Source organism: Bacillus sp. OTU2372 (genome assembly GCF_038440275.1).
GTDB classification, from domain to species: Bacteria; Bacillota; Bacilli; order Bacillales; family Cytobacillaceae; genus Neobacillus; species Neobacillus bataviensis_B.
In genome coordinates this window covers 115,343-230,685 of the sequence record NZ_JASATK010000007.1, presented here as the reverse complement: position 1 = coordinate 230,685, position 115,343 = coordinate 115,343, and the positions used below count along the sequence as shown (strand labels likewise).

Genomic DNA, 115,343 nt, shown 5'->3' with positions numbered 1-115,343 from the left:
TTTCTGGCCACGAGGAACGTTCCATCGGTCTGGGTGAGCTGCGCAAAATTAATGACCGGATCATTGGACCCTTGTGCGTAAACATAAATCGATGTTTCTGAACCAACAAGTGCGATATCTGCTCCGCCTGAAATTAGGGTTGTCATCGTCTTATCGCCGCCGGGAGTGGTGGTTAAGGTAACGTCTAACCCCTCATCCTTGAAAAATCCTTTTGCAAGGGCTACATATTGCGGGGCATAGAATATCGACCGAGTCACTTCCGCAATTCGTACCTTTTCTAATTTTTTTGTTTTTGTTTGCGAATCGCTATTACAAGCAGCCAATGAAATCATAAGAACACTTATGAGAAGTAAAGAGAAACTCATTTTTACCCACTGTTTCATAAAAGTTACCCCCTTTAATACACGTTAATAAATCTGGGCTAATTGCCTAAGATATCGTATGTAGGGAAGAAAGATGTGTGAATGCCCAGTTACATTTAATTTTTAGGTGTTAAGGATCATTGTTGAATTTGTAACGATGTTGATTGGAGCGAAAGGTGCGAGACTCCTGCGGGAGTACGGAGCAGGGGAGACCCCGCAGGCGCTAAAGCGCCGAGGAAGCTCCCCGGACCGCCCGCGGAAAGCGAGCACCTGAAGCGGAAATCAACATCCAAGTTTAACACATTCAACTTTTAAAAATGCTATAAAGGATGGATGACAGATGGACATAAATAATGGCAAAATCCTTGAAATTAATCGATTTCCGTCTCCCAATCCGAATGTGGAATTAAAAGTCATTACCTATCTCTCAAACGGGCTAAAAGTAAAGGGGATGCTTGCAGAACCCATTCATGAAGGCAATCTGGACGGGTTCCTTTATTTGAGAGGCGGAATTAAGAACGTCGGGAAAGTAAGGCCGGCAAGAATTGCCCAGTTTGCCTCAGAAGGTTTTATTGTTTTTGCTCCTTATTATCGGGGAAACCAAGGGGGAGAAGGGAATGAAGATTTTGCTGGGGCAGACAAAGAAGATGCATACGCCGCCTATCAACTTTTGAAATCACTTCAAAGGGTACGGGATATTCATATCTTTGGCTTTTCACGCGGGGGTGTTATGGCATTATGGACGGGAATCCAATTTCCGGAAGCCGCCTCTATCGTTACCTGGGGGGGTGTGAGTGATATGACCCTTACCTATAAGGAACGAAAAGATTTAAGGAGAATGATGAAAAGGGTGATCGGAGGGACACCTGATAAGTATCCGGAACGTTATAAAGAAAGAACCGCCCTTTATGAGCTTGATAAAATGGAAGCCTCTACACTCATTATTCATGGAGTAGAGGATCAAAATGTGTCAGTGGAGCACGCTCATCGGCTGGAGAAAAGGCTGAGATCACTAGATAAATCAGTAGAATGCTGGTACTTTGAAGAGTTTACCCACTATTTTCCTCCTGCCGTAAACAGAAAAGTCGTACATGATTTATCAAAGTGGATGAAAAGTCAGTCTAAAAGATGATAAAATAAAGGTAATATAAGCGGAGGAGCGGATATGTATGGGTATGCCTCTTGAAATGAATACGATGATTGTGACTAAAGGAAGGGAGCAAAGGATAGAGGAGAATCTTTTTGAGTTAGTTAAAGAAGGCTATAGACTTTACCCTATTGAAATTCCGATTGATGTCAAAAAAACTATCGATTGTGATTCAAGTGGAACGGCGCTGATAAAAAAAGTGGAATGGCAAAAAAACACCACATCCATAACCTATCAATTAGTATCCTTAAATACTACAAATTAAACTTGGAGATATACTTCTTTTTTTAGATAGTGCAGGAAAAAAAGCCCATATCGCATATGATATGGGCTTTCTTATCGTTTAAGAAATTATAAAATTTTTCGCTTGTGGATAACTGCTAATAAAAGGACTGTCAACGTCCAGCTCCAGCGCCTAGCCCCTCGATGGTCTACAGCCACTCAGGGAATGAAGGCAAAGAACGCCTTCTTTCCCTGAGCGTCTTATGCTTGTCGAGGCTGTTCAAGGCGCTTGTGCTTTTGTTCCTTGAACTATTTAAGTGGTCCGCCTTGTTCTTCGATTTCTGCCGGGACATTGGCGAACTTTTTAAAGTTTTCATGGAATTTCGCCGCTAATTCCTTTGCTTTTTTCTCATAGGCCTGTTGGTCTGCCCATGTTTTGTTAGGTTGAAGTACCTCATCTGGAACTCCTGCAACATGAACCGGTATATTTAGTCCGAATATTTGATCTCTCACCGTTTCTACATGGTTGAGTTCTCCCTCTAGGGCTGCTTGCACCATTGCTCGTGTATAGGATAACTTCATTCTGTTTCCAATTCCATATTCTCCGCCCGTCCAGCCGGTATTAACTAAAAAGACATTCGCGTTATGCTCTAGAATTTTTTCGCCAAGCATTTCCGCATAGCGTGTCGCTGGAAGTGGAAGGAACGGTGCACCAAAGCATGTTGAGAAAGTGGCTTCTGGAGAGGTAACTCCGCGTTCCGTTCCGGCAAGCTTAGAAGTATAGCCGCTCAAAAAGTGATACATAGCCTGTTCCTTTGTTAACTTAGCAATCGGAGGCAACACTCCGAAGGCATCTGCTGTTAAAAAGACAATCGTATTAGGGTGACCAGCAATACTTGGCTGGATAATATTATCAATGGCCTCCATCGGATAGGCAGCCCTCGTATTTTCCGTTAGGGTGCCGTCATCATAATCAGGAATCCTTGACTCCAAATTGAGGACTACGTTTTCTAGAACGGTACCAAACCGAATTGCATCAAAAATTTGCGGCTCTTTTTCATGGGAAAGATTAATGCACTTGGCATAACAGCCGCCTTCAATATTAAAGACCCCATTAGATGACCAGCCGTGTTCATCATCCCCAATTAAGCGGCGATTTGGATCTGCTGAAAGAGTGGTCTTTCCTGTTCCAGACAATCCAAAGAATAAAGCCACATCGCCCTCAATTCCAACGTTAGCTGAACAATGCATGGAGAAAATATTATTTTCCGGAAGCAAATAATTCATGACAGAAAAGATGGACTTTTTCATTTCCCCGGCGTATTCTGTGCCGCCAATTAATACAGTTCTTTGTTCAAAAGAGATGATAATAAAGGTTTCAGAATTTGTTCCATCAATCACTGGGTCCGCTTTAAAATTGGGTGCGGAAATGACCGTAAACCCGGCATCATGTGTCAGCAATTCTTCTTCTGTTGGGCGGATAAATAACTGATGTGCAAATAGATTTTGCCATGCAAGTTCATTGATTACTTGAATGGGCAGTTGGGACTTTTTATCTGCTCCGGCAAAGCCCTTGAAAACAAAAATCTCATTTTGTTGTCTTAAGTAATCAAGCATTTTATGATAAAGTTTCGTAAAAGCTTTCTCTGAGATTGGCTGGTTTGTTGAGCCCCACGCAACTTTTGACTTAGTAGACTCTTCCATAACAATAAATTTATCCTGTGGCGAGCGTCCGGTATATTTACCTGTGGAAACACTGATAGCGCCGGTGGAAGTTAGAGTTCCTTCATTTCTTCTTAAAACCTTTTCGACTAATTGGGGAACGGATAGTTGAACCTGGACATGACTTTCTTGTAACAAGTGCTTTAATTCGGTTGGAATATGAACAGAATTCATTGACTGAAACCTTCCTTTACATTGATTATTTGTTCAATAGTATAACACATTTATTATAATAGTCTATACTAATATATAAAATTATGTGAATATTTAAGAGTTTATTCTTGTGATAAGAAAATAGTCCTGGATTAATGATTAATAATAAGAGGAAGTAATAAAATGATCTAAAGTAACAGTTTACTCTTTTAAGGAAAAATTTGATAAAAATTCATTGACATTGTTTGAAATAGTAGGTTATGATTTACCCTTGAACGGATACTCTCTTATCCCGAGCTGGTGGAGGGACAGGCCCTATGAAACCCAGCAACCTGCAAACGAAAAAACGGATTTTAGTTGAATCCCCTATTTCGGGCAAAGGTGCTAAACCTGAAGCAAGGCTTGACCTTGAACGATAAGAGTGAAAGGCACGCAGAACTTTTGCTATCAACCTTTCCTCATTAGATGGAAAGGTTTTTTGTTGTTTTTACGTGCTTGCTACATAAATGTACTTTTTATTCCATCGTATAAACTGCCAGGGCATTATCCGAAATGAGAAAATAGTCTGGTTCAAGCACCAAGGCACTTTTACATTTCTATAATAATAATCCCATGTTTATTTCATACTACTAAGGGAATGAGTTCCGTATCAATTCGAGGTTAAAAGGCAGGTATACATAAAACCCATACAGCTAACCTCACTTTATTCCATAATAAGGAGGAATTCAGATGTCAACAAAACGTCGTTTGTTTACTTCTGAATCAGTAACCGAAGGTCATCCTGACAAGATTTGTGACCAAATTTCTGATTCCATTTTAGATGCAATTTTAGCTAAAGATGCTAATGCTCGAGTTGCCGCTGAAACTTCAGTAACAACAGGATTAGTTCTAGTAGCAGGAGAAATCACGACATCCACTTATGTAGATATTCCTAAAATCGTTCGTGAAACAATCAAAGGGATCGGTTATAATCGTGCAAAATATGGTTTTGACTCCGAAACTTGTGCGGTTTTAACTTCTATTGATGAACAATCTCCTGATATTGCGATGGGCGTTAACCAAGCCCTTGAAGCTCGTGAAGGTCAAATGTCAGAGGAGCAAATTGAAGCAATCGGTGCAGGGGACCAAGGTTTAATGTTTGGTTTTGCGTGTAATGAAACAAAAGAGCTTATGCCTCTTCCGATTTCACTTGCGCATAAACTTGCACGCCGATTGACGGAAGTACGGAAAGAGGACTTACTGCCTTATTTGCGTCCGGATGGAAAAACACAAGTAACCGTTGAATACGATGAGAACGATAAACCTGTTCGAATTGATACGATTGTCATTTCAACGCAGCACCACCCAGAAATTTCATTGGAGCAAATTCAGCGTAACGTGAAGGAATATGTTATCAATCCTGTTGTTCCAAAAGAACTGATTGATGAAAACACTAAATATTTTATTAACCCAACTGGCCGTTTTGTTATCGGCGGGCCGCAAGGTGATGCAGGTTTAACAGGCCGTAAAATCATTGTGGATACTTACGGCGGTTATGCTCGCCATGGCGGCGGTGCATTCTCTGGTAAAGATCCAACAAAGGTTGACCGTTCAGCGGCATATGCTGCTCGTTATGTTGCCAAAAATATTGTGGCTGCAGGATTGGCAGATAAGGTAGAAGTTCAGCTAGCATATGCAATTGGTGTAGCAAGACCTGTTTCCATTTCAGTTGATACGTTTGGAACAGGCAAAGTTAATGAAGAGCAATTAGTTACGTTAGTAGAACAAAACTTTGATCTTCGTCCAGCTGGTATCATTAAGATGCTTGACCTTCGCCGCCCAATCTACAAGAAAACAGCTGCTTACGGCCACTTTGGTCGGACAGATATTGATCTTCCTTGGGAGCGCACTGACAAAGCAGATGCGTTAAGAGAGCAAGCAAATCTATAAGTAAGCAGGGAGTTGCATCTAGAATGTAACTCCCTTTTTCGTTTCATCGTCATTTAAATTGATTTTGTAACTATGTTTAGGTAGGTACAAAGAAGTGAAAAATGAAGGATATCTTGGCGATAAAGGATAAACATGATAAACTTTGGTGATTGCGGATTTGTCCGCAGTCACTGGACGCTATTGACGACCGAGAGAGAAAAAAAGAGTCCTGCGGGTGTTTAAAATTTTCCTAATGTTCACAGTGCCATTTTTTTTATAATAGTGGTAGTATTAGAGAGATGTTTTTTAGAAGACGTTTAATATGAATTGGAGTAGGTGAGGTACATAATGTGTGGTTTTATCGGTTGTGTACACGACAAAACACAAAACTATAGTGATGAACAAAAACAACAATTTAAAAATATGAACGATTTAATTACCCATCGCGGGCCGGATGATGATGGTTTTTATTACGATGACCATATCCAATTTGGCTTCCGTCGTTTGAGTATTATCGATATTGAAAGTGGTCATCAGCCGCTAACGTATGAGAACGAGCGTTATTGGATTATTTTTAATGGAGAAATTTACAATTATGTTGAACTTCGTGAAGAGTTATTAAAAGAAGGACTGTCATTCGCTACAAGTTCGGATACAGAAGTAATCATTGCACTCTATAGCCACTTAAAAGAAAAAGCGGTTGAAAAGCTGCGCGGAATGTTCGCCTTCGTGATCTGGGATAAGCAGGAACAAACCCTTTACGGTGCACGTGATCCGTTTGGAATAAAACCGTTCTTTTATTTACAAGATGGCGAAAGAACCTTTTTTGCATCTGAGAAAAAGAGTATTTTATTGGCATTAGAAAATGATGTCCTCAATTATGATGCTTTACAGCATTACTTGACCTATCAGTTCGTTCCAGAACCAGATACGCTTTCAGAGGGAATCAAAAAGTTAGAGCCTGGCCATTATTTTACCAAAAAAATCGGTGCTCCAATGGAAATGAAAAAGTATTGGAAGGCCCACTTTAAGCCTGTTCAGAAAACGGAAGCTGATTTTATTAAGGAAATTCGTGATGTATTATTTGATTCAGTCGAAAAGCATATGCGCAGTGATGTTCCGGTAGGGTCATTCCTATCAGGGGGAATAGATTCTTCAATTATTGCATCGATTGCAAAAGAATTTCATCCTGCTATTAAAACTTTCTCTGTTGGTTTTGACCATAACGGGTTCAGTGAAATTGATGTAGCTAAGGAAACAGCTGAAAAGCTTGGTGTTGAAAATATCAGTTACATCATTACACCTGAAGAATATATGAATGAAATTCCTAAAATCATGTGGCATATGGATGATCCTTTGGCTGACCCAGCCTGTGTTCCTCTTTATTTTGTAGCAAGGGAAGCACGTAAACATGTTACCGTAGTCCTATCAGGTGAAGGGGCTGATGAATTATTCGGCGGTTATAATATCTACCGGGAGCCGCAGTCATTAGAGGTATTTAATAAAATACCGAGGGTTGGTAAAGTTTTATTAAGAGGAATTGCCGGGATGATGCCTGAAGGAATGAAGGGTAAAAGCTTTATTGAGCGCGGCGTAACTCCAATGGAAGAGCGTTATATCGGTAATGCCAAGATGTTCACTGAAACAGAAAAGCGAGATTTATTAAGTGTTTACCGTGAAGGTTTAAACTATATGGATGTAACAAAGCCGCTTTATCATGAGTCAAGAGGTTATGACCCAGTAGACCGGATGCAATATATTGATATCCATACTTGGATGCGAGGAGATATTTTACTGAAGGCTGATAGGGTGACAATGGCTCATTCACTAGAACTAAGGGTGCCATTTCTAGATAAAGAAGTGTTTGAAGTGGCCTCGAAAATTCCAACCAGCTTAAAAACAGCTAATGGTACAACCAAATACATTTTACGTAAAGCAGCTGAAGGCGTAGTCCCTGAGCATGTTCTAAACCGTAAGAAGTTAGGATTCCCTGTCCCAATTCGTCATTGGCTAAAAAATGAAATGAATGAATGGGCGAAAAAGATTATCCGTGAAAGCAACACAGACCATCTGATCAATAAATCATATGTCTTGGGCTTACTCGAAGATCACTGTCAGGGCAAAGCTGATAACAGCCGGAAGATCTGGACAGTGCTTATGTTTATGGTTTGGCATCAGGTATATGTGGAAAATGTCTATACGTTTCAACGTGATTATGCCCTGCAAAAGGAATTACAATCAGTAAAGCATTAAGAGTAAAGCACCCGCAAAAATGTGGGTGCTTTTGTTAATCTTTAAGATTGCAAAGACTTATAATATTGGCCTTTCTCAGCATATTCTGTATAGATACGTTCCATATCTTTTTTGTCCTCCGGGGTTAATTCCCTAATAACTTTTGCTGGTCTGCCAAATGCTAAGGTATTAGGAGGGATTTTCTTTCCTTGAGGCACAAGGCTTCCGGCTCCAATAAAGGCACCTTCTCCAATCTCTGCTTGATCGAGAATGATCGATCCCATACCAACTAAGGCTCTTTTTCTTACAATGCAGCTATGAAGTATGACTTGATGCCCAATCGTAACCTCATCTTCTAAAATTAGCGGGTTATTAGGACTTTGGTGTAAGATAGAATTATCTTGAATATTAACCTTATTACCTATTCTAGTTGGGGCGACATCGCCTCGAATGACGGAATTAAACCAGACACTGGACTGTTCGCCAATTTCCACATCACCAGTTATTGTGACATAATCGGCAATAAATGCGGTTTCGGCAATTAACGGGTATTTGTCTTTAAAGGGGTATATCAATTGGAATCGCTCCTTTTTAAATGATAAGTATATTTTAGCGAATAGTATAAGTGGTTTTCAAAAAATAAATCTGTTATAACCAATAAGTCTAAACTTACTGGGATTTAACAATAAAGATATCTTTTTCTAGGGGGACGAATTATGTGGAAATGGGAAGCTGAAGGGGAGGCAAAAGCGGTAATTGTAATGGTGCATGGTGCCATGGAACATCATGGCCGTTACGGATGGCTGATTGAAATGTGGCGTTTAGCCGGTTTTCATGTCATCATGGGCGACCTTCCGGGGCAAGGGATGACGACAAGGTCCCGCCGCGGCCATATCGATTCCTTTGATGAGTACATTATGGAGGTAAAGGACTGGGTGCAGGCCGCCTATCAGTATAACCTCCCCGTGTTTCTATTAGGCCACAGCATGGGCGGATTGATTTCCATTCGTTTATTGCAGGAAGAACAGTTGAATGTTGCCGGGGTAATTCTTTCTTCGCCATGTCTGGGATTGCTTCAAGCTCCATCTAAGTTTTTGAACGCCTTATCACATCTATTAAATGTAGTGTATCCATCCCTTCGAATGAATTCTGGCTTGTCGGTACAAATGGCCACAAGAAACGATGATGTCCGCGAAGCGGATGCTAATGATACACTTTACGTGACAAAGATCTCGATTCGCTGGTATCGTGAACTTGTAGGTGCTATAAAAGAGGCATTCGAAAATCTGGAAGATACACAGGATCTCCCAATGCTCGTCATGCAGGGCGGAGACGATAAAATTGTCAATAAAGCCACGGTAAAGGAATGGTTTAATCATGTTCCGTTATCAGAGAAAAGGTTTAAGGAGTGGCCCAAGTGCTACCATGAAATTTTTAATGAACCGGAGCGGGAAGAAGTATTTGAATACGCGAAGGATTTTGTTAATAGTCAATTAAAAGCAATTGGGTATATTGTATAGAAAGGTAGATGTTTTCCATGATGCCAATCACCCTTATGTCTAGGGTCTATCGCAAAATCATTCCTGCAGTCCATCAAGAATTGGCTTATTGGAAAAGCCGGGCTGAGAAAATTCCCAATCAAGAATTAAGAAATCAGGCGCTTGCTAGTATCGAACATAAAACCTTCCATTGTGAAGGAGGGGGAATTCTTGCTCTAACAGCCAAAGAAGATTATCAAAAAGCTGTAAAATTTATCGTCGCTTATCAAACAATCAGTGATTATTTGGATAATCTTTGTGATCGGAGCACCTCACTAGATCCTTCCGATTTTACAGCTCTCCATGAGTCTATGTCTGATGCGCTTTTGCTGCAGGCAGAAGAGAAAAATTATTATCGCCTTCGGGATGACCAGGATGACGATGGATATTTACATGATTTATCCGAGACTTGCCGCTCCGTCTTAAGAGAGTTAGATCACTATGATTTTATCAAGGATTATCTTCAAGAGCTTTGCCGATATTATTGTGATTTACAAGTAAATAAGCATGTGGTAAAAGAGGAACGGGTACCGCGTTTAAAAAATTGGTTTAACTATTATCAAGACAAGCTGCCTGAGATGGAATGGTATGAATTCTCCGCTTGTTCCGGTTCAACATTGGGGATCTTTTGTTTAGTATCGTATGCGATGAGGGAAGATTTTCAATTAGAGGATGCAAGAAATATTCGCAAGGGTTACTTTCCCTATATACAGGGGTTACATATACTTTTGGATTATTTTATTGATCAAGAGGAAGACATTATTGGCGGTGACTTGAATTTCTGCACTTATTATAATAGTGAAGAGACTCTTTTTAAACGATTAAAACATTTCGTTAATGAAGCCGACCGCCATACAGAATTCCTGCCCCATAAGAAGTTCCACCAAATGATTAATCGCGGTTTGTTAGGGATTTATTTATCAGATGCAAAGGTTCGTAAACAGAAAAATGTCCGTAAACTGGCAAGAGGAATTATAAAATCCGGTGGGTGGATTAGTTATTTCTTTTATTTTAATGGACTTGCTTATCGCTCCCTGCAAAAATCAATACCAGCAATTATAACAAGATCCTTTACCAAATAAAACCAGGCGAGACAGCCTGGTTTATCTTTTTTCGATTGCGATAATAAATGGCGGGTTATTTTGTTGATTAATATATTGATACTGGAGAACATGGGCTTTTTTTTGATCGAGCTTTTGACAATAGCGCAATAAATCATCACGTTCAACTGTGCCTTGTTCATGCCCATGATAAATCACGAGGACGATGATTCCTTCTGGTGCCATGATCTCCAATAACTGCTCTATCGCAGATATGGTTGTCTCAGAATGGGTGACAATATTCTTGTCACCGCCAGGCAAATAGCCTAGATTAAATATTGCTCCTGTTATTTTTCCGTGCTCTTCAACGGGGATTTTTACAGAAACCTGTTCGTGGCCTGCATGAAAAATGGAGACCCTCTCGCTCAGATTATGTTCGGTTAGGCGCTTTTTGGTAGCGTTAATCGCTTCTTGCTGGACATCAAACCCATAAACTTTACCAAGTTCTCCAACCAACTCTGCTAAAAATACGGTGTCATGTCCATTCCCTAAGGTGGCATCCACTACTATGTCACCCGGTTTGATGGCTTTTATAAGTAAATTTTTGGCAAAAGGAAGAATGCGATCCATTTTCATGATAGATTCCCCGCATTCTTTTGATAAAACTTACCCTGGAAACTGTTCCTTCGTTTTAATTCAGCATCAATGGAATTTAGTACTTCCCATTTATTAACACTCCACATAGGACCTACCATTAAATCAATCGGACCGTCCCCTGTTATCCGATGAACAATCATTTCCGGCGGTAAAATCTCCAACTGGTCGCATACTAAATTTACATAATCCTTTTGGGATAGAAACTCAAGTACTCCCTTTTCATACTGTTTTACCATGGGAGTGCCTTTTAATAAATGCAGCAAATGAATTTTAATTCCTTGTACATCTAATTTTGCCACTTCACGAGCTGTTTCCATCATCATGTCATAGGATTCCAGCGGCAGCCCATTAATAATATGAGAACAAATCCGGATACCATGTTTTCGTAACTTGTTAACTCCCTCGATGTAACATTGAAAATCATGGGCACGGTTTATGAGTAATGCCGTTCGCTCATGAACCGTCTGCAGCCCAAGCTCGACCCATAAGTACGTCCGTTGGTTCAATTCAGCTAAATATTCGACTACATCATTAGGAAGACAATCCGGACGAGTAGCGATGGATAAACCAACGACACCATCTTGTTTCAGGACAGTCTCGTATTTTTCCCTAAGTACCTCAACTGGTGCATGGGTATTGGTAAACGCCTGAAAATAGGCCATATATTTGCCGTCTTTCCACTTAGTATGCATTTTTTGCTTAATTTCATTAAATTGTGTTTCCAAGGTTTCGACCCTGTTACCAGCAAAATCCCCGGAACCTGCAGCACTGCAGAACGTACAGCCGCCATGTGCGACCGTACCATCACGATTCGGGCAGTCAAATCCGCCGTCTAAGGCTACTTTAAACACCTTATGACCAAAATGGTTCCTTAGGTGGTAATTCCAAGTGTGGTATCGTTTATCGTCTGTTGCATAGTGAAAAGGTTTTGTCTGGATCACTTAGAAAACCTCCTTTTTTAAGATTGCATAACCTCAATTTTAACATGAAGTAACCCTTTATCCAATTGCAATTGTCACAAGCATTCTTGGTAATAATTATCCACCACTCCTGAGTCATAGGAATAGAAATGGAGAACAAAATAAGAAATGAAGCGTGCGCTTCATAACATGAGGGGGGTTCTTAGATGGCTACTCGCGACTCAATGGATAATTTAATGCAGCAAGTTGAGGACACAATCCGCTATGCTGAAGAGCAATATAAGCAAAGCAGCCTTCAAGAGCAGTATAATGACGATGGTTATACGAATGCGCTGCAACAGCTTGAGCAAACCTATCAGGATATTTGTAAGTTGGCCCATAGTGCGAACCCGCAGCAGCGGGAACAACTCCATCGAATGAGACTTCAGATACAGCAGCTTCAAAATTCCATGATTATTGAAGTACATTAAGAGGAGGAGAATTTCTTGAAGAAACGTTCGAAAAAGAATAATCCCGAACAAAAAACCCGTAATGGTATCAATAATCAAGACCTTGAACTCGGCCAGGACCGTGACTTAATAAAAGAAGCAAAAAAGAAATACGAGAAAACTGGCGGACAGCCCGTTAAATCCAAAATGCATCAAGAACCAGAACAATCTTCATAAGATATGAAAAGGATCTCTCACTTTGTGGAGAGGTCTTTTTGGTGTTTATCTGTTATGAACCGCTCTTATCTTTCGGAAAAACAGAATTTTTAATAAAAAAGAGAGTAAAACGAAAAAGATTGCACCCATCCTGTTAATGGAATACAATGTATCTTTGGAAAATGAAATGTTAATCGTAAAGGAGCGTTTTTCATGCCACGTGCCTTATGGCTATTAATTATTGGGATGGCAGTGAATGTAATTGGCTCTTCTTTTTTATGGCCTTTAAATACAATCTATATTCACGATCATTTGGGAAAGTCTTTATCTGTTGCCGGTATTGTTCTGATGCTTAATTCTGGAGCAAATGTGATTGGTAACCTGTATGGCGGTCATTTGTTTGATAAAATGGGTGGCTATAAATCTATCATTCTGGGAATTGGAATCTCCTTATTAGCCCTTATAGGGTTATCCATCTGGCATAACTGGCCTCAATACGTCGTTTTCTTAACCATCGTGGGTTTTGGAACAGGAATTATTTTTCCTGCAATGTATGCGATGGCTGGTTCCATATGGAAAGAGGGAGGCCGTAAATCTTTCAATGCTCTTTATGTGGCCCAAAATGTGGGGGTTGCAATTGGGGCTTCACTGGGCGGAATTGTCGCTGACTATTCCTTTCAACTCATTTTTCTAGCAAACACCATCATGTATGTCATCTTTTTATTGATTGCTGTCTTTGGATATAAAGGGATTTCTGTAGAACCAGCACATGAAGAACACAAGGAAGTAAATGTAAAGGCAGTTAGCAGAATGAATCTCCAGGCATTAATGATTCTGTGTTTAGGTTATTTGCTTTGCTGGGTTTCCTACATTCAATGGACCACAACGATTGCATCTTATACACAGGAAATCAATATCACACTCACCCAGTATAGTTTATTATGGACCATTAACGGTGCGATTATCGTGCTGGGTCAACCGCTTTTAAACGGGATCCTCAAAGCACTTAACTCATCATTAAAACTACAAGTTCTGATCGGTATTGGAATCTTTATTATTTCGTTTATCGTTGCAGGGAAGGCCAGTGCTTTTTCAGGCTTTTTAGTAGCTATGGTTATTTTAACAATCGGTGAAATGTTCATTTGGCCGGCAGTTCCAACGGTTGCTTTTGCGTTAGCGCCAAAAGGCCGGGAAGGTTATTATCAAGGAATCGTGAACAGTACTGCCACTGGTGGAAGGATGATTGGTCCAGTGCTTGGCGGATTACTGGCCGACCACTATAATATGTCCACTTTATTTACTGTATTAATTTTGTTATTTATAATCGCATTCGGCACAACTTTAGTTTATGACCGAGGTTTGCAGCCTAAAGAGAAAATTACCGCAAAAACAATATAAGCTTAGTAAACCACAGTCAAAGATAACTGTGGTTTTTCTTTTAAACATAACTTCTAGTATCTTTAAATGATCTCCTGTCTCATTTTTTGTTATAGTAATTCTATAGAATTGTAGTTCCGGAGAGAAGGATGAAAGTGGGGGATGATATGCTTACCTTAATTCCTCTCATGCTAGAGCGGGTTGGTATTTTAATTATTGTTGCTTTTATATTATCAAGAATGAAATCGTTTCGGCAGGTAATCCATAATGAGCGGGGGATAGCAGCAAAAGTAACCATAATTGCTATATTTGGTGCCTTCGGGATTATCAGCAATTATACCGGTGTAGAAATAGGTCATGGGATGGTCACATCACAAGATTGGCTGACAGACGTTGATACTGCCGGTGCTATTGCGAACACAAGGATCATGGGTGTCGTGATTGGCGGTTTGCTTGGCGGGCCGATGATTGGAATCGGAGTAGGCTTTATTGCTGGATTGCACCGATTATCGCTTGGAGGATTCACCGCGGTTGCCTGTGCTGTCTCGACCATTTTTGCAGGAGTCGTCACGGGATTTTTAAGTAAGCGTTTTAAAATAGAGGAAAGCGGCTCTACCTGGAAAGCCGTTATCATGGGGATTTTGATGGAATGTCTCCAGATGGGAATTATTCTTTTATTAGCAAAGCCCTTTGATGAAGCCCTTAATCTTGTAAAACTAATTGCCTTTCCGATGATTGCAATTAATGGTTTTGGGACACTTTTATTTTTACTTATTATCCAGGATATTTTTTATGAACAGGAACGAACACGGGCATTACAGACACATAAAGCTTTATATATTGCCAATCAAACGCTGCCATTTTTTCGCCAGGGCTTGAATAAGGATTCTTGTACAAAAGCGGCGGAGATTATTTTGAAATGGACGGGGGCAGATGCCATCGCCATTACAAATCAACAGCAAGTATTAGCCCATGTTGGAGCTGCTTCCGATCACCATCTTCCGTCCGGAACGATGGCCACCGAATTAACCAAAAAGGTATTGGATCAAGGCAGAATCATTATTGCAAAATCAGCCAAAGAAATTCAATGCTTTAATCCCAATTGCCCATTAGAAGCGGCCATTGTGTTACCTCTTAAGGTAGATGATAAAACGGCCGGAACCTTGAAGCTTTATTTTACTAATTCTAGCAAGCTAGATCGTGTTGAACAGGAGCTGGCAGAAGGTTTAGGGAAATTATTCTCTGGCCAGCTTGAAATGGCTGAATTAGAACGGCAGAGGCGCTTATTAAAAGATGCTGAAATAAAAGCACTACAAGCCCAAGTGCACCCTCATTTCTTGTTTAATGCGATTAATACCATTTCAAGCCTTGTCCGAAAAGACGCAGACCAAGCAAGAAAGCTATTAATTCAGTTAAGTGTTTTCTTTCGCAGTAATCTCCAAGGTGCACGTCAAATGTTGATTCCGCTTGAAAAAGAGCTTGAGCATGTCGAGGCCTATTTGTCGATTGAACAAGCAAGATTTCCTGACCGCTATAGTGTGCAAGTAGAGATTGATCCATCATTAGAAGAGGTCTTAATACCACCATTTACTTTGCAGCCGCTGGTGGAAAATGCGATTCGCTATGCCTTTTCAAAAACCAAAACGGGAACTGTTCGAGTACGGGCTTTTCAAGCTGAGGGGAGAATGGTTCTGGTTACAGAGGATGATGGAAAAGGGATTACAGAGGAGAAACTTGCAGTACTAGGAAATGAAACAGTCGATTCAGCCGATGGAACAGGTACCGCCTTATGGAATATTAAGAAAAGGATTGAAGAACTTTATGGGCCGGATGCATCGTTACAGATTGATAGTATACTAGATAAGGGAACGAAGGTTGTGATTAAATTGCCATTAACAGGGCAAAAGTGGGGGGAAGAAAGTGTTAAAAGCCTTTATCGTGGATGATGAACCGCTTGCGAGAGACGAGCTTTCCTATTTGCTCAAACGCAGTAAGCAGGTTGAAGTAGCAGGAGAAGCTGATTGTGTCGAAGCAGCACTCGAGAAATTGAAAAACTTAGATATTGATGTCATCTTTTTAGATATCCAGCTTGCAGATGAAAGTGGTATTGAAATAGCCAGTAAATTAAATCAGTTAGACTATCCGCCTTTGATCGTGTTTGCTACGGCATTTGATGAATATGCGCTTAAAGCTTTTGAACTCAATGCTGTTGATTATCTATTAAAACCAATGGATGAAAAAAGAATCCAGAAAACGATTGATAAGCTTTATAAGCTTGCGGACAGTAGTGAGCAGAATATACCTCTTTTATCTAATCCGCATTCGTTTCAAAATGAGCGATTGGAAAAACTAGCAGTTTCAATTGATGAAAAAATCGTTTTATTTCATATAAATGACATTATCTATATTGGCACTCAGGACGGAAAAACCGTTGTTGCTACAGAAAAGCAAAAATTGTGGGTTAATGAACCATTGGTAACATTTGAACGAAAATTACATAATACGTCTATTATTCGCGTTCATCGTGCTTTTTTAGTAAATATTGATGCCATTAGAGAGATTGAACCATGGTTTAATTCTACCTACAATTTAATTATGAAATCCGGCGATAAGGTTCCCGTCAGCAGAACCTATACAAAGGAACTGAAACAGCTGCTTGGAATTTGACAGCTGTTTTTTTGTATTTCAATTCGGAATTTATGTCTTTCAGCCCCAGATTACCGCAACTTATCTTGAAAAACACATGTTATTGTTTTCATTTAATATGATTAAGATAAGCTATTAATTTTGCGGGAGGATGAAAGAAAATGAATGCGGTTTCAGTTGTGATTGGCTCCATCTGTATACTAATGATTGCGTACCGTCTATACGGGACTTTCATGGCTGCAAAAGTCTTAAAGTTAGATGATTCCAAGCCGACACCGGCTCACGAGTTAAATGATGGAAAGGACTACGTTCCAACAAATAAATGGGTGACATTCGGCCACCATTTTGCCGCAATCGCGGCTGCAGGTCCACTTGTTGGGCCAATCCTGGCGGCACAATTTGGTTATTTGCCAAGTTTACTTTGGCTATTAATTGGAGCTGTAATTGGCGGTGCGGTCCACGATGCTGTGGTACTTTATGCTTCCATGCGTAAAAAGGGGAAATCTTTATCCGAAGTAGCAAAGGATGAATTAGGACCTGTTGCAGGTTTTTGTACTGGACTTGCTATGTTATTCATCATTACGATTACAATGGCCGGTCTTTCAATGGTCGTGCTTCATGCCCTTGAGAATAATCCTTGGGGAACCTTTTCAGTAGGAATTACTATTCCAATTGCGATGGGAGTAGGAATTTTTTATAAGAAAACGGGTAATTTAAAGATAACTACGACAGTAGGATTTATCCTAGTCATGGTCGGTGTCTTTGTTGGACCAATGATTCAAGATACGATTATTGGGGATTGGCTCACCTTAGATACCAAAACATTAGCCATTATCCTGCCAATCTATGCTTTCTTTGCAGCGGCACTTCCGGTATGGCTGTTGCTTGCTCCACGGGATTATTTAAGCAGTTTTATGAAGATTGGTGTATTTATTGCCCTTATCATCGGAGTTTTCATTATTAATCCGACGATTCACATGCCAGCATTTACGAAGTTTACACAAGGCGGCGGTCCTGTCATAGCTGGTCCAGTTTGGCCATTTATTTCGATAACGATCGCTTGTGGTGCGATTTCTGGTTTCCATGCCTTTGTTGGATCAGGTACCACACCAAAAATGCTAGATCGCTGGTCAGATATTAAGGTGGTTGGCTTTGGAGCGATGTTAGTAGAGTGTGTTGTCGGGATCATGGCATTAATTGCGGCAACAGCGCTTCAGCCGGCAGATTATTTTGCAATTAATTCAACTCCTGAAGTGTTCAAAACATTAGGAATGCATGTAGACCAATTACCAAAGCTTGCCCAGGAGATTGGAATTGAATTGGAAGGAAGAACAGGCGGTGCGGTAACATTAGCTGTAGGTATGACCTATATCTTTACTGCCATCCCTTGGTTTGCGAAATTATCCTCCTACTTCTTCCAATTTGTCATTATGTTTGAGGCTGTCTTTATTTTAACGGCAATTGACTCTGGTACACGTGTAGCCCGTTATTTGATTCAAGATTTCTTTGGAGAATTCTATAAACCTTTGAAAAAAACAGACTGGCTGCCAGGCTCCATTTTTGCAAGTGCCTTAGCATGCTTTATATGGGGATATCTGCTCTACTCAGGAGACATTGGTTCGGTTTGGGCCTTGTTTGGAGTATCGAATCAGTTAATGGCCTCTATTGGTCTAATCATTGGTGCAACCGTAATTCTAAAGGTTGCCGACAAACGGTGGTACATGTTTACTTGTTTAGTACCTCTGGCATATTTATTTGTTACCGTTAATTATGCAGGCTATTGGATGGTCAAAAACGTCTACTTAAATCCAGCAGCGGCAGGGTACAGTGTCTTGAATGGTGTTCTATCGATTACGATGCTAGTCCTTGGCATTATTATTATGGTGACAGCAATTAAGAAATGGACAACGATGTGGAATTCCCCGCGTTTTCAATTTGGTTCAAGGGTTGCATAGAATAATGGGGCAGTTGACTTCAATAGTCAGCTGCTTTTCATGTTTAAAAAAGACCTTACTCGTCCATCCTGAAATTAGGCAAATGTTTGCTTGCATAGTAGCAGAAAATTTAATACAATAACCGTAATACTTTATATTAAAAAAACAGTGATCAGGAGTAGTAATGATTCATACTCGACAGATTAGAGAGTTGACGGCTGGTGAAAGTCAACCGAGTACATCATGAACTCGCCTTTGAGTTGCAGGCATGAACAAACAGTAATGGCTGCCGTTTACCGCGTTAAGGTTGAATGAAGCGAGTGTTTAGGCACTAATGTGGGTGGTACCGCGGGAAGATACATATAATCCTCTCGTCCCTTTTTGGGATGAGGGGTTTTTTTATTTATCAGTAGGAGGAAAAAAAATGAGCTTTAATCACGAACAAATCGAGAAAAAGTGGCAAAAAAAGTGGGAAGAAGAAAAAACGTTCAAAACGAGCGAAGAATATAATAAACGGAAATTCTATGCCTTAGATATGTTTCCATATCCATCCGGTGCAGGGCTTCATGTAGGTCACCCAGAAGGATATACGGCAACAGATATTCTTTCCCGTTTAAAAAGGATGCAGGGATATAATGTCCTTCATCCCATGGGCTGGGATGCTTTTGGATTGCCGGCTGAACAGTATGCATTAGATACAGGTAACGACCCTGCTGAATTCACAGAAAAGAACATAAATACGTTCCGCAGACAAATTAAATCATTAGGTTTTTCATACGATTGGGATCGTGAAGTGAACACAACTGATCCTGACTACTACAAATGGACACAATGGATTTTCTTAAAGCTTTGGGAAAAAGGGCTAGCCTATATTGATGAAGTAGCCGTCAACTGGTGCCCTGCACTTGGAACTGTTTTGGCAAATGAAGAAGTAATTGACGGAAAGAGTGAACGCGGCGGCCATCCGGTTGAGCGCCGTCCGATGAAGCAATGGATGTTAAAAATTACTGCTTATGGTGACCGTTTACTTGAGGATTTAGAAGAGTTAGATTGGCCGGAAAGCTTGAAAGAAATGCAGCGAAACTGGATTGGCCGCTCTGAGGGAGCCGAAGTCACTTTCAAAATCGATGGGCATGATGAAACTTTTACCGTGTTCACAACACGTCCAGATACTTTATTCGGTGCAACTTATGCAGTGCTAGCACCTGAGCATGCCTTTGTTGAAAAAATTACAACAGTGGAGCAGCGTGCCGCTGTTGATACCTACTTAGATAAAGTTAAAATGAAGAGCGACTTAGAGCGTACAGACTTAGCAAAAGAAAAAACAGGTGTATTTACCGGTGCGTATGCCATTAATCCTGCAAATGGCGAAAAAATGCCAATCTGGATCGCTGACTATGTATTAGTAAGCTATGGAACAGGTGCGATTATGGCTGTCCCTGCCCATGATGAACGCGACTATGAATTTGCTAAAGTTTTCAACTTACCAATTAAGCCAGTCGTGGCAGGCGGAGATGTAGAGAAAGAAGCCTACACTGGTGACGGTGAGCATATCAACTCTGAGTTCTTAAATGGGTTAGATAAAGAAGAGGCCATTTCAAAAATGATCGCTTGGCTAGAGGAAAAAGGAATTGGAACGAAGAAGGTTACTTACCGTTTACGTGACTGGTTATTTAGCCGTCAGCGTTATTGGGGCGAGCCAATCCCAATTATCCATTGGGAAGATGGCACGATGACAGCCGTTCCGGAAGAAGAGCTGCCATTAACCTTACCAAAAACAACTGACATCAAACCGTCTGGAACCGGAGAATCACCACTTGCTAACATTGAGGACTGGGTAAATGTTGTGGATCCAAAAACGGGTAAAAAAGGCCGCCGTGAAACGAATACCATGCCGCAATGGGCAGGAAGCTGCTGGTACTATTTACGATATATTGATCCAGAAAATGATCAAGAATTAGCATCACAAGAAAAATTAAATCATTGGCTGCCAGTTGATATTTACATTGGCGGTGCCGAACATGCCGTGCTTCACTTGCTATATGCACGTTTCTGGCATAAGTTCTTGTATGACATCGGTGTGGTGCCAACCAAAGAACCATTCCAAAAGCTATTCAACCAAGGAATGATCTTAGGTGAAGGCAATGAAAAGATGAGTAAATCAAAAGGAAATGTTGTCAACCCTGATGACATCATTGAAAGCCACGGTGCCGATACCCTTCGTATATACGAAATGTTTATGGGGCCGCTTGATGCGTCGATTGCGTGGTCAACCAATGGCTTAGATGGATCCCGCCGCTTCTTAGATCGAATTTGGCGCCTGCTAGTGGAAGAAAACGGCGAGTTAAGTCCGAAAATCCAGCCAAATGAAGAAGCATCAAACCTTGAAAAAGTGTACCATCAGACCGTGAAAAAAGTTACCGAGGATTATGAAGGATTAAGATTTAATACAGCCATTTCACAAATGATGGTATTCATCAATGAAGCGTATAAAGCAACCGTTCTTCCAAAGGATTACATCGAAGGCTTTGTTAAGTTACTAGCTCCAGTTTGTCCGCATATCGCCGAGGAGCTATGGGAAAAGCTAGGACATAGCGGCACCATCTCTTATGAAGCATGGCCTGCATATGATGAAGCGAAATTAGCCGATGATGAAATTGAGATTGTCATTCAAGTAAATGGCAAAGTCAAAACGAAATTAAAGGTTCCAACAGATGCAACGAAAGAGGCATTGGAAGGAATTGCAATGGATGATGATCGTGTCAAGGAACAAATCGAGGGTAAGACGATTCGCAAAGTGATTACTGTACCTGGTAAATTAGTAAATATTGTAGCAAATTGATCAGGATGCAAAATTGAACATCCTCCTGTGAAATGGAGGATGTTTTTCTGAAAGGGATGAATGGGATGGAAGAAATTAAAGTGATTACACCAGAAGAATTACAAAAAAAGCTCGAGGCAGGGGAAAAACTGGAGCTTGTCGATGTACGGGAAGATGAGGAAGTAGTTTTTGGAATGATCCCGGGAGCAAAGCATATTCGGATGGGAGATATTCCTGCTAACCTAGACTATTTTGATAAAGATAAGGAATATATTTTTATCTGCCGTTCCAGCCACCGAAGTGGTAACGTATGTCATTATCTTCAAGAACAGGGTTACAAAGTCCGCAATATGATTGGCGGAATGCTGGCTTGGCCATTTGAAACTGAATACACAGAATAACCGATTCCGTTTTGGAATCGGTTTTTTTTTCGTTTCATTAGCAGCAAGAAGGTGTTCACTAACTGCCAATCAGGTTCCACCTGTAGTGGTATCAAATCCATGATGATGACCAGAAAATGTTTCTCCGCCGTTATCGAATTGATCCTGTTGTTGATTGCTATTATAAAAGCCTTGTCCACTGTTGTCAGAGTTTGTATCCGGTGTTTGCTGATTTTGGTCAAATTGCGAAGTACTGTCCCCGCCCCAGGAATTATTGGAATCCTGCCCGGATTGCTGATCTTGTCCTGATGGCTGATCTTGTTGTGAATTAAATCCCCCTTGTGAGGGCTGCTGATTTGTATTGTTATTTGAGAGTTGTCCTTGATTAGTAGCTACTTGATTGTTGTTATTACCGCCGTTTGATAACCCAAGATAGGAGACCATTCCAGCTACAAGTGCTAAGCTGCCGAAGCTGACTCCCCAAGAAATCCTTTGTTTTTTATCCACCTGAGATACTCCTTTCTATACTGACCTCAAAAGGAGTTTACATGTTCAAACTTAAAATAACCTTAACTTTTATAGTTATTTATTTTTAAAATTCTGAAAAAATGAGAATACTAGTAGAAAAAATGAGAGGGAGAGAGTTTTGTGATCCAAGTAAAGTTATTTGACCGGGAGCATGAAAAAGATTTAGAAAAAGAGATGAATCGATTTTTAAAAGGAATAGATGATCAAAGTCTTGTTGATATCAAGTACAATGTGGCAGCAATGACAGAAGAAGAAGAGGAAGAGCAGATTTACTGCTTTTCCGCAATGATTATCTATCGGGCGTGATAGTGAACTTCACGCCCGATTAGCTTTTGCAGACAGAGCTGCATTGGTTCCAGCAAGCCTTCCCGTTACTAATGCAGATGTAATGTTATACCCTCCTGTGTAACCGTGAATATCTAGGATTTCCCCACAAAAATAAAGGCCCTCCATCAATTTTGAGGCCATCGTTTGCGGCTCGATCTCTTTTACCGTAACTCCGCCGCCCGTCACAAATGCCTTTTCGAGCGGAAGGGTGCCATTTACTTTGAATTCGAATTGTTTGCAGCCCTTTGCAAATGCACGGATTTGTTCATTAGAAATGGTGGCTCCTTGCTCAGAAGGATCAATATCATTCAATTCTAGCAGAAATAGAAGATAACGCTCAGGTACCAGTCCCTTTAGGGTATTTTTGATACTTTTTTTAGGTTCACCTTTTACGAGTTTAACAATCTCTTGAAAAATTTCTTCCTCTTTTCTGTCTGGAAGGGCATCAAGGCTCATCGTTACTTCTTTTAAATTCCACTTTTTGATTGCCTTAACAACAAATTGGCTGCAGCGCAAAACAGCCGGGCCGCTCACGCCAAAATGGGTAAACAGCATATCCATCCGATGCGAAATCAAGGGTTTGCCCTTCGGATTTAACACACTAAGATTAATATCCCTTAACGATAATCCCTGCAGCGTTTTCTTTTTAATAAAGGGCTCACTTGAGGTCACAGGTACCTCGGTAGGGAACAAATCAGTGATTGTATGTCCCGCTTTTTTAGCCCAGGCATAACCATCACCGGTAGACCCTGTATGAGGGACCGATTTCCCTCCTACGGCAATCACTACTGACTTAGTAGATAGTTGTTGTCCATCTTTTAGCAGAACGGAAGAAACATGTCCATTTTCATAAAGAACATCCGCTACAGGACTATTTTTAAAGACTCTTACACGAAGCTTTTCGAGCTGTTCTAAAAGAGCATCCACTACAGATTGAGCCTTATTGCTAACTGGAAACATCCGCCCGTGATCTTCTTCTTTTAATTCAATTCCCAGCTTTTCAAAAAAGCGAATAATATCTTCATTACTGAAGATAGAAAAGGCACTATATAAGAATTTTCCGTTGCCTGGCAAGTGCTTAATAATCTCTTCAACCGGCAGCCGGTTCGTCACATTACAGCGTCCCCCTCCGGAAATGGCAAGTTTTCGGCCGAGCTTATCTCCTTTATCAATTAACAGGACTCGGGCTCCCTTTTCACCAGCTGCAATGGCCGCCATTAATCCGGAAGGACCGCCGCCGATGACTATACAATCGTAATCCATTTTATCCACCAACTTTAATTTATTCATTTCATTATAAACATAACTTGTGAAATTAAAACGAAAAAAACTATTTTTTTAAGTGAAATAACTCGGTTGTGAGTGGCATCGGAGGGAAAGAAGTTGTAAACTACTAATAGTGTGCAAAAAACGTCGATTATTCTTTGTGAACTAACGAACGTATCTTTCGGGTAGGAAGGGATTTTATGCAGTCTAAGCTTTTAAGAGGAACGTTTATATTAACGCTCGGAACCATACTTTCTAAAGTAATCGGACTTATTTATGTTATACCGTTTTATCAAATTGTTGGAAAAAATGGGACACAGCTTTATTCCTACGGATATGTCCCTTACACCATATTCATAAGTATTGCAACGGCGGGTGTACCACTAGCTGTTTCAAAATTCATTGCAAAGTATAATGCGCTTGAAGAATATGCTGTAGGCAGAAAATTGTTCAAATCCGGATTAATGGTGATGTCTTTAACTGGTTTTGCTGCGTTTTTAATTATGTATCTAGCAGCCCCTTTATTAGCGGAAATGAGTAATCCAGGAAAGGGTCAATTGGATGATGTGATAACAGTCATGAGGGCAGTCAGTTTTGCCTTAATCCTTGTTCCCTTTATGAGCTTGATCAGAGGGTATTTTCAGGGGCATCAATCGATGGGACCAAGTGCTGCATCACAAGTGGTTGAACAAATCGTGAGGATTTTATTCACACTTGTTGGGGCCTATGTGGTCTTGAAATTTTTAAGCGGGTCGATGGTAACTGCAGTAAGTGTTGCAACGTTTGCGGCCTTTGTGGGAGCGATTGGAGGCCTTGCCGTCTTATTTTGGTATTGGTATAAACGGAAGCCATATTTAGATGAGCTTTTGGAGAAAGATAAGGGAACGGTCAATATTTCGTTGAAAGAGATTTATAAAGAAATCTTTATCTATGCGGCCCCCTTTGTATTTGTTGGGATTGCTAATCCGTTATTCCAACTTATCGATCAATTTACCCTTACTAAGGCCTTGGTAGAAATGGGAACTTCAAAGAAATTGGCCGATACTGCTTTTGGAATTTTGAACTTTGAGTCGCATAAAATTGTGATTATTCCTGTTTCTTTAGCTACTGCCTTTTCGTTAACCCTTGTCCCGAGCATTACGAAGGCATATGTTGAAAATGACCGTAAAAACTTGACTAATCAATTAAATCAAACTTTTCAGGTGTTGTTATTTTTAACATTGCCCGCGGCGATTGGGCTATCATTATTAGCAGAGCCTGTTTATACTGCTTTTTATGAGCATGATGCCCTTGGGACACAGGTTTTAGGTGCTTATGCGCCAGTTGCCATCCTTTTTTCTCTTTATTCGGTGACGGCTGCAATCATGCAAGGGATTAATGAACAGCGGTATACGATTTTAAGCTTACTAGTTGGACTATTGGTTAAACTATCTCTTAATATTCCATTAGTAAAGATGTTTGAAACAAGAGGGGCTGTATTGGCAACAGCGATTGGCTACACGGCCTCGATTATTATTAATTTAATTGTCATCAAATATTTCTCCCGCTATCAATATCGATTTGTTTGGCGGAGAAGCTTATTGATTATTATTTTTGCAGGCTGTATGTGGGCTGGAACGGAGATTATGTATAAATTTTTATCGTTGTTTTTATCTCCGGGATCTAAAATGCAATCTGTCTTAATTATTTTAATAAGTGCCTTTGCAGGGGCAGCCATCTATTTTTATCTAGGATTAAAATCCGGACTTGTAACCCGATTATTCGGGAACAGAATTGAGCGTGTCCTCACTAAATTTAAGCTGCCAAGAAGGAGGCAAAGCGTTGAGAATTGATAAAATGTTAGCAAACCTTGGCTACGGCAGCCGAAAAGAAGTAAAGCAGCTTTTAAAAAGCGGTGCCGTTAGAATAGATGATGTAATCGTTAAGGACCCAAAACAGCATGTTGATGAAAAAATTCAAACTGTGACCTTTAATGGTGAAGTGATTGAATACAAAGAGTTTATTTATTTAATGATGAACAAGCCTCCTGGGGTGTTATCGGCAACGGAGGATAGTGCTACGGAAACGGTAATTGATTTGTTGGAGATTGGGGATCAAGTTTATGAGCCTTTTCCAGTTGGGAGATTGGACAAGGATACAGAAGGTCTATTACTGATAACCAATGATGGTCAATTAGCGCATCGCTTACTTTCACCGAAGAAGCATGTGCCGAAAACCTACTTTGCTGTTATTGATAGAGAAGTGACGGAAGAGGATATAAAAGCCTTTGCCAAAGGGGTAACTCTTGATGACGGGTATGAAACAAAGCCAGGTGAATTGAAAATTTTAAAATCTGGACTCCGCTCTGATATTGAGCTGACCATTACCGAAGGAAAGTTTCATCAGGTAAAAAGAATGTTTGAGGCTGTTGGGAAAAGGGTAGTCTATTTGAAGCGTATTTCCATGGGGCCTCTTCCATTAGATGAAACTTTAGAGCTCGGAGAATATCGGGAATTAACGGATGAGGAAGTTGAGTTATTGCGGGAGTATCAGGTCAAATAATCAGAAAGCAGCTAATTTTAGCTGCTTTTTGTGTTTTACCTGGGTGGTTGATAAATTTGGAATTCGGTCGAAATAATAGTAACGAAGCTTAAAAATGGGTACCATACAGGTAAATACGCATTAAAGAAGTGTTGCTAAGGGGGAACTGTTATGAAACTGACACATGATCAGGCCATTGAGTTACACGGTTTCAATAACCTAACCAAGTCTTTAAGTTTTAATATGTATGATATTTGTTTTACAAGAACGAGAGAAGAACGGGAAGCCTACTTAAAATATATTGATGAACAATACAGTGCGGAAAGATTGCAAAAGATTTTAAAGCATGTTGCTGAAATTATAGGTGCCCATGTATTAAATGTGGCCTATCAGGATTTTGAACCGGCCGGGGCAAGCGTGACTCTATTAGTATCTGAGGGACCTGTGACACATGATGTTCCTTCAGAATCCTTTGAAGAATCACCAGGGCCGCTTCCAGAATCATTGGTCATGCAGCTTGATAAAAGTCATATCACGGTTCATACATACCCAGAATTTCATCCGGATGAAGGGATCAGTACCTTTAGAGCTGATATTGACGTTTCAACGTGCGGAGAGATTTCTCCGCTAAAAGCCCTTCACTATTTAATCAGGTCATTTGAAACCGATGTAATGACGATAGATTACCGAGTTCGTGGTTTTACAAGGGACAAGAGCGGACATAAGCTTTTTATCGATCATGAAATCAACTCAATCCAGAACTATATCCCTGAAGACGTTGGCGAATTATTTGATATGATTGACGTCAATGTTTATCAGGAAAACATCTTTCATACCAAATGTAAACTCCGTAATTTTGATTTGAATAACTATTTATTTGGTTATACAAAGGATAAGCTGACACCCGATGAACATATTGAAATAACTGAGCGATTAACAATGGAAATGGATGAAATCTTCTATGGGAAAAATATAGTTTAAGTGCTCAAAAACTTGAGCTCTTAAAAATACTTGACGTGAAACCATATGGTGTTATATAGTTTTAATGTGAAACCAAATGGTTTCATAATTTGAGCTCAATTGAGGAGGACTTTTAGTGGAAAATCAATCACAAGCTACATTAGAGGATATTAAATATACAGTTATTTATAATGCACCAATTGCAAAAGTATGGGATGCGGTCGCAACAGCAGAGGGGCTAAGTGCTTGGTTTATGCCAAATGATCTTAAGCCAGTAGAAGGTCATGAGTTTCATATAAATGCAGGGCAATTTGGCATGTCACCATGTAAGGTTACACATGTAGACCCGCCAAACCGTCTTTCTTTTAATTGGGGAAAAGACTGGACTTTAACATTTGAATTAAGGGACTTAGAAGAGAAAACAGAGTTAACGTTGATCCATGGCGGCTGGGATGTAAATAAAGTTACGGAATTCGGCGCACCACATACACCAATTCGTGATAACATGAACAAAGGCTGGGCAGGCCTTGTGAAAAAGCTTCAAGCATATGTTGAGGCGTAAATGGCAGCTTCCTCAGCAAAACATGATGTATTTCAAGCGATTGCTGACCCAACCCGCCGAAGGCTATTAAAACTTCTTAGTACCCAAGAGATGCCTGTTACAGCGATTACTGAACATTTTCCAATTAGCCGGACTGCCGTTTCTAAACATTTACGAGTTTTATCTGAAGCTGGGTTAGTGAAGGAGCGGAAGGTTGGACGAGAAACACGGTACAGGCTGCAGCCAGATCCTTTAGTTGAACTAAAAGACTGGCTCCAATATTTTGAGCTATTTTGGGAAAATAAACTGGGGGCACTGGGGCGTTTGTTAGAAGCGAATGATTCAGATTCGGAAAACAATGAATCAAAAAAGTAAATCTAAATATACAAAAGTGATACCCACAAAGGATATCACTTTTTGTTTTTTATAAGATAAGAAAATAAAAGTTTTTGACTTTGAGAATTGTCTAGCTCCAGCGCCTAGCCCCTCGATGGTCTACAGCTTATCCAGTTGCGGCTCCTAGGGACGCAAGTCTAAGCCATCCCCTGAAGAAGGCAAAAAGCTCCTTCTTACAGGGTACGTCTTAGCCTAGAGTCTCAGGACAGTCGCCTCCACATTTAGGACAATCCGTCCAAAAGGTTAAAAAGCAACCTTTCAGCCGGCTCGTCTTATGCTTGGCTACAGAAAGCTGTCGCTTTCTGTACGCATTAAGGGCGACTAGTCTTTGACCCTGCTTTAGCCGGCCAGTCGACAAGTCGCTCTATATCGGGGCTGACCAAGGCGCTTGTGCTTTTCTTAATTAACAGCTTGTGTTTTTGAGTGCTGCAAATGACTTGTAATCCAGCCAATCAGGGCCGCGGCTACTAAATAAATCAATAAAATTACTATTTGCTGCTGCAGCTGTGCCCAATCCCCAAGTGTAATAACATCCTGGAATCCTCGTAACGAGTGCGCCATAGGAAGAACTTTACCAATCTGACTCAGAACAGGGTTACTCAATTCACCAGGGAAAGTCCCGCCGCAGGTAGCTAATTGCAGGACTAACAGAGTAACAGCCATAAACTTCCCAGCTACTCCAAACACCGTTACTAACATGAGAATAAACGTCATAAAAGTTAAGGAGACAATAATACTAGATAGAATAAATAAAGGAACACTGGCTACATGGACTTTAAAGCCAAAAAGAACGACTAAATCAACAAATAGTACTTGAATTAAGGCAATTGCATATTTAAGAGCAAGTTTGTTAATAAAATGCTCCGTTCCGTTGACGTTCATATCCTGTCTCCGCCCTAACGGAAGGATATTTGCTGCCATAATCCCGCCAACATAAAATGCTAGAGATAAGAAGTAGGGCATAATTCCAGTTCCATAGTTCGGTACATGAGATAAATCCATTTCAACTAACTGCACCGGTTCTGAAAACATCGAGGTTAATTGGTCGGTATTATGGACTTCCGATGTTTTCGTTGCTGCCTCATTCAATTTAATAGCAAGCTCATTGGACCCCGCTGATAATTGTCCCAAACCATCTACCAACTGATTAGTACCTTGATCAAGTTGGTTTCCTCCGCTGGCTAGATCAACGATACCGTTATTAAGTGAATTAAACCCTTGTTTCCATTGTGTGAATCCGTTCGATAATTCTATAGTTCCATCTGCAAGTTTTGTAGCACCACTTGCTGCGTCCTGCATTTTTGTTCCAAACTGCTTCATCCCGTCTTGAACCTTTGTCTCACCTTGTACTAAAAGAGAGGTGCCTTGGGCGAGTTGGTTCTGGCCATTATTCAAGGAGTCTGCAGCAGTTGAAAGGCCAGCAGCCTTTGCTTCAATTTGTTGGATTGCTTCATCATTTTGCAGCTCAGGATGACTTTGTAAAAATTGTTCAATCGAATCCTTTAGATCCTCCGCAGTACTTTTCAAATTTGCTTGACCCTGTGCCAATTTTTGTTGGCCCGACGCTAAATCCTTTGTACTTTGAGTCAATTTGTCCATGCCTGTTACAAGGTTGGTATGGCCAGATGCGAGTTTTGACATACCGTCCGAGAGTGAAGCCGATCCGTTTTTAATCGTGTCAAGTCCTTTGGCTAACTGATCCTGACCGATAGAGAGCTGTTGGCCTCCATCCTTAAGCTTTGCTGCTCCATCATTTAAGCTGTGAACACCATCTGAGAGCTGTACCATCCCATTTTTTGCAGCGGTTGTTCCTTGATTGATTTTGGCTGCTCCATCACCGGCATCACGTAATCCATTTGCTAGTTCTTGGAACTTTGAAAATACGCCATCTGCATATGATTTGGTAATACTATTAGCGATTTTCGTTTTCATTTTTTCGGTTGCAGTCGTGCTTATTTGTGATGCAACGAAGTTTTTACCGGGATTTATTTTATATACGAGCTTGGCCGGCTGTGGATGCTCATCCATTAAGGTACTTACCTTTTGTGAAAAATCTGCTGGAATGGTTAGTACCATGTAATAAGTTCCAGCATTTATTCCTTCGTTTGCCTTCTTTTCTGAAACGAAATGGAAATTTAAATCCTTATTTTCTTTCAAGTTCTTAACAAAATCTCGGCCTGCGTTAATGGATTTATGTTCCATCATGGAGCCTTTATCTAAATTAACTACAGCTACTGGAAGGTGATCTAATCTTCCATAGGGGTTCCAATATCCAGCGAGGAAGAAGCCTGAATAGATTAATGGAACCATTAAAAGAAAGATTAAGGCAATTCTTCCATGTTTATGATGCCACATCATTTTTAAATCTCGAAATACTAACTTTAGTCCCTTCATAAATACCCCTTTAAATTTTTGATTTAGTAACATAACCATTATGTTAAATGGAATTTTATATATTGTATAATATATAATTTGTTATGGAACTATAGCTTTAAATCTATTTAAATGTGAAGGTGTATAAAAGATGGAGCTTTTACAACTACAATATTTTCAAACAGTTGCGAGACTTGAACATATGACGAGAGCGGCAGAAGAACTGCAAATTGCCCAGCCATCACTAAGTAAAACGATAGCTAGATTAGAGGAAGATCTTGGTGTCTCCTTATTTGATCGTAAGAATCGACAGCTCAAGCTAAATCATTATGGAAGATTGTTTTTAGAGCGTGTAAACCGGGTATTTTTAGAATTAAATGAAGGGAAGAGAGAAATAGAGGATGAACTTGAACGTGGTCAAACACAAATTACCTTAGCGGTCAGCATTCCAAAAGTACTTCCTGAATTATTGAGTTCGTTTTTAAAGGAATTCCCTGATATTAAATTTCAACAGGTGCTAGAGTCTACTTCATCAATGAAGAGTCTCCTCGAGAAGGCCGAGATTGACTTCTGTATTTCATCAGTTGAAATTGTCGGCAGTGACATTGTGTGGGAACCACTTATGACGGAACAAATTTACCTAGTTGTTCCCCCGGAGCATCCTTTAGCAAAGAGAGACAAAATATACCTTAATGAAGTAAAAGACGAGCCGTTTATTAGTATGAATACGGGATTCGGATTTCGAAATCTAACTGATGAATTTTGTCATGAAGCAGGTTTTGTTCCTAATATAGCTTTTGAAGGAGATGAACCTGGGGTGATTGGGGATTTGGTCCGGCAAGGATTGGGAGTGGCCTTTATTCCGGAAATATCTTGGCTGGGAAATTCGAAGCCTTTTCCTAATAAACTAGAAATCATTGAACCCCATTGCCAAAGAACCATAGGGTTAGGCTGGTCAAAAAGGAGATACCTGTCTAATCCGGGTCAGCACTTTCGTCAATATGTGCTGGATTATTTTTCAAAAATTAATCGTAGATGAAAAATAAAAGGCCAGCACGCTTGCTGGCCTAAATTTACATGTTATGCGATTATTTTTCTACCATCAGGTTTTTTATAAATAAAGGAAAGAAGGATAAGTATGCCAATCGTTACAAGACAAACGGATGTTCCAATCAAATTGTTGGAGTTAAATAAAAATCCAATGAAAATGATGCTTAACGAAACGAGTGCAAAAATCGTTGTGTATGGGAACAATTTCACTTTAAAAGCTGGTTTATTTTTGTAAAGCGGTCTTAGTTTTAACTGGGCTGCACAAATGCTCATCCAAATAATCATGACTGTAAAACCAGGGATCGTCATGAGGTAGCCAATGACTTGGCTTGGTGTCAAATACGCTAAATATACACCCGCCAAAATACAAATACTCGTAATTATAATCCCAATAAACGGTATTCCCTTAGATGAAACCTTTGCGAGGACTTTAGGTGCCACATCACTTTGGGCCATCGAATACAAAGTTCTCGATGTGGCATAAATACCGGAATTTGCAGCTGAAAGGACAGCCGTTAAAAGGACAAAGTTCATAATGTGGGCAGCCCCAGGTAAGCCTGTACTACTGAAAACCTGAACAAATGGACTGTCTTGACCAGTCACTTTGTTCCAAGGCATCATCCCGCAAATGATAAGAATGGGTAAAACATAAAAAATAATCACGCGCCAGACAGCGCCTTTAATAATTTTTGGCAAGACACGATCAGCATCTTTTGTTTCAGTAACTGCAACCCCAATTAATTCAGCCCCTCCATAAGAAAACATGACAACTAAGAAGGCACTAAATGTTCCACCTAGCCCATGCGGAAAAAAGCCGCCGTGTTCGGTATAGTTTGAGAGTGGGTCGTGCAGGTTGCTTGGAATTAAGCCTAAAAGAAGTAAAAATCCTAAGATAATAAAGGCAATTAGGGCAATAATTTTAATGCCAGCAAACCAAAATTCCAGCTCGCCATAGTATTTTACTTGGAATAAATTGATGCCAACAATGACAATCGCACATAGAAAGCTGAGCAGCCACAATGGGACACTCGGAAACCAAAATTGAAGAAAACTTCCCGCCGCTAATAATTCAACAACGGTAACTAAAATCCAATTAATCCAGTATAGCCATCCAACAAGAAAGGAAACTTGAAATCCAAACGCCTTATTAACTAAATGCTGTACATTTAAATTAGGATAAGCTAGCGCCATTTCGCCTAAGGCTGCCATAATAATGAATAACAATAAACCGCCGATTAAATAGGCTACAATTACACTAGGTCCAGCTATATTTAAGGTATCGGAGCTGCCTTTAAAGATCCCTGTTCCAATCATCCCGGCCAGGGCAATAAACTGGACATGCCTCGGCAGAAGCCCCTTTTTTAGATCCTGCTGCTGATTTTTCTTCATATACGTACCTACTTTTCTTTTTTACTTAAACGCTTTTAAGCACTAAAGCATTTTCCTATATTAATATATCATATTTATTATTCCTGTCAAATAGAATTGAAGAATTAGAGGATGAAAAAAATTAAATAAAATATTTTGCCTTAAGGAAACTTAATTGGTATTGGTGAATATTATAAAGTAAATAGGAGATGATTATATGGTGCTTACCCCTCGCTTACAGCGGAGAATTCTAATGTATTCATATGTATTTAAAAAGCTTGGCATTTTATCAGAGCAAGAATTTAGCCAAATTACAAATTTCACCCCTCGTATTGAAAAACAATAGATTATATTATAAACAGTAAAAAGCACGCGATTGACATCGCATGCTTTTTTATGCGGATTGTTTAATTTTATTTTTGAATTTAAGATGACATTTTCACTTTCTTTTGTGTTGTTGTCCATTTTCCGCGGCTTGGGCTGATCACCAAGTCATTATAGGCTAAGACATTTAAATCTCGTTGTATGGTGCGAGGAGTGATACCAAATTCCTCTACAAGTTCCTGGGTCGTAACAGTGCCGTTATTTCTTATAAACATGTAGATACATTTGATGCGGTTTAACATCCGGTTAGTTGAAGGTTTCAAAGAACCACTCCCTATCCTAAATTTCAAACCTATGGCTTAATCCAGCTACCGACGCCTATTTGAAGATTACTCTTCAAGAAATATGTAGTTTCTTTTCCGCGCAGACATCTCCTTTAATGGAATGTGACTGTGGATACTTAGATGTCATACATCTAACCTTATTGTACCCATAATTTCAGAAAATTTCTACCAATATAGTAAAGAAAACAAGATATTCTTCGGTAATTAATGGTAATGGTCTGTTTTTACCTCCTCCTAAATTATTTTATACTATAGAGTATGGGGGAAAGTACTTGGATTATGTTAAAATTATTTAAATTTTTAACTTCGCCTTTACATATGATGTAGCTGTCCTAAACGTTTATTTAAAAGGAACCTTAATGACGACATAAAGTCAGGCTGGAACTTTATATAATTCCACCATGCCTTTCACTTTTGGCGTAGAACCTAATACAGCCAATGGTTATATTGACAGTTTAAGGGTGAAATTAGTGAAGTTAGACCTTGGAACCGCGCTTTACCTCAAACCGAGCTTCAAGACTGCTTTTATAAAACGCTTTATCATTTTATTGTAGGAAAAAAGTTTGCTGTTGAAGTAATGTGAGGAGTATTTATTTGGTACCAGATGATATAAGGCAGTACAATAAATGCCTAAATGTATTTTATATGTATATCTCTTAACAGATAAACTTCACTAATTTGCGGTTCAGTGAAGTTTATATCTGTCTTATTAGAGCTTAAATTAATTATTGAGACTCTGAAATGACTCGCTGCGCTTCAAAATAAAGAACTTGAATAAATTTTTTCGTATTGATCCTTGTAAGGGAGGTCGACGGTGTTGAACTATACTTTAATTCTGTCATCTTCTTCCTTACGGATGTAAAATCAAAAAACTTCGAAGCGTAATTTTCGAACTTCCAATTGGAAAAATCAGCAAGACCTAGGGAAGCAAGATGAGTCATTGATTGTGAAATAGCCCGTCGAACTCGTTGTTCAGAAGCCTTTATTTCTTTTTTTAACTCAGACTCTGATGCGGATGATCCCAGTCTTTTTTTAGCCAGATCAACGAAAATTTCTTTAAGGATGGGAACCCCTTTATTTAACGAATACTCATGTTCATTCTGATATAAGTACTCCAATATATCTAGTAAATCTTTACTTCCGTTTTCGCCAGCGATTCCTAATTCAGATAATAGAACATGACCTGATGTTCTTATATTTTTTTCGTCGAACGATTTTTGTTGTTTATCTAGCGGGTGATCCGATTTAAGAACGACATTGAGGGATTTTTGAATATCGTGTATCGATTTTTCCAATCGAATTCGTTCTATGACTTTCTGAATAATCGTCAGTATTTCTATCCTATTGATTGGTTTGGTTATATAGTATTCACTGCCAAGGGAATAGGCTTCAGCAATCATCTCTTTCGATTCTACTTGAGAGATCATGATGATTTTCCCTTTGAATAATGGTTTAATTTGCCGAATGGTTTCTAGTCCGTCTTGAACCGGCATTAAAAAATCGATCAATAGAATATCTATGTTTAACATGTTTAATCTGTTTCCATCCAACAAAGAGCCATCTTCTGCTTCCCCGGCCACTACTCCCAAACCCTCATCTTCAATGATTTGGGCCAGCATCGAACGAACCGCTTCATCATCATCTGTTATATAAAAAAGCATCGAATCACCCTTTCTCCATTAAATGAACTGCCGGTAATTGAATAATGAAACTAGAACCTGTTCCGCTTAATCGATTGTCGACGAAAATTTCACCTTTAAGCTGTTCAACCATCTCGTTTACAAAGGATAATCCCATCCCAGTTGAAGGGTTTCCGGAATGATCGTACTTAGTCGTAAACCCGGGCTTAAAAATTAAATTTTTATGTTTTTCGGCAACACCGGGCCCGTTATCTTCAATTTGGAATTTAACCCAATACTGATCCCTTTCTATATTAATAGTAATGGATCCAATATTAACGATGGCTTCTACAGAATTTGTGACTATATTATTGATAATCGACAGAAGGGTAAAAACATGGTATGGAGGATGAACTCCCTCAATGGAATATTCAATTTGAATACTTTTTCCTAGTAAACTTGCATAATTTTCGTTTGTTTTTTTGATAATGGAAACTAGTTCGTCAAGTTTCATATAATCTGTAAAACTTTCACTAGAAATCAGTTTAGAAAGCCCCGCAAAAATACGGTAGTTATCTTTTTTTATCTCATGAACTTCACCGGCAATTATTAATGCCTGCCTGCGGAGTTCCTCGAGGGTATCCTCAGCAGCCCTTTCATTTTTCATAACGTTTAAGCCTTTGTATAGATCATATGATTTTTTTGTAATGCTTTCAGCATCCTGCAATGTTTTTTTTAAATGAATGGATTCCTCATATAAATTGGAAATGAGCATGAGCATGTGTTCATTTTGCTTTCTAATTTGTTTTTCTCTTGCCTGTGCTTCATATAGCTGCATCATCGTGAAAAAGCTGATAACAAGAAAGCTGTGTGATATCGCCATAATCAGGATTTCACTTATAGCTGTTAACTTAATCGTTGTCCCCAATGCCAAATATTGCATGGTCAATTCTGCCATATCAGATAATAGTTCGATGATGATGCCAATCAATCCCATTAATATGGGCCGGTTATAGAAACGATTGGCTTTAGCAACATAAAAGAAGCTAGCATAGGCGAAATAAAAGAAAAAACTGGAAAAATTGGATTCAAAGGAGGAAATCCAATTCCAATTACCTTGTTTGATAAATTCTAGTAAAATGCGAAAACTCACAACTTGAATGGCAGTCAAGAAACCTGGAAAAACTGCTGGGATTTTTCGAAACAACAGTAAAAAGAATAAAAATGTCGGCACGCCAAAACTGATCCGAAACGTTTCATTAATTGGATAAAAATTTAATTCACCTGCTAATGGGACTGTTATCATCATCAAAGCAAGGATGAATAGGTCTTTTTTCAATAATGGGCTAATATTCAAAAAGGTCACTTCCTCATTTTTCTGAAAATTAGTATACAGATAGATTCGTTTTAATACAATGCAAACTTTTCTTTTTAACCAATCCAAACCATTTTAAATAAAAAATAAAAAATGTTCTGTAGTTTTTCGTTTTCTTCTGTAGTTCAGATTATAGAATCAATTATATCTTTCTATCAGAAAATAGAAAGCGTTTTCCTTTTGCTGAATTTTTTCCTTAAAAACGTTTAAGAAAGAGAGGATTCGAAGAATTTGATTCAAGAAATTAATAAAGATGCTAAAGATCAGACCCGGAATCAAAAGATGGATAGCTTGGATGAATGGGTGATGCATTATCGTTCCTATGGAGCTGAAGGGCAATGTGCAAGCTATATTCCTGCTTTGGGAAAAGTTAACCCATCTCAGTTAGGTATTTGTATTGTAGGATCAAATGGAATGGTAATGAAGGCAGGGGATTGGCAAGTCCCTTTCACTCTGCAAAGTATCTCAAAAGTAATCAGCTTTATAGCTGCTTGTGTAAGCCGCGGTATACTCTATGTGCTAGATCGGGTCGACGTGGAACCAACTGGGGATGCCTTTAACTCCATTATTCGTCTGGAAATGCATAAACCGGGTAAGCCGTTTAACCCCATGATTAATGCAGGAGCGATTACCATCGCGTCACTTCTTCCAGGAGAATCATCAAAACATAAATTGGAGTTCCTTTACGAATTTATTGAAAAAATGATAGGGAAACGTCCGAACATCAATGAGGAAGTTTTCCAATCAGAGTGGCTGACAGCGAATCGAAATAGAGCTTTAGCCTACTATTTGAAAGAGACAGGTTTTTTGGAATCTGAGGTGGAAGAAGCCTTAGAGGTTTACTTAAAGCAGTGTGCCATTGAAGTAAATACCGAAGATATAGCCATGATTGGACTGATCCTGGCAAACGATGGATATCATCCGATGCAAAAAGAACAGGTACTGCCCAAAGAAGTGGCCCGACTTACCAAAGCCTTAATGCTTACATGTGGAATGTACAATGCCTCAGGTAAGTTTGCCGCCTTTGTCGGTATGCCAGCCAAAAGTGGGGTATCCGGGGGGATTTTAGCAACCGTTCCTGAAAGCATGAAAAGAGAACTGCCTTTTCATGATGGATGTGGCATTGGCATATATGGTCCAGCTATTGATGAGTATGGAAATAGTCTGACGGGTGTTAAGTTATTGAAACATCTATCGCAGGAATGGGATTTGTGTATTTTCTAACAACATCTTAATAAATACGAGTTTCCAGGGGAAATTTCATTGGACATTTGAAAAATTCATACGAAATTAAGAAAACGATGCAATACCAACTTTTATTCTTCAAAATAAGGAGTGATTTTAATGGCGTTAACAAATACTGTAAAAAGCCTGGCCGAAGAACAGAAAAAAGAAAAGGAATCTCTAGATTTATTTCTTTCTACACAAACGGTCATAAAAGAAGCGTTGGATAAATTAGGTTATTCAAATAATGAATTTGAATTATTCAAAGAACCTATCCGAATGCTAACTGTCCGCATACCTGTAAAAATGGACGATGGTTCGATCAAAGTGTTTACCGGTTTTCGTTCCCAACATAATGATGCAGTAGGACCGACAAAAGGAGGCGTACGATTTCACCCAGAAGTGAACGAAGAAGAGGTAAAAGCCTTGTCTATTTGGATGAGTTTAAAGTGCGGCATTGCGAACCTTCCTTTCGGTGGTGGAAAAGGAGGCATTAGGTGTGAACCTAGAAATATGTCGTTTGCAGAACTGGAAAGATTGAGTCGTGGTTATGTTCGTGCCATCAGCCAAATTGTCGGGCCTACAAAAGATATACCAGCTCCCGATGTATATACAAACTCTCAAATCATGGCTTGGATGATGGATGAGTATAGTCGCCTTCGTGAATTCGATTCTCCTGGATTCATTACGGGCAAGCCCCTTGTTTTAGGAGGGTCACAAGGACGTGAAACGGCAACAGCCCGCGGTGTAACCATATGTATTGAAGAGGCGGTAAAGAAAAAAAACATTGACTTGCAAGGTGCTCGAATAGTGATTCAAGGTTTTGGAAATGCAGGAAGTTTTTTGGCTAAATTCATGCATGATGCTGGAGCAAAAGTGATTGGTATTTCGGATGCATATGGTGCTCTTTATGATCCAGAAGGCCTTAATATTGATTACCTGCTCGATCGACGCGATAGTTTTGGTACAGTAACACCTTTATTTAACAATGCAATCACGAATCAAGAATTACTTGAAAAAGAATGTGATATTCTTGTGCCGGCTGCCATTTCCAATCAAATTACAGCACAAAACGCCAATCGTATTAAGGCTTCAATCATAGTGGAGGCAGCTAATGGGCCAACAACCCTTGAAGCAACTAAAATTTTGGATGAAAGAGGAATTCTCCTTGTTCCGGATATATTGGCAAGTGCTGGTGGTGTCACCGTATCTTACTTTGAATGGGTTCAAAACAATCAAGGATTTTATTGGTCAGAGGAAGAGGTGGCTGAAAAATTACGAAAAGTAATGGTGGATTCTTTTGAAAATATTTATCAAACAGCACATGTCCATCAAGTAACTATGCGCTTAGCAGCGTATATGGTTGGAATAAGAAAACTTGTTGAAGCCTCAAGCTTCCGGGGCTGGATCTAAAATGCGAGATTTTTCTCTATTCAATGGAAGGGAGGAGATTTATTTGTGGATCATCACTGTCCATTCAAAAAACAATCTAAAAATGTTTGAGTATGACACTGAAAAAGAAGCAAAAGAGGCATTCGAAAAAATTAAGGGCTGTAAAATCCTTACTGAGATACTTTACCTGTCGATGTATTCATAGAATCTGTTCAATCAAAATGGGACTTGACTACATAATCCATTTTTATCCTCTGTGTGCAGTGCCGATCTTTACTGCTTGTATGGTTAGCGGGTCCTGGTCAAACGATGCTTATGCAATTAAACCGTATTAATAAATGATTTTATATTAAGATTCCAGCACCAGGCGGCCACATCGCCGGCACTAACTCTACTTCGATTCAAACCATCGTTTATCAAACTGAGTGCCTAATTGCTTCAATATATACTACATTAATAAGGGGTGGTAAGATGCAACAATTACTACAAAGTATGGTTGGTGTAACAAATGATTTTCTATGGTCAAAATTACTAATTATTATGCTTGTTTCTTGTGGGGTTTATTTCACACTTAAAACGAAATTTGTACAGTTTCGAATGTTAAAGGAAATGGTCCGTGTTTTAATGGAAGGGAAAAAGGGTTCCAAAGACGAAATTTCGCCATTTCAAGCGTTCTGTGTTGGTATGGCCGCCCGCGTTGGGACAGGTAATATCACAGGAATCGCGATTGCGATTGCGTTAGGCGGTCCTGGAGCGGTATTCTGGATGTGGATTATTGCGATTATTAGCTCAGCATCCAGCTTTATTGAAAGTACGTTAGCGCAAGTATATAAAGTAAAAGATAAAAATGGTTTCCGCGGCGGCCCATCCTATTATATGGAAAAAGGATTAAACAAACGTTGGATGGGCGTAATATTCTCCATTTTAATTACGATTTCTTTCGGTCTTGTATTCAATTCTGTACAATCAAATACCGTTTCTATTGCGTTTGAGAACTCATTTGGTACACATCGTTTAACGTTAGGGATTATCATGGCACTTGTTTTCTCTGTGATTATCTTTGGAGGTGTAACACGTATTGCCAAAATGGCGGAATATAAGGTTATGATTCTTTCTGTGTTATACATTGGTATTGCCTTATTTATCATAGCTACGAACATTACTAAAATGCCGGAAATTCTTTCTCTTATTGTTAAAAACGCGTTTGGACTTCAACAAATGGCAGGCGGTACAATCGGTGCTGCGCTCATGAATGGAGTGAAACGTGGCTTATTCTCGAATGAAGCGGGTATGGGAAGTGCGCCAAACGTGGCCGCAACAGCAACAACCAGTCATCCGGTTAAACAAGGACTTATTCAAGCATTTGGTGTATTAACGGATACACTGATTGTTTGTACAAGCACTGCATTTATTATTTTACTTTCTGATGCTTGGAAACAACCAGGGCTAGAGGGAATTGCCCTTACACAAGCTGCATTAAGTGAACACGTCGGTTCCTGGGCATCAGGTAGTCTTGCGATCTTTATTTTCCTATTTGGATTCGGTGCGTTAATTGGGAACTATTATTATGGAGAAACAAATATTCGATTCTTACACACAAGTAAAGTATGGTTGATGGTATATCGCATAAGCGTGGTAGCCATGATTCTATTCGGTTCCGTTGCAAAGGTCCAACTTGTATGGGATTTAGCGGATTTATTTATGGGCTTTATGGTTATCATAAACTTGATTGCTATTACATTACTAGGAAAAATAGCCTTTACTGCTTTAACGGATTACATGAAACAGAAAAAAGCTGGTAAAGATCCTGTCTTTTATAAAGATTGTATTAAAAATCATGAAGGCATTGAATGTTGGGAGCTCTCCCCAGCTACTTCAACTTCAAAAAAGGAAAAGGCTATGTAAATAATACAAAAAGATGTTCAGATAGTACGCGATCTGAACATCTTTTTGTTGGTTTTGCCATAAAAAACATCTATTTTTAATCCTCAATAGATTAGGTGGGCCTCGCGATTTAGGTTTCATTAATTATGCGGATTTTTGATGTACCTATAGAATCTCATCTAACTTCAAAACTGCTTGAGACCTGCGTGCCAAGTCTGGTGGGTTCGATTCCCCGCAGTCCCGCCAATCTTGATATTTAAGGGTTTTAGGTATAGGTAGGTGCAATTAATAATCGAATAAATCACTTGAAAGATATCTTTCCCCTGTATCACAGGCAATACAAACCACAATATCAGCCGGTGATAATCGTTTTGCAACTTCTATCGCCGCAAAACAAGCACCCCCTGATGATGGACCAACTAGAATACCTTCCTCTTTGGCCAATCTTCTAGTAATCTCGTAAGCATCCTCATCTGTAATTTGATGAATCTCATCATATACATCTTCATTAAGAATTTCCGGAATAAAACCTGGGCTTGTACCAACAAGCTTATGTTTACCTGGTTTCCCGCCTGATAATACTGGAGAACCCTTTGGTTCGACAACATGCACGGATAATCCTTGAAAATAGGCTTTTAGAGTTTCTCCTGTTCCCGTGATGGTTCCACCTGTCCCAGCTGTCGCAACGAAAGCTGAAAGTGGTTTACCGATTTCTTTTAGGCCTTCAATAATCTCCACAGCAGTAGTCTGTCTGTGAGCATCCGGGTTTGCTTTATTTTCAAATTGCATCGGGATAAAGCTATTAGGGATATCATTTGCTAATTCCAAAGCCTTCCTAATTGCTCCTGGCATTTTTTCATCCCCAGGGGTTAGGATTACCTTTGCTCCATATGCCGTGAGTAAGCTGATCCGTTCCTTTGTCATCGTATCAGGCATCACAATAATTGCTTTGTAACCCCTTGCAGCAGCATTCATCGCAATGCCAATCCCTGTATTGCCGCTCGTCGGCTCAATAATGGTGGAGCCTTTTTTCAAATGACCACTTTTTTCTGCTTCGATAATCATATTATAGGCGGCCCGGTCCTTTACACTTTTGCTGGGATTAAAAAATTCCAGCTTTAAATAAACAGAGGCTCCATCTTTAGGTGATAAGCGATTTAGTTTAACAAGCGGTGTATCTCCAATCAGTTCAGCGATATTATTAACTATTTTCATTGGGTTTCCCTTTCTAAACTAAATTTATTTTCTCTTTTTATCATAAAGAAAATTATACTGATTGTAAAAAATATCGCCTAATAAACGGTTTGACAGTAGATACAATTGGGAGAAAATAGACTAAAATTATAAAAAGGACTGATATGAATATGAATCAACGACCACACTTTTTTTTCGCTGTAAGAATCCCTGAGGCAACAAAACTAATCATGATGGATCATATCGAAAGATTAAAGGAAGATATCCCTTTTAGCCGTTGGGTTCATTATATGGACTTACATATTACTTTAGCTTTCTTAGGATCAGCAGAACCTGAAAAACTTAAAGCAGCCGAAAATTATGTGAAAGAGGCCCTACCTAACGAGGGGGCATTTACATTAAAAATAAACAAACTAGGCTTTTTCGGGAAGGAAGAATCACCGCGTGTCTTTTGGGCCGATACAGAAAGCAGCGAGGAGCTTTTCGATATTAGAAGAAAGGTATTTTCGGCATGTGAACAAGCGGGTTTTCAACTGGAAAAACGCGCTTTTAAGCCTCATATTACCTTAGCGAGAAAGTGGAAGGGACCAGTCGGGTTCCAAAAGGAGCTGTTAAACATTTGGTATCAATTGCAGCCGGAACCATTGGAATTTCAAGCTGAAGATGTTGTTGTTTATCAAACACATCTGGACCAAACACCAAAATATGAAGCCGTAACCATATTCCCATTGCAATCATAGAAATCTGAAGAAGGTGGGTTTTATGAAGCAAATTTATTTTATTATTAATCCCAAAGCTGGAAATGGATACTGCCTCAAGGTATGGAAAAAAGTTGAATCTAAGTTAGTGGCTGAACAGATTCACTTTTTAGCCTTTTTTAGCGAATTTCCTGGTCATGCTAAATGCCTTGCCGAACAAATTGCGGAGAAAAATCAACAGGAAAAGGTGATTATTGCAGTAGGGGGAGACGGAACGATCCATGAAGTGCTAAACGGGCTTGCTAAGTACGATTATATAACACTAGGTTTTATTCCTGGTGGTTCAGGAAATGACTTTTCAAGAGGCTTTCATATTCCAACCAATCCCGAAAAGGCTTTACAGGCTATTCTCCATCTTCGGAAGCGGACAGGAAGGCAAATCGATATCGGGAAGGTTTGCCTGACTGGAAGGGAGGAGCATTATTTTATCAATAATATGGGTGCCGGAATTGATGCAATTATCTCTTATCAAGTTAATCAATCTCGAATAAAGGCATTGTTGAATAAATTATCATTAGGCAGGCTGGTTTATGTCTATTTTCTATTAAAAAATGTATTTACCTATAAAACTGCAAGAATTGATTTATCAATTGATGGGAAAAAGCATATATTTGAACAAACATGGTTTGTTACTGTTTCTAACCAGCCTTATTATGGCGGCGGGATGGAAATTGCTCCTGCTGCTGAACCTGATGATGGTCTTCTCGATATTACAGTTGTCCATCAATTATCAAGACTAAAGCTATTACTCGTTTTTATTAGTGTTTTTTGGGGCAGGCACATCCATTTTAAAGAAGTGAAAACATATAAGGGGAAAAATATTACAATCCATTCTACAAAAACACAGTATGTTCATGCTGATGGGGAGCATATCGGATACACCCCACTTTCGATTCACCTTCAAGCGAAAGCCGTAGAGGTGTTATCTAGAAGTCGCGGGAAGGAAGAAGTTGATTTGAAGGAGAGGGATTCGAATGAATTCTGTTGACAGGAATTTTTTTGCTTACTTAGATGAAATGAACATCGTTACTATTCTTCTTCCCCATTCATATCATCACGGATTGTCATCTGCATTTTACATGGCAGCCGATGCAGTTAAGACGCCACTGGCCATTTTGGAGAAGACGGAGATTGAGGATCATTTTAAATATATTTGCCAGTTTGAAAGGGAAATTTCCTTTGGCAGGCCCTATTGGATTTTTGATGAGCATGGCGGGAAAACAGATTTACAAATAGGCGCTGTGATTCGAACAGATCGATTTGATGAAAAATTTTATTATGAAGGGAACGACCTCGGTGTCACCTTTCATGCCGAACAAACCTGTTTTAAACTATGGGCACCAACCGCCACAGGTGTCAAATTGAAATTACGTCCATCCGCTAATGATTATTCAGAAATCATAAAGATGAGGCGGGAAGATTTTGGCGTTTGGTCTGTTTGTCTTCACCGTGATTTGGAATTTTACCAATATAGCTTTTTGGTCCTCGTTAATCAAGAATGGCGTGAGGCAGTAGACCCGTATGTCAAGGCAGTAACAGCAAACGGGGAGCAGGGTGTCATTGTAAAGCTCGAGAAGACAGCTAGACCTGGACTCAAGTTTCCTCCATTAGAAAACCCAGTGGATGCGATTATTTATGAAACACATATTAGGGATTTTACGATTGATGACAATAGTGGCGTCAAAAATAAGGGACTGTATTTAGGTGCTGGCGAATTGGACACAAATGGTACGGATGGTGAAGTGACTGGTCTATCCTATGTCAAAGATTTAGGGATCACTCATATCGAATTTCTCCCGTTTAATGATTTTGCCGGTGTGGACGAATTAAACCCAGCTAAACAATATAACTGGGGATATAATCCTCTTCACTTCAATACCCCTGAGGGAAGCTATTCAACCGATCCATCTAATCCTTATTCCAGAATCGCTGAGTTGAAAAAATTAATTGATCAAATTCACAGTATTGGACTCGGTGTCATCATGGATGTAGTTTTTAATCATGTCTATATTCGTGAGCAATCCTCCTTTGAAAAAATAGTCCCAGGCTATTATTTTCGTCATAACGAAATTGGTTTGCCTTCAAACGGCACTGGTGTTGGAAATGATGTTGCTTCAGAGCGGAAAATGGTACGGAAATTTATCGTTGACTCGGTCCGTTATTGGCTGGAAGAATACCACATCGATGGATTTCGATTTGATTTAATGGGGATTTTGGACGTAACCACGATGAATGAGGTACGAAAGACTTGTGACAGCCTTTCAAAGGGGATTTTAATTATTGGTGAAGGCTGGAACCTTAATACTCCTCTGCCGCCCGCTCAAAAGGCAACGATAGCCAATCAAGCAAAAATACCGGAAATTGGACAGTTTAATGATAAATTTAGAGACACCATCAAAGGAAGTACGTTTAATTTATTTGATAAAGGCTTTGCCTTAGGGAATGAGCATTTGGTGGATGCCGCGATGGAGGTCATCACCGGCAGTATCGGTTTTACCAAAAAGAGTACTCGTCTCTTTAATAACCCTTCTCAATCCGTCAATTATGTAGAATGTCATGATAATCATACACTCTGGGATAAACTTCAAGGCTGCTATTATGAAGCGGATCCTGCGGTTCGACAAAAATACCATCGACTTGCAACAGGAATTGTTTTATTATCACAGGGTATTCCGTTTCTTCATAGTGGACAGGAGTTTTTTCGCACAAAGCAAGGAGATGGAAATAGCTATCGTTCTCCAGATAGGATCAATCTGCTCGATTGGGAACGAAAAAGTAAATATAAAGACAATGTCGAATACATTAAGGGTCTAATTAGCATTCGCCAGAAGTTTTCATGTTTTCGAATGAGAACTACTGAAGAAATTCGTGCTCACATACAAGCGCTGTCATTTTCTGCTCCTGTGTTAGGATGTTTATATCAATCACCTATGGAGGAGGTCATTCTTGTTATTAATCCATCCTCCAAAGTTCAAAGGATTATCCTTCCTGAGGGGGAATGGGGAATATTAGCTAATCACAAGAATGCAGGAATTTCTGCCAAAGATTATATAAATTCGGAAGAATATTTTCTAGATCCCATTTCTCTAAATGTTTTGCTGAAAAAATAGTTTTTCAAGATTACTTGACGAAAAAAGGGCATAGGAATAAAATTTACTAAGATGGCTATTGTGTGCAATGGTTTCAATAGCTTTTTTTTATTTATTTTTAAAAAAGAGCTATTGTTATAATTGTGGTTACTAAACCTTCCTACAGCACAGGTTTTACCTCACATATTAAAGAGGAATAAGCCCATTAGAACGGCATAAATTGAAGGTGAGCAATTTTGGAACATTTACTAGGACAAGAGTGGGAAATTACCCCAGCTGGAGGCAAAACAGGAGAAGCCTTTTATGCAAAATATAAGGATCAAAGCCTTTTCTTAAAGCGGAATTCCTCTCCATTCCTTGCAGTACTATCAGCAGAAGGCATTGTCCCAAAGCTTGTATGGACAAAACGATTGGAAAACGGAGATGTAATAACAGCACAGCAATGGCTTCCTGGCCGGGAGTTAAAGCCCTCTGAAATGAACCAAGAGAGTGTTGCCAGATTGCTTAAGAAAATACATTGTTCTGAACCGATGCTTGGAATGTTGAGCCGGTTAGAAAGTTCACCGGTAAATCCTGAGCCTATTTTACAGTCAGTTGTGAATGAATTGGATGAACAAGTTCTTTCTTTACCTGAATCACAAAAGGCGATCAATTTTCTTAAAGTGGAAGCCTTAAACGTTTATTGTGATGAGAAAGTAGTTTGTCATGGTGATGTCAACCATAACAACTGGCTGCTTGCAGAAGACAACCAGTTGTATTTGATTGATTGGGATGGAGCGATGATTGCTGACCCTGCTATTGATTTAGGATTACTGCTTTACTGGTACATACCAGAAGAAAACTGGGAGGACTGGTTAAAGCTTTACGATAAAGAGCTTACTGACCATCTGAAACTCAGAATGAAATGGTATGTAACCATTCAAACTCTGTCTTCAATTCAATGGTATAAAGATAAGGATCGATTTGAAGAAATGACTAAATGGGTTGATTTTTTGCAAGATATCCTCTAATCACGAAAATTGGTCGATATCATTGACCCATTGTGATAAATTTTCTTGATTAGATGAGATATGCTGATTTAAATCAGCGGATTGAGCACCATGCTGACTGTATTGATATACTTCCTGCAAAATATTTTTGACATTCGAATCAATCTGGTTGTTAACCATTAGAGATTTTACTAACCGTTCTAGTTGCTCGCATTCGGAGACGGATCCGCAGCAATCTGTTTGGTGATTGTTTAAAATATCTTTTAGCAATGTAACTTGGTCACCATGACTTAATGGCATAAAAGCACATCCTTTCAAGTGGAAATAGAAAAAGGAATTCACAGTTAGGTTGTGGATTCTTTTTCTGTTTATGCGCAAACCTTTTTTCCATTTAGTTTGACTTGCATCAAAAAGAACTGCATGGTATGTTTTGAAGGATAACGTTTTTTTAGGAGTGTAAAATGAGACTTAGACATAAACCTTGGGCAAAGGAAAAAATAGAGCATCATCCGCAATATGTAGTAGCAAACCCAGAAAATTTCAAAGGTAAGTGGCATGAGGCTTTCGAAAAAGACCAGCCGCTCCATATCGAAGTCGGTACAGGTAAAGGTCAATTCATCACTGGAATGGCAAAGGCCAATCCGGATATTAACTATATCGGTATTGAGCTGTACGATAGTGTAATCGTTGCTGCTTTGGACCGCCTGATTGAAGCGGATTTACCCAATCTCAAGCTGTTAAACGTAAACGCAGCGGAGCTAGAAAAATATTTTACAAAAAATGACGTTGATCGGGTTTATTTGAATTTTTCCGATCCATGGCCAAAGTTCCGTCATGAAAAAAGAAGATTGACCTATAAGGATTTCTTGAAGCTTTATGAAAATATATTGGTCAATGGCGGGGAAATTCATTTTAAAACGGATAATCAAGGATTATTCGAGTATTCTTTAATGAGCTTTTCGGCTTATGGTTTATTATTGAAATATGTAAGCCTTGATTTTCATAAAAGTGGTTATGAAGGCAATATTATGACGGAATATGAGCAAAAATTTTCTGAACAAGGAAACCGGATTTACCGTTGTGAAGTTAAATATCAAAATGAACGATAAAGACAGTTCTTTTATAGGGCTGTCTTTTTTTTAGGTAAGAAAGTATAAAAGTTTTTACCTAGTGAATTGTCCAGCTCCAGCGCCTAGCCCCTCGAGGTCACAAGCCAATCCGTCCAAAAGGTTAAAGAGCAACCTTTCGGCCGGCTCGTCTTGTGCTTGTCGTGGCTGACCAAGGCGCTTGCGCTTTTCTTATTTTTTATTATTATGAATCCAGAAAATGTTAATATATATAGAAAGGGGGAGTTGAAAAATGGACACATTAAAGATTGGCAATGTTTCGCTTACTTGGTTATCAGGCGGTGTCACATACCTCGATGGCGGAGCTATGTTTGGGGTTGTTCCAAAAGGGTTATGGTCAAAAAAATATCCGGCTAATGATAAAAATCAAATTGAACTTCCGACAGATCCGATTTTAATTCAAATGAATGGGAAATATATTTTAGTTGAATCAGGATTGGGAAAGGGAAAATTAACGGGGAAACAATTAAGAAATTATGGGGTCACAAAAGAATCAGAGGTTGAGGAATCTCTGCAACTTTTAGGGGTAGCTCCTGAAAGTATTGATTTTGTTTTAATGACTCATATGCATTTTGATCATGCTTGTGGACTGACAAAGCTAGTGAATGGGCAGTATATCTCGACCTTTCCTAATGCCCAAATTATTACTTCCCAGGTAGAATGGGATGAATTGAGAAATCCAAATATTCGCTCGAAAAATACATATTGGCGGGAAAACTGGGAGGCGGTTGAATCACAGGTTGTCCCTTTTGAAGAAAAATGGGAATTTGGAGCCATAACCATGATCCATACGGGCGGGCATAGTGATGGGCATTCGATTCTTCTTATTAAAGATGGAGGTGAAACCTGCATTCACATGGCTGACCTAATGGCCACCCACGCTCATCAAAATGTTTTATGGGTCATGGCTTACGACGACTACCCTATGACTTCCATTGCCGGAAAGCAAAAGTGGCTTACCCTTGGGCTTGAGAAAAATGCTTGGTTTACCTTCTATCATGATGCTTTCTACCGGGCTGTAAAATGGGATAAAGATGGTAAACAGCTTGTTGCAAGCATTATAAGGAAACAATAAATAAAAATAGCCGTATCACCTATTGATGCGGCTATCTTATGATTTATGGTGAAAAGGGAATTAGGTCTAGAAGTGTACCGGTTTGTGCATCGGCAATAAATTCATATTGCTTGATGTTCCCGTCCGTATTTTGGGAGATACCGCCTTTATAAACACGATACGTCATTTGGTTTTTATCGTAAGGCTCTGCTTCCATATGAATCCATGAGCCTTGAATTGAACCTTTTGGTTGAAGATGTTTTTTAACCGCCCCTAACACCCTTTCTGGTGAAACATTTGTTTTTTGAGTGAGGATTTCCTTGGTTACATATCCACCAACTATTCCGACTGCCGCACCTAAGAAAAAAGACTTCCAGTTCATTTATCCACCTCCAAAATAGGAAAAGATTGCAAAAAGATTCTCTTTTCAGTATACCTTATTTAAAGTTAAGAGGATAATATTACTACACTAAAATGAATTATTGGTAACGGTGAAGAGGATTCAGTAAAATATAAAAGAAAAGCCGTAATCCGTATCTAACTGAAATGGAAGGCTAAGTTAACAGGATGAAAGTAAATACATAAAGGAGTCTTATCATGAACGAACAAACACTAAAGCTTTTTCAAACATTAACGGAGCTGCCTGGCGCACCTGGGAATGAGCACTTAGTCAGAAATTTCATGAGAGAGCAGCTGGGGTTATACTCAGATGAAATTGTTCAAGATAATTTGGGCAGTATTTTTGGTGTAAAAAAAGGAAGTCAACAAGGGCCAACCGTAATGGTAGCAGGGCATATGGATGAAGTTGGGTTCATGGTTACAGCAATTACGGAAAATGGAATGATCCGCTTTCAGCCACTAGGAGGCTGGTGGAGTCAAGTGCTTCTTGCCCAGCGTGTCCAAGTCATCACCAAAAATGGGCCGGTAATTGGTGTGGTAGGTTCCATTCCGCCGCATTTATTAGATGAATCAAAGAAAAATAAACCGATGGAAATAAAGAATATGTTAATTGATATTGGGGCTGATAATCGAGCGGATGCTGAGCGGATTGGCATTAAACCAGGTCAGGCCATCCTGCCGATTTGCCCATTTACACCAATGGCTAATGAAAAGAAAATTTTAGCTAAGGCTTGGGATAATCGCTATGGCTGTGGATTGGCAATTGAATTACTTCAAGAACTTAAGGATGTGTCATTGCCAAATATTCTTTATTCTGGAGCAACCGTTCAAGAGGAAGTAGGTTTACGTGGAGCACAAACGGCGGCGAATATGATTAAGCCCGATATCTTTTTTGCCCTTGATGCGAGCCCTGCTAATGATATGACAGGGGATAAACGAGAATTTGGCCAGCTTGGGAAGGGAACATTGCTTCGCATCCTTGACCGCTCCATGGTTACCCATCGTGGTTTGCGGGAATTTGTGCTTGATACGGCGGAAACTCATCAAATTCCTTATCAATATTTTGTTTCGCAAGGCGGGACAGACGCTGGTCGTGTCCATTTATCGAATGAGGGTGTTCCAAGTGCAGTAGTTGGCATTTGTTCTCGTTACATCCATACACATGCTTCCATCATCCATATTGATGATTATGCGGCTGCCAAAGAATTATTGGTGAAACTCGTTAAAGCATGCGACCAAACTACAGTAGATACCATCAAATCAAACAGCTAAAAAATAGGAGGCATCCATCGTGCCTCCTCTTCAATGTGGAAAGAGGAGATTCAACATGAGAATTGTTATCGGATCAAAGAATCCTGCCAAGATTACAGCTGTCCAAAATAGCTTTTCTAAAGAAGAAAGTGAATTTATTTCTTTAGATATCCCATCTGGCGTGAACGACCAGCCGTTTTCTGATGAAGAAACGATTCGAGGCGCCATCAATCGGGCACTGGGGGCACTAAAAAAAGGAAAGGGTGATATTGGGATTGGCCTCGAGGGCGGCGTACAGGAGACAAGCCACGGATTATTGCTGTGTAATTGGGGAGCCCTCGCTGCAAACGGGATGGAACCGCTAATAGCCGGAGGAGCTAGATTCCTTTTACCGGAAGAAGTGGCTTCAAGGCTCAGAGCAGGTGAGGAATTAGGGCCTGTAATGGATGACTATGCTAAAAAGAAGAATGTTAGAAAACATGAAGGGGCAGTTGGCATTTTTACGAATGGCTTAGTGAATCGAGTCGATATGTTTACACATCTAACCACCTTACTAGTAGGACAATTTACATATTACTCCAATGAAAAAGTCGTGCGGAAGTAATTTTAGGACAACTATGCATAAGATTGGACTCTACAAAGCGTATACTGATATGATTTAGAAGGAAAGTTAATGTATAGGTAAATAAATAAACGGAGGCGTTCAATTTGAAAAATTTAGAATCACTTGAGCAATTTGAGCAGCTGCGTAATCAAGGGAAAACTATTTTTATGTTTTCTGCAAAATGGTGTGGGGATTGCCGTTTTATTGAGCCGGTGCTGCCAGAGATTGAAGAGAAGTTTAACGAATTTACATTTATTCATGTAGACCGCGATCAATTTATTGATCTATGCCAGCAAGTAGATGTATATGGGATTCCTAGCTTTATTGCCTACGAGAATGGAAAAGAACTTGGCCGATTTGTCAGTAAAGACCGAAAAACACAAGAAGAAATTGAGGCATTTATTTCTGGTCTGAAGTAATAGAAAATTAAAACCCTGTCTCTCTTTTGGAGTAGGGGTTTTTTATTGTAAAGGCTCTGTTAAACGATATTGTTGTTTTTATAATCTGTTGATTGGAGCGGAAGGCGCTCGACTCCTGCGGGAGTACGGGGCAGGGGAGACCCCACAGGCGCTAAAGCGCCGAGGAGGCTCCCCGTCACGCCCACGGGTTTGCTGAGCGCCTGGAGCGGAAATCAACAGCCAAATTTAACAGAGCCATTGTAAAATAAATGAAAGCTTCTTACCATGGAGGTAAACAATGAAAATGGACAGTAGACTGATGCGCCAGAAATTAGAGGCGCGTTTGGCATCGGATGATCGACAGATTACTTATGACAGAGAAAAAGATCAGCTTCGTATCGAAAGTAAATCGACAGGAAAAGGAATCAGCATCGCCTTACCAGGGGTAATCGCCAAATGGCATGTTGAGAAAGAAAAGGCCATTGATGAAATTGTTTATTATGTTCAAGAAGGCCTGCATGCCATGGAGAACACTGCCGATCTAAAAGATCAGCTCAAACAGATCTTTCCTGTCATACGGTCCGCTTCCTTTCCAGCAGAAGCAGAAGAAGGCGTGCCATTTCTGACGGAAGAACATACCGCTGAAACAAGAATTTATTATGCAATTGACATGGGGAATACTTATCGTTTGATTGATACACGCATGATGAAAAAAGAGGGATGGACTGCCAACAATATTAAGGAGATGGCTTTATTTAATGTTAGGTCCCTATCCACCTCTATAAAGGAAGACCAAGTGGCCGGGAATGTCTTTTATTTTCTTAACACCAATGATGGCTACGATGCCAGCAGGATCTTAAATAAGGGTTTCCTTAATGAGATGGAGAAACAAATCACAGGAACCATGGTATTGGCCGTACCGCATCAAGATGTTTTAATCATTGCGGATATCCGCAATGACAGGGGCTATGATGTAATCGCTCAAATGGCGATGAGCTTTTTTGCGAATGGAAGGGTGCCGATTACGGCCTTATCATTTTTATATGAGAACGGTGAATTAGAGCCAATCTTTATTTTAGGGAAAAATAAATGAGGCCTTGAAAGGGATCACATCAAGTGGTCTTTTTTCATGGTAACTTTCCTATTGTATCCAATTCCAACATATTTCGACTCATTCTCAAGATTTGTGTCGATAAAATAGGAAAAACTGATAAAATAGAATGATAGATGAACAAGAAAGAGTGATAGTTTTGAGTTGGATCCAAAACTTTTTCCAAAAGTTAAGGAAAGAAGAGGAAGATGAGGGAAGAATTACTGATTATTTCCTGAATAGGGAGTCAGATAATCACCTTACCATCAGTCAATATGATAGCCTAAAGGATTTAGATGCCAGAATTGCTTATCAATATCCAAAGGGAGATAGTCCCCCTCCAAGAATGAACAGATCGAATCAGAGGCAAATAACAACCCGTTCGAAGCGATTAGAGGATTTACCGAAAAAAAGTAAATTAGTAGAAAATACTACAATTACACCTGAAATTCCAAAGATAAAGTCTGTCATAAAAGAGCAAAATTCACGCCCGCGCAGCCCGTTTCATCCAACCGAGATCCCTTCACCTGTTTTCGGATTTAACAGGCCGCAAAAGACAACTAGCATCGTTGAGCATGAATTAAGCGATTTTTTAAATGATGAACTTGATGAACAATTGAACAAAACCATTGGAATAAACCCTAGTCTAAACAAAGTTCTACTTGAAAGCGATACGTATGACATTGGCAAACAAAGCCATAACAATCAAATTAATCAAACCCAGGTGATAAGGAAAGGGTCCGTTTCTTCTGAAAAGAAGGAATATGAGCAAGCCGTACCTAATGAAGTTAAATTTGAGGAAAATATTCAAGCAGAAACTAAGGGGCTTATATTTGAGGAGATGGTTCAAGCCGAAGTTGTTGAGCCTGTATTTAAAGAAGATGTTCAAACCGAAGCTGTTGAGCCTGCATTTGTAGAAGATGTTCAAGCCGAAGCGCTTGAGCTTATATTAGGGGCAAGAGTTCAAGTTGAAGCTGGTGAACCTGAATCTGAATTAAAAGAAAATGTCCAGACAGAAACGGTTGAATCCGCTTTTGAGAAAGAGGATCATCAACTGGACCAAAAAGAAGAAGTTGAGGCAGGTTTTGAAACGCAAGCTCCCCCGGCTGCACGGTCTCGCTTGCCTTTTAATGTGATGATGCTTAAGCAAGATAAGCAAAAATGGGAAGAAAGAAAGCGGAAAAGGGAGCTTTCACAAGAGCAGCATCTTCAGCAAGAGAAAACTTTAGTGGCAGAAGTCCCCGTTAGCGAAATGCCATCAGTCCATGAGGAAGTACAGAATGAAGGACTATATATTCTTCCAAAATCCAATTTATTAAGTCCTCCTGTAACAGAAGTTCTGGATACAGAATGGATTGAAGGGCAAAAGGAGCTGTTGAATCTAACACTTAAGAACTTTAACGTAGGGGCAAGTGTGGTCAATGTGACTCAGGGGCCGTCTGTTACCCGCTTTGAAGTACAGCCAGAACCAGGGGTAAAAGTAAATAAAATCACTAATTTAAGTGATGATATTAAATTAAGTCTTGCCGCCCGGGATATCCGAATTGAGGCACCAATCCCCGGGAAACATACGATTGGAATCGAAGTGCCAAACCAAAAATCAAGACCGGTACTGATAAACGAAATTATTGGGAGCAGTGTGTTTAAAGAGTCTGCCTCTCCTTTAACAGCCGTGCTTGGACTTGATATTGCTGGGAAGCCAATTGTTACGGATTTAAAAAAAATGCCGCATGGACTCATTGCAGGGGCAACAGGGTCGGGAAAGAGTGTATGTATTAACTCGATTTTGATTAGTCTGTTATATAAAGCCCGTCCGGAAGAATTAAAACTCTTACTTATTGACCCAAAAATGGTAGAGCTTGCACCTTATAATCGGGTTCCACACCTAGTGAGCCCAGTTATTACTGATGTGAAGGCAGCAACGGCGGCTTTAAAATGGGCAGTTGATGAAATGGAACGGCGCTATGAACTTTTTGCTCATACTGGCGTCCGTGATATCAACCGTTTTAACGAATTAGCCGTTCAACATAAGCGATATTCTGACAAATTGCCGTTTATCGTGATCGTTATTGATGAGCTGGCCGATTTAATGATGATGTCGCCAGCTGATGTTGAGGAGGCTATTTGCCGAATTGCTCAAAAAGCAAGGGCTTGCGGTATACATCTGATTGTGGCTACGCAGAGACCATCGGTTGATGTAATTACAGGGTTAATTAAGGCAAATATCCCAACAAGAATCGCTTTCTCTGTTTCTTCTCAGGTTGATTCTCGGACGATTATTGATATTGGTGGAGCAGAAAGACTACTTGGCCGTGGAGATATGCTATTCTTAGAGAATGGTTCATCCAAACCTGTTCGTCTGCAAGGAACGTTTGTCTCGGATGAAGAAATCGATCTTGTTGTTGCACACGTAAGAGAGCAGCAAGAGCCAGATTACTTATTTGAGCAGGAAGAACTGTTAAAAAAGGCACAGGTTGTCGAGGACGAGGATGAATTGTTTTATGATGCCTGTGAATTTATTGTCCATAATGGCAATGCATCTACATCCAGCCTGCAGCGTCGCTTCAAAATTGGCTATAACCGAGCTGCGAGATTAATGGATATGCTCGAACAAAATGGATATATTACGAGTGCAAATGGAAGTAAACCGCGAGAAGTTTTAATCACGGAAGCTGATTTAGAATCGATGCAAGACTAGTATTATTTGTTAATCTTCTGTATTCTATATTAATGTGGATAGTTTAGTTAATAAAGAATACATTGATTATGCCAAAAAGTAACAAATAGTTTTTATGACTAAACAGTGCTATAATATTGAATTGATTTCTTAATAATAATAAAACAACGTGTGCTTACATACTGATTAGCAATTACAGACAGATTTCATATACTGTTTAACAGTATTACGTTGGTTGGAGGTTCTTCTATGACTATTTACCATTTTGTAGGTATTAAGGGGTCTGGAATGAGTGCGCTCGCACAAGTTCTACATGATATGAAATTTCAGGTGCAAGGCTCCGATGTCGAAAAGCGCTTTTTTACACAACTGGCTCTTGAACAATCCGGAATCACGATTCTCCCTTTTCAAAAGGAGAATATAAAGCCAGGCATGACCATCATTGCGGGAAATGCTTTTCCCGATTCCCATGAGGAAATACAAGAGGCGATGAGACTTGGACTTCCTATCATAAGGTACCATCGTTTTTTAGGCGATTTTATGCAAAACTTTACAAGCATAGCCATAACAGGTGCTCACGGAAAAACATCTACAACTGGTTTGCTTTCTCATGTTATCGCTGGGGCAAAACCAACATCATTTTTAATTGGTGATGGAACAGGCAAGGGCGAGGAAGGGGCAGAGTATTTTGTCTTTGAAGCATGTGAATACAGAAGACATTTCTTATCGTACTTCCCTGACTATGCGATCATGACAAACATTGATTTTGACCATCCGGATTATTTTGCCAATATCGATGACGTTTTTTCTGCCTTTCAAGAAATGGCCGTACAGGTAAAAAAGGGTATCTTTGCTTATGGTGATGATGAGCAGCTACAAAAAATCCAGGCAAAGGTGCCGGTTCTTTTCTATGGCTTTGGTGAAGAAAACGATTATCAAGCCAAGAACATCGTAAAGACAACTAATGGAACAAGCTTTGACGTATTTATTCGAAATACTTTCTATGACAATTTTTCGATTCCTACCTTCGGTGACCATAGTGTACTCAATGCACTGGCAGTGATTGGGTTATGTCATTACGAGGAAATTGATTTGGAAATAGTAAAGGAACACCTGCAATCATTCCAAGGTGTTAAAAGAAGATTCTCCGAAAAAAGAGTAGGCTCGCAAATTTTAATTGATGATTATGCCCATCACCCAACTGAGATTAAGGCAACGATTGATGCAGCGAAGCAAAAATATCCAGATAAACAGATTATTGCTGTTTTCCAGCCGCATACCTTTACACGCACCCAAGCCTTTTTGGAGGATTTTGCAGAAAGCTTACGACAAGCAGACAAAGCTTATCTCTGTGAAATTTTTGGGTCTGCCAGGGAAAATCACGGCAAGCTCTCGATTAAAGACTTACAGGATAAAATTGCCGGAGCTGAAATTTTTTCAGAAGAGAATACTTCTGTATTAAACAAGTATGAGAACAGTGTCATTATTTTCATGGGTGCTGGAGATATTCAGAAATTTCAAGAATCCTATGAAAAACAACTTTCATAAGCGGCGTATGGCCTGGAGCTAGACAATTCTCAAAGTCGCATAATTATACTTTTCTATCCTATATAAAAAGCGGAAAGGATGCCGGCGTTTGCTGGCATCCTTTCCTATTTTTTATTTTAAATTGTTAGGGTTTAAGACATCTAATTCTGGAAGAACAAACAAGCCGTCTTTGCGGATTAAGACATCATCAAAATAGATTTCCCCGCCGCCATATTCCCCGCGCTGGATATTAACCATATCCCAATGGATATTGGAATGGTTGCCATTGAATGCATCATCATAGCATTGACCCGGAGTAAAATGGAAGCTGCCGGCAATTTTTTCATCAAATAAGATATCCTGCATCGGCGTCAGGATAAATGGATTCACACCAATGGCAAATTCTCCAACGTAACGTGCTCCTTCATCAGTATCAAAGATTTTATTAATACGGTCTGAATCATTGGATACCGCTTCAACAATTTTCCCATTTTTAAACGTTAATTCAACATTTTCAAACGTAAAACCCTGATAGGGTGATGGAGTATTATAAGTAATAACACCGTTAACTGAATCCTTTACAGGAGCCGTGTAAACTTCACCATCAGGAATATTTAGTCTTCCGGCACATTTGATAGCAGGGATATCTTTAATGGAAAAACGAAGGTCGGTTCCCGGACCTGTGATGTGAACTTTATCCGTACGGTTCATCAATTCTACCAAGCTATCCATTGCTTGATCCATCTTCGCATAGTCCAGATTACATACATTGAAATAAAAGTCCTCAAAAGCTTCTGTGCTCATTTTAGCTAATTGGGCCATGGAAGAAGTAGGGTATCTAAGGACAACCCATTTGGTTTTAGGAACACGAATGTCGCGGTGCACCTTTTTGCCGATCGTATTACCATGTATTTTCATTTTTTCATCCGGGACATCCGATTGTTCACTAATGTTATCACCTGAGCGCAGTCCTATGTATGCATCCATCTTGCGCATGACGTTTGCTTCATATTCAGCCATCATGTTAAATTGTTCTTCTTGTGCTCCCATTAATAGGGAACGGTCCACTTGATGGTCTTTTAGAAGGACAAACGGATAACCGCCTGCGGCATAAGCTTCTTTTACAAGTGCAGTAACGAGTTCACGCTGGAGCCCAAAATTTTCAATCAGAACCTTTTCTCCTTTTTGAAGCTGAACAGAATAATTAATTAAATTTCTAGCAAGTTTCTCAATACGAGGATCCTTCACACTAACGCCTCCAACACGAAATGATATTTCAGTTCTATTGTACCCGAACATCGTCAGAAAGTTGAAATCACAGTATACATAGGGATAATTTTTTGGCTGTGTTAAAGGTTAGTGTTGATATTTAGCATGTTGATTGGAGCGGAAATCAACACTCAAGTTTAACACAGCTAATTTTTTAAATAATAGCAGGAAAACAAGACAAATTTATGGAAGTAGTATAAGATTATTTGCGAGGTTTATATCTAAAAAAATAGGATATACATATGGATAAGATTTAAGTCGGAGGTGCACGATGCAAATTATTTTATACTTAAGCGTAGCCTTGATAGCGATCGCATTTTTTATATTGGTTATCTATTTATCAAAGACGCTTAAATCACTACAGGTTACACTTACCAGCGTTTCACACACATTGAGTGGACTAGAAAAACAATTGGACGGTGTGACAACGGAAACAACCTTACTTCTACAAAAAACAAACGCACTAGCAGAAGATATTCAGCAAAAATCTGAAAATCTAAATAGTGTGGTAGCCGCTGTAAAGGATGTAGGAACAACAGTGTCCAAATTTAATGGGACACTGCAAAATATTACCCATACAGTTGATCAGCAGGTTGAGGACAGTAAAGAAAAGATATCGCAAATTGTTCAATGGGGGAATATTCTCCTTGAATTAAAAGAAAAGTGGCAGACTAGGAAGCAGTCTAAACAAGAAGTAACTGTAAGTGAGAGACAAAGGGTAAGGTCACACTAATAAAGTAAAGGAGGAAGAACCATGACAAGTCGAGATTATGAATCAAGAGAAACGAATCAAAGCCGTAATGAGGGATCTTCAAGCACCTTCCTATGGGGTGCACTGATTGGAGGAGTAGTAGGAGCCGCAGCAGCCTTGCTTTTTGCTCCTAAAGCAGGGAGAGAGCTTCGTTCCACACTTGGAAGTCAAGCAGATTCTCTTATGGATAAAACCGCAAGTTTAAAGGAAAACGTAGTGGCTAAAAGTAATGAACTGGTTTCTAAAACATCATCTATTTCTCAGGGAATTGTACTGCAATCCTCAGAACTAGTTAATAAAGTTAAAGGTAAAACCTCTCAACAGGATGTAGGAATTCACGACTCCGAAGTATCCTATATACCTATTCATGGACCAAATCAATCCTCAGAAGCAAAAAAATCAGAATTAAAATCACCTGATAGTACGGATATTAGGAAAAAGTTAGAAGAAACGCAAAAGGCATTTGACGAAGAAGAAAGTAAAGTGAAACTTTAAAAGAGTTACTAATATTTGTGATAAAAATGGTGAAGTGTTAAAATTACTTCACCATTTATTTATTTTTGATCCTTTGGAGGTATACAGAAAATGCTTGAAAAAATTGATACGATTCAACAATTTGATGAATTAATGAAAACTGAAGGTACGTTCTATCTTTTGAAACATAGTTTAACCTGTCCGATCAGCCACGCTGCTTATAAGGAATATGAAAAGTTTGCCGGCTCCAAACAAGAGATCCCGACTTATTACTTAGCCGTTCAAGATTCACGTCCGCTATCAAACGAGATTGCCGAACGATTTGAAATAAAGCATGAATCACCACAGGCTATTCTTTTTTCTGAGGGGAAGGCTCTATGGAATGCCTCTCATTGGAAAATTACAAACCGTTCCCTTGCAGATGCGGCTACTGAAAAATAAACTTTATGTAATTTTTAAAATTTTAAGAAACATTAATGACAAATGGTCATATATTATTCTATTATAAGCTAATTTACTTTAGCGCTTAAAAGCGTTTAATTGTTAAAGAAAAAATAAGTGACAAAAGATTATTTTTCAGCTATAATAAGCCTAATTATTCAAAAATTATAAAATTTTAAAACTTTAAGCTTGTAAGTCATTATCTTTAAAAGAGAATAGCATCTATACATTTCGAAAAGAAAATGATTTGCAAAAAGGAAGGACGGGGCGAATAATGAGCAATATTGAATTGGATCAACTGAGGAATCGTGTTGATGAAGTTAACTTGGAGTTATTGAAACTAATTAATGAAAGAGCTCAGCTTGTTCAAGAGATTGGACGAGTTAAAGGGAATCAGGGAGTTTATCGCTACGATCCAGTCCGCGAAAGAAAAATGCTTGAAGTAATTAAAGAACATAATGATGGACCATTTGAGGATTCGACCATTGATCATCTTTTTAAGGAAATTTTTAAAGCGGGGCTTGACTTACAGAAGGATGATCATGAAAAGGCCTTACTTGTATCCAGAAAGAAAAAACCTGAAGATACGATTGTCACATTGAAGGGTGAAAATATCGGGGATGGAAAACAGCATTTTGTTTTTGGTCCTTGTTCTGTTGAGTCCTACGAGCAGGTAGCCACTGTTGCTAAGGCTATGAAAGAAAAAGGCTTAAAGCTTCTTCGAGGCGGTGCCTATAAACCAAGAACTTCTCCATATGATTTCCAGGGTCTTGGAGTAGAGGGTTTAAAAATTTTAAAACGTGTGGCTGACGAATATGATATGGCAGTCATTAGTGAAATCGTCAATCCGGCAGATATTGAAATGGCTTGTGATTACATCGATGTCATTCAAATTGGTGCCAGAAATATGCAGAACTTTGAGTTATTAAAAGCTGCTGGTGCGGTTAACAAGCCTATTCTTTTAAAAAGAGGTCTTGCTGCTACAATTGAAGAGTTCATCAATGCTGCAGAATACATTATGGCTCAAGGAAATGGCCAAATCATCCTTTGTGAACGTGGAATCAGAACATATGAACGTGCAACAAGAAATACATTAGATATTTCTGCTGTTCCAATTCTGAAAAAAGAAACACATTTACCAGTTATGGTGGACGTAACCCATTCAACTGGAAGAAGAGATTTATTACTTCCATGTGCGAAAGCTGCTATTGCGATCGGTGCAGACGGAGTTATGGCTGAAGTTCACCCAGATCCAGCCGTAGCCCTTTCAGATTCTCAGCAGCAGATGGATCTTAAGCAATTTGATGAATTCTATAATCAATTATTAGCATCAAATTTTGTTAATATTTAAAGTTCACAAACGAGCAAAACAGTAATCCAAGGCCTTCTGCAATGAATTGCAGAAGGTTTTTTCATATTTACGAACGTTTTTAATAAAATATTGACTTTTTCAATTGCGGCTTTAATCTAGTTGTCGTATCATTAAGTACATATGAAGATTGTTTATTATCTCACAAAGAAGTAATCCCGGAAGGTACTTAGGAAAGTGAAAATAGACAGGCAAATAATTATGACTAGTTTTTTGCAAACAGATGTAAAATAAAGAAAAACAATGTTCGTTCTAGGAGAGTGTATAAAAAGTGAATATCACAATTTATGATGTGGCAAGGGAAGCTAACGTATCAATGGCAACAGTTTCCCGTGTAGTCAATGGAAACCCAAATGTAAAACCAGTAACTCGTAAAAAAGTATTAGAAGTAATCGAAAGATTAGGCTACCGTCCAAATGCCGTGGCAAGAGGATTGGCTAGTAAGAAAACCACTACGGTTGGAGTTATTATTCCTGACATATCAAGCATCTTTTTTGCAGAGTTGGCCCGTGGTATTGAAGATATTGCGACGATGTATAAGTACAATATCATTTTAAGTAATTCCGACCAGAATAAAGACAAAGAACTTCATTTACTTAATACCATGCTTGGAAAACAGGTAGATGGAATTGTTTTCATGGGAGGAAATATTACTGCTGACCATGTGGAAGAGTTCGGGAAATCTCCAGTGCCGATTGTCCTGGCAGGTTCTATTGAAGAATCTAATCAAATCCCTTCTGTTAACATTGATTATGAAGCAGCAGTCTATGATTGTGTGAAAGAATTTGTGGAAAAGGGTCATAAACATATTGCTTTTGTGGTTGGGCCTCTTCATGAGCCAAAAAATGCTCAGAAAAAATTAAAGGGCTATCAAAGAGCTCTTCAAGATGCAGGTCTTCCATACAATGAAGAACTGATCGTTGAAGGGGACTACACGTATGATTCTGGAATCGAAGCCTTCGAAAAGTTATTGGAAGCAGCAGACAGGCCTACAGCCATTTTAGTTGGCTCTGATGAAATGGCACTTGGCGTTGTTCATGGGGCAGAGGACAAAGGTTTCCATATCCCTGAAGACTTTGAGGTTATTACCTCAGACAATACCCGGTTGTCACTAATGGTGCGCCCGCAGCTGACAACGATTGTTCAGCCGTTATATGATATTGGTGCAGTTTCCATGCGTCTTCTAACTAAATTGATGAATAAAGATAAGACTAGTGATCCAATCGTTGTTTTACCACACCGAATTGAACATCGTAAATCGACAAAATAAAAAAGTGGGTTGGCATCTAACTGCCAACCCTTTTCTTATTTATGTCCAGTTTTTTGCTGATCCCGAATAGGGAAAAGAGCTTTTTCAAGTGTTAGTAAATTCTTTTCGGTAATTTCTGCTTTTCTTGGGATCGGAGTATAGATCCCTTCAGGGTCATCCCATTCCATTGGTAGTGGAAAAGGGGATACCTGTTGCCAGTGATTGATCCACCCTTCTGGTAATCGGCCATAACCCATCGTATTCTCTGTCATTTCAAGCCAAATCAGTGCCCATGCCCTTGGCACCACACGCCAGATGTCATACCCGCCTCCACCGACAGCAATCCACTTACCATTACAGTATTGATGGGCAATTTCATGTGCAAGCCGAGGTATTTCCCGATAGATTTTCATCGTTGCAGATAGATGTGTTAAGGGGTCGTAATAATGGGAGTCAGCGCCATTTTGAGTAAGGATGACATCTGGTTTAAAAAATTCAGCCACTTCTTTGATAGCTTCTGTGTAAACATGCAGCCACGATTCATCTTCTGTAAAGGCATCGACAGGAATATTAAACGAATAACCGTATCCGAGACCTTGTCCGCGTTCATTAATGCTGCCTGTTCCTGGAAACAAATATCTCCCTGTCTCATGGATGGATAGAGTACAAACATTAGGGTCATCATAAAACGACCATTGAACACCATCACCGTGATGGGCATCTGTGTCAACATATAATACACGGGCATGATACTTTTCCTGCAAATATTTAATGGCAACAGAGCTATCATTATAGACACAGAATCCTGAGGCTTTACCGCGGAAACCGTGATGTAACCCTCCACCAAGGTGAAGGGCATGCAGAGCTTTTCCTGTCATGACTTGGTCCACTGCCATTAATGTTCCGCCAACCAATAAGGAACTAGCTTCATGCATATGAGGGAATACGGGTGTATCCTCTGTACCTAACCCATAGTTTTCAGCAATTTCTTTTGGAAGAGTTCCCTCGCCTGCCTTTTTCACAGCCTCTATATAGCTGCGGTCATGGACTAACACTAATTCCTCTTCAGATGCCATCTTGGGTGGTACAATCTGTTCAGGTGCTAAAGCATTTATATGCTGTAAGAGGTCAACGGTCAATTGCAGCCGGAATTGATTAAAAGGATGATTATCATTAAATTTATACTTTAGCAGTTCTTCTGAAAAAATAAAGGAGCATTGATCACTCATGATGATATCCCTGGGAGGTTAGGCCATAAGACCTGATGGCCTGCTTGTTTGAGATCTTGAATGAGTGCTGTCGGGTTCATGGTTTGCACCCTTAAGACAAGTATTTTATAATGATCATCCTTTTTATCGGGGTAAACGAGGACACTTAGGATATTCGCGTTTTTCTTTTTGATCACAGTCGTAATATCACTAAGTACTCCGGCGAGATTAGGAACCTTGATTTCAATTTGCGAACCTGGCTGGTGTGCACCTGTTAACTCAACCATTGTCCGCAGTAAATCGGTTTCCGTTACGATTCCGACTAGTTTTCCGTCATGAATTATCGGGATACAGCTGATTTTGTGTTCATAAAACAGACCAGCTGCTTCTTCGACAAAATCTAGGGGATGCCCTGTGATGACATTTTTCTCCATAATGGTTTCTAGTGGTTTTTTTAAATCTTCTGGATGTTCATTTGCGTGAAAGATGGAGGGGGTTGCTTCGCTTATTTTTGCTACGGTTATCAGGCCTTGTAAATGCCAATCTTGATCTACAATTGGAATGTGACGAATCTTTCGTTTATCCATTAATCGGATAGCATCTGCAATCGTATCGGCGGGAAAAAGGACGGCGACATCTGTTTTCATGATTTCTTCTACTATCATTCAAATCACCCTCAAACAAAAAGATTAAGCTGTCTGGAGTAAGCAACCAACAGCTAGTGCACTGCGCTAATAAACGCTTCGCTTTTAGTACATAAATCGATTCATAAACCTAAGACGGTCAAATTGTTGAATAGAATCAGCACCTATTCTTTTTCCTATCCTTGCCATTAGACAGTTGGCTGGGTGAGAGCAAATCTCAGGATCATCTGTTGCATACCACTCAAGGCCGCCGGCATTCATCATTTTCTCCATGACCTTTCGGTAATCCCAGACATTTAATTTTGTACCTTTCAAATCCCAATGCCAATAATACTCAGTTGTAATCGTAATATAATCTTCCATGGCATCATCCATCATGGAGACGACTAGGAGATTTTTTCCGACGGAACAGCCTCTGAATTTGGGAATGACTTCAATGGCCCCTAATTCAATTAAATTATCCATTTTCCCCTCAGACCATCGCTCCAGAGGATCAGGATAAAGATAGGTGGCGTATCCAACAATGGTATGCAAATCCCTAGCGATAATGATTCTTCCTTCTGGAAGGTCAGCAATTCCAATTAACGCCTCGTGCTGTTGCTCAGGCTGCCGAAATGCCACGAGGTCTTGATGAAATTCATATCCAGCCAGTTGATCAGATGAAATTGGGCCTTCAATAATTATGTTTCCATGAGGAGTTTTTAGCTGTTTGGCATTGTATGTTTTTTTGTGTTCCATACTGTCACCTACTCGAGAGATGGTTGGTGTATCAATTCTATTATACATAAAAACTATTAGAAAAAAGAAATTTCAAATTTTTTTTTGTAAGGAACTAGGTAAATAGCCATAAAATTCAAGAAAATAATATTTTTAAAATTGTGAATAGTTCTCTTTTGTACTATAATTATCTCATACTAGCAAATGAGGAGGAGATTCAGATGAAAGTGGAAGCGCTATCAGTTGTGCAAGGCGAGTATAATCTTGGCAGTTATGAGGAAATGTACGAACAGTTTGACTGGAAGGAAGCAGAAAAGGAATTTTCTTGGAGCGAAACAGGGCTTGTGAATTTGGCATATGAGGCAATTGACCGCCATGCGGAAACCTTCCGGAAGAATAAGATAGCTCTATACTATCGTGACGGTGCTAGAGATGAAAAGTACACTTTTAAGGAAATGAAGGATTTATCCAATAAGGCAGCAAATGTTTTGAAAACCTATGGAGATGTGGAAAAAGGAGACCGTGTCTTCATTTTTATGCCACGTTCACCAGAACTTTACTTTACTGTTTTAGGTGCGATTAAGCTTGGAGCCATTGTCGGACCATTATTTGAAGCATTTATGGAGGGAGCAGTACGAGACAGGCTGCAAGACAGTGAAGCAAAAGTTCTAGTCACAACCCCCGATTTGTTAGAACGTGTCCCTGTTCAAGATTTACCGGCCCTAAAGCATATCTTTGTGATCGGGAATCATGTAGAAGAGCAAGGATCAACGATTGGCTTTCTAGAGAAATTTAAGTCAGCGAGCAAAGAGCTTAAGATTGAGTGGGTGGATCGTAGAGATGGTTTAATCCTGCATTATACATCTGGGTCTACTGGAAAGCCTAAAGGAGTACTGCATGTACATAATGCCATGATTCAACATTACCAAACCGCAAAATGGGTTTTGGATTTAAAAGAAGATGATGTATACTGGTGCACTGCCGATCCTGGCTGGGTGACAGGTACATCCTATGGTATCTTTGGACCTTGGTTAACAGGAACTTCAAACGTCATCGTCGGCGGCCGTTTTAGCCCTGAGTCCTGGTATCAAATGATTGAAGACTTTGGAGTTACCGTATGGTATAGTGCACCAACTGCATTCCGGATGCTAATGGGAGCAGGAGATGAACTAGTTAAGAAATTTGATTTAAGCAGTCTGCGTCATATCCTAAGTGTAGGTGAACCGTTGAATCCAGAAGTGGTGAAGTGGGGAGCAAAGGTCTTTAATAAGCGGATCCACGATAACTGGTGGATGACGGAAACGGGAGCACAGCTAATTAGTAATTATCCTTGTATGGCCATTAAGCCTGGTTCAATGGGGAAACCAATTCCTGGAGTGCAAGCAGCAATTGTTGATAATCAAGGAAATGAACTGCCTCCATATCGAATGGGCAATCTAGCCATTAAAAAGGGCTGGCCATCGATGATGCAAACCATTTGGAATAATCAAGAAAAGTATGAATCCTACTTTATGCCTGGTGATTGGTATGTTTCAGGGGACTCTGCCTATATGGATGAAGATGGATATTTCTGGTTCCAAGGCAGGGTTGATGATGTTATTATGACATCCGGAGAGCGTGTAGGTCCGTTTGAAGTAGAAAGTAAACTCGTTGAGCATCCGGCTGTTGCAGAAGCAGGGGTTATTGGTAAACCAGATCCTGTCCGCGGTGAAATTATTAAGGCGTTCGTGGCTTTACGGGATGGTTTTGAAGCGTCTGAAGAACTGAAAGAAGAGATTAGACAATTTGTTAAGAAGGGTCTCGCCGCCCACGCAGCTCCTAGAGAAATTGATTTCCGTGACAAGTTACCGAAAACCAGAAGCGGTAAGATTATGAGACGGGTATTAAAGGCATGGGAATTGAATTTGCCGACAGGCGATCTTTCAACAATGGAAGATTAAAAAAACAACCGCACCAATTAGGGTGCGGTTGTTTTACTTTTCTGATTCTGTGGTACGTTTGTTTTATCTTTCTTTGCCGGTGGTGTAGTCGGAGGTATAGCCGGTGCTGGTGCGGCAGCTCCAACTTCAACCGAATTGGAAGCTGCAGATACCTTGCCGGCAATATCCACAGCAATTACGTGATAGGTTCCACTTCCAGCCTTATAGGAAAGCTTTGAGCCGCTTTTTATGTTAGCAACATTTGAACCTCCTTGATATACTCGGTAACCGACTACGTCATTGTCACCTGACTTTGACCAAGACAATGTATTCCCGGATAATGAAAGAGTAACTCCATCCGGATTTTTGCCGTTATCCATCATTTTGGCAGTAGGAACAAGTACCTTTCCCCAACGGCCCCTATTTGGAATCAACTGACTGTAATTATTGAAATTTCTTCCAACCATTCTAGTGATGAAGTCCGGGTTCAAAACCAAACCAAACTGAGCAAACTCTTTCGGTGTGGAATCCAAGGCTAAATATTTTTTACCGCCTACAGTGACAAACTTTCCTTCCACTAAACTATCGTCTACTTTTGTAGGTACATTATTAACATTAAAATAATCACTTTCAATTAAACCGGCTTTTGAACAGGCTGCAGATGGCAGCATACCGGAAACAGCACAATAAGAGCGTTTTACGATTCCATTTGGCATCTGGAAAGATTCCTTTGGATCCACCAGATCCGGCCTGATGTCATAAGCCGCATTGATTAGTTCTGCCCATAAATTATTTGTACGCTGACTATAGGACATTCCGGATGTCTTTAACGATTTAGGTGTATCGTAACCTGTCCAAATTCCAAAGGTTACATTAGGGTTGGTGGCAACAAACCAAGAATCGATATACTCATTACCTGTTCCTGTTTTACCAGCCCAGTCTGCATTAAACTTTAATTTACTTTTCACACCAGCAGCTGTCCCCATTTTAATAACATCCCGCATCATATCAAGCGTTAAGTAAGCAGTTTGCGGTTTAAAGACATCAACGGGTTTCACTTCATGCTGATAAACAATCTTGCCGTCTTTATCGACAATCTTATCAATCATATAGGCATCAATAAATTTCCCATCGTTTGCAAATGTACTAAAGGCATTTGTATTTTCCTCGATCGTTACCCCTGTTTCCATTGAACCAATCGAAGTTGCAAGATTCGTATAGTCTGGTTTTTTAAGAGAAGTAAAGCCCATCTTTTCAAGATATTTTGCCGGTTGTTGATTAACAATTTCTTTATAAAGTTTAACGGCAGGCACGTTATATGATTTAGCTAATGCATAACGGGCAGGAACAATCCCGCTATACCTTAAATCATAGTTACGCGGCCAAGGTGTGCTTTGTCCATAGGCAAGACTTAGTGCTACATCAGGCAGCGGCGTTCCAGGTGATGCTTTCCCTAACTCAATGGCCGGTCCATAAACTAGAAGCGGTTTCATGGTTGAACCGTTCTGTCTAACGGCACTTGTTGCGTGATTAAGCTGCTGTTTATCATAATTTCTTCCGGCAACAAAACTGATGATTTTACCTGTTTTGTTTTCAATCAGCTCAGCCCCGACTTCGACCGGCTCCATTACTGTTACTTCTTCCCCGGTTTCTGGATCCTTCTTTACTTCGGCTTTATCAGGTCCGTAGTATTTATAATTATCCTTAACTGTCTGCATGGCATCATAAATATTTTTGTCAATTGTTGTATAAATCTTATAGCCATTTTGGTGCAGGTCGTGATTGGCTATTGTTTTATATTTATAAAAAAGAGTGTCGTCATTTTCTAAATCCTTCTCTGTGTATCCATCTTTTTTGGCCAGCACAGCGGTAAGGGTCTCAATAGAACGTTTTTCAATTTCAAATGTAAGCCATGGGTATTTTTCAAGCGGATTAGGTACAGGCTTGATAAAATCTTTAGTAATGTCGTAGGCGGAAGCTTCAGCATATTGCTGCTGAGTAATGTAACCACCATCCAACATTCTTTTTAAAACGGTTTTCATCCGCGTAAGTCCTGGTTCAAGATTGTTTTTGACTGTACCCTCTCTGGTAAATGGTGTATAACCAAACGGACTTTGCGGAAGACCGGCAATAAAGGCTGCTTGCGGCAGTGTTAGAACACTAGCGCTTTTTCCGAAAATTCCTTTTGCAGCTGCTTGAACACCGGCAATGTTTTGACCTGAAGAATTCCTTCCGAAGGTGGAAACATTGAGGTATGCTTCTAATATTTCTTTTTTGTTGAAGAATTTCTCTAAACGAAGCGCAAGTAGGATTTCATTGGCTTTCCTTTGAAAGGAGACTTCATTCGTTAAAATCTGATTTTTAATTAATTGCTGTGTTAAGGTACTTCCACCTGATTGAACAGCAGAATTTGTTACTTCTTGAAAAAGAGCTCGAAAAACGGCTTTCGGTACGACCCCTTTATGCTGATAAAAGTATTGATCTTCAGTCGCTATTACAGCATTGGTTAAATCCGTAGATACTTGGTCGAGTTTTACTTCTTCACGGACCAAATCAGACCTGAGCCTGCCAAGGTAGACATTATTAGCAAAATATAAATCTGACGTTTCGGTATAGTTATAAATATCCTTTTTCATACTGTCATACGAGCGGACGGGTTCATCTTTAACTAGTGAGGCAAAGTAGCCTGCACCAACACCTGTAGCAAAGGACCCACCCAGAATGACAACAGTCAGTACAAGGAGAATTAAGTTCCAAATAACCTGATAGGTAATTCGTGCACCTTTTACCGTTTTTTTATGGGTCATCAAGTCTAATATGGATTTTGCCTTTTCAATCCATGCTTGCAACTTTTCATTCATTCGGGGCATCACCTCATTATAAAATCCCTTCCATTATAGCATATCGATGGTACAAAAACTGACAACCTTCTACATTTTCTGAAATTTCCAGTTCGATGTTTGACAGAGGTGTTGAAATATGGTAAAAAAAGCTATAGTATATTTTATATTTAAAGCTGTGAAGGGAATCAACTGTAGTTCTTCTATCCCTGTTTTTAAGAGAGTCAGCGGTGGTGAAAGCTGATACAAATAGAAGAATGAATTACGTCCTTGAGCTTTTTCTGTGAACACATTGTTAGTAGCGGAAAACGGTTTAAACCGTTATTTTATTTGAGTTGGAGGATTTTTTCCTCAAGCTGGGTGGTACCGCGTAACTATACGTCCCTGCATTTTTTGCAGGGACGTTTTTATTTTTTAGGTTAATTGGAGGGATTAAATTTGGATTTATTACAAGATTTAGCATGGAGAGGTATTATTTATCAGCAGACTGATGAAGAAGGACTAAAAGACTTATTAGGCAAGGAAAGCGTTTCGCTTTATTGTGGGGTAGATCCAACGGCTAACAGCTTGCATATCGGACACTTAGTTGCATTTTTAACACTAAGAAGATTTCAGCAGCATGGTCATCGACCAATCGTGTTAGTTGGTGGTGCGACTGGATTAATTGGAGACCCAAGTGGTAAAAGTGAAGAGCGTAAATTGCTTACTTTGGAAACCGTTCAGGAGAATGTTGAAGGCATCCAAAAACAGCTTGCCTCTATTTTTGACTTTGATGGTGAAAATGGAGCGACTATGGTTAATAACTATGATTGGGCAGGCTCTATGGATATCGTGACGTTCTTGCGTGATATCGGTAAGCATATCGGTGTTAATTACATGCTTGCAAAGGATACCATTGCATCACGTCTTGAAACAGGGATCTCTTTTACTGAATTCACCTATACAATTTTACAGGCAATGGACTTTAATCATCTATATGACCACCATAATTGTAAATTGCAGATTGGCGGCAGTGACCAGTGGGGGAATATTACTTCCGGACTGGAATTAATCCGAAAAATGCATGATGAAGAATCGAAGGCATTTGGTCTTACCATTCCACTTGTTACAAAAGCAGATGGAACCAAATTCGGTAAGACAGAAGGCGGTGCTGTCTGGTTAGATCCGGAAAAGACCACCCCTTACGAGTTCTATCAGTTCTGGATTAACACAGCGGATGCAGATGTAGTGAAATACTTGAAATACTTCACTTTCCTTTCTCATGAAGAAATTGAAAGCCTAGAACAAAGCGTTCAAGAAGAGCCGCATCTTCGGAAAGCGCAAAAAGCTTTAGCTGAAGAAATGACCCGCCTCATTCATGGTGAAGAATCATTACAGCAGGCGATTAAAATCTCTCTAGCCCTATTTAGCGGTGAAGTGAAAAACCTTTCTGCGGCAGAAATTAAGCAAGGCTTTAAAGACGTACCTTCCTATGATGCAAAAGAAGGGGAAGAGAATTTAGTTGATTTGCTTGTTGCGGCAAAGATTTCTCCTTCAAAGCGTCAGGCACGTGAGGATATCACGAATGGGGCTGTAACGGTCAATGGGGAAAAGGTGACAGACACAGCGTATATCCTTCAGGAAACAGATCGTATTGAAAGTCAGTTTACGATTATTAGAAGAGGTAAAAAGAAGTATACGTTAATCAACTATTAAGACTAGGGCTTTGGGTTTCCAAAGCCTTTTTTTGCGTAACAATGGACAATTAATATCCGTCTAATATAAAAAGAAGAAAATGGGGTGAAAGAAGTGAAACTATTTTTACATTCTTTCTTTATTATTCTCCTTGCTCTTGTAACATTTTTCGGACTAGGTCCTGTTCTCATGGCGGATGGTTCCTTGCAAGAAAGACTTTGGACAGCAGTAATTGACATTGTTATTTATCTAGTTATAGCCTTTTGTTATCGAAAAGCATGTAAGTGGGCTGTTAAAAAATAAAAAAAACCCGCATGCCAAAATGGTATGCGGGGTTTTTCAAAAAGATTAACGAGAGTAGAACTCAACGATAAGTGCTTCGTTAATTTCAGCTGGAAGTTCTGAACGCTCTGGTAAACGAGTGAAAGTTCCTTCTAACTTGTCAGCATCGAAAGTTAAGAAATCAGGTACAAAGTTATTAACTTCGATTGCTTCTTTGACAACATCAAGGTTACGTGATTTTTCACGAACGCTGATTGTTTGTCCTGGTGTTACACGGTATGATGGGATATCAACACGAGAACCATTAACTTGGATATGACCGTGGTTTACTAATTGGCGAGCAGCACGACGAGTGCGAGCAAGACCTAAACGGTAAACAACGTTATCAAGACGTGATTCAAGTAGAACCATGAAGTTTTCACCGTGGATACCAGATAATTTGCCAGCTCTTTCGAAAAGAGTACGGAATTGGCGCTCATTTACACCATACATATGACGAAGCTTTTGCTTCTCTTGTAATTGTAATCCGTATTCAGAAAGCTTTTTGCGTTGGTTTGGACCATGTTGTCCAGGAGCGTAAGGACGCTTTTCTAATTCTTTACCTGTGCCGCTTAGAGAAATTCCAAGACGACGGGATAGTTTCCAGCTTGGGCCGGTATAACGAGCCATGAATGACTCCTCCTTAGTGTTTTTATTTGGGTAAAATAAAAACCGTTATGAGACTCTTTACAAGACATTTTGTTTTCATGCACCTTCGCCCTAGCAGCTGAGGGTTACAAGATACACCATCAAAAATTGTTTGAGGAACAAAATGAGACCGATAAAGTAAACTCAATAGGCTGCATATATTTTACACAAAGAATATTATATGATTTTTATACATGGTAAGTCAAGTATATTTTTAATATGACTGAAGTCACTAGGAAAAGTCTTAAAAATTTAATAATTTCTCTTAAAAAAATATTCCAATATCATCCTTAAATTAACTATAATTATGATGTGATGTATTTATTTGGGATTTTATAATAAATGATTAGTTGGTTTTCTCTAAAAGGGGATTTACTATTGGAAGTAGAAAAGTATAAAGAGTTATTTCAATTATCTGAAAGGTTGCATTCAACCTTGAATGTGGACACCTTAATAGGAGAATTATTCGTCACGCTAAAAGAAGTATATCCTAATTATTCCTACCACTTACTTTTATCACAAGACACCTATAATCATAGTGACCTGCCAATTATTGACTTAGAATATGATAGTGAAAATATGACGGTCATTAATGCCTATGAGTCTGGTGAAATCCAATTTGAGAGCTCAGATGTGACTAAGCATGCCGCTCTCTATGCCCCATTAAAAGGTAAGTTGGGGATTTATGGTGTTATGCAAGTCATTGCACCGGAAGTGACGGAATTTCCAGCCGGTGAAGCAGAGTTTATCAGGTTATTATCAACAAGTGCTGGCAGTGCCTTGGAAAATGCTAAACTACATCAGCAATCGCAAAGAGCCATTTCTGATCTGCAATTGATCAATAAAACTTCACATCAATTGAATTCAAATCAGCCTTTAGTAGATACCATGATCTATATATCTGAACAAATTAAGAGCTCTTTTGAGGCCGAAGAGGTTGGCTTTTTCCTGTTTACCAAGGACCAACTAGATGCAAAAGTTCTCTCTGGTTCGACACCTTTCTTTTTCACACAACAGTCTCGAATCTACATTGACTACATAAAGAGAAAATTTCAACAGAATAACGAACCATTATTTATTGGAGATTTGAATCTTCCCCTAAATTTCCATTTAGCGTTTCATTCTGTAATGGCTGTTCCCGTTGTAGTTAATAAGAAGATGAAAGGCTTCTCCATTATTATGCATCAAGATCCCTACTTCTTCCCGTTTGAGGCGTTTAAGCTGCTTCAATCTTTGATTCACCATTCTTCTTTAGCTTTAACCAATGCGCTTTTAAGAGATGAACTTGAAAAACTGGTGATCACGGACCATCTTACAAAACTTCATTCCAGAAAGTTCCTGGATGAAAAAATACAGCAATCCATGAATAAAGATGAAAAAGGAACCTTTATTCTGATTGATATTGATAATTTTAAAGAAATAAATGATACCTACGGCCATCAAATTGGAGATATGATACTTATCCAAGTGGCGAATTTAATTAAAGGAAGTATTCGAGATAGTGATATTGGACCGCATATTACAGTATCCTGTGGTGTTTCTTTTTGGAAAATAGACCACCAAGATACCTATCAAAATTTATTTAAAAGAGCAGATGAAGCGTTATATCGGGCAAAAGAAACTGGTAAGAACAAAGTTGTCATCGAAAGCAATCCCAGCATGGTAAGTTAGCCCGTTTATTCGATAAAAAGAGCACAGAATGAAATCTGTGCTCTTCTTAATTCAAATTACCTTTTAAGTTTGGTTGTACTTAAATATGCTCCATTAAGACAGCTGCCAACTCTTCAAGCTTTTGCTGATCAAGCTCATCAAAGCGGTTCACTTCCGGAGAATCGATGTCCAAAACTCCAAATAATTCTCCATCTTTTAAGAGTGGAATTACAATTTCGGATCGTGAAGCTGCATCACAGGCGATATGGCCTGGGAATTGGTGAACGTCTTCCACTCGGACCGTTTCCTTTTTCAAAGCAGAAGTTCCGCAAACGCCCTTACCGACTTTAATCCTCACACAAGCAGGCAGACCTTGAAAAGGACCAAGGACAAGTTCTCCATTTGTATCCATTAAATAAAAACCAACCCAGTTAATGCGGTCGAGAAATTGGTTTAATAGCGCAGAGGTATTGCTGAGATTAGCCATTTGATTTTTCTCATCATGAAGCAATGCCTGCAATTGTTTTTTGACAAGCTCATAATTTTCTTCACGATTTCCTGTATACATTTCGACGTTAAACAAGTAATTTCACCTTTTTCTCTTATGAATTATTTATTATTTTATCAATAATAGCAGAAATTGAGCAGACTTTGACGATAATTTCATAAAGGATTCAGTCATGATTATACAGAAATCCTTATGTAAGGGATACCTAAGGAGGAGAATACATGAAGAAAAATGCAAAGGAAGCAATTGTTAATGCGGCCATATCGTTGTTCAATTCAAATGGGTATTCAGGAACGTCTGTAAGGGATATTGCAAACTTAGCTAAAGTAAACACGGCAACCATTGCCTACTATTTTAATAATAAACCAGGACTCTTAGAATACTGCTTTCTGCATTTTTTTGAACAATATATCAATAAGATAGAAGAAGCGTATCTCTCCATCGATCGTGGTGCAAAAGAATGTTTAAAGAGGATTGTCGGAGATTTACTTCATTATCAATGTGAAAATAGTCAACTAGCCAGTTTTGTCTATCGGGAAATGTCCATGGATTCTCAAGTGGTAAGAGAGATTATGTCCACCTATTCCTTAAAAGAAAAATATTATTTACAGAAGATATTTGAAAGAGGTTTTGAATGGCAGGAATTTCGTCCGCATTCGATACCATATTTAATTATCCAATTAAAGAGTTTGTTAATGATGCCATTTATGAATACACAATATATGAGAGAAGTTTTATACATTTTCCCTAATGAACCATTTTTTGAGCAAAAGTATTTAAAAGATCTACACGCTTGGATCGATAAAACCCTATGTTTTGAAGGGCCAATTATGAAAGGGGTAGTTATAAAATAGCGGTTATCGCTATTTTTTTTATTCTATTTTACAAAAAAATTGAAATTAATAGTCAAAAAATGTCGTTAACATGGTATCATTATAGCATTGAATGGGAACATAAATAAATTTATTAATTATAGATGAATTCGAATCAATGTTGTTTGAAATAGGAGGCTTACTTGTGAAGTATTTCATTGGATTTTTCATCCTGATACTAGCCTTGTTTGTATGGGGATATTTAATAAAGAAAAAGTACTTTAAAGAAATGGATCGACTTGAAGCATGGAAAATAGATTTATTTAATCGACCGATACTGGATGAAATGTCTAAAGTAAAGCAGTTAAATATGACAGGCCAAACAGAGGAGCTGTTTGAACGTTGGCGGAACCAATGGGATGATGTTGTTACTGTAAGGCTCCCTGAATTAGAAGAAATGCTTTTTGATGCGGAAGAATATATTGACCGGTACCGCTTTAGAAAGGCAAAAGAGGTACAACAATCAATTGATACAAAATTGCAGGAAACTGAAACTGAAATAAAGAATATATTGGATGAATTACACGAGCTGGTTGGCAGTGAGGAAAAAAACCGAGTAGAAATAGATGAGTTAAAAGAAAAATATCGTGAAGCAAAAAAAATGCTGCTTGCTCACCGACATAGCTTTGGCAGTGCAGAAAAACACCTAGAACTGCGCTTAAACGAAGTTGCGCAACATTTTCAAGTATTTGATGAGAAAACGAGTCTAGGAAATTATTTAGAAGCTCGCGAAGTCGTTTTACTGATACATAGTCAGCTTGGAAAGATCAAACACCATATGAATTTAATTCCGCAGATGTTAATTGAATGTCAATCATTGCTCCCAAATCTGTTATCTGATTGTATAGAGGGACACCGTGAAATGATAGGCCAAGATTACTATTTAGATCACATTAATGTTGAGCAAGAAATTACACGTTTGGAAGAAAAGCTGGCTGAAATTTTAATATTGATTGAATCAGCTGAAATCGATCAAGCAGAGGAAGGGGTCAAAGAAATAAAGGATCGAATTGATGTCCTCTTTGATCTTTTGGAACAAGAAGTTCACGCTAAACATTTTGTGATTAAGAACGAAAAAGCAGCTTATGAGCTTTTAGCTTCTGCTCAAAAAGAGAATAAGGAGCTATCAAATGAGGTGTTTGCGGTTCAACAAAGCTATCAATTATCTGATAGTGATTTTGAAACACAGAGGCAGCTTGAAAAAGAGCTATCCACTGTCTATAAGCACTATGAAATATTAGTTGAAAAATTGAAGATGAATGACACAGCACAAACGGCACTTAGCAATGAACTGAATTCAATTAAAGAACAGCTGGATATCATTCGTGAAGGACAGCAGGCCTTTGCCTTAAAACTTCAAGCGTTACGAAAAGATGAAATCGAAGCGCGGGAAAAAGTGAAAGAATTAACAAAAAAAGTGGGCGAAACAATCCGGATTGTGAAGAAAAACAATGTTCCTGGTTTGCCGGCAGATTACCAATTTTTATTCGAAGATACAAACGAAAGCATCCAAAACGTTCGTTACCAGCTTGAAGAAAAGCCGCTTAATGTCTCGGCTCTTAATCAATACCTAGAAGTTGCTGTATTAACAGTTGATAAGCTTGTGACAACTACTTATGAGTTAATTGAAAATGTTACATTAGCCGAAAAAGCAATTCAGTATGGAAATCGTTATCGCAGCCAGTACCCATCAATTGCAAAAGGTTTAGCAGATGCGGAAGATGCTTTTAGGCATTATGATTATCAGGAAGCATTAGAGCAGGTCGCAGCTTCACTTGAAGGAATTGATCCACAGGCATTAAAGAAAATAAAAGCAGCAACTGTAACGGAATAGGTTTGAGAGGAAACCGATTCAGCCATAAGGCTTGAATCGGTTTTTTCTTTTTCAAATGAACCTAAATATGATAAGATTTATTTTTGTTAAGTGTCTGGGCGGGGAGGAGACCACAACATGATTTATTTTGACAATAGTGCAACAACTAAACCCTATAAAGAAGTTTTAGAGTCCTTTTTGACGGTTTCAAGTGAATATTTTGGCAATCCTTCCTCATTGCATAGTATAGGAGGACAGGCAGAGAGACTGCTGACACAGGCTAGGGACCAGGTGGCAAAGCTGCTAAAGGTAAGGCCGGCTGAAATATATTTTACCTCAGGAGGTACAGAGAGTAATAATATGGCCATTAAAGGGGCTGCTCAATTGAACCGAAATAAAGGGCGGCATATCATTACTTCAAGTGTCGAACATGCATCTGTTTTGGCGGTAATGGAGCAGCTTTCCGGGGAAGGGTTTGACATTACGTACTTGCCAGTAGACCAAAATGGAAGAGTCTCTGTGGATGATATCGATAAAGCGATTCGGAAAGATACCATATTAATATCCATCATGCAGGTTAATAATGAAGTTGGGACCATACAGCCGATTGCCGAAATTGGGGAACTGTTGAAAAAACATCCCAACATTTTATTTCACGTCGATTCTGTTCAGGCGATTGGAAAAGATCCGTTGTCCTTGTACAAGAACAGGGTTGATTTTTGTTCGTTATCAGCTCATAAATTCCACGGCTTAAAAGGGACGGGTGTATTGTTTGTTCGAGAAGGAGCAAGACTTGCACCCTTATTATCTGGTGGCAATCAAGAGCGCAAGATGCGCAGTGGTACGGAAAATGTGGCGGGATTCGTTGCGCTGGCAAAGGCCTTAAGAATCACAATGGGTAAAAGTGAGCTTGGAATCACGAACATGAAAAAAATCCAATCCAGTCTGCGGAAAGAATTAAATGAAATAGAAGGTGTGAATATCCATACACCGCTCGAAGGGGCGGCACCCAATATATTAAATTTTTCACTAGAAGGAATAAAATCGGAAGTATTTATCCATGCGTTAGAACAGGAAGGAGTGTTCGTTTCCACGACAAGTGCCTGTTCGTCAAAGAAGAAATCTCCGAGCAAAACACTGCTTGCAATGGGGATTGCGGAAAAATTAGCGGATAGTTCGATTCGAATCAGTCTCACTTTTGATAATACAGAAGAAGAGGCAAGAGCAGTCATTACTGCGATTAAAAAGTGTGCAAACCAATTACGAAAGGTTATGAAATAAATGAATTATGACCGTATTTTAATACGTTATGGTGAAATATCCACAAAGGGACGAAATCGCCATAAGTTTGTTGAGAAGCTTAGAAAAAGCGTGAAAATTGCCCTGGTACCTTTTCCTAATATTAAAATAGAGGCCAGCCGGGACCGGATGTATGTTTTATTAAATGGAGAAAGCGGAATAGAAATTATCGAAAAACTAAAACATATATTTGGGATTCAATCCTTTAGTCCTGCGATTAAGGTGGAAAGGAATGTTGAGGTTCTAAAAAACTCGGCATTGGATTTCGTAAGGTCACATTATAAGGAAGGGCAGACCTTTAAAGTTACCCCAAAACGTTCAGATAAAACATTCGAGTTAAATACAGATGGAATCAACCGAACCATTGGCGGCTATTTACTTCAGAATATCCCTGGACTTCGTGTTGATGTAAAGAATCCGGATATCAATTTACGAATAGAAGTCAGAGAAGACGCGATTTATTTATCATGTGAAACGATTCCAGGTGCTGGCGGAATGCCGAGCGGCTCGAACGGAAGAGCAATGCTCATGTTGTCTGGAGGAATCGATAGCCCTGTTGCAGGTTACCTGGCAATGAAACGAGGATTAGAAATTGAAGCGATCCATTTTCATAGCCCTCCATTCACAAGTGAACGTTCGAAAGAAAAGGTAGTAGATCTTACTAAGAAGCTAGCCGAAATTTATGGAAGTAGTATTAAGCTTCATATAGTCCCTTTTACCAGCGTCCAACAGGCTGTTCGTGAACAAATCCCTGAAAATTATTCAATGACTTCAACCAGAAGAATGATGCTTCGAATTGCCGATGAAATACGGATTAAACAGGAGGGGCTAGCAATTATTACGGGTGAGAGCCTTGGACAGGTAGCAAGCCAAACCTTAGAAAGTATGTTTACCATTAATGAGGTGACGAACACCCCTATTCTCCGTCCATTGATTATGATGGACAAAACAGATATAATCAAAATCGCGCATGAAATAGATACTCTCGAAATTTCGAATAGGCCTTTTGAGGACTGCTGCACAATCTTTGTTCCTGCCTCTCCTAAAACAAAGCCGCGTCGGGAGAAAGTCCAGCATTATGAAAGCTATTTTGATTTTATCCCTCTAATTAATGATGCATTCCAACAGGTTGAAACTCTTGTCATTGAACCTGAAGAGCAAAAATCAGAATTTAATTCATTATTTTAAATAACAAAATATGAAATTTTTGTGAACAATTACCAATTGGATTATAGAATGAACTTTAGAATTTCTACACATTCTATACTCACAAGGAGGTGATATCACATGGCAAACAACAATTCAAACAACTTATTAGTTCCTGGTGTTGAACAAGCTCTTGATCAAATGAAATATGAGATTGCTCAAGAATTTGGTGTAAATCTTGGTGCTGATACTACTTCACGTGCTAACGGTTCTGTTGGTGGTGAAATCACTAAGCGTCTAGTTTCTATGGCTGAACAACAATTAGGCGGCGGATTTTCTCGTTAATCAAATTGAATAAGATGGCTACAGAGAGTGTGGAGGTTTACCTCCCACTCTCTTTCATTTTCCTTAAACTGGAATAAATTGCGTAATCAAAGGTCTTCTAATTTATTATTTAAGATGTATAATAAAGATATTTCGAAATTAGAAACATTAAGGGGATCGGAAGACAGATGAAAAAAACAGATGCAAAGATGGGAGCGGTCCATGCCGGCTTTTCTTATTTTCTTTGGGGATTACTGCCGATTTATTGGAAACTTATAGAACAAGTAAATGCAACGGAAATTCTTGCAAACCGGATTTTTTGGTCGTTTATTTTTATGGTGCTTGTTTTAGTCATAACAAATAAATGGAGTTTATTTGTTTATACCTTAAAAGGTTTCACGGAGAATAAAAAACAGATGTATTCCCTGACCATTGCCTCCTTATTAATAAGCGTCAATTGGTTTGTCTATATTTGGGCGGTGAATAGTGGCCATATGATTGAGGCAAGTCTCGGCTACTATATTAATCCGCTTATTAGTATTTTACTTGGCATGATTGTCCTTAAGGAAAAATTAACGGTTGTGCAACTAGTATCATTTATCCTGGCTGCAACTGGAGTAGGCATTATAACTATTTCACATGGTGTATTCCCATGGATTGCAATAACTCTTGCTTTATCCTTTGGTTTGTATGGGCTTGCTAAAAAGATGATTAATGTGGAATCGTCGGTTGGTTTAACGTTAGAAACTATGGTGCTTGCACCAATTGCTGCTATTTATATCATTTACTTATTCCTAAATCAATCTAACTCTTTATTTACTGCTGGTTGGGAAACGGATTTATTATTGATAGGTGCAGGTGCAGCTACTGCGATACCGCTGCTTTATTTTGCAAAAGGAGCTCAAAAGATACCACTTTCTTTACTGGGCTTCCTGCAATATATTTCACCAACGTTAACACTGATTTTAGGTGTTTTTGTCTATGATGAGCATTTTTCTAAAATACAATTGTTATCCTTTATGTTTATTTGGGCTGCTGTAGTCATCTATTCACTATCAAAAACAAAATGGTTTACTCATAGGAAAGTTAAGCTTTCAAACGAAAACAGAGCTGCACTTTAACTGAAAAAGCCCTGATCCGACATTTGCGGATTAGGGCTTTTTTTATAAAAATGTTCGCTTAACTTTATTCCAGAAAGAGTTATCTTTTAATTTTAAGGTTTTAATTTTTTTGTCATTAATTTTAATTTGAATTGTTTCCACGTGACGGATGCTTAAAGCCTCATTATCCATCCCCATTGTAGGGTGGTCATTCCCTTCCGAAATGACCCTTAAGGTAAGTGTACGTTCACTTCCAACAATAAAGGAAGCACCTAGGGTTCGATACTGATTAGTATTAACGGATGCCACCTCACTAACTTGCATGCAGGAGAGCAGCGGGTCCACAATAGAGCCGCTAACTGATTTATTATAAGCCGTACTTCCGGTTGGGGTAGCCACAATTAATCCATCACCGCGAAATGTTTCAAGATGAAGCTCATCAATGAATACATCCATCACAAGTGTTTTAATAATGGCTGATCTGATACTAAATTCATTCAAACAACGAAATGTACTTTGACCATCGACAGTTACCTCAATGGTCGGATAACGGCGAACCTTTAATTGTGCGCTTGTGGTAATCGCTTCTATCATTTTTGATGTATCATTGATGCGAAAATCACAATACATACTAAGACTATCCATGACTGAAATGCCCATATAAAGGCAATCCTCACGAAAGCCTGTTTTTCTAACCGCTTGCAAAAATGTGCCATCATCCCCAACACTGGCAATAATATTAGCCTTTTGGTAATCATCTACAATTGTAAAATCGTAGCGTTTCGCAAGTTCTAAAAGGGGTGCTATTTTTAAAAGTAAATCATCATCCCGTTTGTGATAGAAATAAATATTCCGTCTTATATCCATGTCAATCCCCCCTCTAAAATATTAAAAAGATGCAATAACTTTGTTGAAATTAAAATGTCTGATGTTAGTTTAGCATTTTTTAGAAACAATATAAAAGCAGGTTAAATTGATATCCATGTTGAACATCCGAGTTAATCCCTAAAGCAATCAACATCTTGATGGTAGGTTTATTTTCTTCATAAATGCAAATAATAATTGGCTGAAAGGATGTGAGAAAATGTTTTGGCTGCTCCTCATTCTGCTTATCATTTTGGTCTTATTCCTATTTATTATTTTTACAAAGTTGACAATCTATATTTATTATTCTCATTTTAACGATAATGACGATTTAAAAATAGAGTTACGTGTATTGTTTGGCTTAATCAAATACAAAATAAAGGTACCTGTAATAAAAGTTGACGATGACTCCCCAAGCATTGTTGTGAAAAGCAAATCACAAATGGGAGACTCAGCTGATGAAGACACCGAAACAAATCTAAATCAATTAAACCAGGATGATTTTTTAAGTAAACTTCAGTCCGCAAAAGATATTCTGCATAAGGTTTTTGGGATGAATGTAATAGTAAAAAAGTTTTTACAAAAGGTTACAATTAAAAACTTTGAGTGGCAAACCTTAATGGGTGTTGGTGATGCAGCCTATACGGGGATGATGACTGGAGCCTTATGGGCTATGAAAGGAGGGATTATCGGACTCCTTAGCCATTATATGAGGTTGAAAGAAATGCCTCAATTAACGGTTACCCCACATTTTCAGGCAGCTGTTATCCATACAAAGTTAACATGTATGTTTCAGTTTCGAATCGGGCATGCTATTCTCGCAGGATTAAAACTGATTAAATTCTGGAAGGGCGGGAAACCGCGCCTAAAAAGAAAATCAGATTTTCAAGATGAAAAAACTAAATCCGTTTCATAGAGGAGGATAAAACCTATGTCTGACCATCCAATACAAGGTTTGATGACAACCGCAATGGAAAGTTTAAAAGAAATGATTGATGTTAATACGATTATTGGTGATCCGGTAGAAACCCCAGACGGAAGTGTTATCTTAACAGTATCAAAGGTTGGATTTGGATTTGCTGCAGGAGGCAGTGAGTTTAATAAACAAGATAATGGTCAAAAAGAAGGACAAGGACAGCCTAAACTTCCATTTGGCGGTGGAAGCGGCGGCGGTGTGTCAATTACTCCTATCGCTTTTCTAATCGTAAATTCTCAAGGTGTAAAAATGCTTCATTTAGACGAAAGCACTCATTTATACGAGAAAATTCTAGAGCTAGCACCGCAGGCCGTCGATAAAATACAGCAAATGTTCTCGAAAAAAGATGAGGGTAAGCAGCAATCCCAACAGCAGCAACAACAATCCCAACAGCAGCAACAACAATCTCAGCAACAGCAACAGCAGCCAAAAGTCGATTTAGAATTATAAGTAAAAAAGTTAATCTTCCTAGATTTAGGAAGGTTAACTTTTTCTTTTGTAATCACTGCTTCACAAGGCATTCAAATAAAAACCAAATTTCTCTAGTTCAAATAATTGCAAAAATAGTTTTGAAAAGATATATTTACACTGTACATAATTAAAGTTTATTCGTCTTGAACGAAGCTTTAATACGACAAAGGAGGATGAATAAGAATGGCAAATGTTACATTTAAAGGAAATCAAATTACTCTTCTTGGCAATGAGGTAAAAGTGGGCGATAAGGCTCCAAATTTCACAGTCCTTGCTAATGACTTATCAGAAGTAACTCTAAATGATACTAAGGGACAAGTTCGTTTAATCTCATCAGTACCTTCACTAGATACAGGTGTTTGTGATGCAGAAACACGCCGTTTTAATGAAGAAGCAAACAGCTTAGGTAATGTTAAAATCTTAACAGTAAGCGTAGACTTACCATTTGCTCAAAAGCGCTGGTGTGCCGCTGCTGGAATTGAAAATGTTCAAACTCTATCTGACCATCGTGACCTTTCTTTTGGTGAAGCATATGGAGTCGCGATTCAAGAGTTAAGACTTTTAACTCGTGCTGTTTTCGTAGTAGATTCAAGTGATACAGTTGTTTATGTTGAATATGTTAGTGAAGCAACTAACCATCCAAATTATGAAGCAGCACTTGACGCAGCTAGAAACGCGAAATAATATAACTAAGGGCCTCGTGAAATTGCGAGGTCTTTTTACTTGTTTAAAAAATACATACTCGTATAGAATGAATAAGGAAATTTAGTAATGGAGGGAAACAATGAACATTTCTCCAGTAGAAGAGTTATTTACATTATTTAATGAAACAGCCCTTATTTTACAAGAGGAATTAGCCTGCAGTTATCTTGAGGCGCTTGCCGAAACAGGTGAGAATCTATTTCAAGGAGCTATCCTGCAGGAAGAGTTAAGTGAGTTAACCGTAAAAAGGCTTAAGAAACAATATAGCGAGCTTACTTTGGACAACTTTTCAAATGAAGACATCCGCAAAGCCTTTCAGTTAGTGATTTTAAAAGGAATGAAGGAAAACGTGCAGCCGAATCATCAAATGACTCCAGATTCTGTGGGAATGCTCGTTGGTTACTTAGTTGAAAAATTTATGCAGAAACCATCCTTTCGTCTCCTCGACCCAGCCGTAGGAACAGGAAATCTATTAACAACGGTGATCAATCATTCTCGTAATCAAATCAGCTCCATTGGTGTAGAGATTGATGATATCTTAATAAAGCTTGCTTATGTAAATGCAAACCTTCAGGGACATCCGATTCAGTTTTTTAATCAAGACAGCTTAGAATCTTTATTTATTGACCCCGTTGATGCAGTAATTGCTGATTTACCTATTGGATACTATCCGAATGATGTAAGAGCGGCCGACTACCAATTAAAATCGGATACGGGCCATTCCTATTCTCATCACCTATTTATCGAACAGAGTGTCCGGCATACCAACCCAGGAGGATATCTGTTTTTCTTAGTTCCTAATGGTCTTTTTGAAAGTGAACAGGCGCCGCTGCTGCATGAATATATAAAGGACCATTTATATATTCAAGGTTTGCTGCAATTACCAACAAGCATTTTTAAAACTAAGAGTTCAGCCAAAAGTATTTTGATTTTACAAAAGAAGGGCGATAACATCCAGCCTCCTAAGCAGGCTTTGCTTGTGAATCTACCTAGCCTTTCAAACGCCTTTGAGATGGATAAGATCCTAACGAAAATGGAAAAGTGGTTTCAAGAAAATAAAGGATAAAATGGGGAAGATACCCTGTTTTATCCTTTATTTTGTTTTTTCCTAAATTAAGAAATTTGTGAATATATGAACATTTGTCATGTAATCGGTATCATGTGAATTATTCCTTGAAATGTCCTATCTACAGTGATTAAATGAAAAATTGAGGGAGATAAACAGGGTCGGTTTGCACAAAATAAAGGTGTATTAAAACATAAATAATTACAAGTCGATGTTGTTATATAAAAGGAGCGTTCTAAAATGGCAAAAGTTATTGCAATCAATGCAGGAAGTTCTTCGTTGAAGTTTCAGTTATTTGAAATGCCAAGCGAAGAAGTAATCACGAAAGGACTTATTGAAAGAATAGGCCTAAATGATTCGATTTTTAATATTACGGCTAATGGCGAAAAAATTCAAGAAATCACTGATATTCCTGATCATGATGTAGCTGTTAAAATGCTGTTAGATAAATTAACTACACTGGGAATTATTAAGTCTCTTAATGAAATTGAAGGAATTGGCCATCGTGTCGTTCACGGAGGAGAAACGTTTACCGATTCAGCATTAATCACTGATGAGGTATTAGTCAAAATTGAAGAATTATCAGAATTAGCACCATTGCATAATCCGGCCAATGTTACCGGAATTAAAGCATTTAAGCAGGTCCTGCCTAATGTTCCAGCAGTTGCTGTATTCGATACAGCTTTCCATCAAACAATGCCAGAAAGTTCTTTCCTATACAGCTTGCCTTATGAATATTATGAAAAATATGGAATCCGTAAGTACGGTTTCCATGGCACAAGCCATAAATATGTATCACAACGTGCAGCAGAATTATTAGGTCGTCCGATTGAACAACTTCGCTTACTCTCTTGTCACTTAGGAAACGGAGCAAGTATCGCTGCGATTGAAGGTGGCAAGTCCATTGACACATCTATGGGATTTACACCGCTGGCAGGGGTAACCATGGGTACCCGTTCAGGGAACATTGACCCAGCGCTCATTCCTTATATCATGGAGAAAACCAATCAAACTGTTGAAGAAGTACTTGATGTGTTAAATAAAAAGAGTGGTATGTTAGCTGTTTCTGGTTTTTCAAGTGATCTTCGGGATATTATTGGTGAAGCTAACAAAGGAAATGAGCGTGCAGAGCTTGCACTGGATGTGTTTGCTAATCGTATTCATAAATATATCGGTTCTTATGCTGCTCGTATGTATGGCGTAGATGCGATTATTTTCACTGCCGGTATTGGTGAAAATAGTGACCCGATTAGAGAACGTATTTTAAAAGGATTAGAATTTATGGGCGTTTATTGGGATCCTGCTTTAAATAAGGTAAGAGGCGAGGAAGCATTTATCAACTATCCTCATTCACCAGTTAAAGTAATAATCATACCTACAAATGAAGAGGTTATGATTGCCCGTGACGTTGTTCGTTTAGCCCAATAATGTTAATTCGGGATTTCTGAAACTTAATAATATAGAAAAAGGCAAAAGCAGTTTTTAACCGCTTTTGCCTTTTTTCAGTCCTGTTTTGATGTGATATACTGGAAAGAGAAACAATGAGCAGGAGGGGTTACATTGCCATTGACAGAACGTGAAACAGTTGTGATGAATGAAATACGCTCATGGGAAAAAAACTTATTAAATTACGAAGCGAATGATTTTCAATTACTATATGAAAAGTATTTGGAACGTTCTTTCTCCTTGTTGCCAGAAAAGGTTCAAAGGCAATTTTTCTTCTTGATCGACGGTTGGTTATTTCATTTACACAGTATTATCCAAGGGTCACAGCTGCAAATGGATGCAAAGGAAAGAATCCTTACATCAGGCAGAATCTTCCGAAAAGATATAGAGAAAATCGCGGACTTACGACAGTTGGATATTGACCAATTGCAATACATAGCAGAGCAGCAAATTGCCAAGCACCGCCTCTATTCCTTTGCACAAGGCGGATTCTCTGGGACGGGAGGTACACTTCTGTTAGGGGCAGATATCCCAGCAATGGCAGTTATAAATTTACGGGTGGTTCAATTGATTGCTATGACCTATGGATTTGAGGTGAATACTCCATTTGAAATGATGACATCTTTAAAAGTATTTCATACCGCCACACTGCCGCCAAGAATCCAGAAAGAAGGCTGGGCTTCTTTGATGATAGAATTAGAGGCACATGAAGAGTTATATTTTTATGAGGGAAATGAGAAAATTACCGATATTACCTGGTTAGAGCAGCCGGTTCAACAGCTATTTAAAGCAATGGTAATCATGCTGTTTCGAAAACGGGCAATCCAAGGTATACCGCTTGTCAGCATGGCCATTGGGGCTGGGACGAATTATCAATTAACCCGGAAAGTAACGGATTTTGCCCATAAGTACTATCAATTGCGATATCTAAAGGAAAAAGAGGAGCCATACGATGAGTAGCGAAGAACATAAAAAGGAAGCACCGAAGGCAGTAAGATGTAAGATCATCACTGTCAGTGACACTAGAAATCAGGAAACAGACAAAAGCGGCAAGCTAATGATGGAGATGCTTGAAGGTGCAGGGCATAAAATCGTGGATTATTGTATTGTCAAAGATGAAACTGCACCGATTCAGGCTGAAATTCTTAAAGGCTGTGACAAAGAGGATATTGATGTTATTCTAACAAATGGCGGGACCGGGATTGCCAAGCGGGATGTAACAATTGAAACAGTTGAGGGTCTGCTAGAGAAAAAAATTGTCGGCTTTGGGGAATTATTTCGCATGCTGAGTTACCAAGAGGATATCGGTTCTGCTGCTATCCTATCCAGAGCCATAGCAGGTGTAGTTAAAGACAAAGCGGTATTTTCTACTCCAGGCTCCACTGGTGCGGTGAAATTGGCCATGAGTAGATTAATCCTGCCTGAAATTGGGCATGTGGTTAGAGAGATAAATAAAGACTTATAAACAATAAAACTCCCTGTCAGAGGGAGTTTTATTGATGGACTTTTGTGGAAACGGTTTGGTTCGCACGGTACCACAGCCATAAATCATTGATGATCGAAGCCAGATCAGCTATTTCCGTATTCAACTTACAAGAACGAGGAAAGTCATTTTCGTTTGAGAGTTTATCCTGTTTAAGGTTTATTTCCTGCTCAAGTTCCGCAATTCGATCTGGAATAGATCCGCGAATCTGTTCCCAATGAAGTAAAATATACTGCTGCGTTTCCTTGCTATATTCATCCCACTCAAGCCCTAAGTCCGGCACATGGATCCCTAGCCGTTCATCAAAATAAAAATGATCCATTATGTTTCTACCTCCTATATTTACATTTGTATATAGTAGAAATGGTGTCAGGCACCATCTTAAGATAATTGTTCTTATTGTACTATAGATAGAGTGATCATTCACGATAATATATGAAACTTTTAACGAAAAGCACGGGGCAATTAGCTCCGTGCTTTAATAGTCTATATGGTTATTCTGCTTCTTTTATTGTTCGAACGACAAGAACATCACAAGGTGCGTAGCGAGTGATATGTTCAGAAACACTTCCAATAATGAACCTTTCTACCACATTCATACCAGTAGCTCCGCAGAGGATTAAATCAACATGATGCTTTTTGGCTATATCTCTAGGAATGCGTATTTTAGGGGAGCCGTATTCAATCTCATATTGAACGTTTGTTAAACCTGCTTCAACAGCTTGTTGTTGATACTTTTCGAGCATATCCTTTGCCAGCTTTTCTGCTCGATCCCCAATAACGGTATCATATGCTTCAATTAAGGCAAACGACCTTGTATCGATTACATGTACTAATATCATACGTGCACCATTTCGTTTGGCAATTTCTATCCCTTTTTGAAATGCCCAATCCGCTTCCTTTGACCCATCAATAGCGACCAAAATATTTCGATATTTAAGTCCCATGATTATCATCTCCTCACCTTGATTATACAATATTTAACAATGAATAATTGTTTCAATTTTTCGAACAATAATGAAGTAACACATCCAAAGGGGGCATGAAAGTGATGGAAAGAGAATCAAAGAATAAATATACGTTTGAATTTGATGAAAAAGGAACAATGGAGGTAAGTCAGCAGATATTGAACTCCTATAATAGCGGCTTTATAGGGGAAGGAACGGCACTCGCAGACAGCAGTGATTTTGCTGCGGTTGAGGAGTAAAGTAAAATATTAATTAGGGGAAAGCTGTCTAGATTAGGCAGCTTTTTTTGTCGTTTGGAAATTATAAAATTTTCGCTTGTGGATAACTGTTAATAAAAGGACTGTCGACGTCCAGCTCCAGCGCCTAGCCCCTCGATGGTCTACAGCCACTCAGTAAATGAAGGCAAAGAACCCCTTCTTTCCCTGAGCGTCTTATGCTTGTCGGGGCTGTTCAAGGCGCTTGCGCTTTTGTTCTTTGTTTGAAATCTTAACGATGTGACAAGGCCAGCTCCCGTCCTGTCGTGTGTTAAACGGGAGCCTCAGCTTTTTGAATAGTACTAGTCATCTGTCCTTGAAAATTCAGCAATAAAGGGCGTTTACCCAAGAGTTTATAGGTAATCATGCATATTCTTTAGTGTGCCAAGTAAAAAAAGAGGGGGAAAACATGAATAATCATATGTATATGGCGCCTGTGAATTATAGGCAAATTGAACAATTCCCTGGTTATGGTGGTCAGGATTCACGTTTGTGGGGTGGCTTTGGCTGGGGCAGACCTTGGGGATGGGGATTTGGCAGTCCATTCTTTGGAGCACCATTTGGCTTTGGAATGCCTTTTGGATTTGGCTTTGGTTTTCCGTTCTTCGGAGGCTTCCCATTCTTTATTTAACAAAAACAGGGGAAAAAACTTGCTAAAGAGGGGAAAGAATAATGACAACTGAAATGTATGGATTAAATACGGAGGAAGAAAGACTTCACCATGGATTCGGTCATTTTGGAGGATTTGGTCACTTTGGAGGCTTTGGCCGCCCGGGCTTCGGCTTTGGCCGTCCAGGCTTTGGATTTGGGTTCGGTCGCCCAGGCTTTGGTTTTGGCAGACCATTCGGTTTCGGCTTTGGCAGACCTTGGGGCTGGGGATTTGGAGGTTTCGGACTGCCGTTTTTAGGAGGCCTTGCAGCGGGTGCTTTATTAACAGCACCATATTATGGATACGGATATGGATATCCTTATTACGACCCATATTATTATCCATATTATCCTTACTATTATTAAATCATGAAAAGGAGCCTTGCCATTTGGTAAGCTCCTTTTATTTACATGATTATGGTTACATTTTAAGCACAAAAGGATATATTATAGTAACTTGATTTACCTGAAAAAGAAATTTAGGAGGTTAGCACAATGCGGATTGGAGTACCGAAAGAAATAAAAAATAATGAAAACCGAGTGGCAATGACACCGTCAGGAGTTGTTAATCTCGTAAAATATGGACATGATGTATTGATTGAAAAAGGTGCAGGACTTGGCTCCGGTTTTTTAGATGAAGATTACCTCTCTCATGGGGCACAAATCGTGGAAACAGCTAGTGAGGCTTGGTCTATGGACATGGTTATGAAGGTAAAAGAACCACTCCCAAGTGAATACCAATATTTCCGTGAAGGGTTAATATTATTTACATATTTACATCTCGCGCCTGAACCGGAGCTAACCAAGGAATTGATGGACCATAAAGTAATTGGTATTGCATATGAAACGGTTCAACTTGCGAACCAAAGTCTGCCATTACTTACACCCATGAGTGAGGTTGCTGGAAGGATGGCCCCGCAAATTGGTGCACAATTCCTAGAAAAGGTCCACGGGGGTAAGGGGATCCTGCTTTCAGGTGTTCCAGGGGTACAAAGAGGAAAAGTCACCATAATAGGCGGCGGGGTTGCCGGTACAAATGCGGCCAAAATGGCGATTGGACTAGGAGCAAAAGTAACCATTATTGATGTGAATCCAGATCGTCTCCGTCAATTAGATGATATTTTTGGTTCGAATGTTACCCCCCTCATGTCTAATCCCTTAAATATTGCTGAAGCCGTGAAAGACTCGGATTTAGTCATTGGTGCGGTACTTATCCCAGGAGCAAAGGCTCCCAAGCTCGTAACAGAAGAAATCATTCGTTCCATGACACAAGGAAGTGTTGTGGTCGATATAGCGATCGACCAAGGAGGAATTTTTGAGACAACTGACCGGATCACAACTCATGATCATCCAACGTATGTAAAGCACGGAGTTGTCCATTATGCTGTTGCGAATATGCCTGGCGCTGTCCCTAGGACATCAACTATCGCCTTAACAAATGTAACAGTTCCTTATGCACTTCAAATTGCTAATAAAGGCTATAAAAAAGCATGCTTAGAAAATGAGGCTTTGTTAAAAGGGGTCAATACCCTAGGAGGCTATGTAACTTACCCAGCCGTTGCAGAAGCACAAGGTATGAGCGTTTCAGATACAAGGAAATTACTGGAACAAAATTAAAAGAAGAGGCCGCGGCCTCTTCTTTTTTACATAGGTAAGAAAGTATAAAAGTTTTTACCTAGAGAATTGTCCAGCTCCAGCGCCTAGCCCCTCGAGGTCACAAGCTTATCCAGTTGTGGCTCCTTGGGACTCGAGTCATAAGCCATCCCCTGAAGAAGGCAAAAAGCGCCTTCTTGCAGGGGCCGTCTTATGCCTTCGTCCCAGGGCAGTCGCCTCCACATTTAGGTCAATCCGTCCAAAAGGTTAAAGAGCAACCTTTCGGCCGGCTCGTCTTGTGCTTGGCTACAGAAAGCTATTGCTTTCTGTACGCATTAAGGGCGGCTAGTCTTTGGCCTTGCTTTCGCTGGCCAGTCGACAAGTCGCCCTATATCGGGGCTGACCAAGGCGCTTGCGCTTTTCTAAATAGGAAAACCAGCTTCACAAGAAAGCTGGTTTTTTAAAGAAATTATGTAGCCGCATTTGCCGTAGAGATATAAGAAAGTTTTAAACCACCACTCCTCAAAGTGGGTGTTCTCAGAAGCGTTCCTGCGTGTCCTCCAAGTCTTATAGACAGAGGCATGTCATTTCGGCTTCGATAGTTAAACTCCCTTTTACAGCTTAAAGGTTAAAACTTTATTATGATTACGTACAACGCAGCTTGTATTGTTATAATACATCAAATCTTAGTGAAGTTCAATGTAAAAAAGCCCCAAATTTAATTAATAATTTGCAGTTCTTTTGGGAACTTAGTTAGTATTTTTGCTCCATCCGCAGTGATAAACACATCATCCTCAATTCGGACGCCAGCAACCTCTGGTACATAGATACCCGGTTCGATGGTGTAAACCATTCCCTCTTCAATTATTAAAGGGTTTGTCTCCGTTAATGAAGGATATTCATGGACACTAATCCCAAGACCATGGCCTAAGCGATGTGGGAAAAATTCTCCATATCCGGCATTTGAAATAATTCGCCGGGCAGTAAGGTCCACTTCTGCAGCGCTGACACCAGGCTTACTAGCGTCTATCGCAGCGAGTTGGGCTTTTAAGACCGTATCATAGATTTCCTTTTGCTTATCGTTAATCTCTCCATAAGCAACGGTTCTCGTAATATCAGAGCAATAACGGTCAATTACAACTCCTAAATCAAACAAGACAAGATCGCCTTTCTTAATTTTTGTTTCTCCTGGTGTACCGTGAGGAGAAGCTGCGTTAGCCCCAGTTAGAACCATGGTCGAAAACGACATTTCAGTCACACCCTTTTGTTTAAGGGCGTACTCCAATGCATTAAGCACATCAAGTTCTGTTTTGCCTTCCTTTATTTCACTCACACCGAACTGAACAGCGTAATCAGCCAGTGAACAAGCTTCTTCTATGATTTTTAATTCCTGTGTATCTTTAATCATGCGAAGCATACGTAATTTTTCTTCTGCAGATACGAAAGCAGCATGTGGAAACAAGTTTAAAAGTCGTTCGTAGCGTTCAACGTTCATATGTTCTTTTTCAATTGCAGCCTGCGAAACATGAGGGATTCTTTTATTAATCGAGTTTAATATCATTTCCCACGGATTTTCAATGTCGCTGTAGCCGATGATATCATGCTCCCAGCCAGAACGTTTTGCATCGTGCACCTCCATTGAAGGGCAAACCAAGAATGGTTCCTCTTCCTGGAATACAGCAAGTGCCAACAGTCTCTCATGCGGATCGGTATAATAGCCGCTTAAATAAAAGACATTTTCTGAAGATGTCAGAAAGCTGACTTCAATTTCATTTTCCTTCATCCAAGTTTGAAGCTTAACTAATCGTTGTTTCATGATTAGGGGCCCCCCTTACCTTAAAATCAAAACCAATTTGAGCGTAACAAGATTAATGGTAAATGTAAACTATCCAAACTTATCATGCTCTAAAAAGAGCTGGTTATGGGTATAAAGTAAGAAGGAATTCTTAAATTCTTATGGAAGACATAAAAAGAACTATAAAAAGGAGTTGTTAAGAATGAAAGTATCTTATCATGGGCATTCAGTTGTTCAAATTAACACGCAAGGAAAAAATATAATTATTGACCCGTTTATTACAGGTAACTCATTAACCGATTTAAGGGCAGAAGACTTAAAAGTCGATGTAATCATTTTATCGCATGGCCATAATGACCATGTCGGGGATACAGTGGAGCTCGCCAAAAGGAATGATGCACTTGTGGTGGCAACGGACGAGCTGTCTACCTTCTTAAGCTGGCAGGGAGTAAAAACACATGGGATGCATATTGGTGGATCCTATCAATTTGAGTTTGGAAGAATAAAGCTGACTCAGGCTTTCCACGGTTCAAGCTATGCAACAAATGATAATCAAATTGTTTATTGCGGAATGCCGGCCGGAATTCTCATTATGAGTGAAGGGAAAACCATCTACCACGCAGGGGATACAGCTCTTTTCTCAGATATGAAATTAATTGGCGAGCGTCACCCAATCGACCTTGCCTTCCTGCCAATAGGTGATAACTATACAATGGGTCCGGAGGATGCTGCCTATGCGGCCGAACTGTTAAGAGCTAAAACAGTGGTTCCAATCCATTACAATACTTTCCCGCCAATTAAACAAGACCCTAATCAATTTATTGAAATGCTTTCCAATAAAAATGGACTGGTACTAGCACCGGGTGAGGAAATAGAAATTTAATTGTTTAGAGGTTTTCACATACTTTTTTTCCTTCCGCTAGCATAAAATGAAACAAGCAGTCTTTTAGGAGGAAATGTATATGAAAAAGAACCGATATTTACTTTGCTTATTACTTGCGGGGGTTATGCTCTATTTTGCTGTACCCAGATTGTCCGTGAACCTTGACGGGGCACCAGGGATATTTTCCTTAACATGGCTGGCATTTGCTTTAATCGTTATTGCAGGGAATCTAACTGGACTTCTCTATAGTCCAAAGAAAACAGTCCGAAAAATGCAGTCAGGACGATTAAAGAAAAAGTCCCGTTCTTACTATTAATTTTTAAAAATTTAGCATTAGCTCCGTAAAGCGCCTGTAAAGAAGGCGCTTTCCTATTTATAAATTGTGAGAAACCGCATTGAATCAAGGCATTCAACACTTTATAATGAAAAATAGGCATAATTCCGGTTTAAGACTGGAGAATTGGAATTCAAACAATAAAGGGTGAAGGTCTTGGCTACTAAGCATGAACAAATTTTGCAATACATTGATGGACTTCCGATAGGGGAAAAAATATCAGTGCGGCAAATCGCCAAGGCGATGACCGTAAGTGAAGGAACAGCCTATAGAGCGATAAAAGAAGCTGAAAATAAAGGATATGTCAGCACGATCGAACGGGTCGGCACGATTCGGATTGAGCGAAAAAAGAAAGAAAATATTGAAAAGCTGACATTTGCAGAAGTCGTAAATATTGTTGACGGCCAGGTATTGGGCGGAAGAACTGGTTTACATAAAACACTTAATAAGTTCGTGATTGGTGCCATGAAACTAGAAGCTATGATGCGCTACACGGAAGCTGGCAACCTTCTCATTGTTGGTAACCGGACACAGGCACATGAGCTTGCTTTAAAAGCGGGAGCGGCTGTTTTAATTACCGGTGGATTTGATTCTGAAGACCATGTGAAAAAGCTTGCCGATAAATTGGAATTGCCGGTCATTTCAACTAGTTATGATACCTTCACGGTAGCAACGATGATAAACCGGGCCATTTATGACCAATTAATCAAAAAAGAAATCATCCTGGTAGAAGACATTTTAACACATCTTGAGGAAACCTATTATCTCAAAACAACAGATAAAGTGTCCAAGTGGCATGAGTTAAATCAAAAAACGACTCATAGCCGCTATCCTGTTGTCGATCAAAACATGAAAATCCAAGGAATGGCCACAAGTAAAGATATACTAGGCCAAGAATTAGATACTCCGATTGAAAAAATCATGACAAAAAATCCGATGACGGTGAACGGCAAAACAAGTGTCGCCTCAACAGCTCATACTATGGTTTGGGAAGGGATTGAGGTCCTGCCAGTTACCGATGATTCCAATCGTCTTGAGGGTATTATTAGTCGTCAAGATGTATTAAAGGCACTGCAAATGAATCAGCGTCAGCCGCAGGTTGGTGAAACAATAGACGATATCATTACTAACCAAATGGTCTTAGTCCAAGGGAAAGCTAAAGGAGAAGAAGTCTACTCCTGTGTAGTAACGCCCCAAATGACCAATCATCTTGGAACCATTTCTTACGGAGTATTCACCACAATTGTATCTGACGCGGCAAATCGGGTCTTGCGCAGCTATAAAAAAGGTGATTTGGTTGTAGAAAATATGACGATTTACTTTTTAAAACCGGTTCAAATGGAGAGTACTTTGGAAATTTTCCCTAAAATACTTGAAGTGGGCCGTAAATTTGGAAAAGTGGATGTAGAGGTTTTTAATGATGGAGTGTTGGTTGGCAAAGCGATGATGATGTGTCAGTTAATTGATCGAAATTAAAACTATAAGAACAAAAGCGCAAGCGCTTGAACAGCCCCGACAAGCATAAGCCGCTCAGGGAAAGAAGGTGTTCTTTGCCTTCATTCCCTGAGCGGCTGTAGACCATCGAGGGGCTAGGCGCTGGAGCTGGACGTCGACAGTCTTTTTATTAACAGTTATCCACAAGCGAAAATTTTATATTTTCCTAAACGACAAGAAAGCCGCTTCTCTCAAAAAAGAAGCGGCTCAACTTATTTTTGGGCTTCAAGACTATTAGCCTCTTCGATAGCAAAGGGCAGATAGTGCTTATATTTTTTGAAGCCAATCCAGCTGAAGTAAGCACCATAAATAGTAAAGATGGATGCAATAATGTATGATGTGGTAGTCTCAGATATAAAGAAAAGATGATTAATGCCAAATAAGCAGACAAAAAGGCCTAGAGCAATATTTGATTTTGCGGAAAGCCATTTCTTTTCAACTTGACGGTTGCTTCTAAAGTATTTTGTTTTATAAAATAAGTAGAAAGCAAATAAAACGACAATCAATACAACGAGTACAAACATTATTCAATCCCCCAAATTTCTAGAAGTCATCTATATTTTAGCGTGGATTGATAAAAAAAGCCATAATTGGTACATAAGGAGCAGTGTTCATGATTGAAGAAATTTTAAATGCGATTAAGCAATATGAAACAATTATTGTTCATCGTCATGTCCGTCCAGACCCCGATGCATACGGTTCACAAGGCGGATTAACAGCTATTTTAAAGGAATCCTTTCCGGAGAAAAAAATCTTTGCCGTAGGTCAAGAGGAGCCAACGCTAAATTTCCTGCGCCGGCTTGATGTGATTGAGGATGAGGTTTATAAAGGGGCATTGGTGATTGTTTGTGATACAGCTAATCAGGAAAGAATTGATGACCGCCGCTACAATTTAGGCGATAAATTAATTAAAATTGATCATCACCCAAACATGGAGCCTTATGGTGACTTGCTATGGGTCGACACAAACGCAAGTTCCTGCAGTGAAATGATTTATGAATTTTATCTAAAAGGTAAACAATTGGGCTTGAAAATGAATGACGAAGCGGCAAGACTATTGTTTGCGGGAATTGTTGGCGACACGGGAAGATTTTTATTTCCAAGCTCGACTGAAAAGACATTTGCTTATGCAGGTGAATTAATTCATTACAATTTTTCCCGTACTGAACTTTTTGACAGAATGTACGAATTAGATCCTAAGATCATTAAATTACAAGGTTATATCCTGCAAAACTTTGGACTACAGTCAAACGGTGTTGCTTCTGTTATGATTACGAAAGAATTACTTACAGAGTATGACGCAAGACCTGCAGAAGCATCCTTGCTTGTAGGTACACTTGGGGATGTAAAAGGTATCAAAGCGTGGGTTTTTTTCATAGAGGAAGAGAAACAAATCCGAGTAAGACTCCGTTCTAAGGGACCTGTTATTAATGTGGTCGCAAGGAAATTTAACGGCGGCGGACATCCACTTGCTTCGGGTGCAACGATTTATTCATGGGACGAAGTGGAACAAGTCGTTAATGAATTAGGGAAAGTTTGCGAGGCCTATACAAAATAGACTGCTAAACAAAAACGGCCCGCTTTCAGGGCCGTTTGTCTAGCTGCAGCGTCTAGGGGCTCGGGGGCATAAGCCAATCCGTCAAGAAGGCTAAAAATCAGCCTTCTCGCCGGCTCGTCTTATGCCTGTCGCCCCTGATCAAGGCGCTTCCGCTTTTCTTATTCAAAATCAATTTCTAGTTGGATTGTTAAGTTTGTATAAATCACCATTTCTTTCACTTTTAATTTATATCGTTTATCATTGATTTTTACTTGTTTGTTTTCAATAATTTTTTTTATCAAGTCTTTACTTTTATAAACCGTGTCAATATCTTTTGCAAGCATCATACTGATGTCATCATGAACAGAATCTTCGGTTTCAAGCACACTCAACGAGTCTAGTTTATATTTTTCGGCGTTTGTAATTTTAATATTAATTTTCTGAACCGTTAGCTGTTCAATCTTACGCCGATTAATTTCCTTATACTCATCCTGCCATATCTTTTTCTCATTATTTAAGTCAACAATCTCCTGCTGCTGTTTTTGAATTAACTCTGTGTTTTCTTCCTGCCAAACACCGTAAATATATAGAAATATACACCAGCTAATCGCTCCTCCAACCGCTGTTCCAGCAAAAAACCGCTGCCAGCCGGGTCTCTTGTATAATTGTGGGACCCTCATGACGATATATGCTCCTGAGTTAACCAATTAATGATGAGAGCTCCTGTCTGTGCACCGCCTAGGGCAGAAAGGATGAGTAATAGTTGTTTGAAAAGATCTTTTGTATCCGCATTGAATAAGCCTCTTTCAAAGGTGTATACTGCATCAAATGTTCCGCCAATCGCTGAAACGATTGCCCAAATCCTTAGTGCAGAGGATAACCGGTAGACAGTCGTAAGTGGGGGCTGCCCGGTTAGGAATGAAGCAATTCCACCAATTAAGGAACCGCCAAGCACGACTCCTAGCGCAATAAAGTAGCCCTCAATAAAAGCAGGAAAAAAACCGATTTCTTTCATGAGCAAACCGCCCTTACAAATTGTTATATTCATTTATATGGACAAGAGTCTGGGAATATGAGTTAGCAAAAAAATAAGCCTTATTTAAGGCGATTCTTCTATCAAAATAGGAACATATTTTCTTTTTTTCGCATTAAGCTCTATAATTAAAATAATGAAATTTTTTTAAGAAACGGTGTGACATTATGTCTTTTATTCACCTCCAGGTGTATAGTGCCTATAGCTTGTTGACAAGTACGGCATCTATACCAAATTTAATTGAAAATGCTAAAAGTAAGGGATTTAGCGCCCTAGCCTTAACTGATCGGAATGTTATGTATGGAACGATTGAATTTTATAAACTTTGTAAGAAAAACAATCTTAAACCGATTATTGGTTTAACCGTAGATGTGGAAAGTGAAAGGTCGGAAAATGTTGCTTATCCACTTGTTTTACTTGCCGAAACAGAAGAAGGATTTAAAAACCTATTAAAAATATCAAGTGCTGTTCAAACAAAGTCCAAAAATGGAATTCCGTTTAAATGGCTGAAGTCTTATGCACAGGGGCTTATCGCGATTTCTCCAGGTTTAGAAGGGGAAATTGAACAATCACTTTTGAACGGAAATCAGGAGTATGCAAGAAGGTTAATCCATAAGCTCGACTACATATTCGGGAATGGCAGCTTTTTCTTATCGGTTCAACAGCATCAGTTGGAAGATGAAATCAGGATATTCAATCAGTTTCTTGACATTTCTAAGGAAGAAAACATTCCGCTTGTAGCCACAAACAGAGTTCATTATTTAGAAAAAGAAGATACCTTCGCGCACGAATGTTTATTAGCCATTAAAAATGGTGATAAACTCCAGGATGAGCATAGAGAAAAACTAGATAGCGACCAGTTTTATTTGAAGAGTGCCAAGGAAATGGTCGATAGTTTTTCAGAACATCCAGAAGTCTTGGAAAATTCCTTGAAAATTGTAGAACGTTGTACGGTAAATATTGAACTTAATAAAACATATTTACCAACATTTCCAAACGATAATGGAGTTCCCGCTGAGGAATTTCTTGATCAACTGTGCCAAAAAGGATTGTACGAACGCTTTCCCAACCCGGGCAAGGAATATTTAGAGCGATTGCAATTTGAACTTGCCGTAATTAAACGAATGAAGTTTAGCAACTATTTTTTAATTGTTTGGGATTTTATGAGATATGCCCGCGATCATAATATTTTAACTGGACCTGGACGGGGCTCGGCGGCAGGTTCGCTTGTTGCTTATGTACTGTATATCACAGATGTAGATCCCATTGAGCATAATCTATTATTTGAACGTTTTCTAAATCCTGAACGGGTATCGATGCCGGATATTGATATAGACTTTACTGATCACCGCCGTGACGAGGTTATCGAATACGTTGCAAAAAAATATGGGGAAATGCATGTGGCCCAAATCGTTACGTTTGGAACACTCGCTGCAAAAGCGGCTTTAAGGGATGTCGGCAGAGCGTTTGGCTTAAATACAAAAGAGTTGGAGTATTTATCAAGATTGGTTCCGGCCCGCTTAGGGATAGATTTGAAAGCTGCATTTAAAGAATCAGAATCATTAAGAAGGTTTGTGAAGGATACGCCGCTAAATCAAAGGCTTTTTGAGACAGCTCTCAAACTTGAAGGGCTGCCTCGCCATACTTCCACACATGCTGCTGGTGTAGTCCTTAGTGAGAAACAGCTAGTGGAATTAATCCCGATTCAACGAGGGTCGGGAAATGTATACTTAACCCAATATTCAATGGAACACCTTGAGGAGATTGGCTTACTAAAAATGGACTTTCTCGGTCTCCGAAATCTTTCACTGATTGAAACCATTTTATCTTCTATTTATCGAGATTCGGGAAAGAAGGTTAATATTAAGCAAGTGCCGCTAGTAGACACCAACACCTTTGAATTACTTGCACGAGGCGAAACCACCGGGATCTTTCAGCTTGAATCGGAGGGTATGAGGAAGGTATTGACGAGGTTAAAGCCGTCACGATTTGAAGATATCGTGGCAGTAAATGCCTTGTATCGCCCGGGGCCAATGGAAAACATTCCTCTCTATATTGACCGAAAACATGGTAGGACGGCTGTTGATTATCCCCACCCTGATTTGGAGCCCATCTTAGAGAATACATATGGGGTTATTGTGTACCAAGAGCAAATCATGCAGATTGCTTCTAAAATGGCCGGTTTTTCACTCGGTGAAGCGGATCTTTTGCGGAGAGCGGTTGGAAAAAAACAAAAAGAAGTGTTGGACAAGGAGCGCTATCACTTTGTTCAAGGAGCAATAAAAAAAGGATATACGGAAGAACTGGCGAATGAAATATATGATTTAATTGTCCGATTTGCAAACTATGGGTTTAATAGAAGCCATGCGGTCGCCTATAGTATGATTGCCTACCAGCTGGCATTTTTAAAAGCAAATTTTCCTGAACATTTTATGGCTGGGCTCCTTACCTCAGCCATTGGGAATGATACAAAAATTGCTCAATATATCATGGAAACGAGGCAAAAGGAGATCCTGGTCCTCCCTCCATCGATTAATCAAAGCAAATACTCCTTTCAGGTTGAAAGAGGTGGAATCCGCTATAGTTTGGCGGCCATTAAAAATGTCGGCGGTGCTGCCTTAAAGGAGATATTTCAAGCCAGGAAGCGGAAGAGATTTGATGATTTATTCGATTTTTGTATCAGAGTTTCTTCTAAAGCAGTTAACCGAAAAACACTTGAATTTCTAGTACATGCCGGTGCTTTTGATGAATTTGGCGAAGATCGTGCTGTTCTTTTAGCCAGTTTGGACGTTGCTATTGAACATGCTCAAATCTTTAAACCGGATGACGCTGATCAATTTGCTTTATTTGATGATGACATGATTCCTAAGCCAAAATACGTTCATGTGGATCCCATTAGTCTCGAGAATAAATTGACTTTTGAGAAAGAAGCACTTGGTTTTTACCTTTCTGACCATCCCATTTCCATTTATGAAAAAAAGCTGAAAGCTAGCGGAGCCTTGCTGTTATTTCAATTAAACCCGGAAATGAAAAGGGCTTTTTCAGGTGTTTATATTTCGGCCATGAAATCGATTCGTACAAAAAAGGGAGATTCAATGTCCTTTTTAACGATAAGTGATTCGAGCGGTGAAATGGAGGCTGTAGCTTTTCCAAATGTCTTTAAAAAGTTTCAGGGATTACTGAAACATGGCAGCTTTGTCATTCTCGAGGGGAGAATTGAAGAAAGAGAGAACATGCTCCAATTTATCATCCAGCAGGTATTTGATATGGAACAGTGGCTAAAAACCAATTTTAAGCAACAACCAGTTTTATATTTAAAAATTTCGGCTGGCATAAGTGAGGAAGCATCACTGCAAAAAATAAATCAGCTTTTAAGAGAAAATAAAGGAAACACCCCTGTGGTTCTTCACTATGAAGAAAGACGAAAAACGATAAGGTTAGGTGACGAGTACAGGGTAAAACCGGAACTGCATGTCATGGAGAAACTAAGAAACATTCTAGGTTCAAAAAATGTGGTCTTAAAGGAATAATTCTTTACAACTTTCCTAGATATGTTATAGTGATAAAGAGACGAGTGTGGTCTGACCACTACAGCTGGCAATTAATTATTGGGTATTGATATTTTATATATATATTTTAGGGGTGACAGTTCTTGACTTTACGTGAAGAAGCATTACATATGCATCGAATTCATAAGGGGAAATTAGAGTCAAAATCAAAGGTTCCAGTTCGAAATGCTCATGATTTAAGTTTAGCTTATTCACCTGGTGTGGCTGAGCCATGTAAGGACATCTATGAAAAACCTGAAACTGTCTATGATTATACGATGAAAGGAAATATGGTTGCCGTAGTTTCCGACGGTACTGCTGTTTTAGGACTTGGCAATATTGGACCTGAAGCTGCTCTTCCAGTTATGGAGGGCAAAGCCGTTCTTTTTAAAAGCTTTGCCGGTGTGGATGCCTTCCCAATCTGTTTAAACACAACAGATGTGGATAAAATTGTTGAAACCGTTAAGTTGTTGGAACCAACCTTTGGAGGAGTGAATCTCGAAGATATCGCAGCTCCAAACTGTTTTGTGATCGAGGAAAGATTGAAAAGGGAAGCCAATATTCCTATTTTTCATGATGACCAGCATGGTACAGCGATTGTTACGGTAGCAGGACTAGTCAATGCCCTTAAACTTATTGGAAAGAAAATAACTGAAATTAAGGTAGTTGCAAGTGGAGCAGGAGCTGCTGGAATTGCAATTATCAAGTTGTTATACAGCTACGGAGTTAGAGACATCATCATGTGTGATACAAAAGGCGCGATTTATGAAGGCCGGCCGCATGGGATGAACTCAGTCAAAGCGGAAGTAGCGAAATTTACCAACCGAGATAATCAACAAGGAAGTCTCGCCGATGTCATTAAAGGTGCAGATGTCTTTATAGGTGTATCGGTTGCCGGAGCACTGACCAAGGAAATGGTTGCTTCGATGAACCAAGACTCGATTATTTTTGCCATGGCGAATCCTGATCCGGAAATTATGCCGGAAGAAGCCAAAGCGGCAGGGGCAAAAGTCGTCGGAACAGGTCGCTCTGACTTTCCGAACCAAGTAAACAATGTCCTTGCGTTCCCTGGGATTTTCCGTGGAGCCCTTGATGTTCGGGCAACACATATTAATGAAAAAATGAAGGTAGCAGCAGTAGAGGCTATTGCCGGCTTAATTAACGAAGATGAACTACATGCAGACTATGTCATCCCAGCACCATTTGACCCAAGAGTAGCACCAAACGTTGCTGCTGCAGTGGCCAAGGCAGCTATGGAAACAGGTGTAGCCCGTCTTAAAGTTGATCCTGAAGACGTAAAGGAAAGAACACAAAGGCTCGCAATCATTGGTAAAAGTGAGTGATTTCGTAAGTGACGAATTCCAAAGTTTATTTAGAGATTGTGAAGCAACTAAGAGAAATGATTACGAATGACGGTCTCAAGACCGGTGATAAAATTCCATCTGAACGTGAATTGTCGGAGCGCCTGAATTTCGGGCGCTCTTCCGTTCGCGAAGCATTAAGAGCATTAGAGCTTCTTGGTTTAATTGAGACAAGAAGAGGCGAGGGAACGTTTATCAGAGATTTTCGCGGTCATCAGCTGGTTCAACTCCTTAGCACTTTTATTTTGCAGGACCAAAAAGCTATACGTGATGTGTTTGAAACCAAAAACTATATTGAAATGGATTGCTTGCATTTAGCACTCCAAAAAGCGGATAATCAGGAAATAAACAAGATTAAGGATTGGGTTGAAAAAACGGGACACTTCTCTGATGATGAATTTTTTCAGAGAATAATGGAACTGTCCGATAACCACTTATTCTTGCGATTGTGGTCTATCCTGAATGAGTATTATCATTCACTTGAAGAAAGTCATCTGACCTTTAAGCGGGAATATTATCTTAAATTAACAATCGCTTTAGCCGAAAAGGATCTTGAAAAAACACTATCTGCGTATAAAAAACTTCGAAATTTGTCAAACTCTACCGACAAATACTAACAGATTTTGAACTATGTTTATTTTATAGTGAAAGTTATACAAGCCTGTTAGGAGGGCTATTTTTTAGTCTAATACTGGTCTGACCACGTTTGAATCCAATAGGTATGAAGTGGAGGCAGGATAGAAAGACTTCTATAATAGCAGTAATTTGGAGAATCTTGCCAATGGCAGTCGCGTTACACAAGGGAGGTTTTAATTTGGCGCTTAAAGATCTTTTTACAAAAAATCAACCAAAAAAGAAAAAATATGCAACTATTCCAGAAACGGCTAAGATTGACGTGCCGGAAGGAATTATGTCTAAGTGTCCTTCATGTAAGAAAATTATGTATACAAAAGAATTAGTCAAAAACGCAAAGGTATGCCTGCATTGCGGCTATCATTTTCAGATGACAGCAAAAGAGCGGGTCGATAGTTTTATTGACGAAGAAAGTTTTGTGGAATTAAACGAGGAAATGATTTCAAAGAATCCACTTAATTTTCCGGACTATCTGGAAAAGCTTGAAAAAGACCGGCAAAAAAGCAATCTAAATGAAGCGGTTGTAACCGGCATGGGGTCTGTTAACGGCCATAAAATTGTCTTGGCTATTATGGATGCCTCTTTCCGAATGGGTAGTATGGGTTCAGTCGTTGGTGAAAAAATAACCCGAGCGATTGAAAAAGCAGATGAACTGTCACTTCCATTTATTATCTTTACGGCATCAGGCGGGGCGAGAATGCAAGAAGGTGCTTTGAGTTTGATGCAAATGGCCAAGACAAGTGTTGCCTTAAAGAGATTTAGTAATAATGGCGGCCTTATTATCTCAATTATGACTCACCCAACAACAGGCGGGGTTTCTGCAAGTTTTGCCTCCTTGGGGGATTATAACTTTGCCGAACCAGGAGCATTAATTGCCTTTGCCGGCCGAAGAGTTATTGAACAATCTATTCGTGAGGAATTGCCTGAGGACTTCCAGACGGCTGAGTTTCTTTTAAAGCATGGACAGTTAGATGCGATTATTCCTCGTTTGGAAATGGTAGAACAAATTACCAACATATTAGAAATTCATCAATCTGGAGGTGAACTCGATTGGTAGGAGAATTAGAATTCGAACGCCCTATTTTGGAGTTAAGAAAAAAAATTGCTGAAATAAAAGAGTTCACTAAAACAGCAGATGTTGATTTAAGCACGGAAATCAAAAAGTTAGAGGCCCGGCTTGAAAAACTTGAGCAGGATATATATGAAAATATTAAACCTTGGGACAGGGTTCAAATAGCCCGTCTAGCCAGTAGGCCAACAACACTTGATTATATTTCTTATCTCTTTGACGGCTTTTTTGAGTGCCATGGTGACCGGACCTTTGCCGATGATGAGGCCATAGTTGGCGGTGTTGCCAAGTTTAAAGGATTACCTGTTACAGTGATTGGTCATCAGCGCGGGAAAGATACGAAAGAAAATATTCGCAGAAATTTTGGAATGCCTCATCCTGAAGGCTACCGAAAAGCATTGCGATTAATGAAGCAGGCTGATAAATTTAATCGCCCGATTATTTGTTTTATTGACACAAAAGGAGCTTATCCAGGAAAAGCAGCTGAAGAACGAGGTCAAAGCGAAGCCATTGCTCGGAATCTGTTTGAAATGGCGGGTCTTCGGGTCCCGGTAATTTGTGTTGTGATTGGTGAGGGCGGCAGCGGCGGTGCCTTAGCGCTTGGCGTTGGCAACCGTATTTATATGCTCGAAAATTCAACTTACTCCGTTATTTCTCCTGAAGGAGCAGCTGCTATTTTGTGGAAGGATGCGTCTCTTGCAAAAAATGCAGCTGAAACAATGCGAATTACCGCGCCTGACCTAAAAGATCTGGGCATTATTGATGATATTATTCCAGAAATTAAAGGTGGAGCTCAAAAGGACGTAAAACAGCAGGCAGAGGAAATTGAAAAGATGCTGAAAGCTTCACTAACAGACTTATTAAAACTATCAGAAGAAGAATTAATAGCGGACCGGTATAACCGGTTTAGAACCATTGGCGAATTCACAGTTGCGAAAGATTATATTAGTGTAAATTAAAAAATCGTGCTCTCCACGGGCACGTTTTTTTAATTTTGTTGTTCACAGATTTTTCACGCAAAATCCCTTAAATTGTTAAAGATAACGATTACAAACGAAAATGAAGCGCTACCAGTTTACTAATTATTCCGTCTATTATAATTACTAATATGAATCGGTTGTTAACGCGTTTTCTTCATGTTATTTTATAAATATTCGAGGGTTTTATGTTAATAATAATAAAGTACTAAGAAATGTAGGCATAATTAATTCTTTTACTAACAAAGGTGTACATACGGTTCAAATTATTTCTGAGGTGATAAACATGAAAAAAATAGGCGTACTTACAAGTGGGGGAGATTCCCCAGGGATGAATCCAGCAATACGTGCTGTTGTCCGTAAAGCAATTTTTCATAATGTAGATGTTTATGGTATTTATGGCGGCTATGCAGGATTAGTTAGTGGGAATATAAAAAAACTTGAGCTTGGTTCTGTTGGCGATATCATTCACCGCGGAGGTACAATGCTTCAGTCTGCCCGTCTACCGGAATTTGCAAATAAAGAAGTACAAAAAAAAGGAATTGAGCAGCTTCTTGCTCACGGGATTGAGGGACTTGTTGTAATCGGTGGTGACGGTTCCTATCGCGGCGCAAAAGCCTTAACTGAGCAAGGATATCCATGTGTTGGTGTACCTGGAACGATAGATAATGATATCCCAGGAACAGAATTAACTATCGGCTTTGATACGGCTCTTAATACAGTTATTGATGCAATTGATAAAATTCGTGATACAGCAACATCACATGAACGAACATTTGTTATTGAAGTAATGGGACGTAATGCCGGTGACATAGCTTTATGGGCTGGACTTGCAGGCGGCGCGGAAACCATTTTAATACCGGAAGAAAATTATGATATGAGAGAAGTGGCTGAAAGGCTGCGCAGTGGACATGAACGTGGCAAAAAGCATAGTATTATTGTCGTGGCAGAAGGCGTATGCAGTGGCTACGAATTTGCCCGCCAGCTTAAAGAAACCACTGAATTTGATACAAGAGTTTCGGTTCTAGGACATATTCAGCGCGGCGGTTCACCAACCGTAGCAGATAGGGTGTTAGCCAGCAGGCTTGGCGCACGCGCGGTTGAACTGCTAATTGAAGGAAAAGGCGGACGTGCCGTAGGAATTGAAAATAATAAGCTTGTTGACTACGATATTATTGAGGCCTTAGAGAAAAAACACACGCTCGATCTTGACTTATTTAAATTATCTAAGGAATTATCAATATAGGAATTTGAAGTTGTCTTTTCTAAAATAGGAGGAAAAAAGCATGCTACGAAAAACAAAAATCGTTTGTACGATTGGACCTGCAAGCGAATCAGTGGAAAAATTAACTCAATTAATTAATTCGGGTATGAATGTTGCCAGATTAAATTTTTCTCATGGAGATTTTGAAGAACATGGGGCAAGAATCAAAAATATCCGGGAAGCCTCAAAGCAAACTGGAAAGACCGTAGCCATCCTGCTCGATACAAAGGGGCCGGAAATCCGTACCAATAATATGCAAAACGGAGCAATTGAGCTTGAAGCGGGTAAGAACATCATTATTTCCATGACAGAGGTAGAAGGTACGACTGAGAAATTTTCTGTTACATACCCTGGATTAATTGAAGATGTACATGTAGGCTCAAGAATTCTTTTAGACGATGGATTAATCGGTCTTGAAGTAATCGAAATCAATCAAGCTGAAAAAGAAATCTATACTAAAATTTTAAATAGCGGTACTTTAAAGAATAAAAAAGGTTGTAACGTTCCTGGAGTATCAGTTAATTTACCAGGGATTACAGGCAAAGACACCCAAGATATTTTATTTGGGATTGAGCAGGGTGTTGATTTCATCGCAGCATCATTTGTTCGCCGCGCTAAAGATGTATTAGAAATTCGTCAGCTTTTAGAAGAAAATAATGGAACAAACATTCATATCATCCCTAAAATTGAAAATCAAGAAGGCGTAGATAACATCGATGAAATTCTTGAAATTTCTGATGGATTAATGGTTGCGCGTGGAGACCTTGGCGTAGAAATTCCTGCTGAAGAAGTACCACTTGTGCAAAAAATGCTCATTAAGAAGTGTAATGCCCTAGGAAAACCTGTCATTACAGCTACGCAAATGCTTGATTCTATGCAGCGTAACCCTAGACCAACTCGTGCAGAAGCGAGTGACGTTGCAAATGCCATTTTTGATGGTACCGATGCCATTATGTTATCTGGTGAGACAGCTGCAGGGCAATACCCTGTAGAAGCGGTACAAACCATGCATAACATTGCGTCAAGAGCGGAACAAGCTTTGGATCATAGAGAAATCTTATCAAGCCGCAGTAAGGACACTGAGCACAATCTTACCGATGCAATTGGACAATCTGTAGCCCATACTGCTTTAAATCTTGAGGTTAAGTCGATTATTACACCAACAGAGAGCGGTCACACGGCTAAAATGATTTCTAAGTATCGTCCAAAAGCAGCTATTGTTGCGGTGACCGCTAATGAGCATACTGTACGTCGACTTCAACTGGTTTGGGGTGTTTATTCCCATCTAGGCAGAACTTCAACAACTACGGATGAAATGCTGGATACTGCTGTTGAAACAAGCCTAGAAAGCGGTCTTGTTAAACATGGTGATTTAGTTGTCATCACTGCTGGCGTACCTGTTGGCGAAGCAGGCACAACGAACTTAATGAAGATTCATGTGGTTGGGGACATCATTACAAAGGCCCAAGGCATTGGACGCCGTTCTGCTTTTGGTAAAGTAGTCGTGGCACATGATGCAAAGGAAGCATTGGATAAAGTGAAGCCAGGAACGATCCTTGTTACAATCGGAACCGATCGTGATATGATGCCTGCAATTGAAAAGTGTGCAGCATTAATTACTCAAGAAGGTGGATTAACCAGCCATGCTGCTGTAGTTGGTCTTAACTTGAGCATTCCAGTCATCGTTGGAGTGGACCGTGCCCTTGAGTTATTTAAAGATGGTCAGGAAATTACCGTTGATGCAACAAGAGGAATTGTCTACAACGGTCATGCAAGTGTACTATAAACGTTTAAGCACTTTTTAACTGAGCAAATAAAAAAAACGTCAGGATCCAATTAATTTGGGGCTGACGTTTTTTTATAATCTTCTTGGATCTATTAGGTATATCATATTTCTCGACCTTTAATAAACGCCCAGATGTCATGGAAAACATTTGCACGATAAAGCGTGCTGATAATTACAAGGGTAACTGGCCCAACAATTAATCCTAAAAATCCTATTAATTTAAAGCCAACAAATAAGGCAATAAGGGTTGCTAACGGATCTAGGCCGATACTCGATGACAGGATCTTTGGCTCCATGATCTGACGCTGTACAAGGACAATAATATAAAGAACACCTAAACCAATGGCAAGCCCCATATCACCGTTAATGGAAGTATAAATAATCCATGGCACAAAGACGGCCCCTGTTCCCAAGTAGGGAATAATATCAACAATCCCTGTTGCTAATGCTATGGTAATAGCATAATCTACTCTAAGGATGAGCAAACCTATTAGAATAATGACAGTTGTGATCGATATAAGAGTAAGCTGCGCTTTGATAAAGCCGAATAACGCCTTTTTTAAGTCGGCGAAAACCGTCTTACCACTTGTTTTCGCTTTTTGTGGAAGTATCCGGCCGCCCATTGCAGACAAGTGATACCAATCCTTGCTGATAAAGAAAGTTGCTAATAAAGAGAAAATGAGGACAGTAGCAGCGTTGGGAAACCAAGAAAGGATATTAGGGATATTTCCGAATAGATTTTTAATAAAAGACCCAACCGTTGAGCCGATTTTTGCCCCTACATTTTGAATATTACCAATAATCGTGTCCTGTTGGCCTGCTTCCAGTTTATTGAATACACTTGTTAATTGGTTATAGAAGGGAATAATTTGGGCTGTAAAATAATCCTCTAAATAATTAATCAGTGTATCAAGATGTTCCGGAACCACTGTAGCCAAGTAGGCAGCACCAGAGACAATCTCTGCGACTAAAAGCGTAATTAAACCAGCACAAAAAGCAAATATCACGATTAATGAGATTAGGACAGCAAGAACGCGCGGCATTTTTGCCTTTTTCTCAAGCAGATCGACTAAAGGATTAATCAGAAAGGCTATGATAAGACCTATTAAAAATGGATACGTGACTTTTGATAAAAAATAAAACAGATACAACGCCAAACACACACCGCCAACTACGAGTAATAATCGTATGGACCGGTATATATATTTAAGCTCCAAAAACAGCCCTCCTATAGTAATTAATAACTTCAGTTTAACATTTTATGTTCAAAACTGCATAATTTTCCAGAAAATTTATTCTCTGAAAATATTACGAACCAACTTAGAAAAAGTTTCACTAGATCATAAAAAAGAAAAAAGGCAGATGGCTATTCCAGGCTGTGAAAAAATAGTATGGTAAGATAATTTGGAAAGGATTGGTGAACAATGCTAAGCGAGTCATTATTATTCCTCTTGCTTTTACTCGTCATCGGATTAATTGCGAAAAATAGTTCCTTGATGCTTGCTATTGCTGTCTTGCTATTATTGAAGGCTGGGGGGTTAGAGGCTAAATCCTTTTCCTTTATTCAGTCTAAGGGGATTAACTGGGGGGTAACGCTGATTACTATTGCTGTACTGGCCCCAATTGCCAGCGGGGATATCGGCTTTAAAGACTTAACCTCATCCTTTAAGTCACCATATGCTTGGATTGCGCTTATTTCGGGGATGCTTGTGGCACTACTTGCAAAGGGGGGCGTCAAACTGTTGGCAGATGACCCGCAGATCACTACCGCATTAGTACTAGGTACGATTCTGTCTGTTTCTATATTTAAGGGTGTAGCAGTAGGGCCTCTGATTGGTGCTGGGATCGCCTATACCGCTATGAAAATTTTTGGTTTTTTTACCTAGATTTTTTGTAAAATAATATTTTTTTGCTTTTTTCGGTGTCTTTTCATTCACAAAAATCTGATAATTGTTTATAATAGGCTTGTAAGCGTATCCTTATTTACATAAACTATATATAAATGGTGAATTACTTTTAAAGTCTTTTTTTAAATGATTTTTAAAAAGAAACCTTTCTTGGATTGATTCCGAGCAATCGCTCAGTCCATAAAAAGAAAGAAAAAGATAGGCGTCACTTGACTAAGTCAAATACTATATATCAAGCTTTTAACTCAGGCTGAAACTGATAATTGCTTTCAGTTGTAATAAGTATTTTTGCCTTAAGGAAAATATAACTGTCTTATCAGGCATAAGTGTAATGATGAGCTGACTATTAGTAAATGTCAGCAGTGAGGTTTTTTTAGAAAGATGGGGAAATTTAGAATGTGAGGAGAGATTTTTCTATGACAGTAACACGCGGTCTTGAAGGGGTAGTGGCTACAACATCTTCCATAAGCTCTATTATTGATGACACACTGACATATGTTGGCTATGACATTGATGACTTAGCCGTAAATGCCAGCTTTGAAGAGGTCATCTATTTATTATGGCATCGAAGATTACCAAATGCAGAAGAGTTAGGAGAGTTAAAAACACAGCTAGCTGAAAACTCAGCACTGCCAGATGAAGTCATCCAGCACTTTAAGATGTATCCGATTGAGAAGGTACATCCAATGGCAGCCCTTCGATCAGCAGTTTCATTATTAGGTTTATATGATGACGAAGCGGACTTAATGGACGATGAAGCCAACTATCGAAAAGCAGTTCGCCTCCAAGCGAAAATGCCGGCAATTGTTACTACGTTCGCCCGTGTTAGAAAAGGGCTTGAACCAGTGGCGCCAAGAAAAGATTTAAGCTTTGCAGCCAACTTCTTATATATGTTAACCGGCAAAGAACCTGAACCAATTGCGGTAGAAGCGATGAATAAGGCATTGGTGTTACACGCGGATCATGAATTGAATGCATCTACCTTCACTGCCCGCGTATGTGTTGCAACATTATCTGATGTTTATTCAGGTGTCACATCAGCTATTGGTGCTTTAAAAGGGCCTCTTCATGGCGGTGCAAACGAAGCGGTAATGAAAATGTTAACTGAAATTAGCACACTCGAAAACGTAGAACCATACGTTCGAGGCAAGCTTGCCAACAAAGAAAAAATCATGGGCTTTGGCCACAGGGTATATCGTAAAGGTGATCCTCGTGCCAAGCACTTGAAAGAAATGTCTAAAAAATTAACAGAGCTAACTGGTGCACCGCACTGGTATGATATGTCTGTTCAGATTGAAGCCATTGTTACAGGTGAAAAGAAATTACCGCCAAACGTTGATTTTTATTCAGCTTCTGTATACCATAGCTTAGGAATCGATCATGATTTAATGACACCAATCTTTGCTGTAAGCCGTGTATCAGGCTGGTTAGCTCATATCCTAGAACAATATGAAAATAACCGTTTGATCCGTCCACGTGCGGAATATACAGGCCCAGGCATGCAAAAATATGTGCCAATTGAGCAAAGAGGTTAATATTTTACTTTTTTTCAAAAAATTGATTCAATAGTATTGAATTAATAAAGGTTAGAGGTTAATCTCTCTAACCTTTGATTCAGTCTTTTGATAGATCACGAACAAAGTTTAAGGTTTTTTACATACCAGGAGGGAGACTTACAAATGCAAGGCGAAAAAATCACAGTTACAAACGGCGTATTAAATGTACCAAACAATCCTATTATTCCATTTATCGAAGGGGACGGCATTGGTCCTGATATTTGGGCTGCTTCCGAGAGAGTTCTAAATGCTGCTGTAGAAAAAGCCTATAAAGGCGAGCGTAAATTAATCTGGAAGGAAGTTCTAGCTGGCGAAAAGGCTTTTAACCAAACCGGTGAGTGGCTTCCTAAAGAAACACTTGATGTGATCAATGAGTATCTAATTGCAATCAAAGGTCCATTAACTACTCCTGTTGGCGGAGGAATTCGTTCCTTAAACGTTGCTCTGCGTCAAGAGTTAGATTTATTTGTATGCTTACGTCCAGTAAGATGGTTTGAAGGCGTTCCTTCACCAGTTAAGCGTCCAGAAGATACTGATATGGTCATTTTCCGTGAAAATACTGAAGATATCTATGCTGGTATTGAATATGAAAAAGGATCAGAAGCAGCAAAGAAGGTAATCGACTTCTTACAAAATGAAATGGGTGTTAACAAAATTAGATTCCCTGAAACTTCTGGTATTGGCATCAAGCCAGTTTCTGAAGAAGGTACAAATCGTCTAGTTCGTGCGGCAATTAACTATGCCATTAAAGAAGGACGTAAGTCTGTTACACTTGTGCATAAAGGGAATATCATGAAATTCACTGAAGGCGCATTTAAAAACTGGGGCTATGCTCTTGCAGAAAAAGAATTCGGTGATAAAGTGTTCACTTGGTCACAATATGACCGTATTAAAGCAGAACAAGGCACAGACGCTGCGAACAAAGCACAAGCTGATGCTGAAGCTGCTGGTAAAATCATCGTGAAAGATGCGATTGCTGATATTTTCTTACAACAAATCCTTACACGTCCACGCGAGTTCGATGTTGTTGCAACATTAAACTTAAACGGTGACTATATTTCTGATGCTCTTGCAGCTCAAGTTGGTGGTATTGGAATTGCTCCAGGAGCTAACATCAACTATGAAACAGGGCATGCAATCTTTGAAGCAACACATGGTACTGCACCTAAATATGCTGGTCTAGATAAAGTAAATCCATCCTCCGTTATTTTATCAGGAGTATTACTGCTTGAGCACTTAGGCTGGAATGAAGCGGCAACTATGGTAATTAAATCAGTAGAAAAAACAATTGCATCTAAAGTGGTAACATATGACTTTGCTCGTTTAATGGAAGGTGCAACCGAAGTAAAAACTTCGGAGTTTGGTGATGAGCTTATTAAGAACATGGAATAATCATCTTGCTTGCACAAAGCGCATGAGTGTCTAAAAGGACCTTTGTTCTCTAAATGCTTTATCAGGAACAGGGGCTGTTTTTAACAGCCCCTGCCTGCATGTATATGTTTAAAAAAACTAATACGTTTAAGGGGAGAGCTTAAAATGTCATTAAAACGTAAAAAGATTTCTGTTATCGGCGGCGGTTTTACTGGTGCGACAACTGCTTTTTTACTAGCTCAAAAGGAACTTGGAGATGTTGTTTTAGTTGATATCGCTCCAATGGAAAACCCTACAAAAGGTAAAGCATTAGATATGCTTGAAGCTAGTCCTGTACAAGGTTTTGATGCCAGAATCACTGGTACATCTAACTATGAGGACACACGTGATTCTGATATCGTTGTGATTACAGCTGGTATTGCACGTAAGCCAGGCATGAGCCGTGATGATTTAGTGCAAACAAACCAAAAAGTGATGAAAAGTGTTACACAAGAGATCGTAAAATACTCTTCAAACTGTACGATTGTTGTTTTAACTAACCCAGTGGACGCGATGACTTACACTGTATTTAAGGAATCTGGTTTCCCTAAAAATCGTGTAATCGGCCAATCTGGTGTTCTTGATACAGCTCGTTTCCGGACATTTGTTGCTCAAGAATTAAATGTTTCTGTTAAAGATGTTACAGGCTTCGTTCTTGGCGGCCATGGTGACGATATGGTTCCACTTGTTCGCTACTC

Annotated in this window: 108 protein-coding genes, 1 other RNA gene, 1 riboswitch and 2 other annotated features (2 of these 112 running past the window's edge); of the genes, 78 read left to right on the top strand and 31 right to left on the bottom strand. The window is 39.4% G+C overall.

Going from position 1 to position 115,343, the window contains the following annotated elements; genetic code table 11:
• Positions 1 to 383 carry the start of an ABC transporter substrate-binding protein gene (locus AAHB15_RS14240; RefSeq protein WP_342042640.1) on the bottom strand. Its footprint begins 634 nt before the window's first position, so 383 of the gene's 1,017 nt are visible here — the first part of the coding sequence; the start codon lies at positions 381 to 383; its stop codon lies off the left edge, out of view.
• A gap of 319 nt (positions 384 to 702) precedes the next feature.
• Between AAHB15_RS14240 and AAHB15_RS14235 the strand changes: the two genes are divergently transcribed.
• On the top strand, positions 703 to 1,494 hold the full coding sequence (locus tag AAHB15_RS14235) for an alpha/beta hydrolase family protein (RefSeq protein ID WP_342042639.1): 792 nt from the start codon (positions 703 to 705) through the stop codon (positions 1,492 to 1,494).
• Between the two features lie 37 nt (positions 1,495 to 1,531).
• Positions 1,532 to 1,774, top strand: coding sequence for a DUF2584 domain-containing protein (locus AAHB15_RS14230; protein WP_098531972.1), 243 nt, complete (start codon positions 1,532 to 1,534; stop codon positions 1,772 to 1,774).
• Between the two features lie 266 nt (positions 1,775 to 2,040).
• Here AAHB15_RS14230 and pckA read toward each other — a convergent pair whose 3' ends face one another.
• Positions 2,041 to 3,627, bottom strand: a complete 1,587-nt coding sequence (gene pckA / locus AAHB15_RS14225; RefSeq protein ID WP_335571362.1) for a phosphoenolpyruvate carboxykinase (ATP) — start codon at positions 3,625 to 3,627, stop codon at positions 2,041 to 2,043.
• 263 nt (positions 3,628 to 3,890) lie between these two features.
• Positions 3,891 to 4,028: riboswitch (SAM riboswitch) on the top strand.
• 307 nt (positions 4,029 to 4,335) lie between these two features.
• On the opposite strand from pckA, the gene metK reads away from it, so the two are divergent.
• Together metK and asnB are read left to right on the top strand one after the other, a co-directional pair.
• Positions 4,336 to 5,535, top strand: a complete 1,200-nt coding sequence (gene metK, locus AAHB15_RS14220) for a methionine adenosyltransferase (protein ID WP_144564660.1) — start codon at positions 4,336 to 4,338, stop codon at positions 5,533 to 5,535.
• Between the two features lie 327 nt (positions 5,536 to 5,862).
• Positions 5,863 to 7,767, top strand: a complete 1,905-nt coding sequence (gene asnB, locus AAHB15_RS14215) for an asparagine synthase (glutamine-hydrolyzing) (protein ID WP_335571363.1) — start codon at positions 5,863 to 5,865, stop codon at positions 7,765 to 7,767.
• 41 nt (positions 7,768 to 7,808) lie between these two features.
• Here asnB and AAHB15_RS14210 read toward each other — a convergent pair whose 3' ends face one another.
• Complete coding sequence (locus AAHB15_RS14210; RefSeq protein ID WP_098996635.1) at positions 7,809 to 8,321, bottom strand: gamma carbonic anhydrase; 513 nt, start codon at positions 8,319 to 8,321, stop codon at positions 7,809 to 7,811.
• A gap of 141 nt (positions 8,322 to 8,462) precedes the next feature.
• Here AAHB15_RS14210 and AAHB15_RS14205 point away from each other — a divergent pair, with 141 nt between their 5' ends.
• Together AAHB15_RS14205 and AAHB15_RS14200 are read left to right on the top strand one after the other, a co-directional pair.
• On the top strand, positions 8,463 to 9,266 hold the full coding sequence (locus AAHB15_RS14205) for an alpha/beta hydrolase (RefSeq protein ID WP_335571364.1): 804 nt from the start codon (positions 8,463 to 8,465) through the stop codon (positions 9,264 to 9,266).
• 17 nt (positions 9,267 to 9,283) lie between these two features.
• Entirely contained in the window at positions 9,284 to 10,366 is a 1,083-nt protein-coding gene (locus AAHB15_RS14200) for a tetraprenyl-beta-curcumene synthase family protein (protein WP_342042638.1), read from the top strand.
• A 21-nt stretch (positions 10,367 to 10,387) separates the two neighbouring features.
• Here AAHB15_RS14200 and AAHB15_RS14195 read toward each other — a convergent pair whose 3' ends face one another.
• Together AAHB15_RS14195 and AAHB15_RS14190 are read right to left on the bottom strand one after the other, a co-directional pair.
• Positions 10,388 to 10,960, bottom strand: a complete 573-nt coding sequence (locus tag AAHB15_RS14195; RefSeq protein WP_335571366.1) for a tRNA (mnm(5)s(2)U34)-methyltransferase — start codon at positions 10,958 to 10,960, stop codon at positions 10,388 to 10,390.
• Complete coding sequence (locus AAHB15_RS14190; RefSeq protein WP_335571367.1) at positions 10,957 to 11,922, bottom strand: TIGR01212 family radical SAM protein; 966 nt, start codon at positions 11,920 to 11,922, stop codon at positions 10,957 to 10,959. The genes AAHB15_RS14195 and AAHB15_RS14190 overlap by 4 nt, the downstream gene beginning before the upstream one ends.
• 185 nt (positions 11,923 to 12,107) lie before the next feature.
• Here AAHB15_RS14190 and AAHB15_RS14185 point away from each other — a divergent pair, with 185 nt between their 5' ends.
• The 8 genes from AAHB15_RS14185 to AAHB15_RS14150 all read left to right on the top strand — a co-directional run bounded on the left by AAHB15_RS14185 (position 12,108) and on the right by AAHB15_RS14150 (position 21,724).
• Positions 12,108 to 12,371 carry a YtzC family protein gene (locus AAHB15_RS14185; RefSeq protein WP_098531981.1) on the top strand — a complete coding sequence of 88 codons (264 nt, stop codon included), beginning with the start codon at positions 12,108 to 12,110 and terminating at the stop codon, positions 12,369 to 12,371.
• Positions 12,372 to 12,386: 15 nt separating this feature from the next.
• A complete protein-coding gene (locus tag AAHB15_RS14180) occupies positions 12,387 to 12,566 on the top strand; it encodes a glycogen biosynthesis protein GlgD (RefSeq protein ID WP_144564642.1) in 180 nt (59 codons plus the stop codon).
• 192 nt (positions 12,567 to 12,758) lie between these two features.
• Positions 12,759 to 13,943 (top strand): MDR family MFS transporter, encoded by a 1,185-nt coding sequence (locus AAHB15_RS14175; protein ID WP_335571368.1) that lies wholly within the window; start codon positions 12,759 to 12,761, stop codon positions 13,941 to 13,943.
• A 146-nt stretch (positions 13,944 to 14,089) separates the two neighbouring features.
• Positions 14,090 to 15,868 carry a sensor histidine kinase gene (locus AAHB15_RS14170; protein ID WP_335571369.1) on the top strand — a complete coding sequence of 593 codons (1,779 nt, stop codon included), beginning with the start codon at positions 14,090 to 14,092 and terminating at the stop codon, positions 15,866 to 15,868.
• Positions 15,843 to 16,589, top strand: coding sequence for a LytR/AlgR family response regulator transcription factor (locus AAHB15_RS14165; protein ID WP_342042637.1), 747 nt, complete (start codon positions 15,843 to 15,845; stop codon positions 16,587 to 16,589). The genes AAHB15_RS14170 and AAHB15_RS14165 overlap by 26 nt, the downstream gene beginning before the upstream one ends.
• A gap of 140 nt (positions 16,590 to 16,729) precedes the next feature.
• Positions 16,730 to 18,523 (top strand): carbon starvation protein CstA, encoded by a 1,794-nt coding sequence (gene cstA / locus AAHB15_RS14160; RefSeq protein ID WP_335571371.1) that lies wholly within the window; start codon positions 16,730 to 16,732, stop codon positions 18,521 to 18,523.
• Positions 18,524 to 18,661: 138 nt separating this feature from the next.
• Positions 18,662 to 18,884: a binding site (T-box leader), on the top strand.
• A gap of 42 nt (positions 18,885 to 18,926) precedes the next feature.
• Entirely contained in the window at positions 18,927 to 21,344 is a 2,418-nt protein-coding gene (leuS, locus tag AAHB15_RS14155; protein WP_335571372.1) for a leucine--tRNA ligase, read from the top strand.
• A 65-nt stretch (positions 21,345 to 21,409) separates the two neighbouring features.
• Positions 21,410 to 21,724: a rhodanese-like domain-containing protein gene (locus AAHB15_RS14150; protein WP_098532040.1), complete on the top strand. Its 315-nt coding sequence runs from the start codon at positions 21,410 to 21,412 to the stop codon at positions 21,722 to 21,724.
• Positions 21,725 to 21,793: 69 nt separating this feature from the next.
• Here AAHB15_RS14150 and AAHB15_RS14145 read toward each other — a convergent pair whose 3' ends face one another.
• Positions 21,794 to 22,210 carry a hypothetical protein gene (locus AAHB15_RS14145; RefSeq protein WP_335571373.1) on the bottom strand — a complete coding sequence of 139 codons (417 nt, stop codon included), beginning with the start codon at positions 22,208 to 22,210 and terminating at the stop codon, positions 21,794 to 21,796.
• Positions 22,211 to 22,351: 141 nt separating this feature from the next.
• Here AAHB15_RS14145 and AAHB15_RS14140 point away from each other — a divergent pair, with 141 nt between their 5' ends.
• Positions 22,352 to 22,537: a sporulation protein Cse60 gene (locus AAHB15_RS14140; protein WP_335571374.1), complete on the top strand. Its 186-nt coding sequence runs from the start codon at positions 22,352 to 22,354 to the stop codon at positions 22,535 to 22,537.
• A gap of 9 nt (positions 22,538 to 22,546) precedes the next feature.
• Here AAHB15_RS14140 and AAHB15_RS14135 read toward each other — a convergent pair whose 3' ends face one another.
• Positions 22,547 to 23,821 (bottom strand): NAD(P)/FAD-dependent oxidoreductase, encoded by a 1,275-nt coding sequence (locus tag AAHB15_RS14135; protein WP_335571375.1) that lies wholly within the window; start codon positions 23,819 to 23,821, stop codon positions 22,547 to 22,549.
• A 203-nt stretch (positions 23,822 to 24,024) separates the two neighbouring features.
• On the opposite strand from AAHB15_RS14135, the gene AAHB15_RS14130 reads away from it, so the two are divergent.
• From AAHB15_RS14130 to AAHB15_RS14110, 5 genes are all read left to right on the top strand, one after another.
• Entirely contained in the window at positions 24,025 to 25,656 is a 1,632-nt protein-coding gene (locus AAHB15_RS14130; protein ID WP_335571376.1) for a putative polysaccharide biosynthesis protein, read from the top strand.
• On the top strand, positions 25,646 to 26,365 hold the full coding sequence (locus tag AAHB15_RS14125; protein ID WP_335571377.1) for a pseudouridine synthase: 720 nt from the start codon (positions 25,646 to 25,648) through the stop codon (positions 26,363 to 26,365). The genes AAHB15_RS14130 and AAHB15_RS14125 overlap by 11 nt, the downstream gene beginning before the upstream one ends.
• A gap of 150 nt (positions 26,366 to 26,515) precedes the next feature.
• Positions 26,516 to 27,325, top strand: a complete 810-nt coding sequence (gene speD, locus AAHB15_RS14120) for an adenosylmethionine decarboxylase (RefSeq protein ID WP_144564623.1) — start codon at positions 26,516 to 26,518, stop codon at positions 27,323 to 27,325.
• A gap of 115 nt (positions 27,326 to 27,440) precedes the next feature.
• Positions 27,441 to 27,866 (top strand): SRPBCC family protein, encoded by a 426-nt coding sequence (locus AAHB15_RS14115; RefSeq protein ID WP_335571378.1) that lies wholly within the window; start codon positions 27,441 to 27,443, stop codon positions 27,864 to 27,866.
• Positions 27,867 to 28,220: an ArsR/SmtB family transcription factor gene (locus AAHB15_RS14110; protein ID WP_335571379.1), complete on the top strand. Its 354-nt coding sequence runs from the start codon at positions 27,867 to 27,869 to the stop codon at positions 28,218 to 28,220.
• Positions 28,221 to 28,640: 420 nt separating this feature from the next.
• On the opposite strand, the gene AAHB15_RS14105 is transcribed toward AAHB15_RS14110, so the two are convergent.
• Positions 28,641 to 30,635 (bottom strand): YhgE/Pip domain-containing protein, encoded by a 1,995-nt coding sequence (locus tag AAHB15_RS14105; RefSeq protein WP_342042636.1) that lies wholly within the window; start codon positions 30,633 to 30,635, stop codon positions 28,641 to 28,643.
• 130 nt (positions 30,636 to 30,765) lie between these two features.
• Here AAHB15_RS14105 and AAHB15_RS14100 point away from each other — a divergent pair, with 130 nt between their 5' ends.
• The gene (locus AAHB15_RS14100) at positions 30,766 to 31,653 is read left to right on the top strand and encodes a LysR family transcriptional regulator (RefSeq protein WP_335571381.1); all 888 of its coding nucleotides are present in this window, start codon (positions 30,766 to 30,768) and stop codon (positions 31,651 to 31,653) included.
• A gap of 41 nt (positions 31,654 to 31,694) precedes the next feature.
• On the opposite strand, the gene AAHB15_RS14095 is transcribed toward AAHB15_RS14100, so the two are convergent.
• The 4 genes from AAHB15_RS14095 to AAHB15_RS14080 form a co-directional block, all read right to left on the bottom strand.
• Positions 31,695 to 33,053, bottom strand: a complete 1,359-nt coding sequence (locus AAHB15_RS14095; RefSeq protein ID WP_342042635.1) for an amino acid permease — start codon at positions 33,051 to 33,053, stop codon at positions 31,695 to 31,697.
• A 404-nt stretch (positions 33,054 to 33,457) separates the two neighbouring features.
• Positions 33,458 to 33,679 carry a DeoR family transcriptional regulator gene (locus tag AAHB15_RS14090; protein WP_007086548.1) on the bottom strand — a complete coding sequence of 74 codons (222 nt, stop codon included), beginning with the start codon at positions 33,677 to 33,679 and terminating at the stop codon, positions 33,458 to 33,460.
• Between the two features lie 746 nt (positions 33,680 to 34,425).
• Positions 34,426 to 35,361 carry a response regulator gene (locus tag AAHB15_RS14085; protein ID WP_335571383.1) on the bottom strand — a complete coding sequence of 312 codons (936 nt, stop codon included), beginning with the start codon at positions 35,359 to 35,361 and terminating at the stop codon, positions 34,426 to 34,428.
• A gap of 4 nt (positions 35,362 to 35,365) precedes the next feature.
• The gene (locus tag AAHB15_RS14080) at positions 35,366 to 36,685 is read right to left on the bottom strand and encodes a sensor histidine kinase (protein WP_342042634.1); all 1,320 of its coding nucleotides are present in this window, start codon (positions 36,683 to 36,685) and stop codon (positions 35,366 to 35,368) included.
• Between the two features lie 252 nt (positions 36,686 to 36,937).
• On the opposite strand from AAHB15_RS14080, the gene AAHB15_RS14075 reads away from it, so the two are divergent.
• From AAHB15_RS14075 to AAHB15_RS14060, 4 genes are all read left to right on the top strand, one after another.
• The gene (locus tag AAHB15_RS14075) at positions 36,938 to 37,918 is read left to right on the top strand and encodes a glutaminase (protein ID WP_342042645.1); all 981 of its coding nucleotides are present in this window, start codon (positions 36,938 to 36,940) and stop codon (positions 37,916 to 37,918) included.
• 120 nt (positions 37,919 to 38,038) lie between these two features.
• Positions 38,039 to 39,331 (top strand): Glu/Leu/Phe/Val family dehydrogenase, encoded by a 1,293-nt coding sequence (locus AAHB15_RS14070; RefSeq protein WP_342042633.1) that lies wholly within the window; start codon positions 38,039 to 38,041, stop codon positions 39,329 to 39,331.
• A gap of 43 nt (positions 39,332 to 39,374) precedes the next feature.
• Positions 39,375 to 39,515: a hypothetical protein gene (locus AAHB15_RS14065; protein WP_335571385.1), complete on the top strand. Its 141-nt coding sequence runs from the start codon at positions 39,375 to 39,377 to the stop codon at positions 39,513 to 39,515.
• A 266-nt stretch (positions 39,516 to 39,781) separates the two neighbouring features.
• Positions 39,782 to 41,215, top strand: coding sequence for an alanine/glycine:cation symporter family protein (locus AAHB15_RS14060; RefSeq protein WP_335571386.1), 1,434 nt, complete (start codon positions 39,782 to 39,784; stop codon positions 41,213 to 41,215).
• A gap of 264 nt (positions 41,216 to 41,479) precedes the next feature.
• On the opposite strand, the gene cysK is transcribed toward AAHB15_RS14060, so the two are convergent.
• Positions 41,480 to 42,409 carry a cysteine synthase A gene (cysK, locus tag AAHB15_RS14055; protein WP_144564606.1) on the bottom strand — a complete coding sequence of 310 codons (930 nt, stop codon included), beginning with the start codon at positions 42,407 to 42,409 and terminating at the stop codon, positions 41,480 to 41,482.
• Between the two features lie 149 nt (positions 42,410 to 42,558).
• On the opposite strand from cysK, the gene thpR reads away from it, so the two are divergent.
• The 4 genes from thpR to AAHB15_RS14035 all read left to right on the top strand — a co-directional run bounded on the left by thpR (position 42,559) and on the right by AAHB15_RS14035 (position 47,245).
• A complete protein-coding gene (gene thpR / locus AAHB15_RS14050; RefSeq protein WP_342042632.1) occupies positions 42,559 to 43,128 on the top strand; it encodes an RNA 2',3'-cyclic phosphodiesterase in 570 nt (189 codons plus the stop codon).
• Between the two features lie 22 nt (positions 43,129 to 43,150).
• Entirely contained in the window at positions 43,151 to 44,134 is a 984-nt protein-coding gene (locus AAHB15_RS14045; RefSeq protein ID WP_335571388.1) for a diacylglycerol/lipid kinase family protein, read from the top strand.
• The gene (gene pulA / locus AAHB15_RS14040) at positions 44,121 to 46,256 is read left to right on the top strand and encodes a type I pullulanase (protein WP_335571389.1); all 2,136 of its coding nucleotides are present in this window, start codon (positions 44,121 to 44,123) and stop codon (positions 46,254 to 46,256) included. Before AAHB15_RS14045 ends, pulA begins: the two co-directional genes overlap by 14 nt.
• 215 nt (positions 46,257 to 46,471) lie before the next feature.
• The gene (locus AAHB15_RS14035; RefSeq protein WP_335571390.1) at positions 46,472 to 47,245 is read left to right on the top strand and encodes a phosphotransferase family protein; all 774 of its coding nucleotides are present in this window, start codon (positions 46,472 to 46,474) and stop codon (positions 47,243 to 47,245) included.
• Here AAHB15_RS14035 and AAHB15_RS14030 read toward each other — a convergent pair whose 3' ends face one another.
• Entirely contained in the window at positions 47,246 to 47,524 is a 279-nt protein-coding gene (locus AAHB15_RS14030; protein ID WP_098532008.1) for a YtzH-like family protein, read from the bottom strand.
• 161 nt (positions 47,525 to 47,685) lie between these two features.
• Between AAHB15_RS14030 and trmB the strand changes: the two genes are divergently transcribed.
• A complete protein-coding gene (gene trmB / locus AAHB15_RS14025; protein WP_335571391.1) occupies positions 47,686 to 48,333 on the top strand; it encodes a tRNA (guanosine(46)-N7)-methyltransferase TrmB in 648 nt (215 codons plus the stop codon).
• A 250-nt stretch (positions 48,334 to 48,583) separates the two neighbouring features.
• On the top strand, positions 48,584 to 49,426 hold the full coding sequence (locus tag AAHB15_RS14020) for a YtnP family quorum-quenching lactonase (protein WP_342042631.1): 843 nt from the start codon (positions 48,584 to 48,586) through the stop codon (positions 49,424 to 49,426).
• A 43-nt stretch (positions 49,427 to 49,469) separates the two neighbouring features.
• Here AAHB15_RS14020 and AAHB15_RS14015 read toward each other — a convergent pair whose 3' ends face one another.
• Positions 49,470 to 49,787, bottom strand: coding sequence for a PepSY domain-containing protein (locus AAHB15_RS14015; RefSeq protein ID WP_335571282.1), 318 nt, complete (start codon positions 49,785 to 49,787; stop codon positions 49,470 to 49,472).
• Between the two features lie 215 nt (positions 49,788 to 50,002).
• Between AAHB15_RS14015 and AAHB15_RS14010 the strand changes: the two genes are divergently transcribed.
• From AAHB15_RS14010 to murC, 6 genes are all read left to right on the top strand, one after another.
• Positions 50,003 to 51,076 carry a M42 family metallopeptidase gene (locus tag AAHB15_RS14010; RefSeq protein ID WP_335571281.1) on the top strand — a complete coding sequence of 358 codons (1,074 nt, stop codon included), beginning with the start codon at positions 50,003 to 50,005 and terminating at the stop codon, positions 51,074 to 51,076.
• A gap of 55 nt (positions 51,077 to 51,131) precedes the next feature.
• On the top strand, positions 51,132 to 51,659 hold the full coding sequence (locus AAHB15_RS14005) for a DUF84 family protein (protein ID WP_335571280.1): 528 nt from the start codon (positions 51,132 to 51,134) through the stop codon (positions 51,657 to 51,659).
• A gap of 104 nt (positions 51,660 to 51,763) precedes the next feature.
• Positions 51,764 to 52,078: a thioredoxin family protein gene (locus AAHB15_RS14000; RefSeq protein ID WP_144564588.1), complete on the top strand. Its 315-nt coding sequence runs from the start codon at positions 51,764 to 51,766 to the stop codon at positions 52,076 to 52,078.
• Positions 52,079 to 52,361: 283 nt separating this feature from the next.
• A complete protein-coding gene (locus AAHB15_RS13995) occupies positions 52,362 to 53,150 on the top strand; it encodes a DUF1444 domain-containing protein (RefSeq protein ID WP_335571284.1) in 789 nt (262 codons plus the stop codon).
• A gap of 157 nt (positions 53,151 to 53,307) precedes the next feature.
• A complete protein-coding gene (locus AAHB15_RS13990) occupies positions 53,308 to 55,845 on the top strand; it encodes a DNA translocase FtsK (protein ID WP_335571278.1) in 2,538 nt (845 codons plus the stop codon).
• A gap of 228 nt (positions 55,846 to 56,073) precedes the next feature.
• The gene (murC, locus tag AAHB15_RS13985; RefSeq protein WP_335571277.1) at positions 56,074 to 57,372 is read left to right on the top strand and encodes a UDP-N-acetylmuramate--L-alanine ligase; all 1,299 of its coding nucleotides are present in this window, start codon (positions 56,074 to 56,076) and stop codon (positions 57,370 to 57,372) included.
• Positions 57,373 to 57,483: 111 nt separating this feature from the next.
• Here the strand turns inward: murC and AAHB15_RS13980 are convergent, their stop codons facing one another.
• Entirely contained in the window at positions 57,484 to 58,599 is a 1,116-nt protein-coding gene (locus AAHB15_RS13980; RefSeq protein ID WP_342042630.1) for an aminopeptidase, read from the bottom strand.
• 292 nt (positions 58,600 to 58,891) lie between these two features.
• On the opposite strand from AAHB15_RS13980, the gene AAHB15_RS13975 reads away from it, so the two are divergent.
• From AAHB15_RS13975 to ccpA, 5 genes are all read left to right on the top strand, one after another.
• Entirely contained in the window at positions 58,892 to 59,353 is a 462-nt protein-coding gene (locus AAHB15_RS13975) for a DUF948 domain-containing protein (RefSeq protein ID WP_098532019.1), read from the top strand.
• 21 nt (positions 59,354 to 59,374) lie between these two features.
• The gene (locus AAHB15_RS13970) at positions 59,375 to 59,866 is read left to right on the top strand and encodes a YtxH domain-containing protein (RefSeq protein ID WP_335571276.1); all 492 of its coding nucleotides are present in this window, start codon (positions 59,375 to 59,377) and stop codon (positions 59,864 to 59,866) included.
• Between the two features lie 90 nt (positions 59,867 to 59,956).
• On the top strand, positions 59,957 to 60,286 hold the full coding sequence (gene ytxJ, locus AAHB15_RS13965) for a bacillithiol system redox-active protein YtxJ (RefSeq protein ID WP_335571275.1): 330 nt from the start codon (positions 59,957 to 59,959) through the stop codon (positions 60,284 to 60,286).
• Between the two features lie 274 nt (positions 60,287 to 60,560).
• A complete protein-coding gene (locus AAHB15_RS13960; protein ID WP_144564576.1) occupies positions 60,561 to 61,637 on the top strand; it encodes a bifunctional 3-deoxy-7-phosphoheptulonate synthase/chorismate mutase in 1,077 nt (358 codons plus the stop codon).
• Positions 61,638 to 61,926: 289 nt separating this feature from the next.
• Entirely contained in the window at positions 61,927 to 62,925 is a 999-nt protein-coding gene (gene ccpA / locus AAHB15_RS13955) for a catabolite control protein A (protein ID WP_098532023.1), read from the top strand.
• A gap of 35 nt (positions 62,926 to 62,960) precedes the next feature.
• Here ccpA and AAHB15_RS13950 read toward each other — a convergent pair whose 3' ends face one another.
• From AAHB15_RS13950 to AAHB15_RS13940, 3 genes are all read right to left on the bottom strand, one after another.
• The gene (locus AAHB15_RS13950) at positions 62,961 to 64,133 is read right to left on the bottom strand and encodes an acetoin utilization protein AcuC (protein WP_342042629.1); all 1,173 of its coding nucleotides are present in this window, start codon (positions 64,131 to 64,133) and stop codon (positions 62,961 to 62,963) included.
• On the bottom strand, positions 64,130 to 64,777 hold the full coding sequence (locus AAHB15_RS13945) for an acetoin utilization AcuB family protein (protein ID WP_098532025.1): 648 nt from the start codon (positions 64,775 to 64,777) through the stop codon (positions 64,130 to 64,132). Before AAHB15_RS13945 ends, AAHB15_RS13950 begins: the two co-directional genes overlap by 4 nt.
• A gap of 84 nt (positions 64,778 to 64,861) precedes the next feature.
• Entirely contained in the window at positions 64,862 to 65,494 is a 633-nt protein-coding gene (locus AAHB15_RS13940) for a GNAT family N-acetyltransferase (protein ID WP_335571273.1), read from the bottom strand.
• Between the two features lie 200 nt (positions 65,495 to 65,694).
• Here AAHB15_RS13940 and acsA point away from each other — a divergent pair, with 200 nt between their 5' ends.
• Entirely contained in the window at positions 65,695 to 67,413 is a 1,719-nt protein-coding gene (gene acsA, locus AAHB15_RS13935; protein WP_342042628.1) for an acetate--CoA ligase, read from the top strand.
• Between the two features lie 17 nt (positions 67,414 to 67,430).
• On the opposite strand, the gene AAHB15_RS13930 is transcribed toward acsA, so the two are convergent.
• Positions 67,431 to 70,253 (bottom strand): transglycosylase domain-containing protein, encoded by a 2,823-nt coding sequence (locus tag AAHB15_RS13930; protein ID WP_342042627.1) that lies wholly within the window; start codon positions 70,251 to 70,253, stop codon positions 67,431 to 67,433.
• A 148-nt stretch (positions 70,254 to 70,401) separates the two neighbouring features.
• Positions 70,402 to 70,621 (top strand) — a binding site (T-box leader).
• A 49-nt stretch (positions 70,622 to 70,670) separates the two neighbouring features.
• Here AAHB15_RS13930 and tyrS point away from each other — a divergent pair.
• A complete protein-coding gene (tyrS, locus tag AAHB15_RS13925; protein ID WP_342042626.1) occupies positions 70,671 to 71,927 on the top strand; it encodes a tyrosine--tRNA ligase in 1,257 nt (418 codons plus the stop codon).
• A 93-nt stretch (positions 71,928 to 72,020) separates the two neighbouring features.
• Entirely contained in the window at positions 72,021 to 72,209 is a 189-nt protein-coding gene (locus AAHB15_RS13920; RefSeq protein WP_335571269.1) for a DUF6954 family protein, read from the top strand.
• 45 nt (positions 72,210 to 72,254) lie between these two features.
• On the opposite strand, the gene rpsD is transcribed toward AAHB15_RS13920, so the two are convergent.
• Positions 72,255 to 72,857 carry a 30S ribosomal protein S4 gene (gene rpsD, locus AAHB15_RS13915; RefSeq protein WP_144564561.1) on the bottom strand — a complete coding sequence of 201 codons (603 nt, stop codon included), beginning with the start codon at positions 72,855 to 72,857 and terminating at the stop codon, positions 72,255 to 72,257.
• A 396-nt stretch (positions 72,858 to 73,253) separates the two neighbouring features.
• On the opposite strand from rpsD, the gene AAHB15_RS13910 reads away from it, so the two are divergent.
• Complete coding sequence (locus AAHB15_RS13910) at positions 73,254 to 74,546, top strand: sensor domain-containing diguanylate cyclase (protein WP_342042625.1); 1,293 nt, start codon at positions 73,254 to 73,256, stop codon at positions 74,544 to 74,546.
• Positions 74,547 to 74,625: 79 nt separating this feature from the next.
• On the opposite strand, the gene AAHB15_RS13905 is transcribed toward AAHB15_RS13910, so the two are convergent.
• Entirely contained in the window at positions 74,626 to 75,108 is a 483-nt protein-coding gene (locus AAHB15_RS13905; protein WP_335571267.1) for a GAF domain-containing protein, read from the bottom strand.
• A gap of 146 nt (positions 75,109 to 75,254) precedes the next feature.
• On the opposite strand from AAHB15_RS13905, the gene refZ reads away from it, so the two are divergent.
• The 6 genes from refZ (at position 75,255) to rarD (ending at position 81,608) form a co-directional block, all read left to right on the top strand.
• Positions 75,255 to 75,887, top strand: coding sequence for a forespore capture DNA-binding protein RefZ (gene refZ / locus AAHB15_RS13900; protein ID WP_335571266.1), 633 nt, complete (start codon positions 75,255 to 75,257; stop codon positions 75,885 to 75,887).
• 163 nt (positions 75,888 to 76,050) lie between these two features.
• Entirely contained in the window at positions 76,051 to 77,739 is a 1,689-nt protein-coding gene (gene ezrA / locus AAHB15_RS13895) for a septation ring formation regulator EzrA (RefSeq protein ID WP_335574682.1), read from the top strand.
• A 117-nt stretch (positions 77,740 to 77,856) separates the two neighbouring features.
• On the top strand, positions 77,857 to 78,999 hold the full coding sequence (locus AAHB15_RS13890; RefSeq protein ID WP_335574683.1) for a cysteine desulfurase family protein: 1,143 nt from the start codon (positions 77,857 to 77,859) through the stop codon (positions 78,997 to 78,999).
• Positions 79,000 to 80,205, top strand: coding sequence for a tRNA uracil 4-sulfurtransferase ThiI (gene thiI / locus AAHB15_RS13885; RefSeq protein ID WP_335574684.1), 1,206 nt, complete (start codon positions 79,000 to 79,002; stop codon positions 80,203 to 80,205).
• 99 nt (positions 80,206 to 80,304) lie between these two features.
• Entirely contained in the window at positions 80,305 to 80,508 is a 204-nt protein-coding gene (locus tag AAHB15_RS13880; RefSeq protein ID WP_144564546.1) for an alpha/beta-type small acid-soluble spore protein, read from the top strand.
• A 167-nt stretch (positions 80,509 to 80,675) separates the two neighbouring features.
• On the top strand, positions 80,676 to 81,608 hold the full coding sequence (rarD, locus tag AAHB15_RS13875) for an EamA family transporter RarD (RefSeq protein WP_335574685.1): 933 nt from the start codon (positions 80,676 to 80,678) through the stop codon (positions 81,606 to 81,608).
• 42 nt (positions 81,609 to 81,650) lie between these two features.
• On the opposite strand, the gene AAHB15_RS13870 is transcribed toward rarD, so the two are convergent.
• Positions 81,651 to 82,454, bottom strand: coding sequence for an NAD kinase (locus tag AAHB15_RS13870; protein ID WP_335574686.1), 804 nt, complete (start codon positions 82,452 to 82,454; stop codon positions 81,651 to 81,653).
• A 217-nt stretch (positions 82,455 to 82,671) separates the two neighbouring features.
• Between AAHB15_RS13870 and AAHB15_RS13865 the strand changes: the two genes are divergently transcribed.
• The 7 genes from AAHB15_RS13865 (at position 82,672) to AAHB15_RS13835 (ending at position 88,577) form a co-directional block, all read left to right on the top strand.
• The gene (locus AAHB15_RS13865) at positions 82,672 to 83,367 is read left to right on the top strand and encodes a DUF2953 domain-containing protein (protein WP_335574687.1); all 696 of its coding nucleotides are present in this window, start codon (positions 82,672 to 82,674) and stop codon (positions 83,365 to 83,367) included.
• Between the two features lie 15 nt (positions 83,368 to 83,382).
• Complete coding sequence (gene ytfJ / locus AAHB15_RS13860) at positions 83,383 to 83,877, top strand: GerW family sporulation protein (protein ID WP_335574688.1); 495 nt, start codon at positions 83,383 to 83,385, stop codon at positions 83,875 to 83,877.
• Positions 83,878 to 84,081: 204 nt separating this feature from the next.
• Positions 84,082 to 84,582 carry a thiol peroxidase gene (gene tpx, locus AAHB15_RS13855; protein ID WP_098533718.1) on the top strand — a complete coding sequence of 167 codons (501 nt, stop codon included), beginning with the start codon at positions 84,082 to 84,084 and terminating at the stop codon, positions 84,580 to 84,582.
• 100 nt (positions 84,583 to 84,682) lie between these two features.
• Positions 84,683 to 85,666: a class I SAM-dependent methyltransferase gene (locus AAHB15_RS13850; RefSeq protein WP_335574689.1), complete on the top strand. Its 984-nt coding sequence runs from the start codon at positions 84,683 to 84,685 to the stop codon at positions 85,664 to 85,666.
• Positions 85,667 to 85,906: 240 nt separating this feature from the next.
• The gene (locus AAHB15_RS13845; RefSeq protein ID WP_335574690.1) at positions 85,907 to 87,094 is read left to right on the top strand and encodes an acetate kinase; all 1,188 of its coding nucleotides are present in this window, start codon (positions 85,907 to 85,909) and stop codon (positions 87,092 to 87,094) included.
• Positions 87,095 to 87,226: 132 nt separating this feature from the next.
• The gene (locus AAHB15_RS13840; RefSeq protein ID WP_335574691.1) at positions 87,227 to 88,072 is read left to right on the top strand and encodes an EcsC family protein; all 846 of its coding nucleotides are present in this window, start codon (positions 87,227 to 87,229) and stop codon (positions 88,070 to 88,072) included.
• A complete protein-coding gene (locus AAHB15_RS13835; RefSeq protein WP_335574692.1) occupies positions 88,065 to 88,577 on the top strand; it encodes a MogA/MoaB family molybdenum cofactor biosynthesis protein in 513 nt (170 codons plus the stop codon). Before AAHB15_RS13840 ends, AAHB15_RS13835 begins: the two co-directional genes overlap by 8 nt.
• 28 nt (positions 88,578 to 88,605) lie before the next feature.
• Here the strand turns inward: AAHB15_RS13835 and AAHB15_RS13830 are convergent, their stop codons facing one another.
• Both AAHB15_RS13830 and AAHB15_RS13825 read right to left on the bottom strand, forming a co-directional pair.
• Positions 88,606 to 88,917 carry a hypothetical protein gene (locus tag AAHB15_RS13830; protein ID WP_420491210.1) on the bottom strand — a complete coding sequence of 104 codons (312 nt, stop codon included), beginning with the start codon at positions 88,915 to 88,917 and terminating at the stop codon, positions 88,606 to 88,608.
• A 172-nt stretch (positions 88,918 to 89,089) separates the two neighbouring features.
• The gene (locus AAHB15_RS13825) at positions 89,090 to 89,542 is read right to left on the bottom strand and encodes a universal stress protein (protein WP_335574693.1); all 453 of its coding nucleotides are present in this window, start codon (positions 89,540 to 89,542) and stop codon (positions 89,090 to 89,092) included.
• Between the two features lie 101 nt (positions 89,543 to 89,643).
• Between AAHB15_RS13825 and AAHB15_RS13820 the strand changes: the two genes are divergently transcribed.
• The 4 genes from AAHB15_RS13820 to ald all read left to right on the top strand — a co-directional run bounded on the left by AAHB15_RS13820 (position 89,644) and on the right by ald (position 92,082).
• On the top strand, positions 89,644 to 89,802 hold the full coding sequence (locus AAHB15_RS13820) for a hypothetical protein (RefSeq protein ID WP_176541472.1): 159 nt from the start codon (positions 89,644 to 89,646) through the stop codon (positions 89,800 to 89,802).
• 424 nt (positions 89,803 to 90,226) lie between these two features.
• Positions 90,227 to 90,448: a hypothetical protein gene (locus AAHB15_RS13815; RefSeq protein WP_335575499.1), complete on the top strand. Its 222-nt coding sequence runs from the start codon at positions 90,227 to 90,229 to the stop codon at positions 90,446 to 90,448.
• A 41-nt stretch (positions 90,449 to 90,489) separates the two neighbouring features.
• On the top strand, positions 90,490 to 90,831 hold the full coding sequence (locus tag AAHB15_RS13810; RefSeq protein ID WP_342042624.1) for a hypothetical protein: 342 nt from the start codon (positions 90,490 to 90,492) through the stop codon (positions 90,829 to 90,831).
• A gap of 129 nt (positions 90,832 to 90,960) precedes the next feature.
• On the top strand, positions 90,961 to 92,082 hold the full coding sequence (gene ald / locus AAHB15_RS13805) for an alanine dehydrogenase (RefSeq protein ID WP_342042623.1): 1,122 nt from the start codon (positions 90,961 to 90,963) through the stop codon (positions 92,080 to 92,082).
• Positions 92,083 to 92,528: 446 nt separating this feature from the next.
• Here ald and ssrS read toward each other — a convergent pair.
• Positions 92,529 to 92,724, bottom strand: a non-coding RNA gene (ssrS, locus tag AAHB15_RS13800) — 6S RNA.
• 52 nt (positions 92,725 to 92,776) lie between these two features.
• Positions 92,777 to 93,874: a M24 family metallopeptidase gene (locus AAHB15_RS13795; protein WP_342042622.1), complete on the bottom strand. Its 1,098-nt coding sequence runs from the start codon at positions 93,872 to 93,874 to the stop codon at positions 92,777 to 92,779.
• 181 nt (positions 93,875 to 94,055) lie between these two features.
• Between AAHB15_RS13795 and AAHB15_RS13790 the strand changes: the two genes are divergently transcribed.
• The 3 genes from AAHB15_RS13790 to AAHB15_RS13780 all read left to right on the top strand — a co-directional run bounded on the left by AAHB15_RS13790 (position 94,056) and on the right by AAHB15_RS13780 (position 96,546).
• Positions 94,056 to 94,736, top strand: a complete 681-nt coding sequence (locus AAHB15_RS13790) for a metal-dependent hydrolase (RefSeq protein ID WP_335571951.1) — start codon at positions 94,056 to 94,058, stop codon at positions 94,734 to 94,736.
• Positions 94,737 to 94,815: 79 nt separating this feature from the next.
• Positions 94,816 to 95,052, top strand: coding sequence for a hypothetical protein (locus AAHB15_RS13785; RefSeq protein ID WP_098532806.1), 237 nt, complete (start codon positions 94,816 to 94,818; stop codon positions 95,050 to 95,052).
• A 174-nt stretch (positions 95,053 to 95,226) separates the two neighbouring features.
• Entirely contained in the window at positions 95,227 to 96,546 is a 1,320-nt protein-coding gene (locus tag AAHB15_RS13780) for a CBS domain-containing protein (protein WP_098532804.1), read from the top strand.
• Between the two features lie 230 nt (positions 96,547 to 96,776).
• Here the strand turns inward: AAHB15_RS13780 and AAHB15_RS13775 are convergent, their stop codons facing one another.
• Entirely contained in the window at positions 96,777 to 97,088 is a 312-nt protein-coding gene (locus tag AAHB15_RS13775; protein ID WP_098532802.1) for a YtpI family protein, read from the bottom strand.
• Between the two features lie 89 nt (positions 97,089 to 97,177).
• On the opposite strand from AAHB15_RS13775, the gene AAHB15_RS13770 reads away from it, so the two are divergent.
• Entirely contained in the window at positions 97,178 to 98,122 is a 945-nt protein-coding gene (locus AAHB15_RS13770) for a DHH family phosphoesterase (RefSeq protein WP_342042621.1), read from the top strand.
• 158 nt (positions 98,123 to 98,280) lie between these two features.
• On the opposite strand, the gene ytrI is transcribed toward AAHB15_RS13770, so the two are convergent.
• Both ytrI and AAHB15_RS13760 read right to left on the bottom strand, forming a co-directional pair.
• Positions 98,281 to 98,781: a sporulation membrane protein YtrI gene (ytrI, locus tag AAHB15_RS13765; protein WP_335571949.1), complete on the bottom strand. Its 501-nt coding sequence runs from the start codon at positions 98,779 to 98,781 to the stop codon at positions 98,281 to 98,283.
• Positions 98,778 to 99,116 carry a YtrH family sporulation protein gene (locus AAHB15_RS13760; RefSeq protein ID WP_098532796.1) on the bottom strand — a complete coding sequence of 113 codons (339 nt, stop codon included), beginning with the start codon at positions 99,114 to 99,116 and terminating at the stop codon, positions 98,778 to 98,780. Before AAHB15_RS13760 ends, ytrI begins: the two co-directional genes overlap by 4 nt.
• Before the next feature lie 185 nt (positions 99,117 to 99,301).
• Between AAHB15_RS13760 and dnaE the strand changes: the two genes are divergently transcribed.
• The 7 genes from dnaE (at position 99,302) to pyk (ending at position 109,772) form a co-directional block, all read left to right on the top strand.
• Positions 99,302 to 102,664: a DNA polymerase III subunit alpha gene (dnaE, locus tag AAHB15_RS13755; RefSeq protein ID WP_342042619.1), complete on the top strand. Its 3,363-nt coding sequence runs from the start codon at positions 99,302 to 99,304 to the stop codon at positions 102,662 to 102,664.
• Positions 102,665 to 102,786: 122 nt separating this feature from the next.
• A complete protein-coding gene (locus AAHB15_RS13750) occupies positions 102,787 to 104,025 on the top strand; it encodes an NAD(P)-dependent malic enzyme (RefSeq protein WP_098532792.1) in 1,239 nt (412 codons plus the stop codon).
• An 8-nt stretch (positions 104,026 to 104,033) separates the two neighbouring features.
• Positions 104,034 to 104,660, top strand: coding sequence for a FadR/GntR family transcriptional regulator (locus tag AAHB15_RS13745; RefSeq protein ID WP_342042618.1), 627 nt, complete (start codon positions 104,034 to 104,036; stop codon positions 104,658 to 104,660).
• A gap of 164 nt (positions 104,661 to 104,824) precedes the next feature.
• Entirely contained in the window at positions 104,825 to 105,733 is a 909-nt protein-coding gene (gene accD, locus AAHB15_RS13740) for an acetyl-CoA carboxylase, carboxyltransferase subunit beta (RefSeq protein ID WP_335571946.1), read from the top strand.
• Entirely contained in the window at positions 105,727 to 106,704 is a 978-nt protein-coding gene (gene accA, locus AAHB15_RS13735) for an acetyl-CoA carboxylase carboxyl transferase subunit alpha (RefSeq protein ID WP_335571945.1), read from the top strand. Before accD ends, accA begins: the two co-directional genes overlap by 7 nt.
• A gap of 304 nt (positions 106,705 to 107,008) precedes the next feature.
• Positions 107,009 to 107,968 (top strand): 6-phosphofructokinase, encoded by a 960-nt coding sequence (pfkA, locus tag AAHB15_RS13730; protein WP_335571944.1) that lies wholly within the window; start codon positions 107,009 to 107,011, stop codon positions 107,966 to 107,968.
• A 40-nt stretch (positions 107,969 to 108,008) separates the two neighbouring features.
• Positions 108,009 to 109,772 (top strand): pyruvate kinase, encoded by a 1,764-nt coding sequence (gene pyk, locus AAHB15_RS13725; RefSeq protein WP_342042617.1) that lies wholly within the window; start codon positions 108,009 to 108,011, stop codon positions 109,770 to 109,772.
• A 101-nt stretch (positions 109,773 to 109,873) separates the two neighbouring features.
• Here pyk and ytvI read toward each other — a convergent pair whose 3' ends face one another.
• A complete protein-coding gene (ytvI, locus tag AAHB15_RS13720; protein ID WP_335571943.1) occupies positions 109,874 to 110,989 on the bottom strand; it encodes a sporulation integral membrane protein YtvI in 1,116 nt (371 codons plus the stop codon).
• A gap of 207 nt (positions 110,990 to 111,196) precedes the next feature.
• Between ytvI and AAHB15_RS13715 the strand changes: the two genes are divergently transcribed.
• The 4 genes from AAHB15_RS13715 to mdh form a co-directional block, all read left to right on the top strand.
• Entirely contained in the window at positions 111,197 to 111,658 is a 462-nt protein-coding gene (locus AAHB15_RS13715) for a DUF441 domain-containing protein (RefSeq protein WP_144564487.1), read from the top strand.
• A gap of 437 nt (positions 111,659 to 112,095) precedes the next feature.
• Positions 112,096 to 113,214: a citrate synthase gene (gene citZ, locus AAHB15_RS13710; protein WP_335571942.1), complete on the top strand. Its 1,119-nt coding sequence runs from the start codon at positions 112,096 to 112,098 to the stop codon at positions 113,212 to 113,214.
• A gap of 144 nt (positions 113,215 to 113,358) precedes the next feature.
• The gene (gene icd, locus AAHB15_RS13705) at positions 113,359 to 114,627 is read left to right on the top strand and encodes an NADP-dependent isocitrate dehydrogenase (protein ID WP_098532776.1); all 1,269 of its coding nucleotides are present in this window, start codon (positions 113,359 to 113,361) and stop codon (positions 114,625 to 114,627) included.
• A gap of 144 nt (positions 114,628 to 114,771) precedes the next feature.
• On the top strand, positions 114,772 to 115,343 hold the 5' portion of the coding sequence (gene mdh / locus AAHB15_RS13700) for a malate dehydrogenase (RefSeq protein WP_335571941.1). It continues 367 nt past the right edge of the window; only the first 572 of its 939 coding nucleotides appear in the window; it begins with the start codon at positions 114,772 to 114,774; its stop codon lies beyond the right edge, outside the window.

Coding starts and splice junctions, on each gene's coding strand:
- AAHB15_RS14235 (WP_342042639.1), top strand. CDS start 703: ATGGACATAAATAATGGCAAAATCCTTGAAATTAATCGATTTCCGTCT.
- AAHB15_RS14230 (WP_098531972.1), top strand. CDS start 1,532: ATGGGTATGCCTCTTGAAATGAATACGATGATTGTGACTAAAGGAAGG.
- pckA (WP_335571362.1), bottom strand. CDS start 3,627: ATGAATTCTGTTCATATTCCAACCGAATTAAAGCACTTGTTACAAGAA.
- metK (WP_144564660.1), top strand. CDS start 4,336: ATGTCAACAAAACGTCGTTTGTTTACTTCTGAATCAGTAACCGAAGGT.
- asnB (WP_335571363.1), top strand. CDS start 5,863: ATGTGTGGTTTTATCGGTTGTGTACACGACAAAACACAAAACTATAGT.
- AAHB15_RS14205 (WP_335571364.1), top strand. CDS start 8,463: ATGTGGAAATGGGAAGCTGAAGGGGAGGCAAAAGCGGTAATTGTAATG.
- AAHB15_RS14200 (WP_342042638.1), top strand. CDS start 9,284: ATGATGCCAATCACCCTTATGTCTAGGGTCTATCGCAAAATCATTCCT.
- AAHB15_RS14195 (WP_335571366.1), bottom strand. CDS start 10,960: ATGAAAATGGATCGCATTCTTCCTTTTGCCAAAAATTTACTTATAAAA.
- AAHB15_RS14185 (WP_098531981.1), top strand. CDS start 12,108: ATGGCTACTCGCGACTCAATGGATAATTTAATGCAGCAAGTTGAGGAC.
- AAHB15_RS14175 (WP_335571368.1), top strand. CDS start 12,759: ATGCCACGTGCCTTATGGCTATTAATTATTGGGATGGCAGTGAATGTA.
- AAHB15_RS14170 (WP_335571369.1), top strand. CDS start 14,090: ATGCTTACCTTAATTCCTCTCATGCTAGAGCGGGTTGGTATTTTAATT.
- cstA (WP_335571371.1), top strand. CDS start 16,730: ATGAATGCGGTTTCAGTTGTGATTGGCTCCATCTGTATACTAATGATT.
- leuS (WP_335571372.1), top strand. CDS start 18,927: ATGAGCTTTAATCACGAACAAATCGAGAAAAAGTGGCAAAAAAAGTGG.
- AAHB15_RS14150 (WP_098532040.1), top strand. CDS start 21,410: ATGGAAGAAATTAAAGTGATTACACCAGAAGAATTACAAAAAAAGCTC.
- AAHB15_RS14135 (WP_335571375.1), bottom strand. CDS start 23,821: ATGGATTACGATTGTATAGTCATCGGCGGCGGTCCTTCCGGATTAATG.
- AAHB15_RS14130 (WP_335571376.1), top strand. CDS start 24,025: ATGCAGTCTAAGCTTTTAAGAGGAACGTTTATATTAACGCTCGGAACC.
- speD (WP_144564623.1), top strand. CDS start 26,516: ATGAAACTGACACATGATCAGGCCATTGAGTTACACGGTTTCAATAAC.
- AAHB15_RS14110 (WP_335571379.1), top strand. CDS start 27,867: ATGGCAGCTTCCTCAGCAAAACATGATGTATTTCAAGCGATTGCTGAC.
- AAHB15_RS14105 (WP_342042636.1), bottom strand. CDS start 30,635: ATGAAGGGACTAAAGTTAGTATTTCGAGATTTAAAAATGATGTGGCAT.
- AAHB15_RS14100 (WP_335571381.1), top strand. CDS start 30,766: ATGGAGCTTTTACAACTACAATATTTTCAAACAGTTGCGAGACTTGAA.
- AAHB15_RS14095 (WP_342042635.1), bottom strand. CDS start 33,053: ATGAAGAAAAATCAGCAGCAGGATCTAAAAAAGGGGCTTCTGCCGAGG.
- AAHB15_RS14085 (WP_335571383.1), bottom strand. CDS start 35,361: ATGCTTTTTTATATAACAGATGATGATGAAGCGGTTCGTTCGATGCTG.
- AAHB15_RS14070 (WP_342042633.1), top strand. CDS start 38,039: ATGGCGTTAACAAATACTGTAAAAAGCCTGGCCGAAGAACAGAAAAAA.
- AAHB15_RS14060 (WP_335571386.1), top strand. CDS start 39,782: ATGCAACAATTACTACAAAGTATGGTTGGTGTAACAAATGATTTTCTA.
- cysK (WP_144564606.1), bottom strand. CDS start 42,409: ATGAAAATAGTTAATAATATCGCTGAACTGATTGGAGATACACCGCTT.
- thpR (WP_342042632.1), top strand. CDS start 42,559: ATGAATCAACGACCACACTTTTTTTTCGCTGTAAGAATCCCTGAGGCA.
- AAHB15_RS14045 (WP_335571388.1), top strand. CDS start 43,151: ATGAAGCAAATTTATTTTATTATTAATCCCAAAGCTGGAAATGGATAC.
- pulA (WP_335571389.1), top strand. CDS start 44,121: ATGAATTCTGTTGACAGGAATTTTTTTGCTTACTTAGATGAAATGAAC.
- AAHB15_RS14030 (WP_098532008.1), bottom strand. CDS start 47,524: ATGCCATTAAGTCATGGTGACCAAGTTACATTGCTAAAAGATATTTTA.
- trmB (WP_335571391.1), top strand. CDS start 47,686: ATGAGACTTAGACATAAACCTTGGGCAAAGGAAAAAATAGAGCATCAT.
- AAHB15_RS14020 (WP_342042631.1), top strand. CDS start 48,584: ATGGACACATTAAAGATTGGCAATGTTTCGCTTACTTGGTTATCAGGC.
- AAHB15_RS14015 (WP_335571282.1), bottom strand. CDS start 49,787: ATGAACTGGAAGTCTTTTTTCTTAGGTGCGGCAGTCGGAATAGTTGGT.
- AAHB15_RS14010 (WP_335571281.1), top strand. CDS start 50,003: ATGAACGAACAAACACTAAAGCTTTTTCAAACATTAACGGAGCTGCCT.
- AAHB15_RS14005 (WP_335571280.1), top strand. CDS start 51,132: ATGAGAATTGTTATCGGATCAAAGAATCCTGCCAAGATTACAGCTGTC.
- AAHB15_RS13995 (WP_335571284.1), top strand. CDS start 52,362: ATGGACAGTAGACTGATGCGCCAGAAATTAGAGGCGCGTTTGGCATCG.
- murC (WP_335571277.1), top strand. CDS start 56,074: ATGACTATTTACCATTTTGTAGGTATTAAGGGGTCTGGAATGAGTGCG.
- AAHB15_RS13975 (WP_098532019.1), top strand. CDS start 58,892: ATGCAAATTATTTTATACTTAAGCGTAGCCTTGATAGCGATCGCATTT.
- AAHB15_RS13970 (WP_335571276.1), top strand. CDS start 59,375: ATGACAAGTCGAGATTATGAATCAAGAGAAACGAATCAAAGCCGTAAT.
- ytxJ (WP_335571275.1), top strand. CDS start 59,957: ATGCTTGAAAAAATTGATACGATTCAACAATTTGATGAATTAATGAAA.
- AAHB15_RS13960 (WP_144564576.1), top strand. CDS start 60,561: ATGAGCAATATTGAATTGGATCAACTGAGGAATCGTGTTGATGAAGTT.
- AAHB15_RS13950 (WP_342042629.1), bottom strand. CDS start 64,133: ATGAGTGATCAATGCTCCTTTATTTTTTCAGAAGAACTGCTAAAGTAT.
- AAHB15_RS13945 (WP_098532025.1), bottom strand. CDS start 64,777: ATGATAGTAGAAGAAATCATGAAAACAGATGTCGCCGTCCTTTTTCCC.
- AAHB15_RS13940 (WP_335571273.1), bottom strand. CDS start 65,494: ATGGAACACAAAAAAACATACAATGCCAAACAGCTAAAAACTCCTCAT.
- acsA (WP_342042628.1), top strand. CDS start 65,695: ATGAAAGTGGAAGCGCTATCAGTTGTGCAAGGCGAGTATAATCTTGGC.
- AAHB15_RS13930 (WP_342042627.1), bottom strand. CDS start 70,253: ATGAATGAAAAGTTGCAAGCATGGATTGAAAAGGCAAAATCCATATTA.
- rpsD (WP_144564561.1), bottom strand. CDS start 72,857: ATGGCTCGTTATACCGGCCCAAGCTGGAAACTATCCCGTCGTCTTGGA.
- refZ (WP_335571266.1), top strand. CDS start 75,255: ATGAAGAAAAATGCAAAGGAAGCAATTGTTAATGCGGCCATATCGTTG.
- AAHB15_RS13890 (WP_335574683.1), top strand. CDS start 77,857: ATGATTTATTTTGACAATAGTGCAACAACTAAACCCTATAAAGAAGTT.
- thiI (WP_335574684.1), top strand. CDS start 79,000: ATGAATTATGACCGTATTTTAATACGTTATGGTGAAATATCCACAAAG.
- AAHB15_RS13880 (WP_144564546.1), top strand. CDS start 80,305: ATGGCAAACAACAATTCAAACAACTTATTAGTTCCTGGTGTTGAACAA.
- rarD (WP_335574685.1), top strand. CDS start 80,676: ATGAAAAAAACAGATGCAAAGATGGGAGCGGTCCATGCCGGCTTTTCT.
- AAHB15_RS13870 (WP_335574686.1), bottom strand. CDS start 82,454: ATGGATATAAGACGGAATATTTATTTCTATCACAAACGGGATGATGAT.
- AAHB15_RS13865 (WP_335574687.1), top strand. CDS start 82,672: ATGTTTTGGCTGCTCCTCATTCTGCTTATCATTTTGGTCTTATTCCTA.
- ytfJ (WP_335574688.1), top strand. CDS start 83,383: ATGTCTGACCATCCAATACAAGGTTTGATGACAACCGCAATGGAAAGT.
- tpx (WP_098533718.1), top strand. CDS start 84,082: ATGGCAAATGTTACATTTAAAGGAAATCAAATTACTCTTCTTGGCAAT.
- AAHB15_RS13850 (WP_335574689.1), top strand. CDS start 84,683: ATGAACATTTCTCCAGTAGAAGAGTTATTTACATTATTTAATGAAACA.
- AAHB15_RS13845 (WP_335574690.1), top strand. CDS start 85,907: ATGGCAAAAGTTATTGCAATCAATGCAGGAAGTTCTTCGTTGAAGTTT.
- AAHB15_RS13835 (WP_335574692.1), top strand. CDS start 88,065: ATGAGTAGCGAAGAACATAAAAAGGAAGCACCGAAGGCAGTAAGATGT.
- AAHB15_RS13830 (WP_420491210.1), bottom strand. CDS start 88,917: ATGGATCATTTTTATTTTGATGAACGGCTAGGGATCCATGTGCCGGAC.
- AAHB15_RS13825 (WP_335574693.1), bottom strand. CDS start 89,542: ATGGGACTTAAATATCGAAATATTTTGGTCGCTATTGATGGGTCAAAG.
- AAHB15_RS13815 (WP_335575499.1), top strand. CDS start 90,227: ATGAATAATCATATGTATATGGCGCCTGTGAATTATAGGCAAATTGAA.
- AAHB15_RS13810 (WP_342042624.1), top strand. CDS start 90,490: ATGACAACTGAAATGTATGGATTAAATACGGAGGAAGAAAGACTTCAC.
- ald (WP_342042623.1), top strand. CDS start 90,961: ATGCGGATTGGAGTACCGAAAGAAATAAAAAATAATGAAAACCGAGTG.
- AAHB15_RS13795 (WP_342042622.1), bottom strand. CDS start 93,874: ATGAAACAACGATTAGTTAAGCTTCAAACTTGGATGAAGGAAAATGAA.
- AAHB15_RS13790 (WP_335571951.1), top strand. CDS start 94,056: ATGAAAGTATCTTATCATGGGCATTCAGTTGTTCAAATTAACACGCAA.
- AAHB15_RS13785 (WP_098532806.1), top strand. CDS start 94,816: ATGAAAAAGAACCGATATTTACTTTGCTTATTACTTGCGGGGGTTATG.
- AAHB15_RS13775 (WP_098532802.1), bottom strand. CDS start 97,088: ATGTTTGTACTCGTTGTATTGATTGTCGTTTTATTTGCTTTCTACTTA.
- AAHB15_RS13770 (WP_342042621.1), top strand. CDS start 97,178: ATGATTGAAGAAATTTTAAATGCGATTAAGCAATATGAAACAATTATT.
- ytrI (WP_335571949.1), bottom strand. CDS start 98,781: ATGAGGGTCCCACAATTATACAAGAGACCCGGCTGGCAGCGGTTTTTT.
- AAHB15_RS13760 (WP_098532796.1), bottom strand. CDS start 99,116: ATGAAAGAAATCGGTTTTTTTCCTGCTTTTATTGAGGGCTACTTTATT.
- dnaE (WP_342042619.1), top strand. CDS start 99,302: ATGTCTTTTATTCACCTCCAGGTGTATAGTGCCTATAGCTTGTTGACA.
- accD (WP_335571946.1), top strand. CDS start 104,825: ATGGCAGTCGCGTTACACAAGGGAGGTTTTAATTTGGCGCTTAAAGAT.
- pfkA (WP_335571944.1), top strand. CDS start 107,009: ATGAAAAAAATAGGCGTACTTACAAGTGGGGGAGATTCCCCAGGGATG.
- pyk (WP_342042617.1), top strand. CDS start 108,009: ATGCTACGAAAAACAAAAATCGTTTGTACGATTGGACCTGCAAGCGAA.
- AAHB15_RS13715 (WP_144564487.1), top strand. CDS start 111,197: ATGCTAAGCGAGTCATTATTATTCCTCTTGCTTTTACTCGTCATCGGA.
- citZ (WP_335571942.1), top strand. CDS start 112,096: ATGACAGTAACACGCGGTCTTGAAGGGGTAGTGGCTACAACATCTTCC.
- icd (WP_098532776.1), top strand. CDS start 113,359: ATGCAAGGCGAAAAAATCACAGTTACAAACGGCGTATTAAATGTACCA.